Raw genomic sequence first — 113,658 nt, 5'->3', positions numbered from 1 at the left:
CTGGGGCGACGACCTGTTCAATCCGGAAACACTCAAGCAGCTGGGCGTGAAGATCGGCAGTGGTATGGCCGCAGGCGCGGCCGCCGGTGCCGGGGTCGACCTGATGGTCGGTGGTATCACCCTCGGCGCGGCGGCGCTGCTCGGCGCCCTTGCCGGCGGCGGCGCGCAGACCGCGCGGCACTATGGCAATCGCCTGCTGGGCAAACTAAAGGGCCAGCGTGAACTGAGCGTCGACGACGCCGTGCTGCGCCTGCTCGCCCTGCGACAGCGCCAGCTGTTGGCCGTGCTTGCGACTCGGGGGCACGCCGCCACTGAGGCGATCCGCCTGGCCACTCCGCAGGATCAGGGCTGGCGCGAGGGCAAGCTGCCCGAAGCCCTGCAGCGCTGCCGCGCCCATCCCGAGTGGTCCTCGCTCAACCCCGGCGCCCGCCTGCAGGATGGCGAGCGCCAGGCGGCGCTGGATGAGCTGCAGGCCGAACTGCGGCAAAGCTGACCGGTCTGCAGGCCCCGCCGTGCGTACGCGCTAGGCCCGGATCGGCGCACCATCGCCAGCCGCGCTCAGCGCCGGCTGACGGCCGATGCCCAGGGTGCACAGCGTTGCCAGCATGATCAGCGACCCACCCGCCCAGCCCATCGGCCCCAGCCGCTCACCCAGCCAGAGACCGGCGATGATCGCGCCGAACAGCGGTTCGGAGCCCATCAGCAGCGACACTCGCGTTGCACTGCTGCGCCCCAGCGCGAGGTTCTGCGCGTACATGGCGAACAGCGTGGCGAACAGCACCAGATATAGCGCCGCGAACCAGAACGCCGGCTCCCCTGGCAGCGCAGGCAGCTCGCCAGGCAAAGACAAGCCGAGAAGGATACAGCCGCTCGCAACGACCCCGCTCTGCACCGCGGTCAGCGCCAGTGCCGGGATTTCCCGGCCGGCCGTCAATCGCCGGGTCAGGCAGACCAGCACCGCGCGCAGCAACGCGGCAGCCAGCATCAGCGCATCGCCGAGATTCAGCGACAGCTGCGGGCCGCCGGTCAGCAGCCAGACGCCCGCCAGCGACATCGCGCAGGCTAGGAACAGCGTGTTGTGCGGCCGCTGGCGCAGCAGCAGCCACTCCATGAACGGCGTGATCACCACGCACAGGCTGATCAGAAACGCAGCATTGCTGGCGCTGGTCAGCATCACGCCACAGGTCTCGCAGAGAAATATCGCCAGCATCACCAGCCCCAGCGGCAGGCCGGGGCGCAGCGCCCGGCGGCCGACGCCGCGCAGTTGCGGCAGCAGCAGGACAAATGTCAGACCGAAGCGAATCGCCAGGAAACCCAGCACCGGATAGAACAGCAGCGCCTGCTTGGCCACTGCATAGCTGCTGCCCCAGATCAGCGCCACCATCAGCAGCATGCCATCGGCCAGCCAAAGCCCCTGTCTCAACGTGCCTTTCATGTTCGAATCCCCGCACCAATCAGGCGCTGATTGTCGGGCCTGCCGCCACGGTCGATAATCCAGCGAAACAGCACAGGACCTGTTCCGCATGGGAACGAATGACAGCGCAGCACTGCTGCCCTACATGGCCGTGTTCGTGCGGGTGGTCGAGGCCGGCAGCTTCTCCGGCGCTGCGCGCCTGCTGGGCAGCACACCGTCGGCGGTGAGCCGCCAGGTAGCACGGCTGGAGCAGGCTCTGGCGCTGCGCCTGCTGGAACGCACGACGCGCCAGCTGCGGCTGAACGAGGCCGGGGCGGAGTTCTACCAGCATTGCCGGGATATGCTCGATGCGGCCGACGCGGCCGTCGCCATCGGCGAACGGCTGATGCGCAGCCCACGCGGGCTGGTGCGCCTGAGCGTACCCAAGGCCTATGGCAAGTTCGTCGTCGGGCCGTTGATGCCGGCCTTTCTGCAGCGCTACCCCGAGGTCGATGTGCAGCTGCGGATCAGCGACCAGAGCCCGGACCTGATCGAGGACGGTTTCGACCTGCTGGTACTGGTCACCGACAACCCTCCCGAAGGCCTGGCCGGCAAGCCGCTCGGGCCGGTGCGCCAGCTGCTCTGCGCCAGCCCCGAATACCTGCAGCGTCACGGCGAGCCGCAACATCCGCAGGACCTGCTGCGCCATAGCTGTCTGTATCTGGGAGAAACGGCGGGAGACAATCGCTGGCACCTGCGCCGCGGGCAGCAGCAGGAGACGGTGACGGTGCGCGGTCGCTACATCAGCAACCACAGCGAGGCGCGGCTGCTGGTGGCGCTGGAACACCTGGGAATCACCTGCCTGCCACATTTCACCGCGGCCCAGGCGCTGGCTGAGGGTCGTTTGCGCGAAGTGCTGCCGCAGTGGCGCTACACCGGTTCATACCAGGGCGAGGCCTGGCTGCTGTGGCGGCAGAATCATCATCTGCCACCGAAGACGCGGGCGCTGATCGATTATCTGAGCGAGGCGCTGATCCGCACCTGAGCGGCATCCGTGCGGGCGCACCGATGCCGGTGGATGGGTCGAGTCTCAACGCCAGCGGCGGCTCTGTCCGCAGATTTTGGCGCCGGGCGGACATCACTGCCCGCCCCGCGACCGCGAATCAGCGCTCCTTCGAGCCTTCCACTTCCTCGGCCATGCGTGCCAGGCCGAGGTGGCGCACGTCGGTGCCGCGCACCAGGTAGATCACCAGTTCGGCGATGTTGCGTGCGTGGTCGCCGATGCGTTCCAGCGAGCGCAACGCCCAGATCACGCTGAGCACGCGGGAGATCGAGCGCGGGTCTTCCATCATGTAGGTGACCAGTTCGCGCAGGGCGGTCTTGTATTCGCGGTCGACAGTCTTGTCGTACTGCGCCACCGACAGCGCGAGGTCGGCATCGAAGCGGGCAAAGGCGTCGAGCGCTTCCTGCACCATCTTGCGTACCTGGTCGCCGATGTGGCGCACCTCGACATAGCCCTTGGGCGACTCGCCTTCCTCGCACAGCTGGATGGCACGGCGGGCGATCTTGGTCGCCTCGTCACCGATGCGCTCGAGGTCGATCACCGACTTGGAAATGCTGATGATCAGACGCAGGTCGGAGGCCGCCGGCTGACGGCGGGCGAGGATGCGCACGCACTCCTCGTCGATGTTGCGCTCCATCTGGTTGATCTGGTCATCGACGTCGCGCACCTGCTGAGCGAGGCCCGAATCGGCCTGGATCAGGGCGGTCACCGCGTCATTGACCTGCTTCTCCACCAGCCCGCCCATGGCCAGCAGGTGGCTGCGCACCTCCTCCAGCTCGGCGTTGAACTGCTGGGAAATGTGTTGGGTGTGGCTGTCTTTGCTGATCATGTGCGAACCCTTGCGAAACTGTTGTTCTCTCGCCGGACGGTCCGGCCTTTGGCAAATCGTGCTGCGCTAGGAGGCGGCGCGCAGACAGTACGAACCAGGTACGGCAAGCGCCGCCGACAACGCGCAGCGCGATTTGCCATAGCCGGCTAGCCGTAGCGGCCGGTGATGTAGTCTTCGGTCTGCTTCTTGGCCGGGTTGGTGAACAGCGTATCGGTGTCGCCGTACTCGATCAGTTTGCCCATGTACATGAACGCCGTGTAGTCGGACACCCGCGCGGCCTGCTGCATGTTGTGGGTGACGATGACGATGGTGTACTTGGCCTTCAGTTCGTAGATCAGCTCTTCGACCTTCAGCGAGGAGATCGGGTCGAGCGCGGAACTCGGCTCGTCGAGCAGCAGCACTTCCGGCTGCACGGCGATGGTGCGGGCGATGACCAGACGCTGCTGCTGACCGCCGGAGAGGCCGAGCGCCGATTCGTGCAGACGGTCCTTCACCTCATCCCACAGCGCCGCGCCCTTGAGTGCCCACTCAACGGTTTCGTCGAGCACACGCTTCTGCTTGATGCCCTGGATGCGCAGGCCGTAGACCACGTTCTCGTAGATGCTCTTGGGGAACGGGTTGGGCTTCTGGAACACCATGCCGACGCGACGACGCAGGTCGGCCACGTCCTCGCCCTTGCGGTAGATGTTGGTGCCATCGAGGTTGATCGCGCCTTCGATGCGGCAGCCGTCGACCAGGTCGTTCATGCGGTTGAAGCAGCGCAGCAGGGTCGACTTGCCGCAGCCGGACGGGCCGATGAAGGCAGTCACACGCTGCTTGGGGATGTTCATCGCGACGTTGAACAGCGCCTGCTTCTGCCCGTAGTACAGGCTCAGATCGGGCACTTCGATGGCGACCTGCTCGTTGGCCAGGTTCAGGCTGCGCTTGTCGCGGCCGAGGGCCGAGATATCAATGGAATGCGTGTTGGTTTGCATGTGCTCGCTCCGTTCGCAGCTGCCAGCTGCAAGCTACAGGCTGCAAGCCCAAGTCAGCGCCTCGTTTCTCCCGAGGCCGGTGGCTTGAGCTTGCCGCTTCAATTAATGATCCAGCGCCTTGTACTTCTCGCGCAGGTGGTTGCGGATGTAGATCGCTGTGAAGTTGAGCGCGGCGATCACCAGCACCAGCAGCAGCGCAGTCGCATACACCAGCGGTCGTGCCGCCTCGACGTTGGGGCTCTGGAAGCCGACGTCGTAGATGTGGAAGCCCAGGTGCATGATCTTCTGGTCCAGATGCAAGTAGGGGTAGTTGCCATTGAGCGGCAGGTTCGGTGCCAGCTTGACCACACCGACCAGCATCAGCGGAGCCACTTCACCGGCGGCGCGGGCCACGGCAAGGATCAGGCCGGTCATCATTGCCGGGCTGGCCATTGGCAAAACCACCTTCCACAGCGTCTCCGACTTGGTCGCACCAAGGGCCAGCGAGCCTTCGCGGATCATCCGCGGGATGCGCGCCAGGCCTTCCTCGGTGGCAACGATCACCACCGGCAGGGTAAGGATCGCCAGGGTCAGCGAGGCCCACATCAGGCCCGGCGTGCCGAACACCGGTGCCGGTGCGGCTTCCGGGTAGAACAAGCGGTCCAGCGAACCGCCCAGGACGTAGACGAAGAAGCCCAGACCGAATACGCCGTAGACGATCGACGGCACGCCGGCCAGGTTGTTCACCGCGATGCGGATGATCCGGGTGAGCAGGCCCTGCTTGGCGTATTCACGCAGGTAGACCGCGGCGATCACGCCGAACGGGGTGACGATCACCGCCATGATCAGGGTCATCAGCACGGTACCGAAGATCGCCGGGAACACGCCGCCCTCGGTGTTCGCCTCGCGCGGCTCGTCGCTGACGAATTCCCACAGTTTGGCGAAGTAGAACATCAGCTTCTGCGGCGTCGACATGGCATTGGGCTGGAACGCCCGCACCACCTTGCCCAGGGTGATCTCCTGCTCGCGGCCGTCGGCCGTGCGCACGGTGATGCTGTCGCGGTTGAACTGCTGCTGCAGGGCGACCAGCTTTTCTTCCAGCACCCGGTACTCGGCATCCCACTGGGCGCGCTCGGCATCCAGATCGGCCTGGGCAGCCGCGTCCAGGCGATCGTTAAGCTCCAGCTGACGGGTCTTCAGGCGCAGACGCTCGAGGCCGTGGTTGATGCGGCCGATCTCCACCTTTTCGATACGAGAGATCTGCGTGTGCAGTTCGTCGACGCGGTCGATGCGTGCCTGCAACTCGTTCCAGGCGCCTTCTCCCTCGGCGACCAGCTGGCCGGCTTCCTTCACGTTGAGCAGGTAGCCATAGAAATTGCCCCACTCACGACGCTCCAGAACCATCAGCTCGGCGGGCGTGTGCTGATTGCTCAGCCACTCTCCAACCACCCAGGAGAAATCCGCGCCGTACACCTCGCGGTTGCCGACCTTGAGCAACTCGCGAGTCATGAACTCGCCGCCTTCGACGTTCACCGGCAGGCCGCTGGCCGCCAGACGCGCGCGTGGCACCTCTTCAGCCTGGGCCACCTCACCGGCCAGCACGCGCATCTCGGCGCCCGGCATGCTGTAGTCGGCGACGATCACATCGGCCGGCCAGAAGTGCGCCAGACCGCGCACGGCGATGATCGCCAGCAGCCCCAGAGTCATGATCACGGCGATGGACACCGCGCCGGCGTTCATCCAGATCCAGGGTGTGCCGCTCTTGACCCAGGTGTTCAACGAATCCTTTTTCACGGATCGATACCTTCTGCGAAATCTGGTTTACAGGCTGGCGTACTTGCCACGCAGACGCTGACGAATCAGCTCGGCGAGGGTGTTCATCACAAAGGTGAACATCAGCAGTACCAGCGCGGCGAGGAAGAGCACGCGGTAATGGGTGCCGCCGACCTCGGACTCGGGCATCTCCACGGCGACGTTGGCGGCCAGGGTGCGCATGCCTTCGAAGATGTTGGCTTCCATGATCGGCGTGTTGCCGGTGGCCATCAGCACAATCATGGTTTCGCCCACGGCGCGGCCCATGCCGATCATCAGCGCGGAGAAAATGCCCGGGCTGGCGGTCAGCAGCACCACGCGGGTGAGCGTCTGCCAGGGCGTGGCGCCCAAAGCCAGCGAGCCCAGCGTCAGGCTGCGCGGCACGCTGAACACGGCGTCTTCAGCGATCGAATAGATGGTCGGGATCACCGCGAAGCCCATCGCCAGGCCGATTACCAGGGCGTTGCGCTGGTCGAACGGGATACCCATGTCATTGGACAGCCACAGGCGCATGTCACCGCCAAAGAACCAATTCTCCAGATGGCCGCTGATTTCCAGCGAGCCGAAGCCGATCAGCAGGATCACCGGGATCAGCAGCACGGCCTCCCAGCCATCCGGCACCGCGAGACGCACGGCCTGAGGCAGGCGGCTCCAGGCCCAGGCGGCGAACAGAATCCCGACCGGCATCAGCAACAGCAGGCTGAAGATGCCCGGCAGGTGGTTCTCCAGAAATGGCGCGAGGAACAGGCCGGCGAAGAAGCCAAGGATCACCGTCGGCAACGCTTCCATCAGTTCGATGATCGGCTTGACCTTGCTGCGCAGCCTGGGCGCCATGAAGTAGGCGGTGTAGAACGCCGCACAGATCGCCAGCGGGGCCGCCAGCAGCATCGCGTAGAACGCCGCCTTGAGCGTGCCGAAGGCCAGCGGCGCGAGGCTCAGCTTGGGTTCGAAGTCGCCATTGGCCGAGGTCGACTGCCAGACATAGTCCGGCTCCGGATAGCTTTCGTACCAGACCTTGCCCCACAGCGCGCTCCAGGAGATTTCCGGGTGCGGGTTGTCGATCACGAAGCGCTGCAGCCCCTGCTCCGACTCCACCAGCAGGCGCGTGGCACGCGGCGACATGGCAGCCAAAGCGGCGCCTTCAGCGACCTGTTCCTTGAGCAAGGTGCGATGCGCGGTGCTGTGGAAAATGCCGATGCTGCCGGCGTCATCCAGCGCGAGGAAGCCCTTGCGGCGCTCCTCCGGCAGGATCTGGCGGATCGGGCTGCTGCCCAGCTTGAAGTTGCGTACGTTCTTCAACTCCGCCTGGCCGTCGGCGGAGCGCACCATGAACCACTGGCCGATGCCACCCTTGGAGTCGCCGATCATCAGCGATATGCCCGCCAGCAGCGGGCTGATCGTGGTGATCTCGCTGCCGTCGCCAACCAGCTTGTAGCGACCATTGAGCTGCTTGCGGCGCAGATCGAAGACATCCGCGCTGGCCTTGCCGCTGATTGCGTAGAGCCACATGTGCCGCGGGTCGAGCAGCAGCTGGCGAATCGGCTCGGCCAGTTGCGGCAGGTTGAGGCGTTCCTGCTCCAGCGTCACCTCGCCAGTCATCAGGTTTTCGCTGCTGGCGATGCGCTGAGCGTGCAATGCCGTGCCGGTAGCGCCGGCAACGAGCAACGTCTTGCCGTTCAGGCTGATGGCGGCCTGATCGATCGGGCGACCCTCGGGGTCGAGCTGCAGCGGCTCCTCACCGAAGGGATAAGCGAGTTCGGGGGTGATGGTCTTCTTATTGTTAGGGTAGGTGACCTTGTAGTTGTGCTCGAGCACCAGCGCCTGGCCGTTATCCAGGCCCAGCACCAGCCGGCGTGTGCTTGGCGTGTCCTGCCCCACCGAGACGACACGGCTGCCGGCTGGCAGCGGCAACGTCTTGCTCGACAGCAATGCACCGTCGCTCAGCCCGAAGAAGCGCACCTGCCCGTCGGAACCCAGGCGCATTGCGACCTGGTTCTGCTCCTCCACCGCCAGCAGCAGCGGCTCGCCGGCATCGGCCAACCAGGCCGGCTGCTGCGCCGCGCGGCTTTCCAGCTCGGCGCCCTGGAACATCGGCAGTACGACCTGCGCCAGGTAGAAGAAGATCAGGGTGATGGCGACCAGCACCGCCAGACCGCCGATGGACACGTACCAGCGCGCCAGGTGATCTTTCAGCGCGCGGATGCGGCGCTTGCGTTGCAGCGCCGGCGTGTTGAAGTCCAGCCGTTGCACATCGGAATTCGCGGTCATGTTTTCCATGTCGTTCATGCCAGGGCTCCTGGGCCAGAGCGGCCCTTCGGGGCGCCTAATCTAATGAAGCTGTGTGACAGAAAAATTACAGCCAGGTGACGCGACGAAGCCCGCCAGCGCGTTTCGCGTGGCGGGCATCTGCGCATGACCGGCGCGCTACGTCGCCGGCCGTCACGCGGGTCTTACAGACCCAGGTCCTGCATGGTCTTGTCGACCACCTTCTTCGGCAGCGGGATGTAGCCATCCTTGACCACGACTTCCTGGCCCTGCTTGGAGAGCACCAGCTTGAGGAACTCGGCGTCGATCGGGCTCAGCGGCTTGTTCGGCGCCTTGTTGACGTAGACGTAGAAGAAGCGCGCCAGCGGGAACTTGCCAGCCAGAGCGTTCTCTTCGTTGGCCTCGAAAGCCTCGCCACCCTTGGACAGCGGTACGGCGCGGACGCTGGAGGTCTTGTAGCCGATACCCGAGTAACCAATGGCGTTCAGGGTGCTGGAGATCGACTGCACCACCGAAGCGGAGCCCGGCTGCTCGTTGACGTTCGACTTGAAGTCACCTTTACACAGGGCTTCTTCCTTGAAGTAGCCGTAGGTGCCGGATACCGAGTTGCGACCGAACAGCTGGATCGGCTTGGCCGCCCACTCGCCGGTCATACCCAGGTCGCCCCATGTCTTGATGTCCTTCTCGCCACCGCACAGGCGGGTGCTGGAGAAGATCGCGTCGACCTGCTCGATGTCCAGCGACTTGATCGGGTTGTCCTTGTGCACGAACACCGCCAGGGCGTCGATGGCCACCGGAACGGCAGTTGGCTTGTAGCCATACTTCTCTTCGAAGGCCTGAATCTCGTTGTCCTTCATCGGGCGGCTCATCGGGCCCATGTTGGAGGTGCCTTCGGTCAGAGCGGGCGGCGCGGTGGAGGAGCCGGCAGCCTGGATCTGGATGTTGACGTTCGGATAGCTGCGCTTGAACTCTTCGGCCCACAGGGTCATCAGGTTGGCCAGGGAGTCGGAACCAACGCTGGACAGGTTGCCGGAAACACCGGAGGTCTTCTGGTAGCTCGGCAGGGCCGGGTCTACAGCAGCGACCGCGCTCGCGGCGCCAACGCCAGCGGCTACAAAGGTCAGGGCCGCCATCAAACGATTCAGTTTCATACCTTGCTCCTAGCAGGTGTGTGCTCGAGTGTGTTGGAACGGGGGCCAGTATCTGCAGGCCGTGTGAACACTCTATGAAGCAAGTGTGACAATCTGATTACCAAGCGCACCGTTGACCTGGTTCGGTCGCTGTAGCGCAACACAGCCGCTATACTCGGCGCCGTCGCCCGTGCCAGAGCGGGCATTTCGCGCCAGAACAACAACGCGCCGCGAGTCCGACCGAATGAAAGAATACGAACAGGAAGATCCGATCCCGCAGGGCGACCTGGCCCTGCAGCTCACCGCATTGCCGCGGGAAACCAATGGTTTTGGCGATATCTATGGCGGTTGGCTGGTGTCGCAGATGGATCTGGCAGGCACCGCGATGGCAAGCCGCGTGGCCGCCGGCCGTGTCGCCACGGTCTCCATCGATCGCATGGCGTTCATGGTTCCGGTAGCGGTTGGCGCGCAGCTGTCCTTCTATACCCAGACGCTGGAGGTCGGGCGCAGCTCGATCCGCATGCTGGTGGAAGTCTGGAGCGACGATCCGCTGTCCAGCGAGTGGCGTAAGGTCACCGAAGCCGTCTTCGTATTCGTCGCCATCGACGGCAGCGGCCGCACCCGCTCGGTGCCACCGCGCCGCTAAGCCATCCGCTAGTGAGGCTGTGGCTCGGGTCGCAGTAGCCCGGCCGCGACGGCAAAGCGATTCTTGCCACCACTCTTGGCCTGATACAGCGCGGTATCGGCGCAGTGATAGAGCTGCTCGGCCTGCTGGCCGTCCTGCAACGTGGCGATCCCAATACTGACACCCACCCGCGCCGCCGGATCATGCGGATGTCTGATATCCAGCGCGGTCAGCGCGTTGATCACCTGACGGGCAATGCGCTGTGCAGCGGCGTTGTCGCAGTTGTACAGCAGCAGTGCGAACTCCTCACCGCCAACCCGTGCCGCCTCGTCCAGCGGGCGCCGCGCGAAGCCGGCGAGCAGCTCGCCGAAGGCGCGGATCAGTGCATCGCCGGCCGGATGGCCGAAGGTGTCGTTATAGGCCTTGAAATCATCCAGATCGAGCAGCAGAAGGCTCAGCGGGCGCCGGTCTCGGCGGGCCTGGGCGATCCGCTGGGGCAGCGCGCGATCATGACTGCGCCGGTTGGCCAGACCGCTGAGCGCATCGTGCTCCGCGACCCAGCCCAGCAGTTGGCGGGTGAGGAACTGGTCGCGCTGCGAGTACTCATGAACATAGCGACTGATCGCGCCGATGATCAGCAACAGCAGGTAGTAGCTGACGGCGATCCAGTGTTCCGGCATCTGCTCGGCCGACAGGATCAGGCTAGCCATGCACACATCGGCCAGCACGATCAGCACCGCGCACAGCAGCGCCCACCAGAACGTCACGCCGAGAAAGAAGAACGACGCGACGATCAGCAGCCCGGCGCCGTAACGGAAATTCAGCTCCGCATCGAGCGTTTCGAAGCGGATGTCGATCAGCGCGGCCAGCATGCCGACCATCACCAGCAGCACCGGAAATATGCGGTTGGCCTGCGCGCGAAACCTGCGGCTGTAGAAGGTCAGCACCAGCACGACGACGCCCGGCAGAATCTGCAGGAGGCGCAACAGCGTCAGCGTTGTCAGCCAGCCGGTATCGGCAAGATCGAACACCCGGTGTTCGCAATACAGATATCCACCGACCGCGAAGATCAACAGCAGGGCGGCGAGGCGTTGCGATAGCCGCGCATGACGATCCAGATAGCGCCGAAACTCCCTCTCCAGCTCCGGCGCGAAGCGCAGCAGACGGAACCCGCCATGCAACTGCCGGCCATAAGGCGTATCGCGGAAATCCTCGGTAGAGGCCTGGGGGGGTATGTGGCGCATCGGAAGCTCGCAGGTTCGACGCGCGATGATATCACCAAGCCACTACGCAACAGGCAACCGTCCGACCGACGTAGCACCGCTGCCGCCACGCCAGCTTGAAGATGAAGGTTGCACTGAACGTTGGCAGCATCGAAGATCGCGCTACATGCACTGTTGGATGTATCCGTGACCGCCCTGCTACTCGCCCTCTGGCCCCTTTTCGCCCTTATCGTCGCCGGCTATTTCCTGCGCCTGCGCGCCTTTCCCAGTGCCGAGTTCTGGCCCGGCGCCGAACGCATCAACTACTTCGTCCTCTTTCCTGCCCTGCTGTTCAGCAGCCTGGCCACCGCACCGCTGGATAACCCTGCGCTGCCGCGCCTGGCCGGTGCCGTGATGCTCGGCCTGGGCCTGGCCTGGATCGGGCTGCTGATCGCCAAGCGGTTGCGCGGCTGGTCTGCCGGCCGCTTCGGCGCCATCACCCAGGGCGTGCTGCGTTTCAACACCTACCTCGGCCTGGCCGCGGTGGGCAGCCTGTTCGGCAAGGAAGGTCTGGCGTTGGCTGCGCTGATGCTGGCGCTGATGGTGCCGACGGTGAACGTGATGTCGGTGTGGGCGCTGACCGCCGAGCGCGGCGTCAGCGTGCGCGGTCTGCTGCTACCCATCGCAAAGAACCCGCTGATTCTCGCCTGTGTCGCCGGCGCGCTGGTCAATCTGTCGGGCCTGGGTCTGCCCGGCGGCACCGACCGCCTGCTGAGTCTGCTCGCCGCCGCCAGCCTGCCGCTGGGCCTGCTCTGCGTCGGCGCGGCGCTCAAACCCCAGGAGCTGGGCGGGGAAATCCCGACGCTGGGCTGGAACAGCGCGGTGCGCCTGCTGGCCGTTCCGCTGCTCGCCTACGGTGTGGCGATGGTGCTCGGCCTGCCCGATATGGAAACCACCATCCTGGTGCTGTTCTTCGCCCTGCCCACCGCCCCCACTGCCTACGTGCTCACCCGCCAGCTCGGCGGCGACAGCCATCTGATGGCGGGCATCATCACCTTGCAGACCCTGCTCGCGGCGGCCAGCCTGCCGCTGGTGCTTACGCTGCTCAACGGCTGATCAGCGCGCGACCTGCCCGCGTAGCAGACGCAGCAGCATCAGCGCCATGCCGACACCCAGCGCGCCGAGCACCAGCAGCGGGCCGAGATAACCGAGGGCGTCCTGCAGCCAACCGAGCAGCAGGTGCAGCCATTCGGTGTGCAACGAGGCTTCGACTGCAACGTAACCGCCCTGCTCCCAGATCTGGTAGGCGGCGTACAGCGGAATTAGCGTCAGCGGCAGCAGGATCAGGCACAGCCAGTAGCCGCTGCGCCGGTACGCACCCAGCAGCCCCCATGGCAGGTAAGCAGCACGAATCAGCTGGAAGAAGCAGACGATGTAATAGACCACCAGCAGCAGGGCGAAACCGCTGGCCACGGACGGCGCGAGCCAGAGTTCACGCAGCGCCGCGGTGCTGATGAACAGGCTGAGTGCGCCCCATAGCAGAAGAAAGAAGGTTCTCATCGCAAGTCCCGGTGTCGGCTTTTGGCGAAAGCGCATCGGAACAGAATTCCGAGCGCCATACGCACAACCGCTTCACGAAACAGGCGGCGATGAGCAGCGATCATGCCGGCTTCGAGCAGGCGCGCACGGTTTAGAACAGGCTGAGCTGATCGCTTTTTGGCTCATCTGGCTTGGCCGCCGGCACTGCCTCGGTGGCTCTGGTCTGAGCGCAGGGGAGCGCCAACCGCTCGGCCAGTCCTGCGGCGCGCTCGGCGCGTGTATTGACCGCTTCGGCCAGCCGCGCCGGCAGCGCCCAGATCTCCACCTTGCGCTTGGCGCGGGTGATGCCCGTGTAGAACAGCGAGCGCGTCAGCAGCGGGCTGGGCTGTTCCGGCAACGCCAGCAGCACCTCGGTGAACTCTGAGCCCTGGCTTTTGTGCACGGTCATGGCGAAGGCGCTGTCATGACTCGGCAACCGTGCCGGGGCAAAGCCGCGATAGCCCTCGTCGCCCTCGAAGAACACCCGCAGGCCCTGCTCGGTTTTCAGACACAAGCCGATATCGCCGTTGAACAGGCCCAGGGCGTAGTCGTTCTGCCGGACCATCACCGCGCGGCCGGGGTACCAGCGTTCGCGGGCGGGCACACCGAGGCGACGCTTGAAGCGCGCTTCCAGCGCCTCGTTGATGCCAGTGACGCCAAAGGCGCCTTCGCGCTGGGCAGTCAGCGCGCGGAAACCGTTGAAGGCCTCGAACGCGGCGGATGGATCGGCCTGGCGTGCGGCCTGCAGATAGGTCGAATAGCCCTGCTCCAGTCGCTCGATCAATGCGGCGGACGTTGGCGTGGCATTCCAGGCAAGATCGGCGCGCCCTTCCTGCAGCAGCGCCACCGTGCCCTTGGCATCGCCGCCATTGATTCGCCGCGCCAGCTCGCCGATACCGCTGTCGCCGGCGAAGCGGTGGCTGTGGGTGAGCAGCACAACCGCATCGCCGAGGCGCGAGCGCGGCGTCTCAACCGGTACGTTCTGCCCGGTAATGCGTTGCAGATCGGTCGCGGCCTGACTATCGAAACCGCGCCCTTCACAGAGTTCGGCGAACACCGCGCCGGCCTCCACGGCGGCCAGCTGGTCCTTGTCGCCGAGCAGGATCAGCCTCGCCTTCGGCGGCAGCGCGGCGACCAGCTTGGCCATCAGCGCCAGGTCGACCATCGACGCTTCGTCCACCACCAGCACGTCCAGCGCCAGTGGATGGGCCGCGTCATGGCGCACCTTCGGGCTGTCGCCGCGGCTGCCGAGGAGGCGGTGCAGTGTGCGCGCCTCGTCCGGCAGGGCGTCCTTGACGGCATCGCTGACCGGCAGATCGGCCTTGGCGTTGCGGATCGCTTCGGCCATGCGCGCCGCGGCCTTGCCGGTGGGCGCGGCGAGGCCGATGGCCAGGCGTTCGCCGCCGGGCTGCTCGAGCAGCGCCGCCAGCAGGCGTACCACGGTGGTGGTCTTGCCGGTGCCGGGACCGCCGGAGATCACCGCCAGGCGCCGACGTACCGCCTGAGCCGCGGCGAGGCGCTGCCAATCGGGGCTTTGCTGATTGAAGGCGAACAACCGCGCCAGGCTGTCGCTCAGCTGAGCTTCATCGACATCCGGTGCGTCCACTGCGCGAGTCAGCAGCTGTTCAGTCAACTGCTGTTCATAAGCCTGGTAACGGGCGAGGTAGAGCCGTTCCCCGACCAGAATCAGCGGTGCGTAATCCCCCGGCGCACCGATCAGCGATGAGGCATCCAGCTGCGCTCGCCAGGTCGCAAGCGGCGGCAGGCTGAAATCCTGATCCGGCCATGGCCGCTTGCCGGCTAACCGACCCAGCGGCAGGCAGACGTCGCCGGAGGACAGGGCTTCACAGCACAGCGCGGCGGCGAGCAGCACCGGCTCGGACGCATGCGGGTCGAGGCGCTGCAGGCTGGCGACGAAGGCACGCTCCAGTGGGCCGAGGGGCAGATCGGCAAGGGTCATATGTCGCTCCTGAAATGCATGAAGGCGCCGCTAAGCCCACATTCGCGGTCAAGACCGCTAAGCCGCGTCATCAATGCCCCTCCTCGAACAATCGATCCAGCGCATCGAGCAACACATCGTCCGGCCTCGCGAAATACACGCCGGCTTCCGGCATGCCGCGCAGGAACAGGTAGAAGGCACCACCCAGCTGCTCGTCGCGGAAATCCGCCAGCCGCTGGCGCAGGAAGCGGCGCAGCGCCACCAGATAAATCAGGTATTGCAGGTAGTAATGCTCGCCCGCCAGCGCCTGCAGCAGCCGTTCGCCACCGTAGTAGCCCGCATCCGGGCCGAGCCAGTTGGACTTGTAGTCGGCGATGTACCAGCGGCCGTCGTGCTCGAAGGTCAGGTCGATAAAGCCCTTCAGGAAACCCTTGAGGCTGTCGAACTCCAACCGTGCCGCCGCTTCGCGCAGCGGTTCAGCAAGGCCGTTGGCCGGATCGACCAGCAGGCTGCGCAGCCGCGCCACATCCAGGTTCTGCACCGGAAAGGTAAAGCCCAGCTCCGGCAGCCGTCTGCCAGACTGCAACGCCGCAAGCGTCAGGCCGGCGCCATCCATATCGGTGTCGAGCACCTTTTGCAGATGGCTGATGGCGATCTCCCTCCACTCCAGCTGCAAACCGTAGGCCTGCAAAGCAGGTTCGACCAACGCCTCCAGCTCGCCTTTGCCGCGCGCCCAGTCTTCGAGGATGGCGTGCAGGCAGGTACCGGCCCGTGCACCGCGGGGGAAGGCGAAGAAGCCGCTGCCCGGCTCGCCGGCATCAGGGATTGCCAGGGCGTCACGGTCCGGCGCTTCCATATGCATGCCGGCGGCCAAGCCGGAAAAGCTGCCGATGCGCCAGGCGCTGTGCAGGCTGCGATTGAGCTGCGACAGCTGCTGAGGCGGCGCCGCTCGGCCGGGGCCTTGAGCACTGGCTTCGCGTGACTCCAGCGGCAGGCAGGCCATATGGCCGTCGCTCCCCTGCACCAGTCGCTCGATGGCAAGGCGCAGGCTACCGCCGTTGAGGTCAGCCAGGTAGTTGCCCAGCTCGCTCAGCGGCTGCGCGCCAGGCAGTTCGCGACCGTGCAGCAGCCAGGCCAGGGCGCTGCTGTGCAGTCCCTCATCGGCCAGGCTGCCGTCCTTCTTCGGTTTGCACAGGTTGACTGGTCCCCAGTGCAGCCAGAGCCGGTCACGGGCGCGGGTCAGCGCGACATAGGCCAGGCGCAGCTGCTCGGCGAAGACTTCCTGGCGCGCGCGTTCGAGGTTGTCCTCCAGCTCACCGCTACCGAGATCCAGCAGCGGCTGGCCAGTCGCGTCGTGGCAGCGGGCGCTGTCGCGGTTCTTGCCGAGCAGCTTGCCGTCCCAGAGAAAGGGGCAGAACACCAGTGGGTATTCCAGGCCCTTGCTGGTGTGGATGGTGACGATCTGCACCCGCTCGGCATCGCTTTCCAGGCGCAGCAGGGCTTCCTCCCCCGCGCCCTCGCTGCCGCGCTGGGCATTGAACCAGGCCAGCAGCGGTTCCAGCCCTGGACGCAGAAGGCTCTCGGCCTGCAGCAGTTCACCGAGGTGCAGCAGGTTGGTCAGCCGGCGTTCGCCATCGACCCGTGCCAGCAGCCGTTCGGCCACCGCCTGCTCGTCGAGCCAGGCCCGGAACACGCGCATGAAACCCTGCTGCTGCCAGAGCTGGTGATAGCGCTCGGCGGCCTCGCGTTCGGCGTCCCACTGCTGCTGATCGTCCTGGCAGCGGGCAAGGTCGGCGGCGCTGCGGCCCAGCAGGCGCGTGGCCAGCGCATAGCGCAGCAGGCCTTCACGACCGGGCTCGGCATAAGCGGCAAGCACCGCGGCCAGCTCACCGGCCTCCTCGCTGCGCCAGACGCTGTCGCGCCCACGGCGCACGCTGGGCACACTGCGTGCGGCCAGTTCATCGGCGATCATCCCTGCCTGGCGGTGGTTCGCCACCAGCACGGCGATATCACCACCCTTGAGCGGTGTGAACACGCCGTCCTTGTCGAAGCCTGCACGTCCTTCGGCGGCGCCTGCCAGTTGCAGGGCGATACGCCGTGCGGTGTCGCTCGCCGCCAGCTGCGCGGCCTCGCCCTTGCCCAGCGGATCGTCGCCAAGCCAGACCAGCGACAGCGGCGCCGCCTCGCCCTCCCCCACCAGACGCAGCTTGGCCCGAGGCTTGTCGGCGGCACCCACCGGCGGGTAGCGCAGGTCAGGTTGGGCGAACGGCTGCGGATGGTCGAACAGCTGGTTAAGCGCGGCGATCAGCGCGGGGGTCGAACGGTAATTTGTCGGCAGGTTGAACGGCTCGCGATCAGCCTGCTGCTTGGCCGTCATATAGGTTGCAAGGTCCGCCCCGCGGAAGGCGTAGATCGCCTGTTTGGGATCGCCCACAAAACACAGCGATGCCTCGCCCGCCTTGGCATAGATGCGGTTGAAGATGGCGTACTGGATCGGATCGGTATCCTGGAACTCGTCGATCAGCGCCAGCGGGTAGGTGGCGCGCAACGAGGCCGCCAGGTCTTCGCCGACAGACCCTTGCAGCGCCTGATCCAGGCGATTGAGCAGATCATCGAAGGCCAGCAGCCGCTGCGCCGCCTTGCGCTCCGGCAGCTCGCGGTTGAGCCGTTCCAGCAGCGCGACCTGTAGCGCGATCAGCCGTTGCTTGCCGGCCGGCAGCGCCTCGGCGACCTGATCGGCCAGCTCGTCCAGTGCATGGGCCAGCTCACAGACCGGCGCGTCATGGCCCTTCTTGCACGCTTTGCTCAGCGCGCGGACACCGAACTTGGCCGCGCCCTCGGGCAGGTCGAACATCACCGCCGGATCGGCGAAATAGGCATCCAAATCCATCTGCCAGGGCGCAAATTTGATGCTTTTGTGGGTGCTCTGACTGAGTCCACCATGCGCCAGCAGCTCGGCGACCCAGGCGCTGCCCGCTCTTTTCCATAAATCAGCGGCGCGCTGCCAGGCGGCTTCTACCGGGCGCAGGTCGGCGGCAACGGGCGCGCCCTGCGGCTCGACCCGCAGATAGGGCTTGCCCAGGTGACTGCGCAAGCGCTGACGTAACCACAGCGGCGTGATCCGGCTCTTCGCCAGAAAGCGCGCCCAAGCCGGATCAGCATCAGCCAATTCGCTGCGCCAGGCGTCGGCCAGCAGCGCGTCGATGATCTCGCGGTCATCGGCGGTCAGCTCGCTGTCGAAATCGCCACCGGCCTCGAACGCGGCGTCCTGAAGGGCGCGCTGGCAGAAGCCGTGAATGGTGAAGATCGCCGCCTCGTCGAAACCGTGCACCGCCAGTAGCAACCGGCGGCGCGAGGCTTCGTCCGGGTAGCGCGCGTGGAGGCGGTTGAGGAAGTCATCCTCGCTCGGCGTGCCGTCATAGACAGCCAACAGGTCGGCAAGCCGCGCGCGGATGCGCTCGCGCAGCTCGGCGGTGGCCGCGGTGGTGTAGGTGACCACCAGAATCTGCCCCACCGACAGCTTCCGCTCCAGCAGCAGACGGGCGTAGAGCGCGGTGAGCGTCCAGGTCTTGCCGGTGCCGGCGCTGGCCTCGATCAGCGAGCGGCCATCGAAGGGCGAATCGAGCAGGTCGAGCTTCATGCTTCCTCCTCGTCTTCAGCCAGGGCGTCGAGTGCAGGGCCGATCAATTCCTGAGCCAGGCTTTCGAAACGCTCGTCCAGCGGATCGCGGTCGCGGAAGGCCAATCTGTTCCAGGGGTCTTCGGACTCGGCTGCGATGGGGCTGAACTCAGCACCGAGCCAGGCTTCGCGGGCGCGCTTGCGGGCGCAGTCGAGCGGTTCACTGCCGCGGGCCGGCTTGCGATAGCCCCTGGCGAAGGCATGGCTGCTACGCGGCAGCAACGGCAGCGGTTCGCGGATGGCGCAGCGATAGGCCGCCAGCCAGGGTTCGAGGAGCTGCGCGGCATTGGCCAGCGGCCCCAGCTGCCAGTCACCGGCGGGCGATAGCATCAGGCTGTGGCGCTCGATGCAGGGCGTGGCGGAGAGGTTGAGCAGCAGATGGCGCAGCCAGAACGGCGGCAGGTCCCACTCACCGAGACGGCCAAGCTTCCAGCCGAACAGCCCGGCCGGGGTCACGCCGTCCAGCCAGCCATGCACGCGCACACCGGCCAGGGTGATGTCCACCGGCAGCGGCTCGGGCACCGCGTCCGGGCGCAGTTCGAACAGGCGCGGCGCGAAGGCACGCACCGGCCCGCGCAGCTTGCCCCACAGCGCCTGGCCCAGCTCGCCGGTGGGCAACCAACCTGCGGCACAGGCCATGCGCCGCTCATCTTCGTCGCTCCAGCCGTGTTCCATGGCCTGCAGCGACAGCCGACGCAGGCCGTTCCAGGCTGGCATCTCCAAATCGAACGGCTCGTCGCTGGCGAGCGATTCCTGATCATCGGCCAGACGCAGACCAAGGCGTTGCTCGAGCAGGAAGCGCGCCGGGTGGCGGAAGCACTGCAACAGCTGCGACGGCTCGATGGTCAGCCAGGCGTCGTCGGGTTCCGCGAGCAAGCTGGCGAACGGCTGCGGCTGGGTCTGCGGTGGCTCGGCCAGACGCCCGGCGGCGCGAAACCACGGCAGCGAGAAACCGGCGCACAGCCCGTCGCCAAAATTGCGCGGCGAGAACGGCTGCAGCGGGTGGGCAACGAGAATTTTCTGGCTGGCCGTCTTGGGTACGGACTCGCCGGTATGCTCGGAAGCCTGTGCATCGGGCAGTTCGGCGGTCATGTCCACTGCTTCCAGCACTTCGCTGAGCAGCACCGAAGGCGGCAGCACGGCGTTGTCGCGCGGGTCGCGGCCGACATAGGACAGGTACAGCGCCTCACGCGCCGAAAGCAGGGTTTCCAGCAGCAGGTAGCGGTCGTCCAGGCGCCGCGCACGATCGCCACGGCGCGGATGCCGGCCAATCAGGTCGAAGCCCGACGGCGGTGTGCGCCGCGGGAAGGCACCATCGTCCAGGCCAAGCAGGCAGACCACGCGGAACGGCAGGCTGCGCATCGGCACCATGGTGCAGAAGGTCACCGCGCCGGTGAGAAAGCCCGAGGCGCCGCCGCCCTGCTGCAGGGCGGTGCTGAGCTGCTGGTGCACCAGTTCCAGTTCGATGGGCCGAGTCAGGTCTGCAGCCTGGGCCTGATCGCGCAACGCCGCGCATGCCTGGGACAACAAGAGCAACGTGTCGCCGGCTTCGCGCTCGTCGAACAGGGTGTCGATCAGCACTTGCAGGTCATCCGCCCACTCGGCCAACGGACGCGGCCGAGCCAGTTGATCGGCCAAGACTCCGAGCCGTTCGACGAACTCCACCAGCCGCCCGAGCAACTGCCCGCGCGCGCCTTCCAGAGCATCCAGCGGCCAGTGCTCGCCGAGCAGTGGCGCATGGTCGCCAGCCAGTTGCGGCGGCGCGGCAAAGCCCAGCAGCAGGCGGTCCAGCCCCTGGCGCCAGGTGAAGGCTGACTCGTCCGGCAGGCCGAGACGCGCCCGCTGGCTACCGTCGCGGCCCCAACGCACGCCGGCTTCGCGTAGCCAGTCGCGCAGCAGCGGCAGGTCTTCGCTTTCGATCCCGGCGCGCCGGGCAATGGCCGGCTGCTCCAGCCAAGCGAGGACTTCCTCGGCGGTAAAACGGCTCTGCGCCAGCATCAGCAATTCGAGGAAGGCCTCGATCAGCGGCATCTCGGCGCGCAGGCTGCGGTCGGCCAGGCTGTAGGGAATCCGCGGGCTGCCCTCGCGCGGGGCGAACACGGCTTCGATAAAGGGTGCGTAGCGCTCGATATCGGGGGTCAGCACCACCACCTGATCAGGCGTCAGCGCCGGGTTGGCGGCGAAACGCGCCAGCAGCTGGTCATGCAGAACCTCCACCTCGCGCAGCGGCGAATGGGCGATATGCACTTCCAGCGAACGGTCGTCCTCGGCCAGGCTGATGCGCTCCTCGGGCTGCCGGGTGCGCAGGCGCAAGATGTCGTTCTGCAGCGCGTGCAGCAGGCTGTCGTCGCGCAGGTCCTCGTCTTCGGAATAGAGGCCGAAATCCTGGCTGCCTTCGCTGGCTGTCAGGCTGAACAAGGAATCGAAGAAGTCCCGGCCCTGCTTACCAAGGCTGGCCAGCAACGGGTGACCCACGTCCAGGTACCAATCGTCAGCACCGCTCTCGGGCTGGCGCGCCAGCTCGCGGATATCACGAATCTCGCCCCAGGCCTCGCGGCTGGGGTTGAGTGCGCAGACCACCACGTCGATATGCTGCGCCAGGCCGTCGAGCACGCGCAGGTGGTGCGGTGGCAGGCTGCTGATACCGAACACCAGCAGACGCTCCGGCAGCCCCGACAAGGGCTCGTCGCTGTAGAGCCGTTGCAGCAGATCGTCGAGCAGCCGCGCGCGGTGCGGATGGCCGTCCTTGGTCAGCTCACGCCAGAGCAGCGCCTGCCAGGCTTCGTCCGGGCCGAGATTGAAGGTTTCGCCACGCTCCCAGGCCGCCAGCCAGTCGTCGCGATAGAGCAGGTACTGGTCGAAGACGTCGGCGATCTTCGCTGCCAGCGACAGCCGCCGGCGCTCGTCGCCACCGTCGAGGTACTGCGCCAGACGTGGCGCCAGCTCGAGATTGGCTGGCTCGCAAATCCAGCCATAGAGGCGCCAGGTCAGGGTGGTGGGGGAAAACGCCGATTGCTCGGGCAGGCTGCCCAGCACGGTACGGCTGAGGTCCCAGACGAACTTGGCCGGCAGCTGAATCTCCATCTGCATGGCGATGCCCTGCTTGCGCGCCAGCTCCAGCGTCAGCCAGCGGCCCATGCCCTGGCTCGGCACCACCACCAGCGCCGGAGCGAAGGGATCGGCGAGTGGCTGGGCGAGCAGGCGCGTGGCCAGTTCGCCGAGGGTTTCCAGATCGGGAGCGTGGTAGAGGCTGAGCATGGGCGCACCGCGTGAACAGAAGTCGCTAGGTTACAGGCCGCTCCGCAAGGGAGCGAGCCGTGCACTTGAGTCTGTATCCCGGTTGCGACAACTCGTGTCGCAGCGCATCTCCTCCTTTCGCCCTGCCCTTTTGCTTCTCTCGACCAATATCAATTACGCCGCGGCTGCCTAGCATGGGGCAACGGGGCGGCCGCTTAGTCGCCCGCCATCAGGTCAGGAGTCGTTCATGAACCGGAACCGCAAGAAGCTGCTCGCCCTCTCTCTATCTGCCACGCTGGGCGCCGTGCCGCTGCTGCTGCACGCACAGGAGCCAGCCCAGCAGCGGACGCTCGGCTCGGTGGAGCGCAGCCACGCCAGCCAGGCACGCGCCCTGCTCGACAGCGCCGTGTTGACCTTCCAGGCCAAGGGCCCGGAGCAGGCATTGGCCGCCTTCAACGACCGCAACGGCGAATTCGTTCACGGCCAGTACTACATCTTCGTGCTCGGCGAGGACGGCACCATGCAGGCCAGCAGCGGCCCTTCGGCCAGCCTGGTCGGACTGAACGTCGCTGAGCTCAAGGATGCCGCCGGCAAGTCCTTTATGCGTGAAATTCTCGACAAGTCGGCCAAGCAGGACAGCGGCGAAGTCGAGTACAAGTGGCTCAACCCGGCCGACAACAAGGTCGAGAACAAGATCAGCCAGTTCCGCAAGGTCGGCGACCACGTGCTCTGCGTCGGCTATTACATCCCGCGTGCCACCGCCGAGCACGCCAAGGCGCTGCTCGAACGCGCCGTGCAGCAGGTCAAGGACAAGGGCGCCGACGCCGCCTTCCGTAGCTTCAATGATCCGCGTGGCGGCTTTGTCTTCAACGACGAGTACGTCTTCGTCATCGGCCTCGACGATGGGCGCTACCGCGCCAGCGGCAGCTCGCCAAACCTGGTGGGTGTCGATGTGCGCAACGTCAATGATGCCGCCGGCAAGCCACTGTTCAAGGAGATGATCGAACTGGCCCGCAAGCAGGGCTCCGGCAGCGTCGACTATGTCTGGCGCAACCCGGCGACCAACGCGGTCGAGCAGAAGCACACGCTGATCCAGCGGGTCGACGATGTACTGCTGGGCGTGGGCTACTACACCCGCCCCTGAGAGGGCGGCCAGCAAAGCTTTGTGACGTTTCGGTGAACGGGGCCGGCAGGCCAGGGTCAATCGAGTATCCCCGGTGAAGATCTGCGTCCTTGTGACGCAGGCTTTCGTCGTTGCTGCTCGCCGGGGCAGGAGCCCGACCGATGCTGACCCTGTTGCACCTGTTGTCGTCCATCGCCCTGCTGGTCTGGGGTACGCATATCGTGCGTACCGGGATCATGCGGGTGTATGGCTCGCACCTGCGACGGGCGCTCGGCCAGAGCATGCGCAATGCGCCGCTGGCCTTCGGCGCCGGCATCGGTGTTACGGCGCTGGTGCAGAGCAGCAACGCCACCGCGCTGCTGGCCATCTCCTTCGTTGCCCAGGGGCTGATGGCGCTGCCCACGGCGCTGGCAATCATGCTCGGCGCGGATGTCGGCACCGCGCTGATGGCCCGCGTGCTGACTCTCGATCTTTCCTGGCTGTCGCCGCTGCTGACGCTGCTCGGCGTCTGCCTGTTCCTCTCGCGCAAGCAGACCCGCGTCGGCCAGATCGGCCGCGTGCTGATCGGCCTCGGCCTGATCATTCTCGCCCTGCAATTGATCGTGCACGCCGCCGAGCCGATCACCGAGGCGCGCGGCATGCAGGTGCTGTTCTCCTCGCTGGCCGGCGACACCCTGCTCGCGGTGCTGGTCGGCGCGCTGTTCGCCGTGCTGTCGTATTCCAGCCTCGCCGCGGTGCTGCTGACCTCGACGCTGGCCGGTGCCGGCCTGATCAGCCTGCCGGTGGCGCTGGGTCTGGTGATCGGCGCCAACATCGGCAGCGGCCTGCTCGCCTGGTTCAACGCCAGCCTGCAGCCGGCTTCGGCGCGCCGCGTGGCGCTGGGCAACCTGCTGTACAAGCTGGCCGGGCTGATCGTGCTGCCGTTTCTCGGCATGCTGGTGGCCTGGATGGACACCCTGGGTGTCAGCGCACAGACCCAGGTGATCGGTTTTCACCTGATCTACAACAGCCTGCGCTGCGTGATCCTGCTGCCCACCGTGAAGCCGATGGCGCAGTTGTGTGAATACCTGCTGCCGGAGCGTGCGCTGGACAACGGCGTGGCGCAGCCTCGGCATCTCGACCCCGCCGCGCTGGATACGCCGAGCCTGGCGCTGGCCAATGCGGTCCGCGAAACCCTGCGCATCGGCGACATGGTGGAGCTGATGCTGGCGCGGCTGCTGGAGGTGCTGCGCGAAGACCGACCGGAGCCCGGCGACGAGATTCGCCGCCTGGACGATGACGTCGACGCGCTCTACAGCGGCGTTAAGCTCTACCTGGCGCAGATGCCGCGCGAAGACCTCGCCGAGCAGGAGGGCCGGCGCTGGGCAGAGATTATCGAGCTGGCAATCAACCTGGAACAGGCCGGTGACATCATCGAGCATATGGTCAGCAAGGTGCAGAACCTGAAGACGTCCAAGCGCCGCTCCTTCTCCGACAGCGGGCTGGAGGAACTTGGCCAGTTGCACGCCCAGCTGAGTACCAACCTGCGGCTGGGGTTGTCGGTCTTCATCTCCGGCGATTCCCATAGCGCCCGCCAGCTGCTGCAGCAGAAACGCCAGTTCCGCAAGCTCGAGCGCGAACTGGCGCACTCCCACGTGCAGCGCTTGCACCAGCAGGTGGTGGAGAGCATCGAGACCAGCGCCGCGCACCTGGAGCTGATTGCCGACATGAAACGCCTCAATTCACTGTTCTGCAGCGCCGCCTATCCGGCGCTGGAAGGTCCCGGCGGCAGCAAAGCGCGCACAGCAGCCGGCGACGCGCCGCGGGAAGTGATCTCCGGAGAACCTCACCTGCCGGGACGCCCCGCCTGATCCAGATTCAGGTCGTTCAGCTAGCACGGCGTTGCCAGAGGCGGAACAGCGGCTCGGCGAGAAACATCACCAGGAACAGCCTGAGCACCTGCACCGCGGTGACCAGCGCCACCGAAAGCTGCAAGGCTTCGGCAGTCAGGCATAGCTCGGTAATGCCGCCGGGCATCATGCCGAGCATCAGCGACACCTCATCCAACGCGGTCATCCAACCCAGCGCGCCGCCCAGCGCGGCGGCGACCAGCATGGCGAACAGCGTGAACAGCAGGATGCGCACGAGGAACGCCGGCGCACTGCGAAAGAACGGCCGGTCGAAATGACAGGCCAGCGAGCAGCCGATCAGCCACTGGCCGAGCGCGCCGGCCCAGCCGGGCAGGCCGATGTGCAGATCGAATGCTACGCTGGCCACGGCGCAGGCGGTCAGCGGGCCGAGCATCCAGGGGTTGGGCTGGCCGAGACGCTTCCAGAGCAGCGCCAGCAGACCGCCGGCCGGCAGCAGCACGGCTAGCCAGGGCCAGCTCACCGGGGCCGCAGGCGGTGCCGCGACCGTCGGCAGGCCCCAGGTGAACAGCGCCGGCACGATCAGCACCACCAGCAGCAGGCGCAGGCTGTGCGCCGCCGCCACGCGCGCAGGTTCAGCCTGGTGCCGGTTGGCCAGCACCACCATTTCGCTGGCGCCACCCGGCATGCTGGCGAAGAACGCAGTGGCGCGGTCGGTGCCGCTGCGCAGCAGGATGAAGAGGCCGATCAGGCCCAGCAGCAGCGTGCCGACCGCACCGGCGAGGATCACGCCGAGATGCGCCAGCACCTGCTGCATGACCTCACTGGTGAAGTGCAGGCCGATGGCGCTGGCGACGATCCATTGCCCGACCTGACGGCCGCGCGGCACCTCGCTCACCAGCCAGCCGCTGCAGCGCACGGCGATCACCGCCAGTAGCGAGCCGATCATCCACGGCAGCGGCCAGTTGGCCAGAGTTGCCAGCCAGCCGCCGACCGCACCGATCAGCGGGGTCGCCCACCAGGCCGGCAGCCGCCGATGCATGTCAGGCCTGCGCCTCGACCACGTTGGCGCGACGGCGCTTGAGGTACCAGCGCAGCGCCGGCATGCCGAGCATCGCCACGGTCAGCGCCCACAGCGCCAGGGTGATCGGGCTGCCCCAGAGGATGCCCAGCTCACCGTTGGAGATCGACAGCGCACGGCGCAGGTTGTCTTCCATCATCTCGCCGAGCACAAAGCCGAGAATCAGCGCCGACAGCGGGAAGTCCAGCTTGCGCAGCAAGTAGCCGAACACGCCGAGGCCGACCATCAGCACCAGGTCGAAGGTGGTGCTGTGCACCGAATACACGCCGACCATGCTGATCACGGTGATCGCCGGCACCAGCACCCAGTTCGGCACGGCGAGCATGCGCGAGAACAGGCCGACCAGCGGGATGTTCATCACCAGCAGGATCACGTTGCCGATGAACAGCGAAGCGATCAGGCCCCAGACCACGTCCGGCTGCTGTTCGAACAGCAGCGGGCCGGGGGTGATGTTGTACAGCGTCAGCGCGCCGATCATCACCGCGGTGGTGCCCGAACCCGGCACGCCGAGGGTCAGCATGGGGATCAGCGAGCCGCAGGCCGAGGCGTTGTTGGCCGCTTCCGGCGCCGCCAGGCCGCGCAGGTCGCCATCACCGAAGCGGCCCTTGTCGCCGGCCATGCGCTTCTCGCTCATGTAGGTCATGGCGCTGGCGATGGTCGCCCCGGCGCCTGGCAGCGTGCCGATGACGAAGCCGGCCACGGCGCTGCGCACCATGGTCCAGAAGGTCAGACAGAACTCCTTGAAGTTGAACAGCAACCGGCCGCTGGCCTTCACCGCCTGCTGCCCGCTGTGGGTTTTCTCCAGCATCAGCAGGATCTCGCTGACACTGAAGAAGCCGATCACCACGATGACGAACTGGATGCCGTCGGACAGGCTGACGCTGCCGAAGGTGAAGCGGTAGACGCCGGTAGTGGAATCGACACCGACGGTGGCCAGGGCCAGGCCCATCAGCGCGGCCATCAGCGTCTTCACCGGCTTGTCGCCGACCATGCCGCCAAGGCAGGCGATGGCGAAAATCATCAGCACGAAGTATTCCGCCGGACCGAAGGCCACCGCCCACTTGGCCAGCAGCGGGGCGAACAGCACCACCCCGCAGGTGGCGATGATGCTGCCGATGAACGAGCTGACCGCGGACAGCGACAGCGCGATTCCAGCCTTGCCCTGGCGCGCCAGCGGGTAGCCGTCGAGGGTGGTCATCACCGCGGCCGCATCACCTGGTACGTTGAGCAGGATCGCCGAGATGCGGCCGCCGTACTCGCAGCCCAGGTACACGGCGGCGAGCAGGATCAGTGCGGTCTCCGGCGGCAGGCCGAGGGCAAAGGCCAACGGCAGCAGCAGCGCCACGCCGTTGATCGGGCCGAGGCCGGGCAGCAGGCCGACGACGGTGCCGACGAAGGCGCCGAACAGCGCCACCAGCAGGTTGGTCGGCCGGGTGGCGACATCGAAGCCCTGCATCAAGAAATTCAAAGTTTCCATATCAGCTCTCCAGCAGACGTAGCAGGCCGAGCGGCAGCGGTACGTCCAGCAGGTAATCGAACAGCCCGTAGAGCAGCACGCCGAGCAGCACGCCGCTGATCACGCTGGGCCACAGGCGACCGTTGAACAGCAGGCCGAGGGCGAAACCGGCCAGGGCAGTGCTGATGACGAAGCCGAGGATTTCGAACAGCAGGGCATAGGCCAGCAGCGCCAGCACGCAGAGCACGGCCCGCTGCGCCTTGGCACGATCGAACGCTGGCGTCGGCTCGCCGTGCGGCTTGAACAGCAGCCACGCCGCGCCGCAGGCCATCAGGAACAGCAGCAGCAGCGGATAGGCGCGCGGCCCGACCGGGTCGTAGGCGAAGGGCGCCTCGAAGCCCCAGGCGAGCAGGGCGAGGCCGGCGCAGGCGAGCAGCCACGCCGCGGCGAAGACACGTACGTACATGACGGGATACCTCAGGGGTTCGGCGACCCGGCAGTTGCCGGGCCCGCCGTGCGGCCCGCGGGCGCGGGCCGGTTCGCGTTACTTGACCAGGCCGAACTCGCCGGCCAGCGCCTTGTAGTCCTGCACCTGCTTCTCGACGAAGGCCTTGAGCTCGTCGCCGGTCATCGACAGCGGGAACAGGTCGCGCTGCTCGCGCAGCTTGGCGAAGTCCTCGTCGGCCAGCAGGCTGCCGAACTGGCTCTTCCACCAGTTGAAGTCCTCGTCGGAGACTTCCGGCCCCATGTAGAAGCCGCGGATCACCGGCCAGCTGATGTCGTAGCCCTGCTCCTTGGCGGTGGGGATGTCGGCCAGCTTGCCCGGCAGGCGCTCGTCGGAGAGCACGGCGAGGATACGGATCTTGCCGGCGTCGAGCTGCGGGGTGACTTCGCCGAGGCCGCTGGAAGTGACCTGCACATGGCCGCCGAGCATGGCGGTGAGGGTTTCGCCGCCGCCCTCGAAGGCGACGTAGCGCAGCTTCTTCGGATCGACACCGGCAGCGCGGGCGATCAGCGCGGTCTGCATCCAGTCCTGGCCGCCGATGGTGGCGCCGGCGCCGAACACCACGCTGCCCGGGTCCTTCTTCACCGCGGCGATGAGGTCGTCGAGGTCCTGGTAGGGCGCATCGGCACGCACCGAGATCGCGCCGTAGTCGGTGCCGACCGCGGCCAGCCAGCGCACCGCGGTTTCGTCGTAACGACCGAACTTGCCCTGCGCGAGGTTGAGCAGCGAACCGCTGGAGAAGGCGGTGATGGTTCCCGCCTCCGAGGCGCGCTGGGCGACCACGGCGTTGTAGGCCACCGCACCGACGCCGCCGGGCATGTAGGTGACGCGCATCGGCGCCTTGAGCAGGCCGGCGTCCTTCAGGCCGCTCTGGGCCAGCTTGCAGGTCAGGTCGAAACCGCCGCCGGGCTTGGCCGGGGCGATGCACTCGGGGCGCTTGGGCTCGGCCAGCAGCTGGCTGGAGAGCAGCAGGCAGGACGACAGCAGGGCGATACGGCTGAATCTGGTTTTCATCGGGTGTTCCTCGCGTTCTTGTTCTCTTTACCAGATCGGCAGGCTGTAGCTGACGATCAGACGGTTCTCGTCGGCGTCACGGGCGAAATCCGAGCGGAACATCGCGTTGCGCCAGCGCACCGCGACGTTCTTCAGCGGGCCGCTCTGCACCACGTACTTCAGCTCGATGTCGCGTTCCCACTCGCTGCCGTTGCTGCCGCCCGCGTATTCGGCGTTGTCGCCGGAGATGTAACGGGTCAGGAAGGTCAGCCCGGGGATGCCCATGGCGGCGAAGTTGTAGTCGTAACGGGCCTGCCAGGAGCGCTCGTCAGCGTTGGCGAAGTCGTTGATCTGCACGAAGTTGACCAGGAACGGATCGCTGCCATCGATATAGGCATAGCCGGTATCGCCGCGCATCTGCTGGTAGCCGAGGCTGACCTTGTGCCCGCCGAGGCTGTAACCCAGCATGCCGTTCCAGGCCTGGTTGTCGATCTTGCCGGCGTTGGCCGCGCCGGTGTCGTCGCTGAACATCACGCGCAGATCGGCGCTCAGCGCGGAGTTGTCGGTCAGCGGCTTGACCGCCAGCAGGCCGAAGAAATGCTGGCGGTACACGTCATCCAGCTCGCCGTAGTAGTAGCGGCCGGTGAGGTTCTTGTTGAAGGCGTATTCGGCCCCGGCGAAGGTCAGGTGATCGGCCTCGGCGGCACTGGCGAAACGGCTGTTCTTGTTGTTCAGCTGCAGGTCCTGGGAGTTGGTCGAAGCGCGGTCGATGACCTTGTCCAGGCGCCCGCCGATCAGCGTCAGCCCTTCGATATCCTTGGAAGTGGCGGTGCCGCCTTCGAACACCTGCGGCAGCGTGCGGCTGTCGCTGGCCTTGACCACCGGCATCTCCGGGATGTGCGAGCCATAGCGCAGCTCGGTCTCGGCGATCTTCGCCTTGGCGGTCAGGCCCAGGCGGCTGAACTCGTCCGGGGTGCCGCCATCGTCCTGCACCGGCAAGAGGTCGGTGCCGGCGCGACCACCGCCGGAGTCCAGCTTGACGCCGAGCATGCCCAGCGCATCCAGGCCGACGCCGACGGTGCCTTCGGTGAAGCCGGACTGCACGTCGAGGATGAAACCCTGGGTCCACTCTTCGCGCTTGGACTGGGCGGTGCCTTCGCGGAAATCACGGTTCAGGTAGATGTTGTGGGTCTGCAGGGTTGCACTGCTGTCTTCGATGAACGCGGCCTGGGCGAGCGGCGCCAGCGAGGCGGCGGCAACGGCGAGAGCGAGACGAGCAGGAGCGGGTGAGCGTCTGACGGCAGTCAGCATCGGGGTATCTCCACTATTGTTTTTGTTGTGACGGCGCATGCGCCGCGCGAGGTGGATCGAGCCACCTGTAAGCGATCCTATGGGGTCAAGCTTTCGCCAGCCTTTCAGCGTCGAAAGCCTGCGGCGACTCTTGCCGTCTGCCGCTACACTGGCGCCCCGTCGCAATGGCAGAGGACAGGCAATGCGGATTCTTCTGGTCGAGGATCACCCCCAGCTGGCCGAGAGCGTGGCGCAGGCGCTGCGCGGCGCCGGCTGGACCGTGGACCTGCTGCACGACGGCATCGCCGCCGATCTGGCGCTGGCCAGCGAGGACTATGCGCTGGCGATTCTCGACGTCGGGCTGCCGCGGCTGGATGGCTTTCAGGTGCTGGCGCGCCTGCGCGAGCGCGGCAAGACGCTGCCGGTGCTGATGCTCACCGCGCGCGGTGAGGTCAGCGATCGCGTGCACGGCCTCAACCTAGGTGCCGACGACTACCTGGCCAAGCCGTTCGAGCTGTCCGAGCTGGAAGCGCGGGTCAAGGCGCTGCTGCGACGCAGCGTCGGCGGCGGCGAGCGCCAGCAGCGCTGCGGTGTGCTGGTCTACGACCTGGATGCGCGGCGCTTCAGCCTGGCCGACGAGCCCCTGACGCTGACCTCGCGCGAGCAGGGCGTGCTCGAAGCGCTGATCGCCCGCCCCGGTCGGGTGATGAGCAAGGACCAACTGGCCGCCCAGGTATTCGGCCTCGACGAGGACGCCAGCGCCGACGCCATCGAGATCTATGTCTACCGGCTGCGCAAGAAGCTCGAAGGCCAACCGGTGCGCATCGTCACCTTCCGCGGCCTGGGCTACATGCTCGAGGCGCTCGATGGCTGAGCCGGAGGTCGCCGGCAGCCTGCGTGCCCGGCTGCTGCGCCGGCTGGCGATCCTGCTCGCGCTGCTGCTGCTGTTCAGCGGCTGGAGTGCCTACTGGAACGGCCGTGCCGCTGCCGATACCGCCTACGACCGTACCCTGCTCGCCTCGGCCCGAGCCATCGCCGACGGCCTGGTCACTCACGAGGGTGTGCTGCGCGCCAACGTGCCCTACGTGGCGCTCGACACCTTCGCCTATGACAGCGCCGGACGCATCTACTACGGGGTGCTGGACATCCAGGGGCGCCTGGTCAGCGGCTACGAGAACCTGCCCGCCCCTGCCGCCGACACCCCGCGCACCGACGACTACCCGGCCCTGGCGCGTTTCTACGATGGCGAATTCCAGGGCCAGGGCGTGCGCCTGGTGAGCCTGCTGCAGCCGGTCAGCGAGCCGGAGCTCAGCGGCATCGCCGAGATCCGCGTGGCCGAGACCCTCGGCGCCCGGGAGCGCATGGCGCGCAGCCTGCTCACCGATACCCTGTGGCGGGTCGGGCTGATGGCCGTCGCCGCGCTGCTGCTGGTATGGCTGGCGGTAAGTGCCGCGCTGCGGCCGCTGGGCCGGCTCAGCGAGGCGGTGCAGGAACGCGCACCGGACGATCTGCGGCCGCTGCCGCTGGTCAGCGTGCAGCGCGAGCTGCGCCCGCTGGTGGTCGCGCTCAACGGCTTCACCGAACGCCTGCGCGGCCAGTTCGAACGCCAGGCGCGCTTCATCGCCGACGCCTCCCACGAGTTGCGCACGCCGCTGGCGGCGCTCAAGGCGCGGATCGAGCTGGGCCTGCGCGAAGCCGAGCCGGCGGTCTGGCGCAGCACCCTGGAAGACGCCGGGCAGAGCACCGACAAGGTCATCCACCTGGCCAACCAGCTGCTCTCGCTGGCGCGCATCGAAAGCGGCGCGCAATCCATCGCCGAAGGCGGCGCGCAGCGCCTGGACCTGTCGCAGCTGGCCCGCGAGCTGGGCCTGGCGATGGCCGCGCTGGCGCACAAGCGCGGCGTCGCCCTGGCGCTGGAGGCGGAGGCACCGGTATGGATCGACGGCGAGCCGACGCTGATCAGCGAACTGCTGAGCAACCTGCTGGACAACGCGCTGGCGCATACCGGCGACGGCGGCAACGTGGTGCTGCGGGTGCTCGACGGCGCCGTGCTGGAGGTGGAGGACGACGGCCCGGGTATTCCGGCCGCCGAGCGCGATCGCGTCTTCGCGCGCTTCTACCGCCGCGACACCGGCGGCCATGGTGCCGGCCTCGGGCTGGCCATCGTCGGCGAAATCGTCCGCGCCCATCGCGCCGAGATCAGCCTGGATCAGGGCGCTCTCGGCGGCCTGCTGGTGCGGGTGCGTTTCGTACCGGCCGAGAGCTGAGGGGCGGCCGCGCCTCAGGCAAATACGGTCGCGCCATCCGGCCCGAGGTCGGCGGCCTCGACCACGCAATTGCGGCCGCTGCGCTTGGCCTCATAGAGCGCACGGTCTGCTGCACTGAGCAACTCCAGCGGCGCCGCCGCGGCTTGCGGATCGAGCGTAGCCACGCCAAAGCTGATGGTCAGACTGACGCGCTCGCCGTCGCAGTCGAGCTCAAGCCGCTCGACATCCTGCCGCATCCGCTCGGCCAGCAGCACCGCCTGCGGCCCGCCGGTTGCCGGCAGCGTGATGACGAACTCCTCACCACCGTAACGCGCCGCGAGATCACCGGCTCGCTGGCAATGCTGCTGGAGTACCGCCGCTACCCGGCGCAGGCACTCGTCGCCGAACGGATGGCCGTAGCTGTCGTTGACTCGCTTGAAGTGATCGATGTCGCCCAGCAGGACGGTCAACGGCGTGCCGTTGCGGCGTCCGCGACGGACCTCGTCTTCGAGTAGCTGATCGAACTGGCGGCGATTGGCGAGGTGCGTCAACGGATCGGTGGAGCTCAGTCTGAGCAGCTCGGCATTCGCCAGCTCGAGACCGTGACGGACTTCCTCGAGCGCCTTGGTGCGCGCCACTACGCGCGTTTCCAGCTCTTCATTGGCACGCTGCTGGATCAGCAGTGCCTGTTGCTTGGCCTGCAGGTGCTGCTCGCGTTCGTCGGCCAGGCTGCGCGAGGTCTCCAGCGCCAGCTGCTGGGCGGCGATGCGTTGATCGCGCTCCAGGTTGATCCGTTCGGCAAGCGCCATCGATAGCAGCACGAACTCGATGAACATGCCTATCAGCTGACCATGCAGCGTCAGCCGATTGAGTGGCATGTAGCCCCACAGCGCCAGGAGGTGAATGACGGTGAAACCCAGCAGCGTTATCCAGGCGATGCTGAACAGCCGCGCCGATACGTTGCCGCGGGCCCACAACGTGAGCGTCACCGCCAGGCTGATCAGGCAGTAGGGCAGCGCCACGTATTCCATGAACAGCCAGTGTGCATGCTCCGGAATCAGCAGCACCGCCATCAGCACCGTGATCCAGTAGCAGCCCAGCACCCAGGTGATGTGCCAGACCCAGCCGCCGTACTGGCGAACCTGCAGAAAGCGTACGACGAAAAGTAGCGGAGTAAGGAAACACAGGGTTGCCGAGAGCGTGTAGAAGCGCGCCGAGAACGGCGGTGCGCCGGGCCACAACACCAGCTGGCCGAAGCCGCTCATGGTGCCGACGTAGAACATTGCGCTGAGCAGATACAGCACGTACAGCAGATAGCTGAGGTCGCGGGTGAAAATCAGCAGGCTCAGGTTGTACAGCACGATGACGATCATGCCGCCGAAGAACAGGCTGAACAGCGCCGTATCGAGCACCTTGCCCTCGATGAAGCTCGTCTCGTCGACCAGCTCCAGCGGCAGCACCATCAGCTCGCTGGCCTCCAGCTTGCAGATAGACCACCGCCTGCTCGCCGGGCTGCAGGCTCAGCGGGAAGACCAGGTTGTGATCGACCACCGGCCGCTGACTGACCGCCAGCGTATCGCCAGCGACCATGGGCTCACCCCATCGGTCCTGCCGCGGGTAGTAGACGCGCAGCGTAACGCGGTCGAGCACGGGCCACTTGAGCAACAGATACCAGCTGCTGGCATTTGCCTGGAGGTTGTGCACCGGGAATCGTAGCCATGCGCCTGCTGGCTGGCGGAGCAGATTGGGTACCTGCAGCGGCTGCCAACCCCGGTCGTCGCTGTGTGCCTGGTCGAAGCCAGCCTCCAGCCGGCCAAGCGCGTACTCCGGTTGGCCAACCTGCAGCCCGGGAGCGTGCCGGCTTTCGATCATCAGGCTGTCTTCGGCCATCGCCCGGCCCGGCGCAGCACCAAGCAGAAGCATGAAGCACAGGACCAGCAGTGCATTGAACGGCATCGATTTCTCATGGCCGGTAGCGCCGCCGGAATCGAGCCGGAAGCGCTTCGGAAGGACGTGTGGTATCGGCGCGGCCCCGCCGGGCGACCGGAGCCTGAAGCGGCTCATTGTATGTAACTTTTTGTATTTAGGCGCGCAGCGGGCGGTCCCTTTTTCAGGGCATGCCAGCGAGCCGCGCGGACCTCGCGCAGGACCGTTTCATACCGCTCAAGCGTTGAGGGCCGGAGTCTGCTCGCCAGCATTGACCTCAGCGGCCAGAGCCACTTGGTCGCGACCAGCGTTCTTGGCCTGATAGAGCGCCGCATCCGCCGCCGCCAGCAGATCGGCCGGCGCGACGAGCGAGGGGGTCAGCGTGGCGACGCCAAGGCTGATGGTCAGCGCCACCGGCTGTTCGCCATGCTGCAGCTGCAGGTGCGCGATCGTGCAGCGGATCGATTCTGCCAGGGCGACGGCCTGTTCGGCGTCGAGCCCCGGCAGCAGGACGACGAACTCCTCACCGCCATAGCGCGCCGCGACGTCGCCGGCGCGCTGGCAGTGGGCGGCGAGCACTGCCGCGACCTGGCGCAGGCACTCGTCACCGAAGGGGTGGCCGTAGCTGTCGTTGACCCGCTTGAAGTGATCGATATCGGCGAGCAACACCGATAGTGGGCTGCCGGCGCGCCGCGCGCGGCGGATTTCCTCGTCCAGCAGACGATCGAAACGCCGGCGGTTGGCCAGCTGGGTCAGCGAATCGGTGGTGCTCAAGCGCATCAGTTCGGCATTGGCGGCTTCCAGGCCGTGGCGGACTTCTTCCAGCGCACGGGTGCGTTCGTACACCCGCGCTTCGAGCACCTCGTTGGCGCGCAGTTGCAGATCCAGCGCCTCCTGCTTGGCCTGCAAGCGCAGTGCGCGCTCCTCGGCCAGCGATTCCGAGGCGTGCAATGCCAGTTGCTGCGCGGCGATGCGCCGGTTGCGCTCGACGTTGATGCGCTCGGCCAGCGCCATGGATAGCAGCACGAACTCGGCGAACATGCCGATCAGCTGGCCATTCAGCGTCCAGGCATTGAGTGGCAAGGTGCCGTTGAGCGCCAGAAGGTTGACCACGGTAAAGCCGAGCAAGGTGCTCCAGGCGATGCTGAACAGCCGCGCGGACGGATTGCCGCGCATCCACAGGTTGAGCGTAACGGCCATGGTCACGACGCAGTGCAGCAGCGCGACGCTGTCCATGAACAGATAGCGCGCCAGGGTCGGTGCCAGCAGCAGCATGAGCACCGCCACACCCCAGTAGCCGGTCAGGCTGATGGACACCGCCCAGACCCAGCCGCCATAGCGGCGTATGCCGAGAAAGCGCAGGGCGAACAGCATCGGCGTGAAGAAGCACAGCGCCGCGGAAAGGCCGTAGAAGCGTGCCGACAGCTCGGGGATTTCCGGCCAGAGGTAGAGCTGGCCGAAGCCGGTAATGGTCAGCACGTAGAACACCGCGCTGAGCAGGTAAAGCACGTAGAGGAAGTAGCTGCCGTCGCGGGTGAAGATCAGCAGGCTGCAGTTGTACAGCACGATCACCAGAATGCCGCCGAAGAACAGGCTGACCAGCGTGACGTCGCGGAGCTTGCCTTCGATCAGCTGCTTTTCGTCGATCAGCTCCAGCGGCAGGGCGAGGGTTTCCCTGGCCTGCAGCTGCAGATAGACCACCGCTCGCTCGCCCGCCGGCAGCTCGAGTGGGTAGACGAAGTGGTGGTCGGCCAGCGGTCGGCTGCTCAGTGCCACGGCATCCCCGGCCAGCATGGATTGACCCCAGCGGTCGCTGTCCGGGTAATACAGGCGCACCGCGACGCGGTCGAGCACCGGCCATTTCAGCAGCAGGTACCAGCGCTTCGCGGCGTCGCCCGTGTTATGCAGCCGGAGGCGCAGCCAGGCACCGTCGCGCTGTTTGCCAAGGTTGGGTTTGTTCAGCCGCTGCCAGGGCAGATCGGCTGCGGCGATCTGGGTGAAATCCGCGTCCGGCCTGCCCAGCAGGTATTCCACTGCGCCGACCTGCAGCGTCGCCGCCCCCCTTGTCTGCAGCACCGGCGATGGCTCAGCCGCCATCGCGTTGCCGGTCCAGGGCAGCAACGTCAGGCAGGCGACCATCAGCAGTAAGGCGCGCATCATGTGGAAATGCCTCGTCGGCGCGGCAATGGCCAGCGAAGTGCCAGCCAACCGGCGTCATTTAATAAGCGCCGACGAGTGCATGATGCCACCCTGATATCAGTCTGTCCCGTGCAAGCGACAGACTGCTGCAATCACGCCCGCCGCCGCGCCCAGAACTGTTGCACCAGCTCGAGCATGCCATCGGCCAACTGGGCGACGCCGCAGGCGCTGCGCTGGCTGTGCAGACCGGTGGCAACGTGATTGTCCGAGCTGCAGCGGATGCTGACGATGCTCTGGGTGATCTCCTCGCTGGCCGAGCTTTGTTGATCCACCGCTGCGGCAATCTGGCTGCTCATGGCACTGATCTCGTTGACCCGGCTGTTGATGCCGCCGAGCGAATGCTCGGCCTGGTCGGCATGGCTGACGCTGTGCTGCGCCTGCTCGCGGCTACGCTGCATGACGTCCACGGCCTGGCGCGCACCGGCCTGCAGCGAGCCGATCATGCTCTGGATATCGGTGGTCGCGCTGGATGTGCGCGATGCCAGCTGACGCACCTCGTCAGCCACCACAGCGAAACCGCGGCCCTGATCGCCGGCACGCGCCGCTTCGATGGCAGCATTGAGCGCGAGCAGGTTGGTCTGCTCGGCAATGCTGTGAATCACCTCGAGCACGCGGCTGATTTCCTGGCTGTGGCTTTCCAGCTGGTGAATGACTTCGGCGGCCTGCTGGATGTCACCGGCCAGCCGCGTGATGCTGCTGCCGGTGAGGCCGACGATCTCCCGGCCGCTGGCCGCTTCGCTGTCCGCGCGGGCCGCCACCTCGGCCGTGCGCTGCGCGTTGAGGGCGACTTCCTGCACGCTGGCGGTCATCTGCCGAATCGCCGTGGCGATCAGATCGGTTTCCTGCTGCTGGCGCGAGGCGCTTTCGGTACTGCCATGCATGGCACCGAGCAGGTCGCGGGCGTGGCTGCTGAGCTGGCGGCTGCAGTCGGCGATGCGCCCGACCATGGCGCCGGCTTCGGTTTCCAGCATCTTCATGGCGAAGGCGATCTCGCCGATCTCGTCGCGGCGTCCGGTGTAGATCAACTGGCTGACCGGGTTGTGGCCGATGCGTCGCGCCTGGCGCGCCAGCTGCGTCAGCGGTGCGAGCGCCAGCGCCGCCAACCCAGTGGCCACCGCACCGCCTAGCACGACCGCGGCGGCACCGGCGGCCAGCGGCGCACCGAGCAGCAACGCGCCGAGCGCCGCGCCTGCGGCACTGCCGAGGCCAGCCAGCAGCGCCACGCGGCCACGCAACCCGAGCCGCGAAGCGCGCAATGCGCCTGCGGCACGGCCCTCGCGCAGGCGTGCGTAAAGCGCCTCGGCGGCGCGAATCTGTTCGGGCTGCGCGCGGGTCCGCACCGACTGGTATTCGACGACCTTGCCGTCACGGCCGACGGGCGTGGCGAACGCGCTGACCCAGTAGTGATCGCCGTTCTTGCAGCGGTTCTTGACGATGCCCATCCACGACCTGTTCGCCTGCAGCGTTTGCCAGAGGTCGGCAAAGGCGGCCTCGGGCATGTCGGGGTGGCGCACGAGGTTGTGCGGCTCACCGAGCAGCTCGTCTTCGCTGAAGCCGGAAATCGCCACGAAATCCGGATTGGCGTAAGTGATGGTGCCGTTCAGGTCGGTGGTGGACAGGATGTTCGCCGTCTCGCCGACCGTGATTTCGCGGCCGCTGACGGGAAGGTTGGTGCGCATAAACAGATCTTCCTTGGAAATGGGTTCTGAGTACGCGAGGCAGGTTCGGCGCCGCTTCTGTTGGCAGCGCTCGCATGGATGCGGCGGACATCCTTGTACAGGGGGCCGGTTACGGTTTGACGATCAGCGCTCGTCCTTCTCTCCCGTGTCGGTTTCCAGTTGCTCGAGCAGTTCAATCAGGCGCCGGCGCAGCTGGCCGAGCTCGCGCGATTTGAACGAGCGTCGCGTGCGTTCCAGTACCTGAATGGTTTCTTCCAGCGCAGTGCGCAGCGTCTCTTCGGTCAGCATTGATTCATCTTTTCGTGCAAGCACATGCAGGTTGAGTGCCGATCTCTGTCAGGGCGCGGCTTGCAGCGAAACGAGCCCAAAAAAAGGCGCCAGCCGTGGTGCACCCCCAAGGGAATGTCACGGCTGGCGCCTTAGCTATCAGGTCCGGTTGTCCTGAGCGGTAAAGCAGCTTTCGCAGCATGCGAAACTAGTGGCATTTTGCCTTTACGCGCGCGGCGTAACAAGCCCGGCGCAGACGGCGCAGGCAACATGCCGCGCCCTCTCCAGCACGCACCATTTCGGGGCATCGGCAGGCCTTCAGCCGCGCCGCCGCGTCCAGAATTGCTGCACCAACATCTCCATGCTGCTCGCCAGCTCGGCGACGCCCGACGCGCTCTGCCGGCTGCGCAGGCCGCTCTCCACATGCTGATCGGAGCCGCCGCGAATGCTGACGATGTTCTGGTTGATGTTCTCGCTGACGCTGCTCTGCTGCTCGACGGCCGCAGCGATCTGCATACTCATCGCGCTGATCTCGTTGACCCGGCTGTTGATGCCCTGCAGCGAGCGCGCCGCCTGGGCCGCATGTTCGACGCTCTGCATGGCCTGCTCGCGGCTGCGCTGCATGACCTCCACCGCCTGCCGTGCCCCGCCCTGCAGCGCGCCGATCATGCTGTTGATCTCCTGGGTCGACTGCTGGGTCCGCGATGCCAGGCTGCGTACTTCATCGGCGACCACGGCAAAGCCACGGCCCTGCTCGCCGGCCCGCGCCGCCTCGATGGCGGCGTTCAGCGCCAGCAGGTTGGTCTGCTCGGCGATGCCGCGAATGACGTCAAGCACCTTGGTGATGTCATTGCTGTGCGCCTCCAGCTCATGAATCACGTCACCGGCCTGCTGGATGTCCTGCGCCAGTCGGCCGATGGCCGCGCCGGTACGGTTAACCACCTCGGTGCCGGTCGCCGCTTCGCTGTCCGCGCGGCTGGCTGCCTCGGCGGTGCGCTGGGCGTTGCTTGCCACTTCCTGCACGCTGACCGCCATCTGGTTGATCGCCGTGGCGACCTGATCAGTTTCGCTTTGCTGGCGTGCAGCGCTCTGCGTGCTGCTGTCCATCGCACCGAGCAGTTCGTGGGCATGCTGGCTGAGTTGACGCGAGGCATCACCAATCCGGCCGACCATGGCGCCGGCCTCGGTTTCCAGCATCTTCATGGCAAAGGCGATCTGGCCGAATTCATCACGCCGACCGGCATAGACCAGCTGCCCCACCGGGTTGTCACCGACCCTGCGTGCCTGCTCGGCGAGGCGCTGCAGCGGTGCCAGCGCGACATAGGCCATTGCACCTGCACCCAGCAAGGCGGCAGCGGCGGTGGCCAGCGCAGCGATCAGACCCGCTCCACCGAGCAGGGCGCCGGCGACCACGCACGGCGCGGCACCCAGCGCCGCCAGAAGCGCGACGCGACTGCGGGCGCTCAGCGGTGCACGACGCAACGCAGGCGGCGGACGCTTGTTGCGCAACTGCGCGTACAGCTGCTCGGCGGCTGCGATCTGAGCCGGCGCGGGCTTGGTGCGTACCGATTGGTATTCGACGACCCAACCGTTGCGGCTGATCGGCGTGACGAACGCGCTGACCCAGTAGTGATCGCCGTTCTTGCAGCGGTTCTTCACCATACCCATCCATGAGCTGCCGCCCCGTACGCTCGACCACAGGTCGGCGAAGGCCTCGGTGGGCATGTCCGGATGGCGGACGATGTTGTGGTGCTGACCAAGCAGCTCGCTTTCCTCGAAGCCGCTGATCTTGATGAAGTCCGGATTCACATAGGTGATGTCACCGTTGAGATCCGTGGTGGAGAGAATATTGGCGGTGTCGCTGATGGAAACGTCGCAGCCAGTGACCGGCAGGTTCATGCGCATGGTGGTCTCGTGAACAAGGCAAAGCGTGTTGTTCTTCTCCGCCACGGACGTCTCGGTCGATGCACCTTTTCGGTACCTCGTGCACTCCTTGCCAATATCGCCACCCTGCGGTGATCGCTCCTTGCTGCGGACGGCCCAGCGGGTCGTTTGTATCGGTTTTGTAGCGCCGAAGACGGGCACGAAAAAAGCGCCAGCATTGATCCACCCCTCTGGATGGCCCCTGATGGCGCTTCAGTCGGCAGGCCCGTGGTCCTGTCCGATCAGCAAGTCTCCTCGCCTGGAGACTGATATCAGATTGATATCATCGGTCTCGACTGGCAATGCGACTGAAGTCCTACTCCGCCGGTCGGCTTTTACAACAGGCATGGCAGTAGGCCACCAAGGCTGTACAGATAATACATGCGGTACAGCATGTGTACATAAAAATATGGCGCCGCTCGCGCAACCCTTCTGTCGTCATCCGGTCCTAGCATTGGGGCGCAACGCTTGCCCGGATCGACATGGCAGGTCCGCAGGCTGTTACCAACGCGGTCGCCTGCTAGGCTCAAGTTCCGCGCAGACTCACAAGGGATGCCGGGAATCCGAAAACAACCAAAAAGGAGTGCATCCATGAAAGGCAAATCCTTGGCATGGATCTTTACCGCTGCTCTGGCGGGAACCGGCCTGAGCGCAGTGGCACAGGCGCAAGAGAAGTTCGTCACCATCGGCACGGGCGGTCAGACCGGCGTTTATTACGTTGCCGGGCAATCGATCTGCCGCTTCGTCAACCGCAACGCGGAAAACATCAAGTGCAACGCGCCGGCGAGCGGCGGCGGCGTGGCCAACGTCAACGGCCTGCGCAGTGGCGAGTTCAACTTCGGCATCATGCAGTCGGACCATCAGTACAAGGCGATGGAAGGCGTGGCGCCGTTCGAGAAAGAAGGCAAGATGGACGACATCCGTGCCGTCTTCTCGCTGCAGAGCGAAGTCTTCACCGTGCTGGCGCGTCGCGACGCCAACATCAAGGGTCTCGATGATCTGAAGGGCAAGCGCGTCAACATCGGCAACCCCGGTTCTGGCCAGCGCGACACCCTCGAAGAAATCATGAAGGAAAAGGGCTGGGACAAGTCGGCCTTCTCCCTCGCCGCCGAACTGAAGCCGGCCGAACAGGCCAGCGCTCTGGGCGACAACAACATCGACGCCATGACCTACTTCGTCGGTCATCCGAATGGCGCCATCCAGGAAGCCACCACCACCGTCGATGCAGTTCTGGTGCCGATCACCGGCCCGGAAATCGACAAGCTGCTGGCTGCCAAGAGCTACTACACCAAGGCTGAGATCCCTGGCGGCCTGTACAAGGGCAACGACCAGCCGACGCAGTCCATCGGTGGCAAAGCCGTGCTGTCCACTACTGCCAAGGTCGATGCCGAAGTGGTCTACCAGCTGGTGAAGTCGGTGTTCGAGAACATCGAGCGCTTCCAGCGTCTGCACCCGGCATTCAAGGATCTCAAGCCGGAAGAGATGATCGAAGTCGGCCTGAGCGCGCCGCTGCATGAAGGCGCCGAGCGTTACTACAAGGAACGCGGCTGGCTGTAAGGCTCAGCGGGGCCGCGTCGCGGATGCGGCCCTGAACGTCGATGCCTTAGCCGAAAACCCGTGCGCCGTATGGCCACGGGTTTTCGCGGTTCCGTTACCTGAAAAAACAGGCCTCAATTCATGCAAGACAAACAACTGTCCACCGAGGAACTGATCGCCCAGGATGTCGGTGCGCGCTTGCCCGAAGGCCCGATGGCCGCGGTCATCGCCGGGCTGGCGCTGCTCTGGTCGCTGTTCCAGCTGTGGATCGCCTCGCCGCTGCCCTTCGTACTCGGGTTCGGCGTGCTGAACGACACCGAGACCCGCTCGATCCACCTGGCGTTCGCGCTGCTGCTGGCATTTCTGGCCTACCCGGCCTTCAAGAGATCGCCCAGGGACCGCGTACCGCTGTTCGACATCGCCCTGGGGCTGATCGCTGCCTCCACCGCCGCCTACCTGTTCATCGTTTACGAACAACTGGCGCAGCGCCCCGGCAACCTGACCACCATGGACCTGATCACGGCCTGCCTCGGCATTCCGCTACTGCTGGAAGCCACGCGTCGCGCGCTTGGCCCGCCACTGGCGATCATTGCTCTGGTGTTCCTCGTCTATAGCGTCGCCGGCCCCTGGATGCCCGGCCTGCTGGCCCATCGCGGAGTGAGTTTCACCGCGCTGGCCAACCACCAATGGATCACCACCGAAGGCGTGTTCGGTATCGCCTTGGGCGTTTCCACCAGTTTCGTCTTTCTTTTCGTGCTGTTCGGTGCACTGCTCGAACGTGCTGGTGCTGGCCACTATTTCATCCAGCTGGCCTTCAGCATGCTCGGGCATTTCCGCGGTGGCCCGGCCAAGGCCGCGGTCGTGGCCTCGGGCATGACCGGCCTGATTTCCGGCTCGTCGATCGCCAATGTGGTGACCACCGGTACCTTCACCATCCCGATGATGAAGCGCACCGGCTTCTCGGCCGAGAAGGCCGGTGCGGTGGAAGTCGCCTCATCGGTGAACGGCCAGATCATGCCGCCGGTGATGGGCGCTGCGGCATTCCTGATGGTCGAATACGTCGGCATCCCCTATGTCGAGGTGATCAAACACGCGTTCCTTCCCGCGTTGATCTCCTATATCGCGCTGGTCTACATCGTCCATCTCGAGTCGCTCAAACTCGGCCTCACCGCATTGCCGCGGGCCAACGTCGCTAAGCCGTGGATGCAGCGCCTGATTGGTTTCGCCTTCGGCGCGGCGCTGATTTCCGGCCTGTCCCTGGGCGTCTATTACGGTCTTGGCTGGCTGAAACCGGCACTTGGCGATTCCGCGCTTTGGGCCATCGGCGCGTTACTGGCATTGGTCTATCTGGGCCTGCTGAAGATTGCCGCAAGCAATCCGCCACTGCCCCATGAAGACCCTGATGCCCCGCTCGAGCATCTGCCGGAGACGCGTCCGGTGCTGCTTTCCGGCCTGCACTTCCTGCTGCCGGTGGTGGTGCTGGTCTGGTGCCTGATGATCGAGCGGCTGTCGCCCGGCCTGTCGGCATTCTGGGGCTCGGTGATGCTGGTGATCATCCTGCTCACGCAGCGGCCGCTGCTGTCGATGCTGCGCAAGGACGGCACCCACGAGCACGGCACCTTCATGGATGGCGTCGTCGATCTGCGCGAGGGCCTGATCGCCGGTGCGCGCAACATGATCGGCATCGGTATCGCCACAGCGGCGGCGGGCATCATCGTCGGCGCGGTATCGCAGACCGGCGTCGGCCTGGTGCTGGCCGACCTGGTCGAGCTGCTGTCGATGGGCAACCTGCTGCTGATGCTGTTGCTCACGGCCTTCCTCAGCCTGATCCTCGGCATGGGCCTGCCGACCACCGCCAACTACATCGTGGTGTCCAGCCTGCTGGCGCCGGTGATCGTGGCGCTGGGGCAGCAGAATGGTCTGATCGTGCCGCTGATCGCGGTGCACCTGTTCGTCTTCTACTTCGGCATCATGGCCGACGTCACGCCACCGGTGGGCCTGGCATCGTTCGCTGCCGCGGCGGTGTCCAAGGGCGACCCGATCAAGACCGGTATCACCGCTTTCTACTACAGCCTGCGCACGGCGGCGCTACCGTTCCTATTCATCTTCAACACCGACCTGCTGCTGATCGACGTGGACTTCTGGCACGGCGTGCTGATCTTTGTCGTGGCGACCATCGCCATGCTGATCTTCGCCGCCGGCACCCAGGGTTACTTCCTGGTGCGCAGCCGCTGGTATGAAAGCCTGTTGCTGCTGCTGGTGGCCTTCACCCTGTTCCGCCCGGGATTCTGGATGGACATCATCCACGACCCCTATCGCGACATCGAGCCAGCCGCGCTGGTCGAGACGCTGGAACGGGTGGAAGAAGACAGTCAGCTGCGCCTGCGCGTGCTGGGTGAGGATGACGTGGGCGACCCGCGCGAGTTCGTCGTGCTGCTGGCCATTCCGGAAGGCGGAAGCGGCGAAGAGAAGCTCGAGAAGATCGGCCTGATGACGTACGAGGACGACGGCAAGGTCCTGATCGATAGCGTGACCTTCGGCAGCCCGGCCGCCGAGGCGGGCCTGGAGTTCGACCAGCAGATCCTGCGCGTTCGCGCACCGACCGATCGCTGGCCGAAGGAATTCATGTGGATTCCGGGCTTCCTGCTGTTCGGGTTGATCGTCTGGATGCAGCGGCGCCGCCGCCAGCGCTGACTGCAGTCGCTGCAAGAGAAACCCCGGCCACAGTAAATGTGGTCGGGGTTTCTTTTTTTAAGCGCTATAAACGCCCGTCAGATTCGGAGCCGGGCAGTGCGCGGCTTCGGCTCAGCCGAAGAACCAGTAGCACACGGCAATCGCGGCGATGATGCCGGCCAGATCCGCCACTATCGCGCAGCCCACCGCATGGCGCGCGCGCTGGATGCCTACCGCGCCAAAGTACACCGCCAGCACATAGAAGGTCGTCTCGGTACTGCCCTGTACCGTCGCCGCCACCAGTGCCGGGAAGCTGTCCACGCCCTGACTCTGCATGGTCTCGATCAGCATCGCTCGCGCCGCACTGCCGGAAAACGGTTTGACCAGCGCAGTCGGCAGGGCATCGACGAAGCGCGTGTCCCAGCCCAGCGACTCCACCAGCCAGCGAATGCCTTCCAGACCGAAATCCAGCGCGCCGGATGCACGCAGGGCGCCGATCGCACAGAGCATGGCGATCAGGTAGGGCAACAGGCTCTTGGCGACATCGAAGCCCTCCTGCGCGCCCTCGACGAATGCCTCGTACACCGGCACCTTGCGCAGCGCGCCGACGACCAGAAAGGCGATGATCAGACCGAACAGGGTCAGGTTGCCCAGCAACGAAGACAGCGACGCCAGTGCGGTCGCCGACAGCCCGGCCAGCAGCGCCATGAAGCCACCGAGCAGCAGCGCACCGGGGACGAAGTAGGCCAGCACCAGTGGGTCCCAAAGGCGCAGCCGCTGCACCAGTGCCACCGCCAGCAGGCCGGCCAGCGAAGACGCACTGGTCGCCAGGAGGATCGGCAGAAAGACCAAGGTCGGGTCTTCCGCGCCCTGCTGTACGCGGTACATGAAGATCGACACCGGCAACAGCGTCAGCGATGAGGTGTTGAGCACCAGAAACAGGATCTGCGCATTGCTGGCCACGGTCGGCAGCGGATTGAGCTCCTGCAGCGCGCGCATCGCCTTGAGGCCGATTGGCGTCGCGGCGTTGTCCAGTCCGAGGCCGTTGGCGGCGAAGTTCAGGGTGATCAGTCCCAGCGCCGGATGGCCTGCCGGCACTTCGGGCATCAAGCGGCGGAACAATGGCCCGAGCAGACGCGCGAGGAGTTCGATAAGCCCGGCCTTTTCCGCGATGCGCAAAAAGCCCAGCCACAACGTCAAGGTGCCGAACAGCACGATCATCACTTCTACGGCCAGCTTGGCCATGGCGAACAGGCTTTCCACCAGCGCGGCGAACACTGCAGGGTCGCCACCGATCAGCCAGCGCCCGAGGGCGGCAACCGCGGCGATCAGAAAAAAGCCCAGCCAGAGGCCGTTGAGCATGTCGTTCTCCCGTCGAAAGCTGGACGCGATGATAGCGGTGCGCGCGCGCACGGGTCATCCGCAGATCAGTAGACGGCAAGAGGAAAACGATGAGGTAGAGGGACTGCGAGATGAGTGGAGAGACTGCGAAGGACGATGAAGCAGATCGGACATTTGTTGCTGCATGCCGGGAGCGATAGCGCCCCCGGCCGCAGCTTCACAGAACCCGGTCCGATTAGGAGGTACTCCCTGTACCCCTAGGTCGCTCCGCGATGCAGAACAACCCGACCCCCTGGTTCCCCCCGCTGAGGGGTGAAGCGCGCGGAACGGTTAGGCCCGCGCGCTCTGGATCACCTTCGAAAGCCGAACATGACCCGGCGAAATTGGCTTCCTATGCCGCTGAAACTCCTCAATCAGCCGCCCTTGCGGGCGGCCATCGATTGCATCACACGCGTGGACCGCGGCCGCGGCCGAATATCAGCGACGCTACGAACAGAACCAGGAAGACCACGAACAGGATCTTGGCGATACCCGTTGCAGTGCCTGCGATGCCACCGAAGCCCAGTACCGCAGCGATGATGGCGATGATCAGGAAGGTAATGGCCCAACTCAGCATGGTGAGACTCCTCTTGTTTCAGGAACGGTTCTCAGCGGATCGGTCAGTCCGATCGGCATCGAGTGTGTAAAGCATCCTTGCTGATTCGCTTGCACGTCCCCTTCGTTGCTCAGAATACCCAGCGCTGTTCAGACGGCGCCTGGCGATAGTCGATGGTCTGCGGCTCTTGGCCGGTCCGCATGAGCTCAATAGGTTGAGCGTCATACATGCCGATTCGTTCCGCTGAATTCTGTTGCGCCTGGCTGAGCGGTTGCGACAGCGGGCGCTCGGCACCCATGATCAGCATGACTACCGCAGCAGAGAGGAACCCCTTGCTGGCCAATGAAAAGCGGGCTTGGCGATTCATCCTCAACTCCTTCTAAGCGTGGCGACGTCGTTTCGTTGAAGGGGATATTGCAGGCGCCGTGCCAGCCCGCATTACAATTTAAAAACCTTATAAATCAATACGTTATAGATTATGTTCGGCGCCTTGGCAACTCAATTTGCATGAGCACCCCGGCAATGCCGGGCGTTTTGCACGAACGCTCAATGCCTGGCCTCCTTGAGCTGCCGCATGCGCTCATGGCAGGTACGCAGCTTGGGCAGCTCGATGGCGAGCAATGCCCTGACATCCGGCTCGGCATCGCCGACGGCATTCTCGAAGGCATGCAGTATGTTGGCTTCGGTCTGCTCCAGCTGGTCGACATAGGCCCTGTCGTGGTCGCCGATGCGTGATCGCGTGTTGGCATAGAGTTCGCGCATCCGGCCGGTCAGCGTCCCACCCTGCGACGGGTGCTCATGGCTGGTCGCAACCTTTACGCTAAGCGCCTGGATGATCTGCGTCTTGGCTTGGGCCAGGTCGCGAAACAGGTGCTGCAGCTCGACGTCCTTTACTTCGTCGGCAGCATGCTGGTAGAAACGCTGCCCGTCGCGGGTGATCTCGATAAGCTCATTGAGCTGATTCATGGACTGATTCATGACACCTCCTGCATGGATTGCGACAGATACGCCACACGCCCGCTCGGCGGGAAGTGACGCCCCTTTCATCAGGGTCGCAAGCCGCATGCCAGGCTGGCGCAAGCGCCAGCGGTAACCAAATCAGCCACTTGGGCGACGCCACTGAAGGCGTCGGAGTGCAGCATGCAGGAAAGCCTTGCCAATACCGTGCAACTTGCAAGACTTTTCATAGACTAAGGTCTCGCCAGCAACGCAACGGCGCCGCCAGGTGCCCGACACACCATAATCCGAAGCATTTTTCAGCGACCGATTCGCCTTTTGATGGGGAGCATCCATGGACCAAACGACGGACAACGGCGGACGCATCCTCCTGGTGGATGACGAAGCGGCGATCCTGCGCACCTTCCGTTACTGCCTGGAGGACCGCGGCTACACGGTCATGACAGCGGCCAGTGCGGCACAGGCCGAGGCCATTCTGCAGCGTCAGGTGTTCGACCTGTGCTTCCTCGACCTGAGACTTGGCGAAGACAATGGCCTGGACGTGCTGCAGCAGATGCGCCTGCTCGCGCCCTGGATGCGCGTGGTGATCGTCACCGCCCATTCGGCCGTGGACACCGCCGTGGACGCCATGCAGGCCGGCGCCGCGGATTACCTGCTCAAGCCATGCAGCCCGGAACAGCTTCGCCTGTCCGCCGCCAAGCAGCTGGAAGTCCGCCAGATGGCGGCCCGACTGGAAGCGCTGGAAGGCGAGATGAAGCAACGCAGCGACGCCCTCGGCTCGCACAGCCCGGCGATGATGGCCGTGCTGGAAACCGCGCGGCAGGTGGCAGACACCGACGCCAACATTCTCATCCTTGGCGAATCGGGTACCGGCAAGGGCGAACTGGCGCGTGCCATCCACACCTGGAGCCGGCGCTCGAAGAAGGCCTTCGTCACCATCAACTGCCCGTCGCTGTCCGCCGACCTGATGGAAAGCGAGCTGTTCGGGCACAACCGCGGCGCCTTCACCGGCGCGACGGAGAGCACGCTGGGCCGGGTCAACCAGGCCGACGGCGGCACGCTGTTCCTCGACGAGATCGGTGACTTCCCGCTGGCGCTGCAACCCAAGCTGCTGCGCTTCATCCAGGACAAGGAGTACGAGCGGGTCGGCGACCCGGTCACCCGCCGCGCCGATGTGCGCATCCTCGCGGCGACCAACCTGAACCTCGAAGAAATGGTGCGCGAGGGCAAGTTCCGCGAGGACCTGCTGTATCGCCTCAATGTCATCACCCTCAACCTGCCGCCCATGCGCGAGCGTCCCGAGGACGTGCTGACCCTGGCCGAACGCTTCCTTGCCTCGTTCGTGAAGAACTATGGCCGCCCTGCGCGCGGTTTCAGCGATGCAGCGGTTGCCGCACTGAAGACCTACCGCTGGCCGGGCAACGTGCGTGAACTGCGCAACGTGGTGGAACGGGCGAGCATCATTTGCCCGCAGCAGATGATCGAGGTCAGCCACCTCGGGCTGGGCGAACAGGTAGGCAGCAACGCGCCACGCATCGGTGAGCCGCTCAGCCTGGAGGCGCTGGAGAAAGCGCATATCGCCGGCGTGTTGAGCACCAGCGATACTCTCGATCAGGCCGCGCGCATCCTGGGTATCGACGCCTCGACCCTCTACCGAAAACGCAAGCAGTACGGCCTATGAAACTCCAGATGAAGCTGCGGACCCGCCTGTTTCTCGGCTTCTCCGCGCTGATGACGGTTGCGCTGCTGGGCCTGCTGCTGGCGCTGGTCAGCGTCATGCAGATGGCCAAGAGCCAGGAACAGCTGATCCGCAACAACTTCGCCATCATCGAGATCAACCAGCAGCTGCGGCAGACGCTGGGCAACCACCTGATCGTGATGCTCACCGACAGCGGTCGCAGTGAAGCGCTGGAACCGCTGAGCCAATCGTTTCAGCAGACGCTCGAACGCGGCATCGCCGAAGCCAGCGACGAGACCGATCGGCAGGCATTCCAGGCCGTCGCCAGCGCCTACGCCAGCTTCCTGCAGCAGGTCGATGCCGCCCGCAACCAGAACCTGACGCTGCTGGAAGACAATCCGCTCAGCCAGGCCTTCAATCAGGTGCGCAGCCTGATGACCGACATGCAGCGCACGGCGTACGACAAGATCCGCGACACCGAGCTGCGCAGCCGTGACCGGGCGTCGCTGCTCGCCGGCCTGCTGGGCCTGACGGCGATCGCGGTACTGCTGATCGGCTTCATCACCGCGCACAGCTTCGCCCGCCGCTTCGGCGAACCGATCGAACGGCTGTCCGCCGCCGCCGACCAGATCGGCCGCGGCGACTTCAACATTTCCCTGCCGACGCCGCACATCGCGGAGCTGTCCTCGCTGAGCCGCCGCTTCGGCCTGATGGCTCAGGCGCTGCACGAGTTCAAGCAGACCAACGTGGAGGCGCTGGTCAACGGCCAGCAGCGTCTGCAGGCACTGCTCGATAGCATCGACGACGGCCTGCTGATCGTCGACCGCGACGGTCGACTGGAGCACGCCAACCCGGTCGCCCAGCGGCAGCTGGCCTGGGAGAACGAGCACCTCGGCTCGACCCTCGGCGAAGCGCTCGGCTACCCGGACCTGGACAATGCCGCGCGGCAGGTGCTGGACGACAAACCACTGTCCGACCCACCCGAAGACCTGATCATTGAGGCGGACGGCGAACGCCGCCTGCTGGCCTGGCGCATCAGCCCGGTGAGCCACCACGACGGCAGCATCAGCGGTGCGGTCATGGTGCTGCACGATGTCACCGATCAGCGCACCTTCGAGCGGGTGCGCAACGAGTTCGTGCTGCGGGCCTCCCATGAGCTGCGCACGCCAGTCACCGGCATGCAGATGGCCTTCAGCCTGCTGCGCGAACGCCTGCGCTACCCGGCCGGCAGCCGCGAGTCAGACCTGTTCGACACCGTACACGAGGAAATGCAGCGACTGGTCCGGCTGATCAATGACCTGCTCAACTTCTCGCGCTATCAGAGTGGCCAGCAGAAGCTGGAGCTGGAGCAGTGCCACATCCCCGAACTGCTCGAGGCCGCGCGTCAACGCTTCGAGGTCAACGCCGCCGAACAGGAGGTTCAGCTCAAGCTGGAGTTGCAGCAGCCGCTGCCGACGCTGATGCTCGACCGCCAGCAGATCGAGCGGGTGATGGACAACCTGCTGAGCAATGCCCTGCGCCACACGCCCAAGGGCGGCGAGGTTCGGCTGCTGGCGCGGCACCACGGCGAGCGGATGATCCTCAGCGTCGAGGACAACGGCGAAGGCATTCCCTACAGCCAGCAGGCGCGCATCTTCGAGCCGTTCGTGCAGATCGGTCGCCGCCGTGGCGGTGCCGGACTGGGCCTTGCCTTATGCAAGGAAATCGCTCAGCTGCATGGTGGGCGTATCGGCGTGCATTCACGGATCGGCCACGGCACCATCTTCTACGTTGCGCTGCCGATCTGACAGCGCCATCGAGGAGGCCACATGCCGAGCCTGAACCCCAGCCCCGAACAGCTCGCCGACTTAGCGGCGTCGATGCCTTCGGGCGTGCCGATCCTGATGCTCAACCTGCTGCGCTATAACGACCAGGCGACCTATCCGCCAGGTAGTCAGCACAGTCCGTGCAGTGGTCGCGAGGCCTACGCCCGCTACAGCCGCGTGGCACTGCCCAAGGTGCAGGCCAGCGGTGGCGCGGTGGAAGTCAGGACCAAGGCCCATGCCGCGCTGATCGCCCCGCCGGACGAGCAGTGGGACGACATAATGCTGGTCAGCTATCCATCCAAGGAAGCCTTCCTGGCGATGATCGGCGACAGCGACTATCAGGCTGCAGCCGAGCACCGTAGCGCCGCGCTGGCCGACTCGAGACTGATCGGCACCACCCGCTACTGAGTCAGCGCCCCGCCTGGTTACCGAGCACCTGCAGCATCGCGGCGGTCTCGGCATCGGGTTCGCCGTCGAAGCGAGCCGGGCGGTATTTCATCTGGAACGCAGCGATCACGTTGCGCGTCTCGTCGTCCAGATGGCCGTGGCGCGGCACCCGGTAACCCTGCGCCGCCAATGCATCCTGGAACCAAGTGATCGTCGGCAGCCCGGCCGATGCATAACGCATCCGCTCGGCCGCCACCGCATCGGCATCGGGCCAGGGCAGCAGCCCCTCCTCGGCCAGGCGTTTCCAGGGGAACAGCGGCCCCGGATCGACCTTGCGCTGCGGAGCGATGTCGCTGTGGCCGATGATGGCGCCCGGCTTGAGATCGTGCCGCGCCATGATGTCCTTGAGCAACACCACCAGCGCGTCAATCTGCTCCTCAGAGTACGGATACCAGAGCCGGCGCCCGTCGGCGCTTTCCACGTAGCCGCGGTTGACCAGCTCGATGCCGATCGATGTGGCGTTGAGCCAGGTGCGCCCGTTCCACTCACTCTCGCCGGCATGCCAGGCGCGGCGGTTTTCATCCACCAGGCGGTAGATGGTCGCCGGCGATTCGCCGATCAGGTAGTGGCTGCTGACGTCGCGGCCGCTGAGCAGCTGCAGCGAACGGGGCAGGTCGGTCGAGGTGTAATGCAGGATGATGAACTGGGCGCGGCTGTCGTGGCCGGTCGAGCTGTAGCTGGTATCGATGCGCGGACCACTGGCGCAACCGGCCAGCAGCAGGAGCATCAGGACGGCGGGGATGGTTTTCATCGGGACGACCTCTGTGTCGACGGCGAAATGACGCAGATGAGCAGCAGCCCGTTGCGCGGGGCTCCGCTCATGTCGGTGCGGTGAGGGGCGTGATTATACCGGCCGATCGGGACCGGGCCAGGGCAGCCGGTCAGGCCGCCTCGACGCGATTGCGCCCCGAATCCTTGGCCCGGTAGAGCGCGCTGTCGGCACGCTCGAAAGCGCGCTCGGTGCTGTCACCTTCGCTGAACGCGGTCAGGCCGGCCGAGAGCGTAATGGCAACGCGCTCGCCCTTGAAGTGGAACGGACAGCTGCCGATCGACTCACGCAGCGACTCCATCAGCTGCAGGCCTGCCTCGTAGGGCGTGTTGGGCAGCAGCACGACGAATTCCTCGCCACCGAAGCGGGCGATGAAATCGGTCTTGCGCAGACGCTTGTGCAGCTCGGTGCCAATGATCTTCAGCACCCGATCACCAGCCAGGTGACCGTAGCCATCGTTGACCCGCTTGAAGTGATCGACGTCCAGCACGGCCAGCAGCAGGTCGCCGCCGTAACGTTGCCAGCGGGCGAACTCGAGCTCCAGGCGCTCGTTCCATGCCGCCCGGTTGGGCAGGCCGGTCAGCGGATCCTGCAGCGCTTTCTGACGCTGCTCCTCCAGGTGCCCGCGCAGGCCGCGTGCTGCCTGTTCGAGGCTGCCGACCCGGCTGACCAACTGCTGCAAGCGCTCACCGAGCTTCTGTTCCTGCTCGCTACGCTGTTGCCGGTAGGTGTCCACCGTGGTCAGCAGGCCATCCAGGCGCGCCTCGACCACCTGCTTCAGGCTGGTCAGATCCTTGGCCTGGCGCATGCTGTCCTGCAACCCGCCGACCTGTTCTCGCAACTCCGCATCCAGCGCCTGAGCGGCGTCGCGTCCTTCGTTATGCCCCTGGTGCGCGGCGAGGAGATTTTCCTGCATCGCAGTCAGGCGCTCGTTGAGCGTTTGCAGGTAGTTTTCGAAATCCCGCTGGCCCTGGTCGCTGAAGGCGATCATCAGCATCGCGAGATCGTCCAGCACCGGCACCAGCTCATACCAGTTCAAGCCGTGCTGGATGCGCGCCCGCAGCGTCTGCAGTTGCGGCTGGTGCTGTTCCGGCAGATGAAGGCTGTCCAGCAGGCTGCCGAGGGTCGCCTCCACGCGTTCCGCGACGACGCTGAACGCGGGCTCCGGCGAATCCGGCAGGGCATACGCAGCCGCGTTCTGCTCCGCCTCGGTTTCCGCGATCGCTTCTTCGGCGGCCGGTGCCTCGGCCGGCGTCTCGGCAAGCGGCATGTCCTCGAGCAGCGGGGCAGCCTGAACGGCAGGCTTGGGCAGCCCTAGCGCTTCCACTACTACCGGGCCAGCGTCGACCTCATTGACTGCGGCGGGCGGCGGGGTTTCCTCATCCCGCTCGGCTGCAGGCGGCGCCAGCGGCATGTCCCGCCCGCCAAACAGGCGCTTCAGAAAACCGCTCTGCTGCGGCGCCGCCAGCCCCTGCAGATCCAGCACCTGGCCCTGCAGATCACTCAGCTCGCCGAGCAGCACCGGCAGCTCACGCAGCCTGGCGGCACGCTGGTCCAGCTCCTTGGCAAATCGCTTGAGCGGCTTGCGCAGCTCCGCGGGCACCGACATGCCCAGTAGCTGGGAGACCAGCCGATGCAAAGCTTCGGTCAGGCGAACGGCCCGTTCCTGGCGGTGGCGTTCGGATTCCAGCACAGCCTTTTCCAGGCGCGGCACCAGCTGGCTGAGCCCCTCATCCAGATCACCGTCCCGGAGGATCTCTCGCATTTCGTGCAGGCAGCGCTCGACCGCGGGATCGGCACCCTCCACCGCCAGGCTGCTACGCACCAGGCTGCGCCGCAGCAGATCGACGCGCTGCTCCCAGCGCGCCTCGAGCTGCTCCTGCCGCTCGGCGAGCTGAAGATACTTTTCCTTCCAGCGTTCGACTTCTTCGCTCATTTCGTTTCTTGTACCTGTACCGGCAGGGAATCGGCCTGAAGCGAGTCCGGCAAACGGATCTCCACTGCCACCGGCAGATGGTCGGAGATCGGCAGCGCCAGCACATCGACACGCTCCAGCGTCAGGCTCGGGCTTAGCAGAATATGGTCCAGACAGCGTTGCGGTCGCCAGCTCGGGAATGTCGCTTCGATCTGCGGCGCGAGCAGGCCGAGATCGCGCAGCGGCGAATTTTCCAGCAGATCATTGGCGTGGGTATTCATGTCGCCCATCAACACCTGATGCCGATAGCCGCCAATCAGCTCGCGGATATAGGCCAGCTGGCGCGTCCGCGCCCCGCCTCCCAGGGCCAGGTGCATCATCACCACCACCAGCGCCTCCGGTCCCTCGCCGAAACGCAACAGAATCGCCCCGCGCCCCGAAGGGCCAGGCAGCGGGTGATCTTCCAGGCCTTGTGGTTCGAGCCGGCTGAGGACGCCGTTGCTGTGCTGGGCGAAACGCCCGAGATTGCGATTGAGCTGCTGATACCAGTAGGGAAAGGCGCCCAGATGGGCGAGGTGCTCGACCTGATTGACGTAACCGGAGCGCAGGCTGCCACCGTCGGCTTCCTGCAGGGCGACCAGGTCATAGTTACCCAGTACTTCGCCGATACGCTGCAGGTTGCTGGCGCGCCCGGGATGCGGCAGCAAATGCTGCCAGCTGCGCGTCAGGTAGTGATGGTAGCGTTCGGTGCTGATGCCAACCTGGATGTTGAAGCTAAGCAGCCTTAGCCGCCCATCGGCGGGCAGCCCGCTACTGGCCAGGCACTGCGAATTGACGCGCGCCTTGCCTGGGCCGGCAAGGCGCGGAGCGCTCCAACGGCGCAGCATCGCGGGTTACCGCGCTGCGCGTTCTTTTTCGATGAGGAAGTCCGCCACCTGCAGCGTACGCTCCGGGCCGCCAGACGAGCCGAGGTCGAAGCGGTACTTGCCGTTGACGATCATCACCGGTACGCCGGTGATCTGATAAGCCATGCCGAGCTTCTTCGCCTGCTCAACCCGGCCACGTACACCAAAGGAGTTGTAGGCCTTGAGAAACGCCTGCTTGTCGATGCCCTGACCGGCGAGGAAGTCAGCCATTTCCTCGGGAGTGGCGAGCTTCTTGCGTTCCTGGTGATAGGCGGCAAACACCGCGTCATGCACCTTCGGCTCGACACCCATGGATTCCAGGGCGATGAACAGCTGCCCATGCGCATTCCAGATGCCACCGAACATGGCCGGAATACGCTTGAACTGGACGTCATCCGGCAGCTGTTCGGCCCAGGGCTTGATCACCGGTTCGAACTGATAGCAGTGCGGACAGCCATACCAGAACAGCTCGACCACCTCGATCTTGCTCGGGTCGGCAACGGGGACCGGGCTGCTCAGCTCGACATATTCCTTGCCGGCCTGAAACTCCGCTGCCTGGGCTGCGACACCGAACAGGCTCGCAGCGGCAAAAACGGCAGTGAGTAGGAAATTGCGCATGAAATACTCCTGTTTACGACGGACCGATGGCGCAACAGGCTGCAGCAAAACGTCAGGACTCGCCAGCGTTTTTCATCCGCGCGTTTAAAGCCGTGACGAAGATTGTGTAGCCCGGCGTGAAAACGCAAAAGGGCGCCGGAGCCAACGGCCCCGACGCCCTTCTGTTCAACCTGCCGCTGTTATCAGTGCAGGCCCTGGATGTAGCTGGACAGCGCTTCGATGTCCTTGTTGCTCAGCTTGGCGGCGACGCCACGCATGATCATGGTGTCGCCGTCGTTGGTGCGATTGCCTTCGCGGAAGTCGGTCAGCTGCTTGGCGGTGTACGCCGCGTGCTGCCCACCCAGCTTGGGGAAGCCAGCCAGGTCGTTACCGACGCCGTTGGGTGCGTGGCAACCGGTGCACGCCGGCATGCCCTGATCGAGCTTGCCACCACGGAACAGTTTCTCGCCCTGCTTTGCCAGAGCCGGATCGGCGTAACCAACACTGCCCTTCTGGCTTGAGAAGTAGGCGGCGATGTCTTCCAGATCCTGATCACTCAGCGGGTCCAGCATGCCGGTCATTTCCAACACCTTGCGACCTACGCCTTCCGGGGCACCCGGTGTGCTGCCAGCCTTGATGTCCTGCAGTTGCTTGAGCAGGTAACGCTCACCCTGGCCAGCCAGTTTCGGGAAATTCGGCGCCGGGCTGTTGCCATCGACACCGTGGCACGCACCACACACTGCAACTTTGCCCTGACCAGCTTCGGCGTCTCCAGCCGCGTGGGCCATACCGGTGATGCCAAGGGTCAACAGCAGACTCACGAGTACTTTGTTCATCAGCTAATCCAACTACGGCTAAGGGTTTGAAAGGAATTCATCGGGTCGCGCACGGCCATCGAACCGGGGCGACGCTCGTTATAGTGGCACGCTGGGCATCCGCATTGCGGTGGTAACTACCGCCGCACCGGCGTCCGGATCAGGCTGAACACCACACGTGGCCCGATATCAGGCCAAAGCGCACATAAAAACTGCGGCATTATATACTCCCGTTTCTGAAACGGAAACGAACCATTGCCGCACCCGCGTGCACTCACCGGAACGACCATGCTACCGAAAAACCCGATTCTCGGCCTTTGCCAACAGGCCACCTTCATGATCAGCGCCGCCAAGGTCGATCAGTGCCCGGCCGACGAGGGTCTGGAAGTAGCCTTTGCCGGCCGTTCCAACGCAGGCAAGTCGAGCGCGCTGAACACCCTGACTCATGCCAACCTGGCGCGCACTTCGAAGACCCCGGGCCGCACCCAGCTGCTCAACTTCTTCCGCCTCGATGACGAACGCCGACTGGTCGACCTGCCCGGCTACGGCTACGCCAAGGTGCCGATCCCGCTCAAGCAGCACTGGCAGCGCCACCTGGAAGCCTACCTGGGCAGCCGCGAGAGCCTGGCCGGCGTGTTCCTGATGATGGATATCCGCCATCCGCTGACCGAGTTCGACCGCATGATGCTGGACTGGGCGAGCGCCAGCCAGATGCCCTTGCACATCCTGTTGACCAAGTCCGACAAGCTGGCCTTCGGCGCCGCGAAAAACGCGTTGCTGGCCATCCAGCGCGATATCCACAAAGGCTGGGGCGCCGATGTCAGCGTCCAGCTGTTCTCGGCACCGAAGCGGCAGGGGGTCGAGGAAGCGCAGCTGGTGCTGGCGAACTGGTTGGGAATGCTGGACGAGGCAGCCGAAGACGAGCACGAGCCTGAGGCATAGAGTGGGGCAGGCGTCGCCGATTCCTGCAGCCCTGAGCCGGAGCTCCGGTGGATGTAAAAAGCGACATCCACCCTACGAAGTCCAGCGCCAATCGCTAAAACCACCCGAATTTCAACGCACCAATCGCCTCGCAGAAGCCGGAAAGGCGCCAGGAATCGACGCCCACCCGGCCCTCAGCGCAACTCAGTCGCGATAGGCATCCACCGGCACGCAAGCGCAGAACAGGTTGCGATCGCCGTAGACGTTGTCCACGCGGTTCACCGCCGGCCAGTACTTGTGGGCACAGGAGTGGGCGCTCGGCGTTACCGCTTCGGCGATGCTGTACGGCCGGCCCCACTCACCGATCACGTCAGCCAGCGTATGCGGCGCGCGCACCAGCGGATTGTTGTCCGCCGGCCACTCACCACCCTGGACCTTGGCGATCTCCGCGCGGATGCTCAGCATCGCTTCGACGAAGCGATCCAGCTCGGCTTTCGACTCGCTCTCGGTGGGCTCGATCATCAACGTGCCGGGCACCGGGAAGGACATGGTCGGCGCGTGGAAGCCGTAGTCCATCAGGCGCTTGGCGACGTCTTCCTCGCTGATTCCGGTCTCGGCCTTGAGCGGGCGCAGGTCGAGGATGCACTCGTGGGCGACGCGGCCGTTGCGCCCGGCGTAGAGCACTGGGAAGGCGTCGCCCAGGCGATTGGCCAGGTAGTTGGCGCCGAGAATCGCGACTTCCGTGGCGTCGCGCAGCTGCGGGCCCATCATGACAATGTACATCCAGCTGATCGGCAGGATGCTCGCGCTGCCCCAGGGCGCTGCGCTAACCGCGCCGTTGCCTGGCTGCGGGCCTTCCAGTTCGACCACTGGGTGATTGGCCACGAACGGTGCCAAGTGCGCCTTGACGCCGATCGGCCCCATGCCTGGGCCGCCACCGCCATGCGGGATGCAGAAGGTCTTGTGCAGGTTCATGTGCGAGACGTCGGCGCCGATGTCCGCCGGCCGCGCCAAACCGACCTGAGCGTTGAGGTTGGCACCGTCCATATACACCTGGCCGCCGTGAGCGTGGATCGCGGCGCAGATCTCGCGCACGTTTTCTTCGTAAACGCCGTGGGTCGACGGATAGGTGATCATCAGGCAGGACAGACGATCACCGGCCTCGGCGGTCTTGCGCTTGAGGTCTTCCAGATCGACGTTGCCGCCCTTGTCGCACTCGACGATGACCACGCGCATGCTGACCATCTGCGCCGAGGCGGGGTTGGTGCCATGGGCCGAGGACGGGATCAGGCAGATGTCGCGCTGCCCTTCGCCACGGCTCTCGTGGTACTTGCGGATCGCTACCAGGCCGGCGTATTCGCCCTGGGCACCGGAGTTCGGCTGCATGCTGATCGCGTCGAAGCCGGTGATCGCACAGAGCCAGGCTTCCAGCTCTTCGATCATCAGCTTGTAACCCTGGGCCTGACCGCGCGGAACGAACGGATGCAGGTTGGCGAATTCGGCCCAGGTGATCGGAATCATCTCGCTGGTGGCGTTGAGCTTCATGGTGCAGGAGCCGAGCGGGATCATCGCCTGGTTCAGCGCCAGGTCCTTGTTTTCCAGCTGCTTGAGGTAGCGCAGCATCTCGGTTTCGCTGTGGTGCGTGTTGAATACCGGGTGGCTGAGGTAGTTGCTCTCGCGCAGCAACGCCTCGGGGATTCCGCCCGGCAGCTCGCTGGCATCCAGCGTAGCGATGTCTAGGCCGTGATCGGCACCGAGGAAGATCGCCAGGAGCTGTTCAACGGTGCGCTCGTCGCAGGTCTCGTCGAGGCTGACGCCCAGCCGGCCGCGGCCGAGGATGCGCAGGTTGATCTGCGCCGCTTCGGCGCTTTCGATGACCGCGGTCTGCGCGCCACCGACCTCAAGGGTCAGGGTGTCGAAGAAATGCTGGTTGACCCGCACGATGCCCTTCTGCTCCAGGCCCGCGGCGAGAATGGCGGTCAGCCGGTGGACGCGCTGGGCGATGCGCTTGAGGCCCTGCGGGCCGTGATAGACGGCATAGAAGCCGGCGATATTGGCCAGCAGCACCTGGGCGGTGCAGATGTTGGAGTTGGCTTTCTCACGACGGATGTGCTGCTCGCGGGTCTGCAGCGCCATGCGTAGCGCGGTGTTGCCGCGGGCGTCCTTGGACACGCCGATGATGCGGCCCGGCATGCCGCGCTTGAACTCGTCACGGCTGGCGAAATAGGCCGCGTGCGGGCCACCGTAGCCCATCGGCACACCGAAGCGCTGGGTCGAGCCGAGCACCACGTCGGCGCCCAGTTCGCCCGGCGGGGTCAGCAGCAGAAGGCTGAGCAGATCGGCGGCGACGCAGGCCAGCGCCTGCTGCGCATGCAGCTGCTCAATGGCCGGACGCAGGTCGCGAATCTCGCCATGGGTATCCGGGTACTGCAACAGCGCGCCGAACACTTCCTGTCCGGCCAGCTCGTCCAGCGTGCCGACCACCAGCTCGAAACCGAACGCCTCGGCGCGGGTCTGCACCACGGAGAGCGTCTGCGGATGGCAGTTCTCCTCGACGAAGAAGCGGTTGCTCTTGCTCTTGGCCATGCGCCGGGCCAGGGTCATGGCCTCCGCCGCTGCGGTGCCTTCATCCAGCAGCGAAGCGTTGGCCAGATCGAGACCGGTGAGGTCGATGATCATCTGCTGATAGTTCAGCAGCGCTTCCAGGCGGCCCTGGGCGATTTCCGGCTGATAGGGAGTGTAGGCGGTATACCAGCCTGGGTTCTCCAGCACGTTGCGCAGGATCACCGGCGGGGTGATGGTGCCGTGATAGCCCATGCCGATCAGGCTGGTCCAGAGCTGATTCTGCTCCGCATAACCACGCAGCTTGGCCAGCGCGGCCTGCTCGTCCAGCGCCGGCGGCAGGTTCAGCTCGGCCTGCAGGCGGATCGCCGGCGGCACGGTCTGCTCGATCAGCTGTTCGCGGCTGCTCAGGCCCAGGGCGTCGAGCATGGCCTGCTGCTCGCCCTGATCCGGGCCGAGGTGACGGCGCAGGAAGGCATCGGGTTGCTGGAGTTGGGAAAGGCTCGGCATATACGGCATGGTCGCTACTCTCGGAAAAACAAAAGCCCCGACAGAGCGGGGCTTTTGCGGATGATGCTTAGGCGTCGGCGTCGCAGGCAGCTTGGTAACCGGCCGCGTCGAGCAGCTTGTCCAGCTCCGACGTATCGCTCGGCTGCAGGCGGAAGAACCAGCTGCCGTAAGGGTCGCTGTTGACCAGCTCCGGCGAATCGGCAAGCGCCTCGTTGACCGCGATCACCTCTCCAGCCACCGGCGCATAGATGTCGGACGCGGCTTTCACCGATTCGACCACACCGGCTTCCTGGCCGGCATTGAGCTGGCGCCTGACCTCGGGCAGCTCGACGTAGACCACATCCCCCAGCGCTTCCTGGGCGTGATCGGAGATACCGACGGTGATGCTGCCGTCCGCTTCGAGACGGGCCCACTCGTGGCTGGCGGCGTAACGCAGATCGCTGGGGATATTGCTCATTGTTGGGTCCTCAAGGCTGTTGACAGCAGTCGCGCAAAACAGTCGGTCGAATTTACACCAGTACCTTGCCGTGGCGCACGAATGTCGGCTGCACGACCCGCACCGGATACCACTTGCCACGAATCTCCACTTCCGCGCGCTCGGCGGTCCCGGCCGGCACGCGGGCCAGGGCGATGGACTTGCCAAGCGTAGGAGAAAAACTGCCGCTGGTGATCTCGCCGTCGCCGACGCCATTCACCCGCACCACCTGATGAGCACGCAGTACGCCGCGCTCCTCCAGCACCAGGCCGACCAGCTTGGGCAGGTCGTCACGCGCCCGCTGCTGCTCCAGGGCGGCACGGCCGACGAAGTCGCGCTCGGTCGGCTCCCAGGCCACGGTCCAGCCCATGTTGGCCGCCAGCGGCGATACGTCTTCAGTCATGTCCTGGCCGTACAGGTTGAGGCCGGCCTCCAGACGCAGGGTGTCGCGCGCACCGAGGCCGATCGGCGGGATGCCGGCGCCGACCAGCTCGCTGAGGAAGTCCGGCGCCTGCTCCGCGGGCAGGATGATTTCCAGGCCATCTTCGCCGGTATAGCCGGTACGCCCGATGAACCAGTCGCCATCGGCCATGCCCTGGAACGGCTTGAGATCGTGAATCAGCCCGGCCCGGGCCTGGCTCACCAGCTCGGACGTACGCGCGCGGGCATGCGGCCCCTGGATGGCCAGCATGGCCAGCTCGGGGCGCTCCCTGACCTCGACAGCGAAGCCGGCCGCCTGGGCCTGCATCCAGGCCAGATCCTTGTCGCGGGTGCTGGCATTGACCACCAGGCGATAACCCCAGTCGGTCAGGTAGACGATGAGGTCATCGATCACCCCGCCGCGCTCGTTGAGCATCGCGGTGTAAAGCGCCCGACCGGTGCTTTTCAGGCGTGCCACGTCGTTGGCCAGCAAGCGCTGCAGATAGTCGCGGGCCTGCTCGCCGGAGACATCGACCACGGTCATGTGCGAGACGTCGAACACCCCGCAGTCACGACGAACCTGATGATGTTCTTCTACTTGGGAGCCGTAATGCAGTGGCATGTCCCAGCCACCGAAGTCGACCATCTTGGCACCGAGCGCAAGGTGCTGATCGTAGAGGGGAGTACGCTGACCCATGGGTTTCTCCTTCCGGGCAGGTCGCCGAATCGGCATTGGAAAAGTCAGTAAAGCCGGGCCCTGCGGGGGTCGGCGACTTTCGAATGGCGCGCATTGTAGCCCCAAGGTCGCAGCAGGTCACGGCAGATCAGGCGGCAGGAGACTGGAGGTCGAATGGCGGCCCGCAGTAGCGCGGCTGCGTCGCTCAGCACCCTGCCGCCAGAGCTGCGTGACTAGCCAGGGCGCCGCGCCGAACGGCGAATCAGCAGCACCACCGGCAGCAGTCCGACCAGCACCAAGGTCAGTGCCGGGAGCGACGCGCGGGCCCATTCGCCTTCACTGGTCATTTCGAAGATGCGCACGGCCAGGGTGTCCCAGCCGAATGGCCGCATCAGCAAGGTCGCCGGCATTTCCTTGAGCACGTCGACGAATACCAGCAGTGCCGCGCTCAGCGTGCCTGGCAGCAGCAACGGCAGGTAGACCCGGAAGAACAGCGCCGGGCCACCGACACCCAGGCTGCGTGATGCCTGCGGCAGCGAGGGGCGAATCCGCGCCAGGGCGTTTTCCAGCGGGCCGAAGGCAACCGCCATGAAGCGGATCAGATAGGCCAGCAGCAACGCGCCGAGGCTGCCGAGCAGGATCGGCTTGCCGCCAGCGCCCAACCAGCTCGACAGCGGAATGACCAGGTGCCGGTCGAGGTAACTGAACGCCAGCATGATCGAAACCGCCAGTACCGAACCCGGCAAGGCATAGCCGAGATTGGCCAGGCTCACCGCGCTGCGGATCGAGCGCACCGGCGCCTGACGTCGGGCGAAGGCCAGCAGCAGCGCTACGCTCACAGTGATCAGTGCGGCGATAGCGCCGAGATAGAGCGTGTGCAGGATCATCCCGGCGTAGCGCTCGTCGAGATCAAAGCGACCGCGCTGCCAGAGCCAGGCCAGCAGCTGCAACAGCGGGATGATGAACGCGCAGAGAAATACCAGGCCGCACCAGGCGCTGGCCGCGAACGCCTTCACACCGGTCAGCCGATACAGCGCCGCGGAGCGCGCTCGCTCATTGGCCGGTCGCGCAGCACCGCGCGCCAAGCGCTCGCCGTAGAGCACCAGCATCACCGCCAGCAACAACAGGCTGGCCAGCTGGGTGGCGCTGGTCAGACTGAAGAAGCCGTACCAGGTCTTGTAGATCGCAGTGGTGAAGGTATCGAAGTTGAACACCGACACCGCACCGAAGTCAGCCAGGGTTTCCATCATTGCCAGGGCCAGACCGGCACCGATCGCCGGTCGCGCCATCGGCAGCGCCACGCGCCAGAAGGCCTGCCAGGGCGACTGGCCGAGCACCCGCGCCGCTTCCATCAGTCCCTTGCCCTGAGCGAGAAAGGCCGAGCGCGCCAGCAGATAGACATAGGGGTAGAACACCAGCACCAGCACCGTGATCACACCGCCCGTGGAGCGCACCCGCGGAAAGCGGATGCCGCTACCGAACCACTCGCGCGCCAGGGTTTGCACCGGACCGGCGAAATCGAGCAGCCCGATGAAGACGAACGCCAACACATAGGCAGGAATCGCGAACGGCAGCATCAGCGCCCAATCCAGCCAGCGGCGACCGGGAAATTCGCACAATGCCGTCAGCCAGGCGAGGCTGACGCCGAGCACCACCACGCCGATGCCCACGCCGAGAACCAGCGTCAGGGTATTGCCCAGCAGACGCGGCATCTGCGTGTCCCACAGGTGCGACCAGATCTCGGTATCGATACTGCTCCAGCTGAACAGTAGGATGCTCAGTGGCAGCAACACCAGGGCTGCGACAGCAAACGTGATGGGATACCAGCGGCGCTCGACGGGATGGGACACTCAAGCCTCGACAGCAAAAAAGACGACGCCCCGGACCAGGCCGGGGCACCGAGTATAACCGCAGCGGTGAACGTGGCGGCCGGAGCTGCACGTCACCGCTGCAAGCGCGGAGGCTGATCAGTTCCAGCCGGCGCGGTCCATCAGCTTGATGGCTTCGGCCTGGCGCTTGCCGGCCACTTCCACCGGAATGGTGTCGGCCTTGAACTCGCCCCATGCCGCCACTTCGGCAGACGGCTTCACACTCGGGTTGGCCGGGTACTCCATGTTGATGTCGGCGAAGATGCTCTGCGCTTCCTCACTGGTCATCCACTCCACCAGCTTGCGCGCGGCGTCCGCGTTCGGTGCGTGCTTGGTCAGGCCGATGCCCGACAGATTGACGTGCACGCCGCGATCTTCCTGGTTCGGCCAGAACAGCTTGGCCTTGAGCTGCGGATTCTGCGCGTGCAGGCGGCCGAAGTAGTAGGTATTGACGATGCCGGCATCGCACTGCCCGGCGTCGACGGCCTGCACCAGCGCCGTGTCGTCGGCGAAGACGTCGGTGGCGAGATTGCCGACCCAGCCCTTGATGATCTCTTCGGTCTTCTCGGCGCCGTGAGTCTCGATCATGGTCGCGGTCAGCGACTGGTTGTACACCTTCTTGCTGGTGCGCAGGCACAGGCGGCCGTCCCAACGCTCGTCGGCCAGCGCCTCGTAAGTGCTCAGCTCGCCGTCCTTGACCCGCTCCGGCGAGTAGACGATGGTCCGTGCGCGCAGCGACAGCCCGGTCCAGGCGTCGTTGGAGGAACGATACTGGGCCGGGATGTTGTCCTTGACCACCTGAGAGTTCAGCGGCTGCAGGATGCCCATTTCCTCGGCTTGCCAGAGGTTGCCGCCATCGACGGTGAGCAGAAGGTCCGCCGGGGTGTTCGCGCCTTCGGCCTTGATGCGGGCCATCAGCGGGGCTTCCTTATCGGTGATGAACTTGATCGCTACACCGGTCTTCTCGGTGTAGGCGTCGAACACCGGCTTGATCAGCTCATCGATACGCGAGGAGTAGACCACTACTTCGTCGGCAGCCTGGACGGCACCCGACAGCGCCGTCAGCGCCAGGGCGGCGAGTAAACCTTTGCTTGCCTGCATGGAACAGCCTCTTGGTGAGTTGGAACAGAGGCTGAATAGTAGTGAATGTTATTTACCTTCTCAATGCGACAAATCGTGCAGGTAATGCTTTGTAAATATCAATCTCACATCAGGGCTTGGCGAGTTCCGGCAGATCGCCGCTCAATCCGAGCGCCTGACGTACGAACAGCGCCTTCGCCTCCGGTAGCGCCTGTACGGCCTTGAGACCGGTATTGCGCAGCCAGCGCAGCGGCAGTGGATCAGCCTGGAACAGCCGTTCGAAGCCTTCCATGGCTGCCATCATCGCCAAGTTGTGCGGCATGCGCCGACGCTCGAAGCGGCTCAGCACCTGCACATCGGCCACCCGCTCACCGCGGGCAATCGCCGCCTTGAGCACTTCCGCAAGCACGGCAGCATCCAGCAGGCCAAGATTCACGCCCTGCCCCGCCAACGGATGAATGGTGTGTGCGGCATCGCCGATCAACGCCAGGCCCGGCTGCACATAGCGTTTGGCATGGCGTTGGCGCAGCGGGATGCACAGCCGCGGATCGACCTCGAGCATTTCGCCCAGGCGCTCCTCGAAGGCTCGACCAAGCGCCGTTCGGAATGCCGCGTCATCCAGCGCCATGAGCCGCCTGGCTTCGGCTTCAGTAACCGACCAGACAATCGAGCACCAGCGCCGGTCGCCATCGCGCTCGAGCGGCAGAAATGCCAGGGGGCCGTCATCGGTGAAGCGTTGCCAGGCCGTACGCTGGTGCGGCTCGCTGCAACGCACGCTGGTGACGATGGCCTGATGCAGATAATCCCATTCGCGGGTTTCGCAACCAGCCAGGCGACGTATCGCCGAGTTGGCGCCATCCGCCGCAATCAGCAGGGGCGTACGCAACTCGCGGCCGTCGACCAGCGTCAGCTGCCAACCGTCAGGGGTGCGCGCCAGCTGCTCGACGCGCGCGTCGCCGATCAGCTGCAGTCCGCCGCGGCGCTGCATCGCCTCCAGCAGCGCATCCTGCACCACACGGTTTTCGACGATATGTCCGAGCACTTCGGCATGTACGGTCTCGGCGGAAAAATGAATCTGCCCGGTGCCCGAGCCGTCCCATACGTGCATGTCGGTGTAGGGGCTCGCGCGGCGCGCGGCGATGCCCGGCCAGGCACCGACCCGCTGCAGGATGCGCTGGCTGGCTGCGGACAGCGCACTGACCCGCGGTTCGAAGCCGCCCTGCGGGTCGAAGTCGACGACCTCGAGCGGGCTCGCATCGAGCACGACGATCTTCAGCCCGCAACCTTCGAGGGCGAGTGCCAGGGTACTGCCGACCATGCCGGCACCCACGATGATCAGATCCGCTTGCATCACTTCTCTCCTGGCTGCCGCGCCCGCGGCTTGAGTCGTATGTAGAGGGTCTTCTGCACCCGTGCCACCAGCGTGCCCTCGCCGTCGCGCACTTCGACATGCATTCTGGGCAGGTACTTGCTGCCGTCGGCCGTGTGCGCGCGGATCTCATCCAGCAGCCTGTCGCTGATGGCGAATTCGGCGTAGACCGCGCCGCGCCCGGGGCTGACGAATTCTATGTTGGCCGCCTTGTCCCAGACGATGTAGTCGCGCCCGAGATTCTCCATCAGCATCAGCACGAAGAACGGGTCGACCATCGAATACAGCGAGCCGCCGAACTGCGTACCGACATAATTGCGGTTGTACCAGCGCAGCACCATCTTGACCTGAACCAGGCGCATATCCGCGCTGATGTGCCGCACCCGAACACCGGCTCCGATGTATGGCGGGTAGAAATTCATGGCCCAGCGCAGAAACCGCGCCTTGCGCGCCAAACGGGAGCCGCTCATGCCGAGTCCTTTTGGTTGCCGCTTTTCAGCCAGCGCGAGTGCCCAGGCCCATCGCCTGGCGCGCAAACCAACGCTTGGCGGCGGGCATGAGGTCCAGCCCGAGCAGACCGAGATTGCGTCCGGCCGCGACCAGCCGACCGGAATCACCGAACAGCCGGGTGACCTGATCGGAGAAACCGACCGTCACGCGCTGATCGAAGCGCTGCCTGCGGGCATACTCCTGCAGCACCGCCAGGTCGCCCAACGCGGCGTCGCTGCGCAGCAAAGCGACGCTCAGCGCCTCCACATCACGCAGCGACAGGTTGTAGCCCTGCCCGGCGATCGGGTGCAGGCTGTGCGCCGCGTTGCCGAGCACCACCAGACCCGAACGTACCTGCTCTTCGGCCTCGATCAGCGTCAGCGGATACAGATGCCGGGCACCGACCTGCTGCAACGCGCCCAGGCGATAACCGAAGGCCTCCTGCAGTTCGCCGAGGAAAACCGCCTCGTGCGCCTGCGCCAGGCGCGCGGCATCGGCCTGGGAGCGCGTCCATACCAGCGCACAACGATCATCCTGCAGCGGCAGCAGCGCCATCGGGCCGTCTTCGGTGAAGCGCTCGAACGCCAGACCGCCGTGCGGTTTGCCTGGCGTGATGTTGGCGATGAGCGCGGTCTGGCCGTACGGCCGGCGCGACACCTGGATGCCAAGCTGCTCGCGCAGCCCGGAGCGGCCACCATCTGCGAGCACGGTGAGGTCGCACTCCAGCTGCTGACCATCGGTAAAACTCAACCGGTAACCGGTGGCGCCGGGCTCCAGTCGCTCGACCTCGGCCGGACAGTGACGGATCACCACCTGATCATCCAGCGCCTGCCACAGGCAATGCCCGATCCAGGCGTTCTCGACCACGTAACCCAGCGCCTCGACGCCTTCGCGTGTGCAATCGAGGCGTGCCGCCCCGAAACTGCCACGCTCGGATACATGAATGCGCAGAATCGGCTCGGCGCGCTCGGCGATGTATTCCCATAGGCCCAGGCGCTGATAGATCAGCCGAGTGCCGTAGGACAGCGCCGTGGAGCGCGCGTCATAGCTCGGCTGGTACTCGTGGCCGGGCTCGAACGGCTCGATCAGATGGATGCGCCAGCCGCGCGCCCGGGCACCATCCTGCAAGGCCAGCGCGAGACTGGCGCCGACCAGTCCGCCACCGATGATCGCCAGGCTCTGCATGTCAGGCGACCTGCTCACGAGCGGCGGCCATCAGCGCCTCGATCTCGGCGACGCTCTTCGGCACGCCACCGGTGAGGATTTCGCAGCCGGTCCGTGTCACCACCACGTCATCCTCGATGCGCACGCCGATGCCGCGCCACTTCTTGGCGACGTTCTGATTGCCCACGGCGATATAGATGCCCGGCTCGACGGTCATCGACATGCCCGGCTCGAGCACGCGCCACTCGCCGCCGATCTTGTAGTCGCCGACGTCATGCACGTCCATGCCCAGCCAGTGCCCGGCGCGGTGCATGTAGAAGGGTTTGTAGGCCTCGCTTAGGATCAGTTCGTCGAGCTGGCCCTGCAGCAGGCCCAGCTCGACCAGCCCGGCGGTGATCACCCGTACGGTGGCCTCGTGGGCCTCGTTCCAGTGCTTGCCGGGTGCGATGTGCTTGAAAGCCTCTTCGTTGGCCTTGAGCACCAGTTCGTAAATGGCCTTCTGCTCGGGCGAGAAGCGGCCGTTGACCGGAAAGGTGCGGGTAATGTCGCTGGCATAGCAGTCGATTTCGCAACCGGCATCGATCAGCACCAGGTCGCCATCCTTCAGCGGCGCATCGTTCTCGCGGTAATGCAGGATGCAGGCATTGCGACCCGCGGCGACGATGCTGCCGTAAGCGGGCATCTTCGCCCCGCCCTTGCGGAACTCGTAGTCCAGCTCGGCTTCCAGGTGGTACTCGAACAGGCCCGCGCGGCTGGCCTGCATGGCACGGATATGTGCACGGGCGGAAATCTCCGCGGCATGCTTCATCACCTTCACTTCGTTACTCGACTTGTACAGACGCATGTCGTGCAGCAAGTGATCGAGCGCGACGAACTCGCTGGGCGGCTGCGCGCCCTGGCGCGCCTTGGCGCGAATGGTCTTGATCCACTCCATCAGCCGATGATCGAAGGCTTCGTTGGTGCCGATGGCGTAGTAGACACGGTCGCGGCCTTCGATCAGCCCGGGGAGGATGTCGTCGATGTCGCCGATGGGAAAGGCATCGTCGGCACCGTATTCACTTATCGCGCCGTCCTGCCCGGCACGCAGGCCATCCCACAGCTCGCGTTCGGGGTCGCGTTCGCGGCAGAACAGCACGTATTCGCCATGCTCACGCCCGGGAATCAGCGCGATCACCGCCTCCGGTTCGGGGAAGCCGGACAGATACTGAAAGTCGCTGTCCTGGCGGTAGACATGCTCGACATCGCGGTTGCGGATATACATCGGCGCCGCCGGCAGGATGGCGATGCTGTTGGGTTCCATCTGCTCCATCAGCGCCTTGCGCCGACGGGCGTATTCCGATTTCGGGATGCGAGTCATGAGCGGAACGATTTCCTCAATGCAGGGAAGGTTTCGGAGCAGCAGGTACCGGCTTGGCGCACTCGGTGAACAGCAGCAACGGCGCCACGCGCAAGTACTCCATCACTTCCATGTAATCGGTCTCGCCGTCTTCGGACTCTTCCAGCGAGTCCTGAATCTGCGCGATGGCCGAGAGATCCTGCAGTACTTCCATGGCCTCGGCGCTCAGCGCGCGGTCGCCAGCGGTCAGACCGAAGCCGGCGAGAAAGCCCTGGCACCACTGGCCCAGCGCGACAGCGCGCTCGGCCAGCGGCGCGTCATCGCTGGGCAGCAGCAGAACGACGGCAATGTCGTCGCCGGCGAGCTCACCCTTGACCATCTCCTGCAGGCCGATCAAGGCCTGACGGATATTGTCCTGCGGCGCTTCGCCAAGCAGGTCAGAGGCATCGGTCAGCCAGGGTTCGACATCGAAGCCGGCACCGGCGCAGCTGCGCCCGAGCAACAGGCCATGCAATTCGGCAGGAGAAACAGTTTGCGGTGCGCCAGCCAGAAGTGTGGCGAAAGCGGCATATGGGGAATTCTGAATGGACATGGCGGCTAGGCGCACGATGGCGCAATGACTAGAATGAAGGCTTCGTATCCTAGCACCGGCGGCCGCGGCAAGACCATCGAAGCCCCCGGGCATCGCCTCCGTCTTCACTCAGTGCCCCAACAGGAATCCCATGGAAGACGCCGATCTGAAAGCGCTGACCACCAAGCTGGAGCAGCTGATTCAGCGCATCGAACAGCTCAAGGCGCAGAACCACCTGCTACTGGCCAACGAGCGGAACTGGCGTGAAGAGCGCGCTCATCTGATCGAAAAGAACGAAATGGCCCGCTTGAAGGTCGAATCAATGATTTCGCGCCTGAAAGCCCTGGAGCAGGACTCATGACCCAGCCGAACACCGTCACCGTGCACATCATGGACAAGGAATATTGCATTGCCTGTCCGCCAGAGGAACGCAGCAATCTGGAAGGCGCGGCCCGCTATCTGGATCGCAAGATGCGCGAGATCCGCAGCAGCGGCAAAGTCATCGGCGCCGACCGCGTCGCGGTGATGGCCGCGCTGAACATCACCCACGAATTGTTGCACAAGCATGATCGCCTGGATGCCGAAGCCAACAGCGCGCGCGAGCACGTACGCATGCTGCTGGAGCGCGTCGACAGCGCACTGGCCACCGACCCGAACCCTTCCGGCAACTGATCAACGGCAGCCGGTTTGCGTTATACTCCGCCCAACTCCCTGGCATGTTCGCCAGTCGGCGATGACCCTCTCCCGATAAGCAACACCATGGAGGCTACACGTGGTGCCGGTGTGCATGTCCGCCTGACGGAAAGCCTTAAGGTACTCTGTAGTCGCCACCTTGAACTCTCGGGTTCAAGGGCCTACGCTGGCAGCGGCATGCTGGGGAGCCACTTCTGATGATCGTAGCCGAAGGCCTTTCGCGCCCGGCGCTACGCCGCAAGCTGCGCCACGCTCGACGCCAACTGACACCCGCCCAGCAGCGCCTGGCCGCTCGCCGTCTCTATCGGCAGCTGGCTCAGCATCCCCGGTTTCGGCGCGCCCGGCATATCGCCCTGTACCTACCCAATGATGGCGAAATCGATCCGCGCCTATTGCTGCAAGCGGCTCAGCGCCGCGGCAAGGCAACCTATCTTCCGGTACTCAACCCCTGGCCACGTACGCGCATGGTGTTCCAGCGCATCGAGCCCGGCGAACAGCTGCGCCGCAACCGCTTCGGCATTCTGGAACCCGTGATCCGGACCGCTCGGCAACGCCGCGTCTGGGCGCTGGACCTGCTGCTCATGCCACTGGTGGGCTTCGACGGAAAGGGCGGACGGCTTGGCATGGGCGGCGGCTTCTATGATCGCAGCCTGGCGTATCGCGCCATGCGCAAAAAAAGTCACAAACCGACATTGTTGGGACTGGCTCATGAATGTCAGCGCGTCGATCGACTGCCGCTGGAGAGCTGGGATGTAGCGCTTCAGGCTACGGTGACGGACCAGGGCTGGTACGCCGGGTGATGGAACGCCGCGTCCATGCGGCACGAGGTCATCGCTGCTGAGCCTGCTGCACCTGAATGACCGGGGCCATGCCGGCCGCGCCATCGTGCTGATCCCACAGACTCTGCGTATAGCCCGTGGTGACTACGCCGAGACCAAAGATAAAGACCAAAATCCACAGAATATCGGGCTTACGTTTCATTTGTGTTCGCCTCCCCCTACCAGGCGAAATGCTTGCGTCGAGTCGATATGTTTTCGTTCTAGGACTCGATAGGCCACCTTACAGCTGCGGCATTTTCCGTTAAGCGTCGGCACCGCGCAAACAGGTATTGCAGCCGATTGTCGGAGATTTTGCCATCATGGTCTGATCGAACCGCCTGATAGGAGAGCAAGGTTCATGCCTTACTGGCTAATGAAGTCCGAACCCGACGAATTTTCCATCCGGGACCTGAAAAAAATGGGGCACGGACGCTGGGATGGTGTACGCAACTACCAGGCGAGAAACTTCATGCGCCAGATGCAGGAAGGCGATCAGTTCTTCTTCTATCACTCCAGTTGCTCCGAGCCAGGAATCGCCGGCATCGGCAGGATCAGTCGTAGCGCCTATCCCGATCCCACTGCCCTCGACCCTGCCAGCCCCTATCACGATGCCAAGGCTCGCGATGATGCAAATCCGTGGAGCGCGGTCGATGTCGAGTTCGTCGATGCCTTTGCGACACCGTTGAAATTGGCGCGTCTGAAAACCGAGCCAGCATTGCACGAACTGGCACTGGTGAAGAAAGGAAGCCGCCTGTCGGTGATGCCGGTCAGCGAAGACGAATGGCAGGCGATCCTGGCGATGCGCTGAGCTACTGGATGATCAGATTGTTGAACAGCAGATCATCCACCAGCGGTTTGCCTTCTTCCTGCTCCAGCACCTCGCGCACCTGGCGCAAGGCTTCTTGACGCAGCTGTTCCTTGGCTTCGGGGCCGCTCAGCGTCTCGTCGGTCTGCTGGGAAAACAGCATCACCAGCTGATGGCGAATCAGCGGCTCGTGATGCTTGACCCGATCCTCCACCTCCTTGCTGGAGATACGCAGCGCAACATCGGCCTTGTAGTACTTCAGTCGCTCGCCGGAGCCGTAGTTGCCAACCATCGCAGGCGTCAGCGCGTAATAGAGTGTCTGCGTGGCGGCGGCGTCTTCGGCCGACTCCTCAGCCAGCGCGGGCCCAGCCAGGGCGAGGCAGAAAAACATCGAGATGAGGTATTTCACGCGGTACTGCTCCAAGGGATTCCTGCGCCAGCATAACCAGTCGCCGCGGCCCACCCAAGCCTATCGCGCAACCGCCTGCCACTTATACGCCGCCATTACAGTGAACGATGCTGATTGCCTCGCCACGCAGCGCTCCTAGACTGGAAAGTCCTGAGCAGTCGAGCCATCCCATGTCGGGCGGCAAGCGTCCGACCAGTCGAACAAGGAAAAGCGATGAAAGCCGTCCTGTGCAAAAGCTTCGGCCCGCCCGAAAGCCTGGTTGTCGAAGATGCCCCCTCCCCTCAGATCAAGCCGAGCGAGATCCTGCTCGACGTGCATGCCGCCGGGGTGAATTTCCCTGACACGCTGATGATCGAGGGCAAGTATCAGTTCAAGCCGCCGTTCCCGTTCTCGCCTGGCGGCGAGGCGGCGGGCGTGATTGCCGCAGTCGGAGAGAAGGTCAGCCACCTCAAGGTCGGCGACCGGGTCATGGCGCTCACTGGCTGGGGCAGCTTCGCCGAGCAGGTTGCCGTGGCCGGCAGCAACGCGCTGCCGATTCCGCCGAGCATGGACTTCGACACCGCCGCCGCCTTCAGCATGACCTACGGCACCTCGATGCATGCGCTCAAGCAGCGCGCCAATCTGCAACCCAGCGAGACCTTGCTGGTGCTCGGTGCCTCCGGAGGCGTCGGCCTGGCTGCCGTGGAGATCGGCAAGGCCATGGGCGCGCGAGTCATCGCCGCCGCCTCCAGCGCCGAAAAGCTGGAGGTGGCGAAGAATGCCGGCGCCGACGAACTGATCAACTACAGCGAAGTCAGCCTGAAGGAGCGCCTGAAGGAACTCACCGGCGGCCAGGGTGTGGATGTCATCTACGATCCGGTAGGCGGTAAGCTGTTCGAGGAAGCGTTCCGCAGCATCGCCTGGAACGGCCGCATGCTGGTGGTGGGTTTCGCCGCCGGTGGCGACATTCCGGCGTTGCCGGCCAACCTGCCGCTGCTCAAGGGTGCCGCACTGATCGGCGTGTTCTGGGGCGCCTTCGCCCAGCGTCAACCGCAGGACAACGCCGCGAATTTCCGCCAGCTGTTCGCCTGGCATGCAGAAGGCAAGCTCAAGCCGCTAGTATCGCAACGTTTTGCGCTGGAAGAGGCTGGCCAGGCTATCGCCACGCTGGGGCAGCGCAAGGCGGTCGGCAAGCTGGTGGTGCAGGTGCGCTAATGCGCAGAAGGGAAATGCAGGAAGCGTCAGACGCTTCCTGCATGATCCGCATGGATCAGTGGGCGGTGCTGGGGGCTTCGCCGGCGCTCTGCATGCGCGCCATTTCCTGGGCGTAGAGTGCGTCGAAGTTCACCGGAGCCAGCATCAGCGCCGGGAACGAACCGCGGGTCACCAGGCTGTCCAGCGCCTCACGGGCGTAAGGGAAGAGGATGTTCGGGCAGAACGCGCCAAGGGTGTGGCTCATCGCAGCCGCTTCCAGACCCTTGATCAGGAAGATCCCGGCCTGCTGCACTTCGGCAATGAACGCAACTTCTTCGCCGGTCTTCACTGTGACCGAAAGGGTCAGCACGACTTCATGGAAGTCGCCCTCAAGCGCCTTCTGCTTGGTGTTCAGGTCCAGCGCGACACTCGGATTCCATTCCTGACGGAAAATTTCCGGGCTCTTCGGCGCTTCGAAGGACAGGTCGCGGACGTAGATGCGCTGCAGGGAGAACTGCGCGCCCTGTTCGTTCTGCGACGCTGCGCCGCCGTTGTTAGCTTGTTCGGTCATTTCTGCAACCTTCTATCCAGTTGTGCGTGTCGTTTGAATTATTCGCAGACCCGCGTTGCCGGCCTCAAGCCTGCAGCAACGGGTCGAGACGTCCGGCGCGCTCCAGAGCGTGCAGCTCGTCGCAGCCGCCGACGTGCTTGTCGCCGATCCATATCTGCGGCACCGAGGTGCGTCCGGCCTTGCTGGCCATCTCGGCGCGCAGGGACGGGTTGCCATCCACGGGAATTTCCTCGTAGGCGACACCCTTGCGATCGAGCAGCGCCTTGGCGCGGATACAGAACGGGCACCAGGCGGTGGTATAGATGACGACGTTGGGCATGATTACTTGACCACTGGCAGATTGTCGCCGCGCCAGCTGGAAATCCCTCCCGACAACTTGGCGGCGGTGAAGCCTGCCTTCTGCAGCTCACGGCAGGCCGTTCCGGCGTGCTGCCCCATGGCGTCGACCACGATGATGGTCTTGGCCTTGTGCTTTTCCAGCTCGCCTGTGCGGCTGACCAGCTTCTCGTAGGGAATGTTCAATGCATCGACGATATGACCGGCGTCGAACTCCTTCTTGACGCGCACGTCCAACACCACGCCCTCGCCACTGTTGACCAGTGCCGTCAGTTCGCGATTGCTCAGGCTCTTGCCACCCTTGCGGGTCTCGGTGATGAACAGAAGGATCAACAGCACCACGAACAGGCTGCTGAGTACATAGTGGTTAGAGACAAATTCAATCAGGTTAGCGAGCATCAACGGGTACCCGGACGATAAAATGCGGGCCAGTATACACAGCCCCTCCTACCGGCTGAACCCTGATGATTCGTGACCTCGCCCCGGCCAGCCAGTAGACTGGCTGCCCTTTTCCGCCCCCGTGCAAGGAGCCCGAAAGCATGTCCGTCGCCCCCACCGCCACGCCCAAACCCCTGGTACTGATCATTCTCGATGGCTTCGGGCACAGCGACAGCCCGGACTTCAACGCCATCCACGCCGCCCGCAAGCCGGTCTACGATCGCCTGCTGGCCAGCCAGCCGCACGGATTGATCTCTGGCAGCGGCATGGATGTCGGTCTGCCGGACGGGCAGATGGGCAACTCAGAGGTCGGCCACATGAACCTGGGTGCCGGGCGTGTGGTGTATCAGGACTTCACCCGGGTGACCAAGGCGATCCGCGACGGCGAGTTCTTCGCCAACCCGACCATCTGCGGTGCGGTCGACAAGGCGGTCGGTGCCGGCAAGGCGGTGCACATCCTCGGCCTGCTTTCCGACGGTGGCGTGCACAGCCACCAGGATCATCTGGTCGCCATGGCCGAGCTGGCGGCCCAGCGCGGCGCCGAGAAGATCTACCTGCATGCCTTCCTCGACGGCCGCGACACCCCACCGAAGAGCGCACAGCACTCCATCGAACTGCTTCAGGCCACCTTCACCCGCCTGGGCAAGGGTCGTATCGCCAGCCTGATCGGCCGCTACTTCGCCATGGACCGCGACAACCGCTGGGACCGCGTGCAGCAGGCCTACGAGCTGATCGTCGACGGCAAGGCGGAGTACCGCTCCGACTACGCCATGGATGGCCTGATCGCCGCCTACGAGCGTGGCGAAAGCGACGAATTCGTCAAGGCGACCACCATCGGCGAACCGGTGCGCGTCGAGGATGGCGACGCCGTGGTGTTCATGAACTTCCGTGCCGACCGCGCCCGCGAGCTGACCCGTTGCTTCGTCGAACCCGGCTTCAATGAATTCGAACGCGCCCGGGTGCCGCAACTGGCCGAGTTCGTCATGCTCACCCAGTACGCCGCGAGCATTCCCGCGCCGGCAGCCTTCGCCCCAGAAGCACTGACTAACGTGCTCGGCGAGTACCTGGCCAACAACGGCAAGACCCAGCTACGCATCGCCGAAACCGAGAAATACGCCCACGTCACCTTCTTCTTCTCCGGCGGCCGCGAAGAGCCCTTCCCCGGCGAAGAGCGCATTCTGATCCCCTCGCCTCAGGTCGCCACCTACGACCTGAAACCCGAGATGAGCGCGCCCGAGGTCACCGATCGTATCGTCGATGCCATCGAAAACCAGCGCTACGACGTTATCGTGGTCAATTACGCCAACGGCGACATGGTCGGTCATACCGGCGTGTTCGATGCCGCGGTCAAGGCGGTGGAATGCCTGGACAGCTGCGTCGGGCGGATCGTCGAGGCGCTGGACAAGGTCGGTGGCGAAGCGCTGCTGACCGCCGACCACGGCAACGTCGAACAGATGGAAGACGTCATGACCGGCCAGGCGCACACCGCGCATACCTGTGAGCCAGTGCCTTTCATCTATATAGGCAAGCGCAACGTCTCGATCCGCGAAGGCGGCGTGCTGGCCGATGTCGCGCCAACCATGCTGACCCTGCTCGGCATGCCGGTACCGCCAGAGATGACCGGTCGCTCGATCGTCGAGCTGAGCTGATCGAGCCGGGCGGGAAGCGGCTGGCGCCAGCCGCCGTTTCCCGCTACAGGCTTCAAGCTTCCAGCTTGCTTTTTAGGCATACTACGTCGGTCATAACGCTCGGTTGACGCCCTCCAATGCCTCGTACCTTTCTCGCCCTCGCCTTCCTCTGCCTGCTCGGCCCCGCCGTGGCGGACGAACGTGCCGCAGCGCGGCAGCAGATCGAAGCCGCTCGCCAGGACATTGCCGAACTGCAAAAACTGCTCAAGCAGATCGAGCAGGAGAAATCCGGCGTTCAGAAGCAGCTGAAGACCACCGAAAGCGAGATGGGTCAGCTGGAAAAGCAGGTCGACACCCTGCAGCAGGAGATCGACCGCAGCGAGGCGGAGCTGGAACGCCTGAACGAGGAGAAAACCACCCTGGAAGGCGCACGCCTGGAGCAGCAGCGCCTGATCGGGCTGCAGGCCCGCGCCGCCTATCAGAATGGGAGGCAGGAGTACCTCAAGCTGCTGCTCAACCAGCAGAATCCGGAAAAATTCAGCCGCACCATCACCTATTACGACTACCTGAACAAGGCACGCCTCGAACAGCTCGACAGCTTCAACGAGACCCTGCGCCAACTGGCCGGAATCGAGACTGACATCGAAGCGCAGCAGAACCTTCTGGCAGAAAAGAAGGACGGCCTGCTGGAGCGGCGCGAGCAACTCGCCGAGGTGCGCAAGGAGCGCCAGCAAACGCTGGCCAAGCTCAACAGCGACCTGTCCAGCCGCGAACAGAAGCTGCAGGCCCGCCGTCAGGAGCAGGCCCAGTTCGAACGGGTACTCAAGACCATCGAGGAAACCCTGGCCCGCCAGGCTCGCGAAGCCGAGGAAGCCCGGCAACGCGAACTGCTTGCCGAGCGCCAGCGTCAGGAGCAACAACAATCCCGGTCCGGCGCCAGCACTGCGCGGAGCGGCCCGTTGGTTTCCAGTGCCGGCGGCAACTTCGGCGGCCCGTTCGCCAAGGCCAAGGGCAAACTGCCATGGCCGGTGGATGGACGTCTCGTCGCCCGCTATGGCACTCCGCGCGGCGGCGACGCTCGAACCAAGTGGGACGGCGTACTGATCGGCGCCAGCGTCGGTACTCAGGTCCGCGCCGTCCATGGCGGACGCGTAGTGTTCGCCGACTGGCTGCGCGGCGCTGGACTGCTGGTAATCCTCGACCATGGCAATGGTTATCTGAGCCTGTATGGCCACAACCAGAGCCTGCTGCGCGACGCCGGCGATATCGTCAAGGCCGGCGACGCAATTGCCACGGTAGGCACCAGCGGCGGCCAGGAAACTGCCGCACTGTATTTCGCCATTCGCCAGCAGGGGCGCCCCAGCGATCCTGCCCAATGGTGCCGCGCGCAAGGTTAGCGATCAGCGGCGTTCGGTCCTGCCGAGCCGCCCGCACCACCAAGCGCGCCCTCTCATAATTGGAGTTCGACATGTTGCACCTGCGCCGTTTCGCCCGCCCATCCACGCTCGCCCTGGCCGTATTGCTGGGGATGCAGGGCGGCGCATGGGCCCAGCAGCCCATGGAGGAGGCCGCGGCGCCAAGTGCCAGTGCCAAAGCCCCGCTGCCACTGGAGGAACTGCGCACCTTTGCCGAGGTACTGGACCGCATCAAGGCTGCCTATGTCGAACCAGTCGATGACAAAACCCTGCTGGAAAATGCCATCAAAGGCATGCTCAGCAATCTCGATCCTCATTCCGCCTATCTCGAGCCCGAAGCGTTCGCCGAGCTGCAGGAAAGCACCAGCGGCGAATTCGGTGGTCTCGGCATCGAAGTCGGCATGGAAGACGGCTTCATCAAGGTCGTTTCGCCGATCGACGATACCCCGGCGTCCAAGGCCGGCATCGAAGCCGGCGACCTGATCGTCAAGATCGACGGCCAGCCGACCAAGGGGCTGTCGATGATGGACGCCATCGGCAAGATGCGCGGCAAGCCGGGCAGCAGCATCAGCCTGACGCTGGTGCGCGAAGGCGGCCAGCCGTTCGACGTGAAGCTGACCCGCGCGGTCATCAAGGTGCGCAGCGTCCGCAGTCAGATCCTGGAGCCGGGCTACGGCTACCTGCGCGTCACTCAGTTCCAGGTCAACTCCGGCGAGGAAGTGGGCAAGGCGCTGGCGAAGCTGAAGAAGGACAACGACGGCAAGAAGCTAAACGGCCTGGTCCTCGACCTGCGCAACAACCCCGGTGGCGTGCTGCAGGCGGCTGTCGAGATTTCCGACCACTTCCTGACCAAGGGCCTGATCGTCTACACCGAGGGTCGCATCGCCAATTCCGAGCTGCGCTTCAACGCCGACCCGGCCGATGCCAGCGAAGGCGTACCGCTGGTGGTGCTGATCAACGGCGGCAGCGCCTCGGCCTCGGAGATCGTCGCTGGCGCGCTGCAGGATCACAAGCGCGGGGTGGTGATGGGCACCGACAGCTTCGGCAAGGGCTCGGTACAGACCGTGCTGCCGCTGAACAACGATCGTGCACTGAAGCTGACTACCGCGCTGTACTACACCCCCAACGGCCGCTCGATCCAGGCCCAGGGCATCGAGCCGGACATCAAGGTCGAGCGTGCCAAGCTGACCCGCGAGCAGGCCGCCGATGGCTTCCGCGAGGCCGATCTTGCTGGCCACCTGGGCAACGGCAACGGCGGTCCGGACCGTCCCACCGCCACCCAGATCGCCAGCGACTCGCCGCGCCCGCAGGACGATGACTACCAGCTCGGCCAGGCCCTGAATCTGCTCAAGGGATTGAACCTCACCCGCGGCCAGTGAAGATGTCAGGCTGGATAGCAGGGCTGGCGCTGCTGGTGTTGCTCGCCAGCCAGGCGCTGTATGCCAGCGAGCCCGCAGCCACGCCGGACCATGTCCCGCGTCCACGGTTGACCCTGATAATCGACGACCTCGGGCAGAACCCGGCACGCGACCGCCGCGTGCTGCAACTGCCGGGGCCGGTCGCGCTGGCGATCCTTCCCGACACCCGCCATGCAGCCGACCTGGCCGAGCAGGCCCATGGCGCCGGCAAAACGGTCATGCTGCACATGCCGATGGCGCCTGCCCAAGGCCGTTTCGCCTGGCATCCCCAACTACCTCATGACGAACTGGCACGCCGTCTCGACGCAGCGCTTGCGGCGGTACCGCATGCCAGCGGGCTGAACAACCACATGGGCAGCGCCATGACCGATCAGATACAGGCCATGACCTGGCTGATGGGCGAACTGCAGCGCCGCCACCTGTTCTTTCTCGACAGCCGCACCAGCCCGCGCACCGTGGCCGCCGCCAGCGCCCAACGCACGGCACTGGCCAGCCTGTCGCGGGACATCTTTCTCGATGACGATCCCGCGCCGTCCGCGGTAGTCGAACGCTTTCACGCGGCAGTCGCGCTGGCGCGCAAGCAAGGCTCGGTCGTCATCATCGGTCACCCCCACGAGAGCACGCTGGCCGTGCTCGAACGCGAACTGCCGCGCCTCTCGGCGCAGGGCATCGAATGGGTCGATGTCGGGCAGATGATCGCCACCCGCAGCAACCGCGCGATGGCCGCCCATGGTCGTGGCGGCGTCTACCGCTGAGCTTCAGAGATAGCGGCGCAGCATCGCATCCACCGTGCCGTCGGCACGCATCGCATCCAGCGCCCGCTGCAGACGCTCAACTACCTCGTCCGGTGTCGCCCGGTTGAGCGCGAGGAACAGCCGCGCTTCATTGAAACGCAGCACCGGTTTCAGGCCGGTCACACCTTCCTGCTTGGCCAGGTAGGGCCCGACCGGATCGGCGGTGGCCCAGACGTCGATCTGACCCTTGAGCAGCTTGCCGATGTTCTCCTGATCACGCAGCGAGTTGATCGGCGCCAGGCCCTTGCCCTCCAGGTGCTGGCTGACCGCGTCGTTCTTGTAGGCACCGATGCGCAGGTCGCGTGCCTGCTCCAGCCCGGTCAGGCGCAGAGGACTGTCGGCGGGCGCCAGCAGCACCCAGCTGATGCTCGCCAACGGGCCGACCCATTTGAACTGCTGCTCGCGCTCGGCCGTGAAGGTGGTGGAGAACAGACCCTGATCCGGCTGTTCGAGTACCTGCTTGTAGATGCGATCCCAAGGAAAGCGCAGGGTCAGCTCGTAGCGGATATTCGCGCGGCGGAACATCTCGCGCACGATGTCGGCGTTGATGCCGTGGATGCGCGCGTCGGCCGCGTAGTTCTTGCCGTCCTCGGCCATGTTGAATGGTGGAAAGTTCTCGGTCAGCAGCACGACTCGGTAATCGTCAGGCAGCGCGGCGTGCGCGTGAGCACAGAGCAGCAGCAAGACGACGGCAATGATTCGCTTGAACATGGATCGCTCCCTTTTTCTCGATTCCCTGGCCCACCCCTCCGCGAGCCAGAGCCGGGGGCTGTCCAAAGCAAGATGCGAACCAGCGAAGCGCCACGGCGCCAGGCGGCTGAGCGCCCGCTGAATCAGGGAAGCGTGCATGCGCCAGGACGGCGCGAGCAGGAGGATCGGCGCACGCTACTGGCGCACCGCCATCACCGAGAAAGTCGGCGCAGGAGATGCGCCGACTACGGGAAGGCTCAGAGGTAGCGCGCGTTGATCTCGTCGATTACACCTTCGCTGCGCATCTGGTCGAGCGCTTTCTGCAGCTTCTGCACCGTCTCATCGGCGACCTGCTTGTTCAGCGCCAGGTACAGCTCGGCACTGTCGAAACGCAGCACGCGCTTGAGTCCGGTCACGCCGTCCTGGCGGGCGAGGTAGCGGCCAGCGGGATCACCAGTGGCCCACAGGTCGATCTTGCCGTCGATCAGCTTCTTCACGTTTTCCTGATCGCGCAGGGCGAGCTGCGGCTGCAGCCCCTGACCGTCCAGGTGCTCGGCAATGGCATCACCCTTGTAGGCGCCGATGTTGTACTGGCGCGCCTGATCCAGACTGGTCAGGTTGATCGGACTGTCGCCACGAGCCAGCAATACCCAGTCGTCCGGGCCGATGGGACCAACCCACTTGAATAGCTCTTCGCGCTCGGGCAGGCGCGCCGTGACGAAAACCCCGTAGTTCGGCTGCTCCAGCGCCATGCCGTAGATACGCTCCCAGGGGAAGCGCAGCGTCAAGGTGTAGTCGATGCCGGCACGCTTGAACATCTCGCGCACGATGTCCGCGGCGATCCCGCTGATGTTTTCATCGCGGGCGAAGTTCTTGCCGTCAGCCGCCATGTTGTAAGGCGGGAAGTTCTCCGTCAGCAGATCGATCTTCACCGGTGTCTGCGCATGACCCAGCGAGGCTCCGAACAGCAGTGCCGCAGCGGCGAGGGAAGCGATGGTCTTGAGCATGCGTGAAATCTCCTGATTGCTTGTCCGCAACAGCCGCGAACATGTCCTTATTTCGGCATTAAGCCTTGTTCAGCTGCACGTTGAGATCAACGCATCACGATGCCGCGGGCGGCCAGATAGGCCTTGGCTTCCGGAATCGTGTATTCGCCGAAGTGGAAGATGCTGGCGGCGAGCACCGCATCGGCCTTGCCTTCGAGGATGCCATCGGCCAGGTGCTGCAGATTGCCGACGCCACCGGAGGCGATCACCGGGATGCACAGCGCTTCGCTGATGGCCCGGGTGACGCCCAGGTCGTAGCCGCTCTTCACGCCGTCCTGATCCATGCTGGTCAGCAGGATTTCGCCAGCGCCGAGGTCTTCCATCTTCTTCGCCCAGGCCACCGCATCCAGGCCGGTGGGCTTGCGCCCGCCATGGGTGAAGATTTCCCAGCGACGCGGCTCGCCCGGCGCGGAGACCTTCTTCGCATCGATGGCGACGACGATGCATTGCGAGCCGAAGCGGTCCGCGGCCTCGCCGACGAAGTCCGGGTTGAACACCGCAGCGGTGTTGATCGAGACCTTGTCCGCGCCTGCGTTGAGCAGGTTGCGGATGTCCTGCACGCTGCGCACGCCGCCGCCCACGGTCAGCGGGATGAACACCTGGCTGGCCATGCGCTCGACGGTGTGCAGAGTGGTGTCACGGTTGTCGACGCTGGCGGTGATGTCGAGGAAGGTGATCTCGTCGGCGCCCTGCTCGTCGTAGCGGCGGGCGATTTCCACCGGGTCGCCGGCGTCGCGAATGTTCTCGAACTGGACGCCCTTGACCACGCGGCCGTTGTCCACGTCGAGGCAGGGAATGATGCGTTTGGCCAGGGCCATGGCTTTCTCCGAAAGCGGCTTATTCAAGCCGCAGGCTTCAAGCTGCAGGTAGCGTGTAGGTGGATCGCGCTTCACCGATCCACCGCAGTTCAGCGAATCACTCGTCCTTGTACTTCAGGTCGCAGAGCGCCTGCGCCTCGGCGACGTCAAGCGTGCCTTCGTAGATCGCCCGGCCGGTGATGGCGCCGACGATACCCGGCGTGTTGGTATCGAGCAGCTTCTGGATGTCGCCGATGTTATGGATGCCGCCGGAGGCGATCACCGGGATGCGGCTGGCGTTCGCCAGCGCCACGGTCGCCTCGACGTTGCAGCCCTGCATCATGCCGTCCTTGGCGATGTCGGTATAGACGATCGCCGCGACGCCATCGGCCTCGAAGCGGCGCGCCAGGTCGACTGCCTGCACGCTGGAGACTTCGGCCCAGCCATCGGTGGCGACGAAGCCGTCCTTCGCATCAAGGCCAACGATGACCTTGCCCGGGAAGGCGCGGCAGGCCTCGGTGACGAACCCCGGCTCTTTGACCGCCTTGGTGCCGATGATCACGTAGCTGACGCCGGCGCGCACGTAGTGCTCGATGGTTGCCAGGGTGCGAATGCCGCCACCGATCTGGATCGGCAGGTTCGGATAACGCTTGGCGATGGCGGTGACCACCTCGCCGTTGACCGGCTGGCCTTCGAAGGCACCGTTGAGGTCGACCAGGTGCAGGCGACGGCAGCCGGCCTCAACCCACTTGGCGGCCATGGCCACCGGGTCGTCGGAAAACACCGTGGCATCGTCCATCAGGCCCTGGCGCAGACGCACGCAGGCGCCGTCCTTGAGATCGATAGCGGGGATAATCAGCATGGCTTGAACCTGTTCAAATCAAGTGTCGGTTAAGGGTCAGCTCTTCTCGAGCGCCCACAAGTCGCTTTCGATGCTCTCGAACCGTTCCTTCAGGTGGCTCTGCACGTCGAAGATCGCCTTGTTGTAATACAGCGGCGCGATTTCCCGGGCGAACAGATCGAGCACTTCCTGCGCCTCGAACGAGCCCAGCTCGAGTTCGAACCGCTCTTCCAGAAAGCGCTTGATGACCTGTTGCGCCGCCTGCTCCTGAGCGGCATCCAGCGTCAGGACCGGCGGCTTGAGCTTGGCCCGGCTCATTTACCAGCGACCATCCCAGGCGGCGAAGTTCTGCAGCAGCTGCAGGCCGTGGGTGTGGCTCTTCTCCGGGTGAAACTGCACGGCGAAGCGCGAGCCATCGGCCAGCGCGGCGGCGAAGTCGTTGCCGTAATGGCCGCGACCGACCACCTGGCGCGGATTGCCGGCCTCAATGTAGTAGCTGTGCACGAAATAGAAGCGCCCATTGTCCGGAATCGCGTGCCAGAGCGGGTGGTCGACCACCTGCTTGACCTCGTTCCAGCCCATGTGCGGCACCTTCAGGTGCTCGCCGTCCTCGTGCAGGTCCTTGCCGAAGAAGCGCACCTGACCGGGGAACAGGCCGATGCAATCGACGCCGTCGTTTTCTTCGCTGCGCTCCATCAGCGCCTGCATGCCGACGCAGATGCCGAGAAAGGGGCGATCCTGGCTGACTTCGCGAACCAGTTCGTCGAAGCCCAGCCGGCGGATCTCGGCCATGCAGTCGCGAATCGCGCCGACGCCGGGAAACACCACGCGGTCGGCCTCACGGATGACCTGCGCATCGCTGGTGATCAGCACGCGGCCAGCGCCGACGTGTTCCAGCGCCTTGGCCACCGAGTGCAGATTGCCCATGCCGTAGTCGATGACGGCGACGGTCTGCATTACAGGCACCCTTTGGTCGACGGCATCTGCCCGGCCATGCGCGGATCGAGTTCGACGGCCATGCGCAGCGCGCGGCCGAAGGCCTTGAACACGGTCTCGATCTGGTGGTGGGTATTGATGCCGCGCAGGTTGTCGATGTGCAGGGTGACCAGGGCGTGATTGACGAAGCCCTGGAAGAATTCCTGGAACAGGTCGACGTCGAACTTGCCGACCACCGCGCGGGTGTAGGGCACGTTCATGGTCAGCCCCGGGCGCCCGGAGAAGTCGATCACCACGCGCGACAGCGCCTCGTCCAGCGGTACGTAGGAATGCCCGTAGCGGGTCATGCCCTTCTTGTCGCCGATGGCTTTGGTGAAGGCCTGGCCGAGGGTGATGCCGACGTCCTCGACGGTGTGGTGGTCATCGATGTGCAGGTCGCCGTTGCACTCGATATCCAGGTCGATCAGCCCGTGACGGGCGATCTGGTCGAGCATGTGCTCCAGGAAGGGCACGCCGATGGCGAAGCGCGCCTTGCCGGTGCCATCCAGATTGATGGTGACCTTGACCTGGGTTTCCAGGGTGTTGCGCTCTACGTAAGCCGTACGTTCGGACATCAACAGCTCCGCTGATCGTGGGCGAAAAGGGGCACATTATAGGCGCAAACGCCGCAGCACGGATACGCGCCGGGTTTACTGGACTGCATCTTGCAGGAACCTGCGCGTCAACCCGCGGAGGTGCCGCCCATGCACGGACGGAAAATGCCTGCGACCCTGCGCTTCATGCTGGCGTCCCGGCGCAGCGAGCTGCTCGGTCTGGAAGATCTGGCGCGCACCTGCGAACTGGTCACCCGCATCAGCCAGCTGGTGCACGCGCTGCAGAAAGAGCGCGGCTACTCGAACATCTACCTCAGCGGCAACGCCCCCCATCAGCGCCAGCAGCTGGACGTGCTCAGCCTGGAAGCCGAGGCGCTGGAGCGCGAGGTGCGCCTGGATCTGGATCGCATCGATCTGGATGCCGTCAGCACTGCGGACAAGACCCGTCTGTTCACCCGCATCGCCTATGCCCTGCACAGCCTCGACGAGCTGCCGGCGCTGCGCCGGCGCATCCGCGAGCACGCCATCAGCATGCAGGACGCCACGGCAACACTGGTGCGGCTGATCGGCGGGCTGCTGGCAGTGGTGTTCGAAGCGGCCGACACCGCCGCCGACCCGGACATCACCCGCTGCCTGGTGGCGCTATTCAATTTCATGCAGGGCAAGGAACTGGCCGGGCAGGAGCGCGCGCTCGGTGTGGTCGGCTTCGCCAGCGGCTATTTCCGCGCGGACATGCTGGAGCGCCTGGAGCATCTGCTCGAAGGCCAGGAGCGCTGCTTCGCCACCTTCAGCCGCTTCGCCAGCCCGGCAGCGCAGGCGCTATGGCAAGCGCTGTGCGCCAGCGAGACGAACATCAACGCCTGCCGCCTGCGTGACATCGCCCGCCTTACCAGCCCCGGCGCGGCGGTCGAACCGCAGCTGTGCGAGCTCTGGTTCGAGCTGCACACGCACCGCATCGACGCGATGAAGCAGGTCGAGACGCGTCTGGAGCAGGATCTGTTGCAACAGTGCCGGTACAGCATCGAGCGTATCCGCAAGGACCTGCAGAGCCATCGCAAGCTGCTCGACGGCATCGCCGACATGCACGCCGCCGCCGAGCAGGCCAAGCTGTTCAGTGTGCAGGCCAGCGATCTCGACGCGCCGCCGCCGGACGGCATGACCGCGATGGTCGCACGCTCGACCCTGGAGCTGTTGCTGACCCAGAGCGTACGCCTGCAGGGCCTCAATGAAGAGTTGCGCGAGGCGCGTCAGGCGCTGGACGAGCGCAAGCAGGTCGAGCGGGCCAAGCAGCAGCTGATGCGCCAGCAGGGCTTCTCCGAAGGCGAGGCCTACGGCTGGCTGCGTCAGGCGGCAATGAATCAGGGCCTGCGCCTGGAGGAGGTCGCCCAGCGCCTGCTGGCACTGGCACAGCCCGCCGAGCGCGCCCCGGCCCGCACCCTGGGCCAGCGCTCCAGGCACTGAAAACAGGCACGCCGCACCATCAGCACAGCATGCCTGCCCCGCGGATGTGCATGCGCCGCCAGTCCCGCAGGATCGCCAAAGCGCAATTCATCTTGATCTAGCCAATCACGGAACTGGTCGCGCTCTGTTCGCGCCCCGCCGCAAGTGCTTGATTCGATGGAAACCTCCCGGCGATCGATGCCGCGGCAGCACCTGTTCCGCGCCGCCTGAGCAGTTCTGGCACAGCTTTCGCAAAGCTCAGGCAAGGCCGGATCCTTCGGCTTTCACAACTCCTCATCAGGACAACGGTGTCCACGCTCTCCGGCTCCAGCCGGGCGGTGTGGCGCCGTTTTTTTTCGCCCAAAGGAAAACCCGACCATGACCGACAAGCCGAACAACGACCAGCCCAGCAGCGTAACGCTGGCCTCGCGCCGCAGCTTTCTCAAGCACTCGATCATTGCCGCCAGCGGCGTCGCCCTGTTCGGCGGCATGTCCCTGGGCATGCGTTCGGCCGCCTGGGCGGCGGTCGGGGATGTGGAGACCAGCAAGGCCAAGCTCGGCTTTATCGCCCTGACCGACGCCGCGCCGCTGTTCGTCGCCGCCGAGAAGGGCTTCTTCGCCAAATACGGTATGACCGAAGTCGAGGTACTCAAGCAGTCGTCCTGGGGCACCACCCGCGACAACCTGGTGCTCGGCTCGGCGAAGAACGGCATCGATGGCGCGCACATCCTCACGCCGATGCCCTACCTGATCAGCGCCGGCATCGTCACGCCGAACAACCAGCCGGTACCCATGTCGATCCTCGCGCGGCTGAACCTGTCCGGTCAGTGCATTTCGGTCGGCGAGGAATATCGCGACCTGAAGATCGGCCTCGACAGCACACCATTCAAAGCCGCACTTGAAGCGAAGAAGGCCAGCGGCAAGAAAGTCAGCGCAGCGATGACCTTCCCCGGCGGCACCCATGACCTGTGGATGCGCTACTGGCTGGCGGCCGGCGGCATCGACCCGAACGCCGACATCAACACCATCGTCGTGCCGCCGGCGCAGATGGTCGCCAACATGAAGGTCGGCAGCATGGACACCTTCTGCGTATGCGAGCCGTGGAACGCCCAGCTGATCAACCAGAAGATCGGCTACACCGCCAACACCACCGGCGAGCTGTGGCACAACCACCCGGAGAAGGCCTTCGCCCTGCGCAGCGACTACGTGGCCGCCAACCCCAACGCGGCCAAGGCGCTGACCATGGCGATCATGGAAGCCCAGCAGTTCTGCGAGAAACCGGAGAACAAGGAAGAAGTGGCGAAGATCTGCTCGCAGCGCAAGTGGATCGGCGCGCCCTACAAGGACATCGTCGACCGCATGAAGGGCAACTTCGCCTACGGCACCGGCAAGGTCATCGAGAACCATCCCGAGCAGATGCGCTACTGGGACGACCACGCCTCCTACCCGTTCCAAAGCCATGACCTCTGGTTCCTCACCGAGAACAAGCGCTGGGGCTACCTGCCAACCGACTTCGACAGCCAGGCGCTGATCGCCAAGGTCAACCGCGAGGACATCTGGCGCGCCGCCGCCGGCGAGCTGAACCTGCCCGCCGAGCTGATCCCGGCCTCCACTTCTCGTGGGGTCGAGAAATTCTTCGACGGCAAGGTGTTCGACCCCGAGAACCCGCAAGCCTATCTGGACAGCCTGACCATCAAGGCCATGGCCTGATAACCGCAACCCGCGAGGAAAAGCCCATGAATGCCAACGTCAAACTGCAGCCCGCCACCGCCGAGCCGGTATCCATCGTCCGCCCTCCCCGGCTCGCCACACTGGCTCGGCGCAGCGGCCGCTACGCGGTGCAGCAGCTGGTGCCGCCGCTGGTGATCCTGCTGCTGCTCGGCTTGATCTGGGAGATGCTCTGCTCCGGCGCAGACGCCGCGCTGCCGCCGCCCTCGCAGGTGGTCGCAGAAACCTGGGAACTGATCATCGATCCGTTCTACGACAACGGCGGTAATGACGTGGGCCTGGCCTGGCAACTGCTGGCCAGCCTGCAGCGGGTTGCGGTGGGTTATATGCTGGCGGTGGTCGCCGGCGTCGGCCTCGGCGTGCTGATCGGCCAGTCGGACTGGGCCATGCGCGGCCTCGACCCGATCTTCCAGGTGCTGCGCACCGTGCCGCCACTGGCCTGGCTGCCGCTATCGCTGGCGGGCTTCCAGGACAGCCATCCCTCGGCGCTGTTCGTCATCTTCATCACCGCGATCTGGCCGATCATCATCAATACCGCGGTGGGCATCCGCAACATCCCGCAGGACTACCGCAACGTCGCCCAGGTGCTTCAGCTCAACGGCTTCGAGTACTTCAAGACCATCATGCTGCCGGCCGCAGCGCCCTACATCTTCACCGGCCTGCGCATCGGCGTCGGCCTGTCGTGGCTGGCGATCATCGCCGCGGAGATGCTCATCGGCGGCGTCGGCATCGGCTTCTTCATCTGGGATGCGTGGAACGCCTCGCGCATCAGCGACATCATCCTCGCGCTCGTCTACATCGGCGTGGTCGGCTTCGTGCTCGATCGCCTGGTGGCCTTCGTCGGCCAGCGCATCACCCGCGGCATTCCGGCCAACTGAGGAGCAACGCCATGAGCTATCTCTCCATCGAACACCTGGACAAGAGTTTCGTGCGCGGCAACCTTGCCTCGCAGGTGCTCAAGGACATCAACCTGAACATCGCCAAGGGCGAGTTCATCTCCATCATCGGCCACTCCGGCTGCGGCAAGTCAACGGTGCTGAACATCGTCGCCGGGCTGCTCGACCCCAGCCTCGGCGGCGTGATCCTCGACGGCAAGGAAGTCCGCGGCCCCGGCCCAGACCGCAGCATGGTGTTCCAGAACCACTCGCTGCTGCCCTGGCTGACCGTCTACGAGAACGTCGAAGTGGCAGTGAACAAGCTGTTCAAGCGCAGCATGAACAAGCGCGAACGGCGCGAGTGGATCGAGCACAACCTGGCGCTGGTGAACATGAGCCACGCACTGAACAAGTATCCGCAGGAAATCTCCGGCGGCATGAAGCAGCGCGTCGGCATCGCCCGCGCGCTCGCAATGAAGCCCAAGGTGCTGTTGCTCGACGAACCGTTCGGCGCGCTGGATGCGCTGACCCGCGCGCACCTGCAGGACGAGGTGATGAAGATCCAGAAGGACCTGGGCAACACCATGATGATGATCACCCATGATGTCGACGAAGCCGTGCTGCTCTCCGACCGCATCGTGATGATGACCAACGGCCCCTCGGCGACCATCGGCGAAATCCTCGAGGTGAAACTGCCGCGCCCACGCGACCGCATCGCCCTGGCCGACGACCCGGAGTACAACCACTATCGCCGTGCGGTGCTGAGCTTTCTTCACGAGCGCCATCGCCTGCACTGAGCGAACGCGCCAACCGCCGCCGTCTCGTGCGCTGGCGGCGGTTCGGCGTATCCTTGCCGGCACTTCTGCTCAGCCGTCGCAAGGTCGCCATGCCCGTCTACGTCGAATCCGTCACCCAGCCCAGCCCGCAGGATTTAACCGATCTGGCGAAAATCTACGCCGACGCCCCCGAATGGCTGCTGACGCCCTATGCCAGCGCCGAAGCGCTGATCGATGCGGCGCTGGCCGATGGCAGCCTGATCGCAGGCCGCTTCAATGACCGTCTGCTCGGCGCCGCCCTGCTGCGGCGCGGCGACGAAGCCTGGCGCCTGTCGCACCTGTGCGTACGCAAGGTCACCCGCAAGCGCGGCGTCGGCCGCCGGCTGCTGGAAGAAACCCAGCGCCTGGCCAGTGAAGCCGGCAAGCCGTTGCGCCTTGCCGCACCCGCCGGTCATCTGGAAGCCAGCGCCCTGGCCGCGCGAACGCATCTGCCGCTGGATTCGCTCTAAGTCGCCCACGCGATATCCGCTGCGCCCTGCCTGATCCGCCGACGGGGCGCGCTTGCCGCCCGCCGCGGCCAGCTGCGGAACCCGCACCCGCAACGGCACTCCAACGCCGACCGCGTTCCCGACAAGTGCAGGCACGGGGCTATACTCGGCACTTTTCAGATCGTTCATCTACAAGGACTCGTCCATGAAATCGCTCGGCAAAATCCTGGGTCTGGTCTTTCTCGGGCTGTTGCTGATCGTCGTGGCGGCGGGCTTCGCCCTGACCCACCTATTCGATCCCAACGACTACAAGGACGAGATCCGCGACCTGGCACGCAGCAAGGCCGGCCTCGAACTGGACATCAAAGGTGACATCGGCTGGAGCCTGTTCCCCTGGCTCGGCCTGGAGCTGCACGAGACCACCCTGGCCAGCGCACAGACACCCGAGCAGCCGTTCGCCGACCTGCGCATGCTCGGCCTGTCGGTGCGGGTAATGCCGCTGCTGAGCCGCGAAGTGCAGATGAGCGACATCACCGTCAACGGCCTCAACCTGACCCTGAGCCGTGACGAACAGGGCCGCGGCAACTGGGAGGGGGTTGGCCAGCCGGCCAGGCAGGCCGAACAACCCGCGCCAGCCGCCGAGGCCAGCGAACCACCGGCCGAACCGGATGCAACCCCCGCTTCGCGCAGCAAGCCACTGACCCTGGACATCGACAGCCTGACCGTCAGCGATGCCCGCGTAACCTACAGCGACGCCAAGACCGGCCAGCAGTACAGCGCCGAAAGCATCGAGCTCACGACCGGCGCGATCCGCGAAGGCAGCCCGATCCCGCTCAAGCTCAACGCCTTCTTCGGCAGCAACAAGCCGGTGATGCGCGCGCGCACCGAACTGCAGGGCGCGCTGCGTTTCGACAACCAGCTCAAGCGCTACCAGTTCGAAGACATGCGCCTGTCCGGCGAGGCTTCCGGCGAGCCGCTGCAAGGGCAGACACTGACCTTCAGCGCCCAGGGCCAGCTGCTGGTCGATCTCGCCGCGCAGATCGCCGAATGGAACAGCCTCAAGTTCACCGCCAACCAGTTGCGCGGGCTGGGCGAGCTGAAGGCGCGCGATCTGGACAAGGAACCAAAGATCAGCGGCGCGATGACCGTCGCGCAATTCAACCTGCGTGAATTCCTTCAGGGCACCGGCCAGCAGCTGCCGGCCATGGCTGACGCTGCCGCACTGAGCAAGGCCGAACTGGTCAGTCGTCTGAGCGGTACGCCGAACAGCCTGGCGCTGGAAGAGCTGACCCTGAAGCTCGACGACAGCACCTTCACCGGCCGCCTCGCCGTCAGCGACTTCGCCCGCCAGGCGCTACGCGTCGACCTCAAGGGCGACCGCTTCGATCTGGACCGCTACCTACCGCCGCCGAGCAAGGAGCAGGCGGCCGAGGCAGCGCGCAAGAGCGAGGTCAAGAGCACCCAGGCCAGCCCGATCGGCAGCGGCACCACACCATTGCCCAACGCGCCGACCCAACAGGCCTGGAGCGAGGCCTCAGTGTTGCCGGTGGATCAGCTGCGCAAGCTCGACACCGAGATCAGCCTGGCCATCGGCAGCCTGACCGCAATGAAGATCCCGCTGGACGGCTTCAACCTCAAGGCTCGTACCCGCAACGGCCTGCTGACCCTGCAGGAAGTGCGCGGCGGACTGTATGGCGGCCGCCTGGACGGCTCGGCCAGCCTCGACGTGCGCCCGGCATTGCCATTACTGACCGTGCAGAACCGCTTCAATGGCGTGCCGGTCGAGCGCTTGCTGGAAAGCCAGGGTGAGGACGTGGTGGTCAAGGGGCTGCTCAACCTGGATGCCGACCTGCGCACACAGGGCAACAGCGAGAAGGCCTGGATCGACAACCTCAACGGCAAGGTCGGCTTCATCATCGACAACGGCGTGCTGGTCGATGCCAACCTCGAGCAGCAGCTGTGCCGCGCCATCGCCACGCTCAATCGCAAGCCGCTCGCCAGCGACCCACGCAGCAAGGACACGCCGTTCCGCGAACTCAAAGGCAACCTGACGCTGCGCAACGGCGTGGCCAGCAACCCCGACCTCAAGGCCAGCATTCCGGGCCTGACCGTCAACGGTAACGGCGATGTCGATCTGCGCGTGCTGGGCATGGACTACCGCGTCGGCATCGTCATCGAAGGCGACAAGGGCGCCATGCCGGACCCGGCCTGCCAGGTCAACGAGCGCTACGTCGGCATCGAATGGCCGCTGCGCTGCCGCGGCCCGCTGGAGCTGGGCGCCAAGGCCTGCCGCTTCGACAACGACGCCCTGGGCAAGGTCGCAGCGCGGCTGGCCGGCGAGAAGCTCAACGAAAAGATCGAAGAGAAGCTCGGCGACAAGGTCAGCCCCGAGCTCAAGGACGCGCTCAAAGGCCTGTTCAACCGATGAGTCCCGAGCAGTTCGGCGCGGCGGTCCTCGACTGGTTCGACCGCCACGGCCGCAAGGATCTGCCCTGGCAGCAGAACATCACGCCGTACCGGGTGTGGGTGTCGGAGATCATGCTGCAGCAGACCCAGGTCAGCACCGTGCTCGGTTACTTCGACCGCTTCATGGAGGCGCTGCCCAGCGTCGAAGCGCTCGCCGCCGCCGAGGAAGATGAGGTGCTGCACCTGTGGACCGGGCTCGGCTACTACAGTCGCGCACGCAATCTGCACAAGACCGCGAAACTCATCGTGGCCGAATACGGCGGCGTGTTTCCGGCGGATGTCGACCAGCTCGCCGAATTACCGGGCATTGGCCGCTCCACCGCCGGCGCCATCGCCAGCATCAGCCTGGGCCTGCGCGCGCCGATTCTCGACGGCAACGTCAAGCGCGTGCTGGCCCGCTACGTTGCGCAGGACGGCTATCCCGGCGAGCCGAAGGTGGCCCGCCAGCTGTGGGAGGTGGCCGAGCGTTTCACCCCGCAGCAGCGCGTCAACCATTACACCCAGGCGATGATGGATCTCGGCGCCACGCTGTGCACCCGCAGCCGCCCGAGCTGCTTGCTCTGTCCACTCAAGGACGACTGCCGCGCCCATCTGCTCGGGCGCGAAACCGACTTCCCGGTGCCCAAGCCACGCAAGGCGCTGCCGCAGAAACGCACACTGATGCCGTTGCTGGCCAATCGCGACGGCGCCATCCTGCTCTATCGGCGCCCGTCGACGGGCCTGTGGGGCGGGCTCTGGAGCCTGCCGGAACTGGACGACCTCGCGGCCCTCGACCCATTGGCCGCGCGGCATGCCCTGCAGCTCGAGGAGCGCCGCGAGCTGCAGGGGCTGACGCACACGTTCAGCCATTTCCAGCTGGCCATCGAGCCCTGGCTGATCAGGGTCAAGTCCGCGCCCGACGCCGTGGCCGAGGCCGACTGGCTCTGGTATAACCTCGCCACCCCGCCGCGCCTCGGCCTTGCCGCGCCAGTAAAGACACTGCTCAAGCGCGCCGCCGCTGAATTGAATGCAGGAGAAAACCCATGACCCGCACCGTGAACTGCCGCAAGTACAACGAAGAACTCCCCGGCCTCGAGCGCCCGCCGTTTCCAGGCCAGAAAGGCGAGGACATCTACAACAACATTTCCAAACAGGCCTGGGACGACTGGCAGAAGCACCAGACCATGCTGATCAACGAACGCCGGCTGAACATGATGAACGCCGAAGACCGCAAGTTCCTTCAGGGCGAGATGGACAAGTTCTTCTCCGGCGAAGATTACGCCAAGGCCGAAGGCTACGTGCCGCCGAGCGAATGACCGTCGACTGCGCTAAGCGCCCGTCCGGATTAAATATTTTTCCGGACCACGCTTGACAGGCAAAAGCCAAATCCGTCTAATAGCGCCCCGTTGCCCAGGTAGCTCAGTCGGTAGAGCAGGGGATTGAAAATCCCCGTGTCGGCGGTTCGATTCCGTCCCTGGGCACCACTAATACCGAAAAACCCCAAGCGAAATTAACCTCCTTGGGGTTTTTTATTGCCTGCGATTTGTGCCAGCGGCCCGCTATGATCCAGCCGGCACTTCACGGAATAGCTGCCCGCCATGTTTGAACAGGCTTTCAAGAACATCGATGACATCCTGCACAAGGATGCTGGCTGCACCAGCGAGCTCGACTACACCGAGCAAACCTCCTGGTTGCTTTTTCTCAAATATCTCGATGCGCTGGAGCAGGAAAAAGCCCTGGAAGCCGAGCTTGAGGGCAAGTACTACCTCTACATCCTCGACCCTGAATACCGTTGGGAGCGCTGGGCTGCGCCCAAGACAGCGAATGGCCAGATCGACCATAACAGCGCCCTGACCGGCGATGACCTCAAGGATTTCGTCAATACAAAGCTGTTTCCGTATCTGCATGGCTTCAAGCAGAAGGCCGAAGGACCGGACACCATCCAGTACAAGATCGGCGAGATATTCGGCGAGCTGAAGAACCGCATCCAGAGCGGCTACAACCTGCGCGAAGTGCTGGAAATCGTCGACGGCCTGCGCTTCGGGTCGCAGACAGAGAAACACGAGCTCTCGCACCTTTACGAAGTCAAGATCAGAAACATGGGAAACGCCGGGCGCAACGGCGGCGAGTACTACACCCCGCGCCCGCTGATCCGCGCCATGATCAAGGTGGTCAATCCGCACATCGGTCAGCGCATCTACGACGGCGCGGTCGGCTCGGCAGGCTTTCTCTGCGAAGCCTTCGATTACCTGAGCAGCCAGCCGAACCTGACCACTCGCCAGCAGGAAACCCTGCAAAAGCACACCTTCTACGGCAAGGAGAAAAAGAGCCTCGCCTACGTCATCGCCATCATGAACATGATCCTGCATGGCATCGAAGCGCCGAACATCATCCACACCAATACCCTGACGGAAAACCTTAGCGATATTCAGGACAAGGATCGCTTCGACATCGTGCTGGCCAACCCGCCGTTCGGCGGCAAGGAACGCAAGGAAGTCCAGCAGAACTTCCCGATCAAGACCGGCGAAACCGCTTTCCTGTTTCTCCAGCACTTCATCAAGACTCTCAAGGCCGGCGGGCACGGCGCGGTGGTCATCAAGAACACCTTCCTCAGCAACAGCGACAACGCCTCGGTCAGCTTGCGCAAACTGCTGCTGGAAAGCTGCAACCTGCACACCGTACTCGACTGCCCGAGCGGCACCTTCCAGGGCGCGGGCGTCAAGACCGTGGTGCTGTTCTTCACCAAGGGCGCGCCGACGCGCAAGGTCTGGTACTACCAGCTCGACCCCGGCCGCAATCTGGGCAAGACCAACCCGCTGGCTGACACTGACCTGACTGAATTTATCGAACTGCAAAAAACCTTTGCCGATTCGCCGAAGAGCTGGAGTGTCAATGCGACCGACATTGATCAGGCGAGCTACGACCTGTCGGTGAAAAACCCCAATGGCGCTCAAGACGCAGCCTTCCGCAGTCCGCAGGAAATCCTGGACGACATTGCGGTGCTGGATAAAGCGAGCGCGCAAGTGCTGGCGACTATCAGGGGGCTGCTGTGAAAGCAGTTTGGCAAGTTACCCGATTGGCCGAAGTCTGTAAGACAGCGGCCGGCGGTACTCCGCTGAAGTCTAATAAGGAGTTTTACGAAGGAGGAAAAATCCCTTGGCTTCAGAGTGGCGAAGTAAGTCAGGGCGAAATTTCAGCGGCAAAAACCTTTATTACAGAACTCGGATTAAAAAAATCCTCGGCCAAATTATTTCCGGCCAACACAGTCTTGGTTGCCATGTACGGGGCTACAGCTGGACAAGTGGGAACTGGTGATCTTTCAGGAAGCCGGCCAGCCGGTCGAGGTTCGGCTGGATGCAGGGCGCGATACGGTATGGATGACTCAGCGACAGATGGCTGGGTTGTTCGAGACCTCGAACGACAACATCAGCCTGCACCTGAAGAATATCTTTGCCGATGGCGAATTGGCCGAGGCGGCAACTACCGAGGATTCCTCGGTAGTTCGCCAAGAAGGCAAGCGGCAGGTCAGCCGCGTGGTGAAACACTACAACCTCGACGCCATTATCTCGGTGGGCTATCGGGTCAGCTCCAAGCGCGCCGTGTCGTTCCGCCAATGGGCTACACGCTTGCTGCGCGAACACCTCACCCAGGGCTACACCCTTAATCGCCAACGCTTCGAAGCCAATGCTCTGGAGCTGGAAGCTGCACTACAGCTGGTGAGAAAGGCGGCGCAAAGCCCTGAGTTACTCAGCGACACCGGCCGAGGGCTGGTGGATATCGTTACCCGTTATGCGCAGACCTTCCTCTTGCTTCAGCGGTATGACGAAGGCCTGCTGACCGACCCGCCCACTATCGCCGGCGGCGCGCTGCCTACGCTGGACGAAGCCCGCCAGGCGCTGGCTCGCCTGAAAGCCGAGTTGATGGCTCGCGGCGAAGCCACCGAGCTATTCGCTCTGGAACGCGGCGACGGGCTGGCGGGCCTACTGGGCAATCTGGATCAGACGGTGTTCGGCGAGCCGGCCTACCCCAGCGTGGAGGCCAAGGCTGCGCATCTGCTGTACTTCGTGATCAAGAATCACCCGTTCGCCGACGGCAACAAGCGCAGCGGTGCGTTTCTGTTCGTGGACTTTCTCAACCGCAATGGGCGCTTGCTGGACGCTACCAACCAGCCAGTGATCAACGATATCGGCCTTGCCGCCCTCGCTTTGCTCGTAGCGGAGTCAGACCCGGCGCAGAAAGACACGCTGATTCGCCTGATCATGAACATGCTCGCGGGTTGATTCCGCCTTCTAAACCCACGCCGCCGAGGGTTATGCTCCGGGCATGATGCCGAAGGGATAGGTTGAGGCGGGACGGCGCTATCTCGAGGCGGACTTCAATCGAGTCATCAAGATCCCGGAGCGGGAGGCCTATCGGGTCAAACTGTTCATGGAGCAGATCGCGCCAAACGAGAAGACGCTGGTGTTCTGCGCCACCCAACAGCATGCGCTGGAAGTACGTGACCTGATCAACCAGATGAAGCGCAGCAGCGAGCCGGACTACTGTGTGCGGGTGACCGCCGATGATGGTGCGCGGGGGGAAGAACACCTGCGGCATTTCCAGGACAACGAGAAGACCATACCGACCGTTCTCACTACCTCGCAGAAGCTCTCCACCGGCGTGGATGCGCGTAACGTCCGCAATATTGTGCTGATGCGGCCGGTGACCAACATGATCGAGTTCAAGCAGATCATCGGTCGTGGTACGCGCTTATTCGACGGCAAGGATTACTTCACGATCTATGACTTCGTGAAAGCTCATCACCTATTCAGCGATCCCGAATGGGATGGCGAACCGATAGAGCCTACCGTGACCGGAGGCGCCGCCACCGGAGAGGACAGAGGCGGCTATGAAAACGAACCCAGGCCGCCCAAGCCACCGCGCGATCCACGCCCGGACGTGATCGAGGTCAGACTCAGCAACGGCTCGGTGCGCCGCATCAAGAGCATGATGGCGACGCTGTACCTCGGCGCCGATGGCAAACCGATGTCTGCTGCGCAGTTCCTGGAAAGCCTGTTCGGTAATCTGCCGGAATTTTTTAAAGATGAGGACCAGCTACGCGGGCTTTGGAGCGCCCCGGATACTCGCACTTCGCTCCTACAGGGCCTGGCTGAACGTGGCTTTAGCAACGAGGTACTGCACGAAATGCAGCGCATCATCGACGCCGAGCATAGTGACCTGTTCGATGTGCTGACGTACGTCGCCTTCTCCATCGAACCGCAGACTCGAGAAGAGCGCGCCAGCAGAGCTCGCAGCACGCTGCATGGGCAATTCACTGACAAGCAAGAAGCCTTTCTTGACTTCGTGCTGTCGCAATACGTGAAGGAGGGTGTGGAGGAATTGGGGCCGGAAAAGCTCTCCCCTTTGCTGAAGCTTCGCTACAAGAATGCGATTAACGATGCAGTTGCAGATCTGGGTAGGCCGGAACTGATCAAGAGTCTGTTTTTCGGCTTCCAGAAGCATCTTTATGATGGTGCGCAAGGGAGCAGTGCCCAAACTTAGCGACGCATCAACGTGATATTCCTCTGCGCTCTCGGCGAGCTGGCAAGCCTCAACGGGGCCACTGCAGAAGTGTCCCTCGGCGAATCGCCGCACGTGCCACGCATGCCCGGCCAGGCCTTATCACTTAATCGCTCCGACTTCATTCTGCGCTAGGCTGATGCTAACGGAGCGGGCTTGAGCGAGATGTTGCCCGGCCGCGTCGAACCGCCAAGGAATGCTGCACAGCGCAAGGAGCCGAACGGTGCACAGGATTCTCTCGATTCTGCTGATATGGCTGTTGTCGAACGCCGCCCCGGCCGGCGCGGCGCAGTGGCGTTTCGTGACCGAAGACTTCCCGCCGTTCACCTATCCGGCTGACGCCCCGGCCAGCGAAACCGCAGGCGTTGGTGCGGCCGGCCCGTTTGTAGAGGTGGTACATGCGATCTGCGCACGCTTGCAGCACCAATGCACGATCACCCTGTATCCCTGGCAGCGCGCATTCCGCCTGGCCGAGCAGGGACAGGTGGACGGAATATTCACTCTCACACCTTCACCGCAACGCGAGCAGATGTTCCACATCAGCCGGATGCTGGTCACTTCTCGCTACAGTGTTTTCGCCCAGACCGAGAGCAGCTTCGTCTTCAACCAGCCAGGTGATGTGGCGGGGCGACTGGTTGGCGTCTATGGCCCATCCGGCACCTCTTACGTGCTGTCCGAGCGCCTCAAGTCGGTGCCCGACGTAAGCCTGCACCTGACTACCGACAATCGCCGACTGCTGCGCATGCTGCAGTCCGGGCGCTTCGGTGTGGACGGCCTGGCGGTGCTCAATCAGGATGTTGCCTGGCACCTGATCGAGGAAGAGCAACTTTCCGATGTGCGCGAGGCTGGCGAAATGGGCCCGATCAGCTATGGCATCGGTCTTTCGCGCAAGACGGTGAGCGCGGCACAGTTCGAAGCGTTCGAGCAGGCGCTGGACGCGGCAATAGCCGATGGCACGGTGCCGAAGATCCTGCGCCGGCACCAACTCGAAGCCGCCTTCTGAGCGTTGCGCGCGCCATGGCAAGGCGGCGGTTCGGCGTATTTCTCGGCATGCGTGACCGGCCGCCATTTCGCCAACGCAGACGGACCATCTGAGACCTGGCGCCGATCAGGGCAGCGACCAGCCTGTTACCCTCGCCCGCCCCGAACCGCATGGATGCCCTCATGCTGCGCTACCTGCTTGCCGCCCTGCTCATCGCTGCCATGCCTGCCTCTGCCGAATCGTTCGACTGCCGGGTGATCGGCATCGCCGATGGCAACACCTTCAGCTGCCGGACCAACGCGGGTGAACGGTTCAGGGTCCGGCTGGCGGAAATCGACACCCCGGAGCTCAAGCAACCCTATGGCAGCCAGGCCCGGCAAGCGCTCTCCGACCACATCTTCGGCAAGAACGTGACGCTCGTAGTCAAGGGCCGCGATGACCTGGGGCGGACCTTGGCGCGAGTCGGCGTTGGCAACATCGACGTCAATTCGGAGATGGTCAGGTCTGGCGCAGCCTGGGCGTATCGCGGTCACCTTGACGACCGCTCGCTGCTCGATCTGGAGGCGGTCGCCCGGGAGTTCCGGCGCGGCCTGTGGTCATTGCACAAGACCGAACAGCAACCACCATGGGAATGGCGCGAGCAGATGCGCAAAAGTCGCTGACCCAACCCGCACGCTCAGCTCAGCGGGTAACGGGTGGAACGACCAAAACAGGCGAAAAACAGACAAAGCTTAATGAAAGTAATTTACATTTAGTTTACATTCGCGCTCCCTGAACAAATCCAACACCGGGAGCTTCACGTGTTTCGCAGAACCAGCCTGTGCTTGTCTATCTCTCTTGCAGCCCTTGCCCTCTCGCCCCTGCCTGCCACCGCGGCGGATGAAGCGACGGAGCTCGAAGCAGTCACGATCAGTGCGACACGGGCCAGAAGCGAAGCGGGCAAGACGCCACAGAAAATCACGGTGATCAGCCGCGAGCAAATCGAGCAGCAACTGGCGATCACCTCGGACCATGGCGCGATCCTGAGCAACCTGATCCCCTCCTACTCGCCAAGCCGGCAGAAGATGAGCAGCGCCGGCGAGACCTTTCGCGGCCGCTCGGCACTGATCCTCATCGACGGCGTGCCACAGTCCACGCCGCTTCGCGACAGCCAGCGCGACGGTTATGTGATCGACCTGTCGATGGTCGAGCGCATCGAGGTGATCCACGGCGCCAGCGCTGAGCACGGCCTGGGCGCCACCGGCGGCATCATCAACTATGTCACCCGGCGTCCGGAAAGCGGCGCGCTGCGTCAGCACGCGGGCGTCAGCTTCACCGCACCCACCGACTACGAGTCCGAAGGCCTGGGCTACAAGCTCGATTACCGGGTGGAAGGCACCCAGGGCGATCTCGATTACCTCGCCGCCGCCAGCTGGCAGACCCAGGGCATGTTCTACGATGCCAACGGCGATCTGATAGGCGTCGATGATACCCAGGGCGACGTGATGGATTCGACCGGCACCGATCTGCTGCTCAAGCTCGGTTACTGGCTGGACGACAATCAGAACATCGGTTTGATGGTCAATCGCTACGAAGTCGAAGGCGATCACGAGTACGTCAACGTACCGGGTGACGCCGATGCGGAGATACCCGCGACCTCACGCAAGGGCAACCCGCAGGGCAAGGCACCGCAGAACGAGGTACTCGCGACCAGCCTGTCCTACAAACATGCCGATCTGTATGGCAACGAACTGGGCCTGCAGCTCTATACCCAGCGATTCCGCGGCCGCTTCGGTGGCGGCACCAACGCCACCTTCCAGGACCCCAGCATCGCGCCGGCGGGAACGCTGTTCGATCAGTCGCAGAACGAGTCGGACAAGTTCGGCGGCAAGCTGACGATCAGCCGCGATGGCATGCTCGACAACCGCCTGATGCTCACCGGCGGACTCGATGTGCTGCAGGACACCACCAGCCAGCAGCTGATTCTCACTGATCGGGAATGGGTGCCGGAAACGGTGTTCCGCAACTATGCGCCGTTCCTCCAGGCCGAGATCCGCGCGCTCGACCAGCTGACCTTGCATGCCGGTGTGCGGCATGAGTTCGCCGACCTCGACGTCGACAGCTTCCGCACCATTGCCTCGACCAAACCGGTGGGCAGTGTCGATGTGGAGGGTGGCAACCCGACCTTCGAGGAAACGCTCTATAACGCCGGCCTGGTCTGGCAGATGAATGACTGGGCGCAACTGTTCGCCAACTACTCGGAAGGATTCGGCATGCCGGATGTCGGTCGCGTGCTGCGGGGCATCGGCACGCCGGGGACCAGTGTCGACAACTTCCTCGACCTGCAACCGGTGGTTACCGAAAACCGCGAGATCGGCCTTCGCCTGAATCACGGACCGTTCGACGCGGAGATCAGTTACTACGAGTCGGATGCCGACCTCGGCTCGCGCCTGGACAGCGTGGGCGGGGTCTACCAGGTACGCCGCGAGCGCACCGAGATCGATGGCATCGAGTTCACCGGCGGCTGGCAGATCAACGAGGCGCACCGGCTGAAGCTGATGTATGCGCAGGTCAACGGCCAGTCCGACACCGACGACGACGGCAAGGTCGATACCGACCTCGATGGCGCGAACATCTCTCCGGATCGTTACGGCATCAGCTGGCAGGCCAACTGGAACGACAAGCTGCACAGCCTGCTGCAGGCCAACCACTATGCCAGCCGGGGCTTTGACCAGCCGGACCTGGATTTCGACGGCTACACCCTGGTCGATGCCTCGCTCGGTTATCGCCTGCCGGTCGGCGAAGCCCGCCTGGGGATCGAGAACCTGTTCAACGAGGACTACCTGACCTACTACTCGCAGGCCGCCAACACCGGCGCACCCGCAACCCGCAATGGGCGCGTCTTCAATGGTCGTGGACGGACGTTCACCCTTGGCTATCAGGTCAGCTTCTAAGACATGCACTCAGCGGCCAAGCAGGGGCGGCAACAGCACCAGATGGACTGGCGCCACCACGCCAGTCTCGCGCTGCGGGTTCTTGCCGGCATCGGCGGCGGCTTCGCCTGTACCGTAGCGCTGGTTTCGGTCAGCGCTCGGTTGTTGGTGCAGCTAATCGAGCTGGCCAGCCACGAGGCGGTGTTGATCGCCTGCATGCTGGGTTTCGTCATCTACCTCGGCCTGCTGCTCTGGGCGTTCGTCGAACCACGGCTGTGGCGATTGTGCCTGCTCTTGCTGCTTGGCATCGCCAGCGACCTGGCGCTGCAGCTCGGCCCGCCGGCATCGCTGCCGCTTATCACTGGTGCAGGTTGACGATGCCCGGGAACGGATTTCGTGCTTCGCTGAGCTGGCTGCACACCTGGGCCGGCGTGCTGCTCGGCGGCCTGCTGCTGGCGGTTTTCTGGTCCGGCAGCCTGGTGGTCTTCGATCGCGAGATCGACCGCTGGATGCTGCCTTCGACGCGGCTCGGCTCACCACCTGTCGACCTTTCCCTGGATCGCCTGGTCGTGCCGCACGCCCAGCGGCTGGCCGGCACGGCTGGGCGCTGGAGCATCACCCTGCCCAGCGAGCGCACACCGGTCATCCAGCTGGAGTTCCCGAATGCCGAGGGCGTATCGACGCGTCGCTTCATCGATCCTGCCAACGGCGAGCTACTACCGGACCATGGCAGCTGGGCTGCCACCGGGTTCCTCTTTCCGTTCCACTACAGCCTGCATCTGCGCTGGCGCAATGTCGGCTACTGGCTGCTGGGCATCGCCGGCATGGGCATGCTGCTGTTGCTGGTGTCCGGCGTGGTGATCCATCGCAAGATTATTCGCGAGTTCTTCACCTTCAGGCCGCACAAGAGCACGCAACGCGCGACGCTGGATCTGCACAACCTGACTGGCGTCGTCGCATTGCCGTTTCACTTTCTGATCAGCCTATCCGGTCTGATCATCTTCTTTGCCATCTACTTTCCGACGGTCATCGAACGAATCTACCCCGGTAATTCGGCTGCCTTCAGCACCGAGGCATTCGGCAACTACACACGGCAGCCATCCGCCGAGCCCGCGACGCTGGCTTCGCTGGACGCCATGCGCGACCGTGCCCGCGAAGCCTGGAGTGATGAGCCCTACATGCTGCGGGTATGGCATCCCGGAGACACCCAGGCATACGTGGAGGTTCGCCGCAGCTTTGCCCGCCAGGTGACCATGAACGTCGATCGCATGACCTTCGACGGCAGCAGCGGAGCCCTCCTGCTTGATCACCGGACCGGGCCGGTAGCCGCCATCCAGCGATTCTTCAGCGGCCTGCATTTCGTTCAGTTCGAACACTGGACGCTGCGCTGGCTGTATTTTCTGGGCGGGTTGTCCGGCTGGGTAATGATCGCCACCGGGCTGCTGTTCTGGACCGGCGCCCGCCGCGCCCGACACCAGCGGAACGGGCATACCGGCGCGCACCTGCTGGACGCGATCTGTGTTTGCAGCTGCAGCGGTCTGATCCTCGCCACGCTTGGCTTCTTCATCGCCAATCGCGCGTTGCCGGCCGACCTCGGCCGCTTCGAGATAGACCGCGCCGCCCTCGAGGGCTGGGCGTTCTTTCTGATCTGGGCGTCGACCCTGGTCCATGCGCTGATTCGTGGCGCGGGTGCCTGGCACGGACAATTGCTGGCCATCGGCGTCGCCGCACCGACGGCAGTGCTGCTGAACTGGCTGACCACCGGCGATCATCTGCTGCACAGCCTGCAGCAAGGGCGCGATGCGGTTGCCGGGATGGACCTGTTGCTCATGTTGCTGGCGCTGCTGGCGCTGGCTACGGCACGACGCCTGAACCGGGGCATTGCCAATGGCTGAAGTCATGCAGCTGGGCGTCTTTGTCCTGTGCTACCTGGCGTTCGCCCAGCTCGCGCTGCTGCAGCAATCTCATCGCCAGAAGGTCTGGCGATCAGCGGCACCGGCGCCCGCACGCGAGCGATGGCTACGCCGCAGTGTCGCCGCGATTTCCTTCGCCGGCGCGCCCACGGCCCTGATGACGGTGGAGGGGCCAGGCTTCGCTGTACTGCTCTGGTTCTTGCTGATGGCGGCCGCCGCTATGGCGGTCACCCTTACCCTCACCTGGCGACCGGGGTTGCTGCGCTGGCTGCCCTGATTCAGGGTCGCGCCGAGGACGGCGACACGCTAGCCTGCAAGGGCGTGGAGCGTATTGCCGCTCTGCCGATCGCCTGGAGCTTGCAGCATGCCCACTCGATGGATTGCGATAACCGCCGGCCTGGCACTCATGGGCAATTGCCAGGCCGATGAGCTGCGCTTCGTTACCGAGGATTTTCCGCCGTTCACCTATGCATCAGCCACAGCGACCGAGGACCGTGCAGCCGGGCCTTTCGTCGAGATCGTTGCAGCCGTCTGCGCGCGGCTACGAATCGACTGTCCGGTGCAGCTGCTGCCCTGGCGACGCGCACTGGCGCTGGCCGAGGACGGTGAAGCGCAGGGGATCTTCACCGTGATCCGCTCACCGGATCGCGAGCGCGCGTTCCACCTCACCCGCATGCTGGTCACCTCCCGCTATGGGGTCTATGCGCGGTCGGCGAGCCGCTTCGTCTTCCATCGCCCCGAGGACCTGGCCGGACGCAGCGTCGCCGTGTACGGGCCCTCCGGAACCTCCTTCGTGCTCGGTCAGCATCTGGCTGAGGTCGGCGACGTGACGCTGATCCTGGAGGCGGATAACCGGCGGCTGCTGCGCATGCTGGAGGCCGGCAGGTTCGGCGAACAGGGCGTCGCCGTGGTAAATCAGGACGTCGCCTGGCACCTGATCGATCAGGAGGGGCATTCCGACATTCACGAGGCGGGTGAGCTGCAACCGGTGTCCTACGCGATCGGCCTTTCCCGCGCCGCGGTCAGCGAAGCCGAATTCGAACGTTTCAACGACGCACTCGAGGCGCTGATCGCCGACGGCAGCGTTGCGGCCATCCTGCGGCACCACGGCCTGGAGCCCGCGTTTTAGCACTGGCGCTATCGGTCAATCGACACCCAACCCATCTTTTCGCTGAATCATTCTGCGCTTCGGACCGTCTACCCCAAAGGCAGCGTTCGGGCAATCCGGAGGTTTCGCCGCGTACATCCCGCTCATCACCCGCGCAAACGGAGGCTGACCGTCCATGGACGCCGCCAAGAAAATACCCAAGGCCATCATTCTGTTCCCCGTGTTCATTCCAGCAGTGATCGTCACACTGCTGCTGGTGATCGGAACCATCAGCAATCCGGAACTGGCCGGTGAAGTGTTCAGCTCGACGCTAGCGTTCATCACGACCAACTTCGGCTGGTTCTACATGCTCTCGGTGGCCTTTTTCTTGGTGTTCATCGTCGGCATCGCCATGACGCCCTGGGGCAGCATCAAGCTGGGCCCGGATCACGCCGAGCCGCAATATAGCTTTCCAGCCTGGTTCGCCATGCTCTTTTCCGCCGGCTACGGCATCGCCCTGCTGTTCTTCGGCGTGGCCGAACCCGTGCTGCACTACGCCTCGCCACCCGCCGGAGCCGGAGAAACCGTCGACGCGGCCAAGCAGGCGATGCAGATTGCCTTCTTCCACTGGGGCTTTCATATCTGGGCCATCTACGGACTGACCGGTCTGGTGCTGGCGTACTTCTCGTTCCGCCACGGCCTGCCGCTGTCGATGCGCTCGGCGCTGTACCCGATCATCGGCGAACGCATCTACGGGCCGATCGGCCATGTGGTGGATGTCTTCGCGATTCTCGGCACGCTGTTCGGCATCGCCACCACGCTGGGTCTGTCCGTCACGCAGATCAACGCGGGCATCAACTACCTCTGGCCGTCGATACCGATCAGCATCAACGTGCAGATCATCGCCATTGCGATCATCACCGGCCTGGCGATCTGCTCGGTGGTCGCCGGTCTGGACAAGGGTGTGAAGAACCTGTCGCTGTTGAACATGATCCTGGCGATCGGCCTGATGCTCTTCGTGTTTCTGGTCGGGCCTACCATTTTCATCCTCGAAACGTTTCTGCAGAACACCGGCAGCTATCTGAACAACATCATCGAGCGCACCTTCAACCTGCAGGCCTACAGCCGCAGCGACTGGATCGGCAACTGGACGCTGTTCATCTTCGGCTGGACCATCGCCTGGTCGCCCTTCGTCGGCCTGTTTATCGCCAAGATCAGCCGCGGCAGGACCATTCGCCAGTTCGTCTTCGGCGTGATGTTCGTACCGACCATCTTCACCTTCCTCTGGTTTTCGGTATTCGGCGACACCGCGCTGCACATGATCATGGTCGAAGGCTACACCTCGCTGATCTCGGATGTGCAGGCGGACAACGCCATCGCGCTGTTCAAACTGTTCGAACTGCTACCGATGACGTCCATCGCCTCGTTCCTGGCGGTGGTTCTGATCATCACCTTCTTCGTTACCTCGTCGGACTCCGGCTCGCTGGTCATCGACTCGCTGGCCGCCGGCGGCGCGCTGCACACGCCGGTCTGGCAGCGTGTGTTCTGGGCCAGCATCGAGGGCGTAGTTGCGTCCGCCCTGCTCCTCGCCGGCGGCCTCAGCGCGCTGCAGACGATGACCATCGCCAGCGCGCTGCCCTTCGCAATCATCATGATGATCGCCGCGCTGGGCATGTGGCGAGCTCTGGTGATCGAAGGCCACCACGAAACCAGCCTGCAAAGCCACATGCAGGGCAGCCGGCTGGCGAGCAACGCCGGTCCCGGCCTGTGGAAGAAGCGCCTGGCGGGGATGGTCAGCTTTCCCAGCAGGGAAGAGGTCGACGACTTCATGAACACCACGGTGCTCAAGGCGATGCGCCGCGTGCAGCGCGAACTCAGTGGGCAGGAATGGGCTGCTGAAGTGCATACCGATGAAGCCCACTCGCGGCTCTACCTGGAGGTCATCAAGGACGACCAGGTGGACTTCATCTACGAGATCCGTGCGGTCGGTTACGCCATGCCGGCGTTCGCGCTGACCGAAGGGCCGGAGGCCGACGAGCAGTACTACCGTGCCGAGGTGTTCCTGCGCCGCGGCGGCCAGCATTACGACGTCTACGGATACGACCAGGCGGACATCATCAGCGACATACTCGACCAATTCGAAAAGTACCTGCACTTCCTGCACATCTCGCCGGGCAGCTTGCCGTGGAAGATGGCCGAGCACGACGAAATGCTCTCCGACGACCAAAACACGCCCAAGCCGGAAGCGAGCTGAGAACCTGGCCGCTTCGGGCCGCACGGAAGCGGACCGAGCCTGCCGTTTACGCAAGGCACCGGAGTGTGCCTGCGCGTACAGCGCCGATTTCATCTATATAGATAGGGGCGCATCGGCGGACAGCGAAACGTGACCGATTGGTCACACCGCTCAACGCCGCATCGCGCTTGGCGCATGCCGCATCGCATGCTAGGTTTGCGCCTCGCCAGGACGGCGAGCAGTTCGCGCGGAGCGCACCATCAGATATCTAGACCATGGCGGCCTTCGCCGGTCTGTAAGAGGACCCCTCATGGCCGAGGCCATCCCTGCACTGGAAATCCGCAATCTGCACAAGCGCTACGGCGATCTGGAAGTTCTCAAAGGCATTTCGCTGACCGCCCGCGATGGCGATGTGATTTCCATCCTCGGCTCTTCAGGCTCCGGAAAATCCACCTTTCTGCGCTGCATCAACCTGCTGGAAAACCCCCACGAGGGCGAGATTCTGGTGGCCGGCGAGCAGCTCAAGCTCAAGCGCGACAAGCAGGGCGACCTGGTCGCCGCCGACGGTAAGCAGCTCAATCGGATTCGCAGCGAACTGGGTTTTGTGTTCCAGAACTTCAACCTCTGGCCGCACATGACCATCCTCGACAACATTATCGAGGCACCGCGCCGCGTGCTCGGCCAGAGCAAGGCCGAAGCCACCGAGGTGGCCGAGGCGCTGTTGGCCAAGGTCGGAATCGCCGACAAACGCCACGTCTATCCCAATCAGCTGTCCGGCGGTCAACAGCAGCGCGCGGCGATCGCCCGCACGCTGGCGATGCAGCCAAAAGTGATCCTCTTCGACGAGCCCACCTCGGCGCTCGATCCGGAAATGGTACAAGAAGTGCTTGCAGTGATTCGGTCGCTCGCCGAAGAAGGCCGCACCATGCTGCTCGTCACCCATGAGATGAATTTCGCCAAGCAGGTATCCAGCGAAGTGGTATTCCTCCACCAGGGCCTGGTCGAGGAGCAAGGAACGCCCGAGCAGGTATTTGACAATCCTCAATCGGCGCGCTGTAAACAATTCATGTCCAGCCATCGCTAATGGAGCAACACCGCATGAAGAGCTATAAGAAGATCCTGCTGACCGCTGCTGCATCGTTGATCATCGGCACCCAGGCATTCGCCGCGGAAAAACTACGGATTGGTACCGAAGGCGCCTACCCGCCCTTCAACCTGATCGATGCCAGCGGCAAGGTGGTCGGTTTCGACCTCGACATCGCCCACGCCCTCTGCGCCAAGATGCAGACCGAGTGCGAAGTGGTCACCTCGGACTGGGACGGCATCATCCCGGCGCTGAACGCCGGCAAGTTCGACTTCCTCGCCGCCTCGATGTCGGTGACCGAAGAGCGCAAGAACGCCGTCGATTTCACCGACCACTACTACACCAACAAGCTGCAGTTCGTGGCGCCCAAGTCCACCGACTTCAAGACCGACAAGGACTACCTGGACGGCAAGGTCATCGGCGCCCAGCGCGCGACCATCGCCGGTACCTGGCTGGAAGACAACCTGGACGGCGTGGTCGACATCAAGCTCTACGACACTCAAGAAAACGCCTATCTGGACCTGGCCTCCGGCCGCGTCGACGGCATCCTGGCCGACACCTTCGTGCAGTGGGAATGGCTCAAGAGCGATGCTGGCAAGGGCTTCGAGTTCAAGGGCGAGCCGGTATTCGATGACGACAAGATCGCCATCGCCGTGCGCAAGGGCAACGACGAGCTGCGTGAGAAGCTGAACAAGGCGCTGGCCGAGATCATCGCTGACGGCACCTACAAGCAGATCAACGACAAGTACTTCCCGTTCAGCATTTACTGATCCAACCGAGCCGAAGCCCGGTCGCCTGAAACTGGCCGACCGGGCTTCGGTGTTTGAGCTTCTATGATTCCTGACCTTCACGGATTCGGTCCGGCGCTTATCGCCGGCACCTGGATGACCATTCAACTGGCCCTCGCCTCCCTGGCGCTGGGGCTGGTGCTCGGTCTGCTCGGCGCTCTCGCCAAGACCTCACCCTACAGTGCGCTGCGCTGGCTCGGGGGCACCTATTCGACCATCGTGCGCGGCGTACCCGAATTGCTCTGGGTACTGCTGATCTATTTCGGCACCATCAGCCTGATTCGCGGTATCGGCGAGCTGTTCGGCATCGAGAACCTGGCCCTCAGCCCGTTCGCCGCCGGCACCATCGCCCTTGGTTTGTGCTTCGGCGCCTACGCCACCGAAGTCTTCCGCGGGGCGCTGCTGGCCATTCCTAAGGGACACCGTGAGGCTGGCCTGGCCCTGGGGCTGGGCAAACGGCAGATCTTCACGCGGCTGATCCTGCCGCAGATGTGGCGCCTGGCGCTGCCGGGTCTGGGCAATCTGTTCATGATCCTGATGAAGGACACGGCACTGGTATCCGTCATCGGCCTGGAAGAGATCATGCGCCGCTCGCAGATCGCCGTGACCGCCAGCAAGGAGCCTTTCACCTTCTTCCTGGTCGCGGCCTTCATCTACCTGTGCCTGACCATCGTCGCCATGATCGGCATGCACTTCCTCGAAAAACGTGCCGGCCGTGGCTTCGTGCGGAGCGCAGCATGACCTGGGAAATCTTCATCAAGTGGCTGCCGAGCTTCATCGAAGGCGCCTGGCTGACGCTGCAACTGGTCGGTGTTTCGGTCGTCGCCGGGCTGATCCTCGCCGTGCCGCTGGGCATTGCCCGCTCCTCCCGCCTGCTGGCCATACGCGCGCTGCCCTATGGCTACATCTTCTTCTTCCGCGGCACCCCGCTGCTGGTGCAACTGTTCCTGGTCTACTACGGCATGGCGCAGTTCGAAATCGTGCGCCAAAGCGCGCTCTGGCCGTACCTGCGTGACCCGTACTGGTGCGCGATCATCACCATGACCCTGCACACCGCCGCCTATATCGCCGAGATCATCCGCGGAGCGATCCAGAACGTGCCGCCGGGTGAAGTCGAAGCCGCACGGGCGCTGGGCATGTCACGGGCGCAGGCTCTGCTGCACATCATCCTGCCGCGCGCGACGCGCATCGGCCTGCCGGCCTACAGCAACGAAGTGATCCTGATGCTCAAGGCCAGCGCCCTGGCCAGCACCATCACGCTGCTGGAACTGACCGGCATGGCGCGCAAGATCGCCGCCCGCACCTACCTGCACGAGGAAATGTTCCTCACCGCCGGCCTGATCTATCTGCTGATCGCCTTCGTGCTGATGCAGGGCTTCAAACTGCTGGAGCGCTGGCTGCGGGTCGACGCCTGCCAGGGACGCTGATTCCCGCACTGCCTCCTTGCGCAAGGAGGCAGTGACCCTTTCTGAATCCCGCCTTCACTCTGCGGTCAGACGCAGATCCCGAACCCTTACGAGATTCCCCATGCCTGTCGATATCCAACGCATCGAAATGAACCAGCTCGCCTGCTGGCGAGTACGCCGCGGTGAGGACGAACTGCTGATCGCCGAACAGGGCGCGCAGATCCTCAGCTATCGCCAGGGCGATGCGCCGCCGATCATCTGGCTTAGCGAGGAGGCCGCCTTCGAACAGGGCCAATCGGTACGCGGAGGCGTACCCGTGTGTTGGCCGTGGTTCGGCGATCTGGCGCGCAACCCACAAGAGGTCCAGGCGAGCTACCACGGCGAGCAACCCGCGCCCTTCCACGGCTTGGTGCGCGCCCTGCCCTGGCAATTGCGGAAGCAGCACGGCGAAGGCGATACGGCGACTCTCGAGTTCCACTGCCCGCAGGCGCTCGACGCACTGCCGGGCTGGCCGCACCGGGTCGAACTGACACTGCAGATCCGCCTGGCCGACGAACTGGAGCTCAGCCTCAGCAGCCGCAACGTCGGCACGGAGGCAGTCACGATCAGCCAGGCCCTGCACAGCTACTTCGCCGTCAGCGACATCCATCAGGTTCGCGTCGAAGGCCTGGCCGGCTGCCCCTACATCGATACGCTGCTGGATTGGCAGCAGCGCCAGCAGCAGAACGGAGACCTGGCGTTCAACGGCGAAACCGACCGCATCTACTTGCAGCTCCCGACGACCCTGAAGCTCATCGACCCGGCATGGAAACGCAGCATCCAGCTGACCACCCGAGGCTCGCGATCAGCGGTGCTGTGGAACCCCTGGATCGACAAGGCCAAGCGCCTGTCCAGCTTCGCCGACGACGCCTGGCAGCGCATGGCCTGCATCGAGACAGCCAACGTGCTGGACGACGCCGTGGTCTTGCAACCGGGCCAGCAGCACCTGTTGGGCGTATCCGTCACCGCAATCCCCGCGCGCTGAATAGTCGCTTAGTCATGCAGTACCAACTGTCTAGGAGCTGACTCCGCGAACGGATGTGCGGGGTAACCGTTCGGCAGCCAAACGCTGGCGGCCGATGAACGGGCGAGGATTAAGCCCGCTGAAGTGACAAAATGACATCACAGCTGCGCCTGCAGCCTTTCGATGATCAGAGTCACTCACATGCCCGCCAATCGCCGCTATTCCATCATCCTCGAACACTCCGGGCAGGTCCTGCTGGAGCAGGCCTCGCTTGAGCAGGTCGAGGCGTTCTGGGATGCCAATGACGAAACCTATTTCGGCTTGCGTATCGAGGACGCCCAGAGCGAACACGCACGCGTGTACGTCACGGACGAGATTCCGGAAGACGAAGAACTCGCCCTGCCCTGATCGCCTGCACTGCTCCGCTTTCGCGCCCCGCCTGAGTACGAGTTCGGCATAATCGTCTGCCCGACCGCGGAGCAACGGCCATGCAGATCGACGAAGAACTGACCCTGAAGAAGCTGGAAGTGTTTCTGGCCTTCATGCGCAGCGGCAATCTGGGCAAGGCCGCGGTCGAGCTGAACACCAGCAACGTCAGCGTGCATCGCGCCATCCACTCGCTTGAAAGCGCGTTGCGATGCCCGCTGTTCAAGCACGAGGGGCGCAACCTGATTCCGCTGGAAAGTGCCTATGTACTCGAAGAGCGTGCCCAGCAGCTGGTCAAGGATGTGCTCGAGACGGTGCGGCGTACCCGCGAAGCGGCCGGTTTCTCGGCCGAGCGCTTCAAGCTCGGTGCGCTCTACTCGCTGACGGTGAAGACCGTGCCGCAGCTGATCATGGGCCTGAAGCTGCGCCGCAGCGAGCTCAACATCGACCTGATCCTGGGCTCCAACGTCGACCTGCTCTACAAGCTGAAGAACATGGAGCTGGACGCCATTCTGGTGTCGCTCAACGAGAGCGTCGCCGACCCGGACTGTGCCCAGGTGCAGCTGTTTTCCGACGACATTTTCCTCGCCGCGCCAGCCGACTCGCCGTTCGCCAACCAGAGCGAAGTGGATCTCAGCGATCTGCGTGACGCCACTTTCATCACCCTGTCCCAAGGCTTCGCCACCCATCAGGACGGCAACCGGGTGTTCCAGCTAGCGGGTTTCGAGCCGAAGGTGGCGATGCAGGTGAACGACATCTTCACGCTGCTCAGCATGGTCAATTCCGGGGTCGGTTACGCGCTGCTGCCGGGGCGGGTGGGCATGGTCTACGAATCGCGGGTGCGATTGATACCGCTGCAGGCGCGCTATCACCTGCAGCAGCACATCGGCGTGGTGTTTCTAAAGGCCAAGGAGCGCGACCCCAACCTGCTGGCGCTGCTCGCCGAATGCCGGATGTACAGCCTGAAACACCCGAGCTGAAGCAGCGTCCGCATGCGGCCGAGCGGGACGGGAAGATGATTAGATGGGCGCCGCAGCGGTGGAAGAGGCTTCGCCGTCTTCCACCCTACGACCGCCGCATTAGGCGACGGCTGTCTGCCCGGATGCGACCGGAGCCGGCCGGCCCAGGCTTTGCGCCACCACGTCACCGACCATGTCCGCGGTGATCGCGCTCAGCGTCCAGCCAAGGTGCCCGTGGCCGGTGTTGTAGAACACGCAGGGCGAACTGCCACGGCCGACCTTGGGCATCATGTTCGGCATCATCGGCCGCAGGCCGGCCCAGGGCACTACGCTGCGGGTGTTGACGCCGGGGAAGCACTGGTTGACCCAGTCCACCAGCGGGCGGATGCGATCGGCACGGATGTCGCGGTTGTAGCCGTTGAACTCGGCGGTGCCGGCGA

General features: G+C 64.7%; 101 protein-coding genes, 1 tRNA gene, 1 other RNA gene and 3 pseudogenes (2 of these 106 running past the window's edge). 52 read left to right on the top strand and 54 right to left on the bottom strand.

The genetic code is table 11. From position 1 onward, the window contains the following. Nucleotides 1–493, top strand: the end of a protein-coding gene (locus IEG05_RS04240) for a DUF3482 domain-containing protein (protein ID WP_191121680.1). The gene continues 881 nt to the left of window position 1, outside the view; 493 of the gene's 1,374 nt are visible here — the last part of the coding sequence; the start codon falls outside the window, past its left edge; it ends in the stop codon at nt 491–493. A 30-nt stretch (nt 494–523) separates the two neighbouring features. On the opposite strand, the gene IEG05_RS04235 is transcribed toward IEG05_RS04240, so the two are convergent. Beyond that, entirely contained in the window at nt 524–1,435 is a 912-nt protein-coding gene (locus IEG05_RS04235) for a DMT family transporter (RefSeq protein ID WP_191121679.1), read from the bottom strand. An 88-nt stretch (nt 1,436–1,523) separates the two neighbouring features. Here IEG05_RS04235 and IEG05_RS04230 point away from each other — a divergent pair, with 88 nt between their 5' ends. Beyond that, nucleotides 1,524–2,438 (top strand): LysR family transcriptional regulator, encoded by a 915-nt coding sequence (locus tag IEG05_RS04230; RefSeq protein WP_191121678.1) that lies wholly within the window; start codon nt 1,524–1,526, stop codon nt 2,436–2,438. A gap of 118 nt (nt 2,439–2,556) precedes the next feature. On the opposite strand, the gene phoU is transcribed toward IEG05_RS04230, so the two are convergent. The 5 genes from phoU to IEG05_RS04205 form a co-directional block, all read right to left on the bottom strand. After that, nucleotides 2,557–3,285 carry a phosphate signaling complex protein PhoU gene (phoU, locus tag IEG05_RS04225; protein ID WP_003303228.1) on the bottom strand — a complete coding sequence of 243 codons (729 nt, stop codon included), beginning with the start codon at nt 3,283–3,285 and terminating at the stop codon, nt 2,557–2,559. Nucleotides 3,286–3,431: 146 nt separating this feature from the next. Next, nucleotides 3,432–4,259, bottom strand: a complete 828-nt coding sequence (gene pstB / locus IEG05_RS04220) for a phosphate ABC transporter ATP-binding protein PstB (protein ID WP_014818693.1) — start codon at nt 4,257–4,259, stop codon at nt 3,432–3,434. Between the two features lie 102 nt (nt 4,260–4,361). Beyond that, the gene (gene pstA / locus IEG05_RS04215; protein ID WP_278462901.1) at nt 4,362–6,032 is read right to left on the bottom strand and encodes a phosphate ABC transporter permease PstA; all 1,671 of its coding nucleotides are present in this window, start codon (nt 6,030–6,032) and stop codon (nt 4,362–4,364) included. A gap of 27 nt (nt 6,033–6,059) precedes the next feature. Continuing rightward, nucleotides 6,060–8,336, bottom strand: coding sequence for an ABC transporter permease subunit (locus IEG05_RS04210; RefSeq protein ID WP_042923539.1), 2,277 nt, complete (start codon nt 8,334–8,336; stop codon nt 6,060–6,062). 164 nt (nt 8,337–8,500) lie between these two features. Then, a complete protein-coding gene (locus IEG05_RS04205; RefSeq protein ID WP_014818690.1) occupies nt 8,501–9,466 on the bottom strand; it encodes a PstS family phosphate ABC transporter substrate-binding protein in 966 nt (321 codons plus the stop codon). Nucleotides 9,467–9,689: 223 nt separating this feature from the next. Between IEG05_RS04205 and IEG05_RS04200 the strand changes: the two genes are divergently transcribed. Beyond that, entirely contained in the window at nt 9,690–10,091 is a 402-nt protein-coding gene (locus tag IEG05_RS04200) for an acyl-CoA thioesterase (RefSeq protein ID WP_003303235.1), read from the top strand. A gap of 8 nt (nt 10,092–10,099) precedes the next feature. Here the strand turns inward: IEG05_RS04200 and IEG05_RS04195 are convergent, their stop codons facing one another. Then, the gene (locus IEG05_RS04195) at nt 10,100–11,314 is read right to left on the bottom strand and encodes a GGDEF domain-containing protein (RefSeq protein WP_125897307.1); all 1,215 of its coding nucleotides are present in this window, start codon (nt 11,312–11,314) and stop codon (nt 10,100–10,102) included. A 165-nt stretch (nt 11,315–11,479) separates the two neighbouring features. Here IEG05_RS04195 and IEG05_RS04190 point away from each other — a divergent pair, with 165 nt between their 5' ends. Beyond that, nucleotides 11,480–12,388, top strand: a complete 909-nt coding sequence (locus tag IEG05_RS04190; RefSeq protein ID WP_278462898.1) for an AEC family transporter — start codon at nt 11,480–11,482, stop codon at nt 12,386–12,388. Here the strand turns inward: IEG05_RS04190 and IEG05_RS04185 are convergent, their stop codons facing one another. From IEG05_RS04185 to recC, 4 genes are all read right to left on the bottom strand, one after another. After that, nucleotides 12,389–12,832, bottom strand: coding sequence for a hypothetical protein (locus IEG05_RS04185; RefSeq protein ID WP_023443983.1), 444 nt, complete (start codon nt 12,830–12,832; stop codon nt 12,389–12,391). It lies immediately after the preceding gene. 130 nt (nt 12,833–12,962) lie between these two features. After that, nucleotides 12,963–14,810 carry an exodeoxyribonuclease V subunit alpha gene (gene recD / locus IEG05_RS04180; RefSeq protein ID WP_191121677.1) on the bottom strand — a complete coding sequence of 616 codons (1,848 nt, stop codon included), beginning with the start codon at nt 14,808–14,810 and terminating at the stop codon, nt 12,963–12,965. A gap of 70 nt (nt 14,811–14,880) precedes the next feature. After that, nucleotides 14,881–18,429 carry an exodeoxyribonuclease V subunit beta gene (recB, locus tag IEG05_RS04175; RefSeq protein WP_191121676.1) on the bottom strand — a complete coding sequence of 1,183 codons (3,549 nt, stop codon included), beginning with the start codon at nt 18,427–18,429 and terminating at the stop codon, nt 14,881–14,883. After that, on the bottom strand, nt 18,426–21,725 hold the full coding sequence (recC, locus tag IEG05_RS04170; RefSeq protein WP_191121675.1) for an exodeoxyribonuclease V subunit gamma: 3,300 nt from the start codon (nt 21,723–21,725) through the stop codon (nt 18,426–18,428). Before recC ends, recB begins: the two co-directional genes overlap by 4 nt. Before the next feature lie 226 nt (nt 21,726–21,951). On the opposite strand from recC, the gene IEG05_RS04165 reads away from it, so the two are divergent. Together IEG05_RS04165 and IEG05_RS04160 are read left to right on the top strand one after the other, a co-directional pair. Further along, nucleotides 21,952–22,848, top strand: coding sequence for a cache domain-containing protein (locus IEG05_RS04165; protein WP_023443988.1), 897 nt, complete (start codon nt 21,952–21,954; stop codon nt 22,846–22,848). 140 nt (nt 22,849–22,988) lie between these two features. Continuing rightward, a complete protein-coding gene (locus IEG05_RS04160; protein WP_023443989.1) occupies nt 22,989–24,677 on the top strand; it encodes a Na/Pi cotransporter family protein in 1,689 nt (562 codons plus the stop codon). Nucleotides 24,678–24,693: 16 nt separating this feature from the next. Here the strand turns inward: IEG05_RS04160 and IEG05_RS04155 are convergent, their stop codons facing one another. From IEG05_RS04155 to IEG05_RS04135, 5 genes are all read right to left on the bottom strand, one after another. Then, nucleotides 24,694–25,716, bottom strand: coding sequence for an AbrB family transcriptional regulator (locus IEG05_RS04155; protein WP_023443990.1), 1,023 nt, complete (start codon nt 25,714–25,716; stop codon nt 24,694–24,696). 1 nt (nt 25,717) lies between these two features. Next, nucleotides 25,718–27,232 (bottom strand): tripartite tricarboxylate transporter permease, encoded by a 1,515-nt coding sequence (locus tag IEG05_RS04150; protein WP_046617469.1) that lies wholly within the window; start codon nt 27,230–27,232, stop codon nt 25,718–25,720. 1 nt (nt 27,233) lies between these two features. Beyond that, nucleotides 27,234–27,677, bottom strand: a complete 444-nt coding sequence (locus IEG05_RS04145) for a tripartite tricarboxylate transporter TctB family protein (RefSeq protein WP_011915042.1) — start codon at nt 27,675–27,677, stop codon at nt 27,234–27,236. A gap of 78 nt (nt 27,678–27,755) precedes the next feature. Next, complete coding sequence (locus IEG05_RS04140; protein WP_046617468.1) at nt 27,756–28,730, bottom strand: tripartite tricarboxylate transporter substrate binding protein; 975 nt, start codon at nt 28,728–28,730, stop codon at nt 27,756–27,758. A 27-nt stretch (nt 28,731–28,757) separates the two neighbouring features. Further along, on the bottom strand, nt 28,758–30,020 hold the full coding sequence (locus IEG05_RS04135; protein ID WP_019406031.1) for an OprD family porin: 1,263 nt from the start codon (nt 30,018–30,020) through the stop codon (nt 28,758–28,760). A gap of 181 nt (nt 30,021–30,201) precedes the next feature. On the opposite strand from IEG05_RS04135, the gene IEG05_RS04130 reads away from it, so the two are divergent. Beyond that, nucleotides 30,202–30,873: a response regulator gene (locus tag IEG05_RS04130; RefSeq protein ID WP_045633854.1), complete on the top strand. Its 672-nt coding sequence runs from the start codon at nt 30,202–30,204 to the stop codon at nt 30,871–30,873. After that, complete coding sequence (locus tag IEG05_RS04125; RefSeq protein WP_046617467.1) at nt 30,866–32,266, top strand: sensor histidine kinase; 1,401 nt, start codon at nt 30,866–30,868, stop codon at nt 32,264–32,266. Before IEG05_RS04130 ends, IEG05_RS04125 begins: the two co-directional genes overlap by 8 nt. A gap of 14 nt (nt 32,267–32,280) precedes the next feature. Here IEG05_RS04125 and IEG05_RS04120 read toward each other — a convergent pair whose 3' ends face one another. The 6 genes and pseudogenes from IEG05_RS04120 to IEG05_RS04100 all read right to left on the bottom strand — a co-directional run bounded on the left by IEG05_RS04120 (nt 32,281) and on the right by IEG05_RS04100 (nt 40,221). Further along, a complete protein-coding gene (locus IEG05_RS04120) occupies nt 32,281–33,708 on the bottom strand; it encodes a sensor domain-containing diguanylate cyclase (protein WP_224742678.1) in 1,428 nt (475 codons plus the stop codon). Between the two features lie 79 nt (nt 33,709–33,787). Then, nucleotides 33,788–34,117: pseudogene (locus IEG05_RS23225) on the bottom strand (7TMR-DISMED2 domain-containing protein); the annotation flags it as partial. A gap of 291 nt (nt 34,118–34,408) precedes the next feature. Beyond that, nucleotides 34,409–36,331 carry a sensor domain-containing diguanylate cyclase gene (locus tag IEG05_RS04115; RefSeq protein WP_046617466.1) on the bottom strand — a complete coding sequence of 641 codons (1,923 nt, stop codon included), beginning with the start codon at nt 36,329–36,331 and terminating at the stop codon, nt 34,409–34,411. A gap of 131 nt (nt 36,332–36,462) precedes the next feature. Next, nucleotides 36,463–38,049 carry a methyl-accepting chemotaxis protein gene (locus IEG05_RS04110; protein ID WP_046617465.1) on the bottom strand — a complete coding sequence of 529 codons (1,587 nt, stop codon included), beginning with the start codon at nt 38,047–38,049 and terminating at the stop codon, nt 36,463–36,465. A gap of 123 nt (nt 38,050–38,172) precedes the next feature. Then, the gene (locus IEG05_RS04105) at nt 38,173–38,337 is read right to left on the bottom strand and encodes a hypothetical protein (RefSeq protein WP_167362157.1); all 165 of its coding nucleotides are present in this window, start codon (nt 38,335–38,337) and stop codon (nt 38,173–38,175) included. A gap of 297 nt (nt 38,338–38,634) precedes the next feature. After that, nucleotides 38,635–40,221 (bottom strand): methyl-accepting chemotaxis protein, encoded by a 1,587-nt coding sequence (locus IEG05_RS04100; protein WP_046617464.1) that lies wholly within the window; start codon nt 40,219–40,221, stop codon nt 38,635–38,637. A 609-nt stretch (nt 40,222–40,830) separates the two neighbouring features. On the opposite strand from IEG05_RS04100, the gene IEG05_RS04095 reads away from it, so the two are divergent. Continuing rightward, the gene (locus tag IEG05_RS04095; protein WP_014818672.1) at nt 40,831–41,796 is read left to right on the top strand and encodes a TAXI family TRAP transporter solute-binding subunit; all 966 of its coding nucleotides are present in this window, start codon (nt 40,831–40,833) and stop codon (nt 41,794–41,796) included. Between the two features lie 120 nt (nt 41,797–41,916). Beyond that, the gene (locus tag IEG05_RS04090) at nt 41,917–44,469 is read left to right on the top strand and encodes a TRAP transporter permease (RefSeq protein ID WP_046617463.1); all 2,553 of its coding nucleotides are present in this window, start codon (nt 41,917–41,919) and stop codon (nt 44,467–44,469) included. Nucleotides 44,470–44,580: 111 nt separating this feature from the next. On the opposite strand, the gene IEG05_RS04085 is transcribed toward IEG05_RS04090, so the two are convergent. The 4 genes from IEG05_RS04085 to IEG05_RS04070 form a co-directional block, all read right to left on the bottom strand. Next, complete coding sequence (locus tag IEG05_RS04085) at nt 44,581–45,810, bottom strand: nucleoside recognition domain-containing protein (protein ID WP_046617462.1); 1,230 nt, start codon at nt 45,808–45,810, stop codon at nt 44,581–44,583. 424 nt (nt 45,811–46,234) lie between these two features. After that, the gene (locus IEG05_RS04080; RefSeq protein WP_003282841.1) at nt 46,235–46,405 is read right to left on the bottom strand and encodes a DUF1328 domain-containing protein; all 171 of its coding nucleotides are present in this window, start codon (nt 46,403–46,405) and stop codon (nt 46,235–46,237) included. A 109-nt stretch (nt 46,406–46,514) separates the two neighbouring features. Continuing rightward, nucleotides 46,515–46,751 (bottom strand): hypothetical protein, encoded by a 237-nt coding sequence (locus IEG05_RS04075; RefSeq protein WP_003303271.1) that lies wholly within the window; start codon nt 46,749–46,751, stop codon nt 46,515–46,517. Nucleotides 46,752–46,930: 179 nt separating this feature from the next. After that, nucleotides 46,931–47,362 carry a PA2169 family four-helix-bundle protein gene (locus IEG05_RS04070; RefSeq protein WP_046617461.1) on the bottom strand — a complete coding sequence of 144 codons (432 nt, stop codon included), beginning with the start codon at nt 47,360–47,362 and terminating at the stop codon, nt 46,931–46,933. A 313-nt stretch (nt 47,363–47,675) separates the two neighbouring features. On the opposite strand from IEG05_RS04070, the gene algB reads away from it, so the two are divergent. From algB to IEG05_RS04055, 3 genes are read left to right on the top strand one after another with little or no spacing between them, the layout of a single operon-like run. Continuing rightward, the gene (gene algB, locus IEG05_RS04065; RefSeq protein WP_014818667.1) at nt 47,676–49,022 is read left to right on the top strand and encodes a sigma-54-dependent response regulator transcription factor AlgB; all 1,347 of its coding nucleotides are present in this window, start codon (nt 47,676–47,678) and stop codon (nt 49,020–49,022) included. After that, nucleotides 49,019–50,806, top strand: a complete 1,788-nt coding sequence (locus IEG05_RS04060) for a KinB sensor domain-containing domain (protein ID WP_023444003.1) — start codon at nt 49,019–49,021, stop codon at nt 50,804–50,806. Before algB ends, IEG05_RS04060 begins: the two co-directional genes overlap by 4 nt. Before the next feature lie 21 nt (nt 50,807–50,827). After that, nucleotides 50,828–51,232 (top strand): DUF1330 domain-containing protein, encoded by a 405-nt coding sequence (locus IEG05_RS04055; protein WP_046617460.1) that lies wholly within the window; start codon nt 50,828–50,830, stop codon nt 51,230–51,232. A 1-nt stretch (nt 51,233) separates the two neighbouring features. Here the strand turns inward: IEG05_RS04055 and IEG05_RS04050 are convergent, their stop codons facing one another. The 5 genes from IEG05_RS04050 to IEG05_RS04030 all read right to left on the bottom strand — a co-directional run bounded on the left by IEG05_RS04050 (nt 51,234) and on the right by IEG05_RS04030 (nt 56,293). After that, nucleotides 51,234–52,022 (bottom strand): N-acetylmuramoyl-L-alanine amidase, encoded by a 789-nt coding sequence (locus tag IEG05_RS04050; protein ID WP_023444005.1) that lies wholly within the window; start codon nt 52,020–52,022, stop codon nt 51,234–51,236. A gap of 130 nt (nt 52,023–52,152) precedes the next feature. Continuing rightward, nucleotides 52,153–53,976 (bottom strand): GGDEF domain-containing protein, encoded by a 1,824-nt coding sequence (locus tag IEG05_RS04045; protein ID WP_046617458.1) that lies wholly within the window; start codon nt 53,974–53,976, stop codon nt 52,153–52,155. Then, nucleotides 53,973–54,842 carry an endonuclease/exonuclease/phosphatase family protein gene (locus tag IEG05_RS04040; protein ID WP_014818662.1) on the bottom strand — a complete coding sequence of 290 codons (870 nt, stop codon included), beginning with the start codon at nt 54,840–54,842 and terminating at the stop codon, nt 53,973–53,975. The genes IEG05_RS04045 and IEG05_RS04040 overlap by 4 nt, the downstream gene beginning before the upstream one ends. A gap of 6 nt (nt 54,843–54,848) precedes the next feature. Beyond that, a complete protein-coding gene (locus IEG05_RS04035; RefSeq protein ID WP_014818661.1) occupies nt 54,849–55,478 on the bottom strand; it encodes a thiol:disulfide interchange protein DsbA/DsbL in 630 nt (209 codons plus the stop codon). A gap of 182 nt (nt 55,479–55,660) precedes the next feature. Then, nucleotides 55,661–56,293, bottom strand: coding sequence for a c-type cytochrome (locus IEG05_RS04030; RefSeq protein ID WP_014818660.1), 633 nt, complete (start codon nt 56,291–56,293; stop codon nt 55,661–55,663). A 267-nt stretch (nt 56,294–56,560) separates the two neighbouring features. Between IEG05_RS04030 and yihA the strand changes: the two genes are divergently transcribed. Further along, on the top strand, nt 56,561–57,214 hold the full coding sequence (yihA, locus tag IEG05_RS04025; protein ID WP_014818659.1) for a ribosome biogenesis GTP-binding protein YihA/YsxC: 654 nt from the start codon (nt 56,561–56,563) through the stop codon (nt 57,212–57,214). Between the two features lie 183 nt (nt 57,215–57,397). On the opposite strand, the gene gcvP is transcribed toward yihA, so the two are convergent. The 10 genes from gcvP to IEG05_RS03975 form a co-directional block, all read right to left on the bottom strand. Next, a complete protein-coding gene (gcvP, locus tag IEG05_RS04020) occupies nt 57,398–60,274 on the bottom strand; it encodes an aminomethyl-transferring glycine dehydrogenase (RefSeq protein ID WP_191121674.1) in 2,877 nt (958 codons plus the stop codon). A gap of 58 nt (nt 60,275–60,332) precedes the next feature. Next, a complete protein-coding gene (gene gcvH / locus IEG05_RS04015) occupies nt 60,333–60,722 on the bottom strand; it encodes a glycine cleavage system protein GcvH (RefSeq protein WP_191121673.1) in 390 nt (129 codons plus the stop codon). Between the two features lie 52 nt (nt 60,723–60,774). Beyond that, a complete protein-coding gene (gene gcvT, locus IEG05_RS04010; protein WP_046617456.1) occupies nt 60,775–61,857 on the bottom strand; it encodes a glycine cleavage system aminomethyltransferase GcvT in 1,083 nt (360 codons plus the stop codon). Between the two features lie 212 nt (nt 61,858–62,069). Next, nucleotides 62,070–63,686 carry an ABC transporter permease gene (locus IEG05_RS04005; protein WP_046617455.1) on the bottom strand — a complete coding sequence of 539 codons (1,617 nt, stop codon included), beginning with the start codon at nt 63,684–63,686 and terminating at the stop codon, nt 62,070–62,072. Nucleotides 63,687–63,803: 117 nt separating this feature from the next. Then, on the bottom strand, nt 63,804–64,805 hold the full coding sequence (locus IEG05_RS04000; protein WP_014818654.1) for an extracellular solute-binding protein: 1,002 nt from the start codon (nt 64,803–64,805) through the stop codon (nt 63,804–63,806). Nucleotides 64,806–64,914: 109 nt separating this feature from the next. After that, entirely contained in the window at nt 64,915–66,135 is a 1,221-nt protein-coding gene (locus IEG05_RS03995; protein WP_046617454.1) for a 2-octaprenyl-3-methyl-6-methoxy-1,4-benzoquinol hydroxylase, read from the bottom strand. Continuing rightward, nucleotides 66,135–66,623 (bottom strand): DUF4442 domain-containing protein, encoded by a 489-nt coding sequence (locus tag IEG05_RS03990; protein ID WP_014818652.1) that lies wholly within the window; start codon nt 66,621–66,623, stop codon nt 66,135–66,137. The genes IEG05_RS03995 and IEG05_RS03990 overlap by 1 nt, the downstream gene beginning before the upstream one ends. 25 nt (nt 66,624–66,648) lie before the next feature. After that, nucleotides 66,649–67,827, bottom strand: a complete 1,179-nt coding sequence (ubiH, locus tag IEG05_RS03985; protein ID WP_046617453.1) for a 2-octaprenyl-6-methoxyphenyl hydroxylase — start codon at nt 67,825–67,827, stop codon at nt 66,649–66,651. Nucleotide 67,828: 1 nt separating this feature from the next. Then, a complete protein-coding gene (gene pepP / locus IEG05_RS03980; RefSeq protein WP_191121672.1) occupies nt 67,829–69,163 on the bottom strand; it encodes a Xaa-Pro aminopeptidase in 1,335 nt (444 codons plus the stop codon). 16 nt (nt 69,164–69,179) lie between these two features. After that, nucleotides 69,180–69,734, bottom strand: coding sequence for a YecA/YgfB family protein (locus tag IEG05_RS03975; protein WP_014818649.1), 555 nt, complete (start codon nt 69,732–69,734; stop codon nt 69,180–69,182). 130 nt (nt 69,735–69,864) lie between these two features. On the opposite strand from IEG05_RS03975, the gene IEG05_RS03970 reads away from it, so the two are divergent. From IEG05_RS03970 to IEG05_RS03955, 4 genes are all read left to right on the top strand, one after another. After that, nucleotides 69,865–70,074: a TIGR02449 family protein gene (locus IEG05_RS03970; protein WP_003303302.1), complete on the top strand. Its 210-nt coding sequence runs from the start codon at nt 69,865–69,867 to the stop codon at nt 70,072–70,074. Continuing rightward, the gene (locus IEG05_RS03965) at nt 70,071–70,385 is read left to right on the top strand and encodes a cell division protein ZapA (RefSeq protein WP_003303305.1); all 315 of its coding nucleotides are present in this window, start codon (nt 70,071–70,073) and stop codon (nt 70,383–70,385) included. The genes IEG05_RS03970 and IEG05_RS03965 overlap by 4 nt, the downstream gene beginning before the upstream one ends. 33 nt (nt 70,386–70,418) lie before the next feature. Then, nucleotides 70,419–70,597, top strand: a non-coding RNA gene (ssrS, locus tag IEG05_RS03960) — 6S RNA. A 6-nt stretch (nt 70,598–70,603) separates the two neighbouring features. After that, on the top strand, nt 70,604–71,206 hold the full coding sequence (locus IEG05_RS03955; protein ID WP_023444013.1) for a 5-formyltetrahydrofolate cyclo-ligase: 603 nt from the start codon (nt 70,604–70,606) through the stop codon (nt 71,204–71,206). 28 nt (nt 71,207–71,234) lie between these two features. On the opposite strand, the gene IEG05_RS03950 is transcribed toward IEG05_RS03955, so the two are convergent. Next, a complete protein-coding gene (locus IEG05_RS03950; protein WP_014818647.1) occupies nt 71,235–71,387 on the bottom strand; it encodes a hypothetical protein in 153 nt (50 codons plus the stop codon). A gap of 195 nt (nt 71,388–71,582) precedes the next feature. On the opposite strand from IEG05_RS03950, the gene IEG05_RS03945 reads away from it, so the two are divergent. Next, the gene (locus tag IEG05_RS03945; RefSeq protein ID WP_046617451.1) at nt 71,583–72,032 is read left to right on the top strand and encodes an EVE domain-containing protein; all 450 of its coding nucleotides are present in this window, start codon (nt 71,583–71,585) and stop codon (nt 72,030–72,032) included. Nucleotide 72,033: 1 nt separating this feature from the next. On the opposite strand, the gene IEG05_RS03940 is transcribed toward IEG05_RS03945, so the two are convergent. Further along, nucleotides 72,034–72,420 carry a flagellar basal body-associated FliL family protein gene (locus IEG05_RS03940; RefSeq protein WP_235399866.1) on the bottom strand — a complete coding sequence of 129 codons (387 nt, stop codon included), beginning with the start codon at nt 72,418–72,420 and terminating at the stop codon, nt 72,034–72,036. 231 nt (nt 72,421–72,651) lie between these two features. On the opposite strand from IEG05_RS03940, the gene IEG05_RS03935 reads away from it, so the two are divergent. Then, entirely contained in the window at nt 72,652–73,632 is a 981-nt protein-coding gene (locus tag IEG05_RS03935) for an NADPH:quinone oxidoreductase family protein (protein WP_046617450.1), read from the top strand. Nucleotides 73,633–73,687: 55 nt separating this feature from the next. On the opposite strand, the gene secB is transcribed toward IEG05_RS03935, so the two are convergent. The 3 genes from secB to IEG05_RS03920 form a co-directional block, all read right to left on the bottom strand. Continuing rightward, nucleotides 73,688–74,182, bottom strand: a complete 495-nt coding sequence (secB, locus tag IEG05_RS03930; RefSeq protein WP_014818643.1) for a protein-export chaperone SecB — start codon at nt 74,180–74,182, stop codon at nt 73,688–73,690. Nucleotides 74,183–74,246: 64 nt separating this feature from the next. Continuing rightward, nucleotides 74,247–74,501, bottom strand: a complete 255-nt coding sequence (gene grxC, locus IEG05_RS03925; RefSeq protein WP_046617449.1) for a glutaredoxin 3 — start codon at nt 74,499–74,501, stop codon at nt 74,247–74,249. A 2-nt stretch (nt 74,502–74,503) separates the two neighbouring features. After that, on the bottom strand, nt 74,504–74,917 hold the full coding sequence (locus IEG05_RS03920) for a rhodanese-like domain-containing protein (protein WP_014818641.1): 414 nt from the start codon (nt 74,915–74,917) through the stop codon (nt 74,504–74,506). A gap of 140 nt (nt 74,918–75,057) precedes the next feature. On the opposite strand from IEG05_RS03920, the gene gpmI reads away from it, so the two are divergent. The 4 genes from gpmI to IEG05_RS03900 all read left to right on the top strand — a co-directional run bounded on the left by gpmI (nt 75,058) and on the right by IEG05_RS03900 (nt 80,172). Further along, nucleotides 75,058–76,605 (top strand): 2,3-bisphosphoglycerate-independent phosphoglycerate mutase, encoded by a 1,548-nt coding sequence (gene gpmI / locus IEG05_RS03915; RefSeq protein WP_046617448.1) that lies wholly within the window; start codon nt 75,058–75,060, stop codon nt 76,603–76,605. 116 nt (nt 76,606–76,721) lie between these two features. After that, nucleotides 76,722–77,981, top strand: a complete 1,260-nt coding sequence (locus tag IEG05_RS03910; protein WP_046617447.1) for a murein hydrolase activator EnvC family protein — start codon at nt 76,722–76,724, stop codon at nt 77,979–77,981. Between the two features lie 71 nt (nt 77,982–78,052). Further along, entirely contained in the window at nt 78,053–79,378 is a 1,326-nt protein-coding gene (locus IEG05_RS03905; protein ID WP_014818638.1) for a S41 family peptidase, read from the top strand. 2 nt (nt 79,379–79,380) lie between these two features. Continuing rightward, nucleotides 79,381–80,172, top strand: coding sequence for a divergent polysaccharide deacetylase family protein (locus tag IEG05_RS03900; protein ID WP_041754057.1), 792 nt, complete (start codon nt 79,381–79,383; stop codon nt 80,170–80,172). A 3-nt stretch (nt 80,173–80,175) separates the two neighbouring features. Here IEG05_RS03900 and IEG05_RS03895 read toward each other — a convergent pair whose 3' ends face one another. From IEG05_RS03895 to hisB, 7 genes are all read right to left on the bottom strand, one after another. After that, nucleotides 80,176–80,922: a substrate-binding periplasmic protein gene (locus IEG05_RS03895; RefSeq protein WP_042927525.1), complete on the bottom strand. Its 747-nt coding sequence runs from the start codon at nt 80,920–80,922 to the stop codon at nt 80,176–80,178. 236 nt (nt 80,923–81,158) lie between these two features. Then, on the bottom strand, nt 81,159–81,908 hold the full coding sequence (locus tag IEG05_RS03890) for a substrate-binding periplasmic protein (protein WP_046617446.1): 750 nt from the start codon (nt 81,906–81,908) through the stop codon (nt 81,159–81,161). An 86-nt stretch (nt 81,909–81,994) separates the two neighbouring features. Continuing rightward, nucleotides 81,995–82,765, bottom strand: coding sequence for an imidazole glycerol phosphate synthase subunit HisF (hisF, locus tag IEG05_RS03885; protein ID WP_046617445.1), 771 nt, complete (start codon nt 82,763–82,765; stop codon nt 81,995–81,997). Nucleotides 82,766–82,862: 97 nt separating this feature from the next. Continuing rightward, nucleotides 82,863–83,606 carry a 1-(5-phosphoribosyl)-5-[(5-phosphoribosylamino)methylideneamino]imidazole-4-carboxamide isomerase gene (hisA, locus tag IEG05_RS03880; RefSeq protein ID WP_046617444.1) on the bottom strand — a complete coding sequence of 248 codons (744 nt, stop codon included), beginning with the start codon at nt 83,604–83,606 and terminating at the stop codon, nt 82,863–82,865. Between the two features lie 36 nt (nt 83,607–83,642). Continuing rightward, nucleotides 83,643–83,903, bottom strand: coding sequence for a DUF2164 domain-containing protein (locus tag IEG05_RS03875; protein WP_014818632.1), 261 nt, complete (start codon nt 83,901–83,903; stop codon nt 83,643–83,645). Further along, nucleotides 83,904–84,542, bottom strand: a complete 639-nt coding sequence (hisH, locus tag IEG05_RS03870) for an imidazole glycerol phosphate synthase subunit HisH (RefSeq protein ID WP_003282884.1) — start codon at nt 84,540–84,542, stop codon at nt 83,904–83,906. Beyond that, nucleotides 84,542–85,135, bottom strand: a complete 594-nt coding sequence (hisB, locus tag IEG05_RS03865; protein WP_003282885.1) for an imidazoleglycerol-phosphate dehydratase HisB — start codon at nt 85,133–85,135, stop codon at nt 84,542–84,544. The genes hisH and hisB overlap by 1 nt, the downstream gene beginning before the upstream one ends. A 129-nt stretch (nt 85,136–85,264) precedes the next feature. Here hisB and IEG05_RS03860 point away from each other — a divergent pair, with 129 nt between their 5' ends. The 28 genes and pseudogenes from IEG05_RS03860 (at nt 85,265) to IEG05_RS03725 (ending at nt 113,239) form a co-directional block, all read left to right on the top strand. Continuing rightward, nucleotides 85,265–86,575, top strand: coding sequence for a nitrate regulatory protein (locus IEG05_RS03860; protein ID WP_046617443.1), 1,311 nt, complete (start codon nt 85,265–85,267; stop codon nt 86,573–86,575). A 357-nt stretch (nt 86,576–86,932) separates the two neighbouring features. After that, nucleotides 86,933–88,264, top strand: coding sequence for a CmpA/NrtA family ABC transporter substrate-binding protein (locus IEG05_RS03855; protein ID WP_046617442.1), 1,332 nt, complete (start codon nt 86,933–86,935; stop codon nt 88,262–88,264). Between the two features lie 26 nt (nt 88,265–88,290). Then, nucleotides 88,291–89,160, top strand: coding sequence for a nitrate ABC transporter permease (gene ntrB / locus IEG05_RS03850; protein WP_046617441.1), 870 nt, complete (start codon nt 88,291–88,293; stop codon nt 89,158–89,160). A gap of 11 nt (nt 89,161–89,171) precedes the next feature. Then, a complete protein-coding gene (locus IEG05_RS03845) occupies nt 89,172–89,954 on the top strand; it encodes an ABC transporter ATP-binding protein (protein ID WP_038655938.1) in 783 nt (260 codons plus the stop codon). A gap of 89 nt (nt 89,955–90,043) precedes the next feature. After that, the gene (gene panM / locus IEG05_RS03840; RefSeq protein ID WP_014818626.1) at nt 90,044–90,442 is read left to right on the top strand and encodes an aspartate 1-decarboxylase autocleavage activator PanM; all 399 of its coding nucleotides are present in this window, start codon (nt 90,044–90,046) and stop codon (nt 90,440–90,442) included. 184 nt (nt 90,443–90,626) lie between these two features. After that, the gene (locus IEG05_RS03835; protein ID WP_046617438.1) at nt 90,627–92,849 is read left to right on the top strand and encodes an AsmA family protein; all 2,223 of its coding nucleotides are present in this window, start codon (nt 90,627–90,629) and stop codon (nt 92,847–92,849) included. Continuing rightward, the gene (mutY, locus tag IEG05_RS03830) at nt 92,846–93,913 is read left to right on the top strand and encodes an A/G-specific adenine glycosylase (protein ID WP_046617436.1); all 1,068 of its coding nucleotides are present in this window, start codon (nt 92,846–92,848) and stop codon (nt 93,911–93,913) included. Before IEG05_RS03835 ends, mutY begins: the two co-directional genes overlap by 4 nt. Then, nucleotides 93,910–94,182 (top strand): oxidative damage protection protein, encoded by a 273-nt coding sequence (locus tag IEG05_RS03825; RefSeq protein WP_003280779.1) that lies wholly within the window; start codon nt 93,910–93,912, stop codon nt 94,180–94,182. The genes mutY and IEG05_RS03825 overlap by 4 nt, the downstream gene beginning before the upstream one ends. Nucleotides 94,183–94,274: 92 nt before the next feature. After that, nucleotides 94,275–94,350 (top strand) — tRNA-Phe (locus IEG05_RS03820). Between the two features lie 114 nt (nt 94,351–94,464). After that, entirely contained in the window at nt 94,465–95,919 is a 1,455-nt protein-coding gene (locus IEG05_RS03815) for a class I SAM-dependent DNA methyltransferase (RefSeq protein ID WP_046617433.1), read from the top strand. Next, nucleotides 95,916–96,110, top strand: a pseudogene (locus tag IEG05_RS23615) (restriction endonuclease subunit S); the annotation flags it as partial. The gene IEG05_RS03815 and the pseudogene IEG05_RS23615, both read left to right, overlap by 4 nt. A 67-nt stretch (nt 96,111–96,177) precedes the next feature. Beyond that, nucleotides 96,178–97,146: a virulence RhuM family protein/type II toxin-antitoxin system death-on-curing family toxin gene (gene rhuM / locus IEG05_RS03805; RefSeq protein ID WP_414717797.1), complete on the top strand. Its 969-nt coding sequence runs from the start codon at nt 96,178–96,180 to the stop codon at nt 97,144–97,146. A gap of 61 nt (nt 97,147–97,207) precedes the next feature. Then, nucleotides 97,208–98,407: pseudogene (locus tag IEG05_RS03800) on the top strand (type I restriction-modification enzyme R subunit C-terminal domain-containing protein); the annotation flags it as partial. A 241-nt stretch (nt 98,408–98,648) separates the two neighbouring features. After that, nucleotides 98,649–99,428, top strand: coding sequence for a substrate-binding periplasmic protein (locus IEG05_RS03795; protein ID WP_191121671.1), 780 nt, complete (start codon nt 98,649–98,651; stop codon nt 99,426–99,428). 161 nt (nt 99,429–99,589) lie between these two features. Then, on the top strand, nt 99,590–100,069 hold the full coding sequence (locus tag IEG05_RS03790; protein WP_191121670.1) for a thermonuclease family protein: 480 nt from the start codon (nt 99,590–99,592) through the stop codon (nt 100,067–100,069). A gap of 162 nt (nt 100,070–100,231) precedes the next feature. Then, on the top strand, nt 100,232–102,340 hold the full coding sequence (locus IEG05_RS03785) for a TonB-dependent receptor (protein WP_224742676.1): 2,109 nt from the start codon (nt 100,232–100,234) through the stop codon (nt 102,338–102,340). Between the two features lie 3 nt (nt 102,341–102,343). Then, a complete protein-coding gene (locus IEG05_RS03780) occupies nt 102,344–102,694 on the top strand; it encodes a hypothetical protein (protein ID WP_191121669.1) in 351 nt (116 codons plus the stop codon). Nucleotides 102,695–102,696: 2 nt separating this feature from the next. Then, nucleotides 102,697–104,214: a PepSY-associated TM helix domain-containing protein gene (locus tag IEG05_RS03775; RefSeq protein WP_046617422.1), complete on the top strand. Its 1,518-nt coding sequence runs from the start codon at nt 102,697–102,699 to the stop codon at nt 104,212–104,214. Beyond that, nucleotides 104,207–104,509: a DUF3325 family protein gene (locus IEG05_RS03770; RefSeq protein ID WP_046617418.1), complete on the top strand. Its 303-nt coding sequence runs from the start codon at nt 104,207–104,209 to the stop codon at nt 104,507–104,509. The genes IEG05_RS03775 and IEG05_RS03770 overlap by 8 nt, the downstream gene beginning before the upstream one ends. Nucleotides 104,510–104,596: 87 nt before the next feature. Further along, nucleotides 104,597–105,361 carry a substrate-binding periplasmic protein gene (locus IEG05_RS03765; RefSeq protein WP_046617417.1) on the top strand — a complete coding sequence of 255 codons (765 nt, stop codon included), beginning with the start codon at nt 104,597–104,599 and terminating at the stop codon, nt 105,359–105,361. A 154-nt stretch (nt 105,362–105,515) separates the two neighbouring features. Next, entirely contained in the window at nt 105,516–107,573 is a 2,058-nt protein-coding gene (locus tag IEG05_RS03760) for a BCCT family transporter (protein ID WP_014818617.1), read from the top strand. A 289-nt stretch (nt 107,574–107,862) separates the two neighbouring features. After that, nucleotides 107,863–108,636, top strand: a complete 774-nt coding sequence (locus tag IEG05_RS03755) for an ABC transporter ATP-binding protein (RefSeq protein ID WP_003281313.1) — start codon at nt 107,863–107,865, stop codon at nt 108,634–108,636. A 14-nt stretch (nt 108,637–108,650) separates the two neighbouring features. Continuing rightward, the gene (locus tag IEG05_RS03750) at nt 108,651–109,406 is read left to right on the top strand and encodes an ABC transporter substrate-binding protein (protein ID WP_023444040.1); all 756 of its coding nucleotides are present in this window, start codon (nt 108,651–108,653) and stop codon (nt 109,404–109,406) included. 63 nt (nt 109,407–109,469) lie between these two features. After that, on the top strand, nt 109,470–110,165 hold the full coding sequence (locus IEG05_RS03745; RefSeq protein ID WP_046617414.1) for an ABC transporter permease: 696 nt from the start codon (nt 109,470–109,472) through the stop codon (nt 110,163–110,165). Continuing rightward, on the top strand, nt 110,162–110,851 hold the full coding sequence (locus IEG05_RS03740) for an ABC transporter permease (RefSeq protein ID WP_046617413.1): 690 nt from the start codon (nt 110,162–110,164) through the stop codon (nt 110,849–110,851). The genes IEG05_RS03745 and IEG05_RS03740 overlap by 4 nt, the downstream gene beginning before the upstream one ends. A 100-nt stretch (nt 110,852–110,951) precedes the next feature. Continuing rightward, nucleotides 110,952–111,854, top strand: coding sequence for a D-hexose-6-phosphate mutarotase (locus IEG05_RS03735; protein ID WP_046617412.1), 903 nt, complete (start codon nt 110,952–110,954; stop codon nt 111,852–111,854). Between the two features lie 180 nt (nt 111,855–112,034). Then, on the top strand, nt 112,035–112,241 hold the full coding sequence (locus IEG05_RS03730; RefSeq protein WP_013984451.1) for a hypothetical protein: 207 nt from the start codon (nt 112,035–112,037) through the stop codon (nt 112,239–112,241). 80 nt (nt 112,242–112,321) lie between these two features. After that, nucleotides 112,322–113,239, top strand: coding sequence for a LysR family transcriptional regulator (locus IEG05_RS03725; RefSeq protein ID WP_046617411.1), 918 nt, complete (start codon nt 112,322–112,324; stop codon nt 113,237–113,239). 99 nt (nt 113,240–113,338) lie between these two features. Here IEG05_RS03725 and IEG05_RS03720 read toward each other — a convergent pair whose 3' ends face one another. Continuing rightward, nucleotides 113,339–113,658, bottom strand: the 3' end of a protein-coding gene (locus tag IEG05_RS03720; RefSeq protein WP_046617410.1) for a D-amino acid dehydrogenase. The gene runs 940 nt beyond the window's last position; only the last 320 of its 1,260 coding nucleotides appear in the window; its start codon lies off the right edge, out of view; it ends in the stop codon at nt 113,339–113,341.

Source organism: Stutzerimonas kunmingensis (assembly GCF_014764705.1).
In the GTDB taxonomy this organism is placed as follows: Bacteria; Pseudomonadota; Gammaproteobacteria; order Pseudomonadales; family Pseudomonadaceae; genus Stutzerimonas.
This window is presented reverse-complemented; position numbering and strand designations above follow the sequence as displayed.

Excerpts from the sequence above, each read along its gene's own strand:
- IEG05_RS04235 (WP_191121679.1), bottom strand. The coding sequence starts at position 1,435 with ATGAAAGGCACGTTGAGACAGGGGCTTTGGCTGGCCGATGGCATGCTG.
- IEG05_RS04230 (WP_191121678.1), top strand. The coding sequence starts at position 1,524 with ATGGGAACGAATGACAGCGCAGCACTGCTGCCCTACATGGCCGTGTTC.
- phoU (WP_003303228.1), bottom strand. The coding sequence starts at position 3,285 with ATGATCAGCAAAGACAGCCACACCCAACACATTTCCCAGCAGTTCAAC.
- pstB (WP_014818693.1), bottom strand. The coding sequence starts at position 4,259 with ATGCAAACCAACACGCATTCCATTGATATCTCGGCCCTCGGCCGCGAC.
- IEG05_RS04210 (WP_042923539.1), bottom strand. The coding sequence starts at position 8,336 with ATGAACGACATGGAAAACATGACCGCGAATTCCGATGTGCAACGGCTG.
- IEG05_RS04205 (WP_014818690.1), bottom strand. The coding sequence starts at position 9,466 with ATGAAACTGAATCGTTTGATGGCGGCCCTGACCTTTGTAGCCGCTGGC.
- IEG05_RS04200 (WP_003303235.1), top strand. The coding sequence starts at position 9,690 with ATGAAAGAATACGAACAGGAAGATCCGATCCCGCAGGGCGACCTGGCC.
- IEG05_RS04195 (WP_125897307.1), bottom strand. The coding sequence starts at position 11,314 with ATGCGCCACATACCCCCCCAGGCCTCTACCGAGGATTTCCGCGATACG.
- IEG05_RS04185 (WP_023443983.1), bottom strand. The coding sequence starts at position 12,832 with ATGAGAACCTTCTTTCTTCTGCTATGGGGCGCACTCAGCCTGTTCATC.
- recD (WP_191121677.1), bottom strand. The coding sequence starts at position 14,810 with ATGACCCTTGCCGATCTGCCCCTCGGCCCACTGGAGCGTGCCTTCGTC.
- recB (WP_191121676.1), bottom strand. The coding sequence starts at position 18,429 with ATGAAGCTCGACCTGCTCGATTCGCCCTTCGATGGCCGCTCGCTGATC.
- recC (WP_191121675.1), bottom strand. The coding sequence starts at position 21,725 with ATGCTCAGCCTCTACCACGCTCCCGATCTGGAAACCCTCGGCGAACTG.
- IEG05_RS04165 (WP_023443988.1), top strand. The coding sequence starts at position 21,952 with ATGAACCGGAACCGCAAGAAGCTGCTCGCCCTCTCTCTATCTGCCACG.
- IEG05_RS04160 (WP_023443989.1), top strand. The coding sequence starts at position 22,989 with ATGCTGACCCTGTTGCACCTGTTGTCGTCCATCGCCCTGCTGGTCTGG.
- IEG05_RS04155 (WP_023443990.1), bottom strand. The coding sequence starts at position 25,716 with ATGCATCGGCGGCTGCCGGCCTGGTGGGCGACCCCGCTGATCGGTGCG.
- IEG05_RS04150 (WP_046617469.1), bottom strand. The coding sequence starts at position 27,232 with ATGGAAACTTTGAATTTCTTGATGCAGGGCTTCGATGTCGCCACCCGG.
- IEG05_RS04145 (WP_011915042.1), bottom strand. The coding sequence starts at position 27,677 with ATGTACGTACGTGTCTTCGCCGCGGCGTGGCTGCTCGCCTGCGCCGGC.
- IEG05_RS04140 (WP_046617468.1), bottom strand. The coding sequence starts at position 28,730 with ATGAAAACCAGATTCAGCCGTATCGCCCTGCTGTCGTCCTGCCTGCTG.
- IEG05_RS04135 (WP_019406031.1), bottom strand. The coding sequence starts at position 30,020 with ATGCTGACTGCCGTCAGACGCTCACCCGCTCCTGCTCGTCTCGCTCTC.
- IEG05_RS04130 (WP_045633854.1), top strand. The coding sequence starts at position 30,202 with ATGCGGATTCTTCTGGTCGAGGATCACCCCCAGCTGGCCGAGAGCGTG.
- IEG05_RS04125 (WP_046617467.1), top strand. The coding sequence starts at position 30,866 with ATGGCTGAGCCGGAGGTCGCCGGCAGCCTGCGTGCCCGGCTGCTGCGC.
- IEG05_RS04120 (WP_224742678.1), bottom strand. The coding sequence starts at position 33,708 with ATGGTGCTGCCGCTGGAGCTGGTCGACGAGACGAGCTTCATCGAGGGC.
- IEG05_RS04115 (WP_046617466.1), bottom strand. The coding sequence starts at position 36,331 with ATGATGCGCGCCTTACTGCTGATGGTCGCCTGCCTGACGTTGCTGCCC.
- IEG05_RS04110 (WP_046617465.1), bottom strand. The coding sequence starts at position 38,049 with ATGCGCACCAACCTTCCCGTCAGCGGCCGCGAAATCACGGTCGGCGAG.
- IEG05_RS04105 (WP_167362157.1), bottom strand. The coding sequence starts at position 38,337 with ATGCTGACCGAAGAGACGCTGCGCACTGCGCTGGAAGAAACCATTCAG.
- IEG05_RS04100 (WP_046617464.1), bottom strand. The coding sequence starts at position 40,221 with ATGCGCATGAACCTGCCGGTCACTGGCTGCGACGTTTCCATCAGCGAC.
- IEG05_RS04095 (WP_014818672.1), top strand. The coding sequence starts at position 40,831 with ATGAAAGGCAAATCCTTGGCATGGATCTTTACCGCTGCTCTGGCGGGA.
- IEG05_RS04090 (WP_046617463.1), top strand. The coding sequence starts at position 41,917 with ATGCAAGACAAACAACTGTCCACCGAGGAACTGATCGCCCAGGATGTC.
- IEG05_RS04085 (WP_046617462.1), bottom strand. The coding sequence starts at position 45,810 with ATGCTCAACGGCCTCTGGCTGGGCTTTTTTCTGATCGCCGCGGTTGCC.
- IEG05_RS04080 (WP_003282841.1), bottom strand. The coding sequence starts at position 46,405 with ATGCTGAGTTGGGCCATTACCTTCCTGATCATCGCCATCATCGCTGCG.
- IEG05_RS04075 (WP_003303271.1), bottom strand. The coding sequence starts at position 46,751 with ATGAATCGCCAAGCCCGCTTTTCATTGGCCAGCAAGGGGTTCCTCTCT.
- IEG05_RS04070 (WP_046617461.1), bottom strand. The coding sequence starts at position 47,362 with ATGAATCAGTCCATGAATCAGCTCAATGAGCTTATCGAGATCACCCGC.
- algB (WP_014818667.1), top strand. The coding sequence starts at position 47,676 with ATGGACCAAACGACGGACAACGGCGGACGCATCCTCCTGGTGGATGAC.
- IEG05_RS04060 (WP_023444003.1), top strand. The coding sequence starts at position 49,019 with ATGAAACTCCAGATGAAGCTGCGGACCCGCCTGTTTCTCGGCTTCTCC.
- IEG05_RS04055 (WP_046617460.1), top strand. The coding sequence starts at position 50,828 with ATGCCGAGCCTGAACCCCAGCCCCGAACAGCTCGCCGACTTAGCGGCG.
- IEG05_RS04050 (WP_023444005.1), bottom strand. The coding sequence starts at position 52,022 with ATGAAAACCATCCCCGCCGTCCTGATGCTCCTGCTGCTGGCCGGTTGC.
- IEG05_RS04045 (WP_046617458.1), bottom strand. The coding sequence starts at position 53,976 with ATGAGCGAAGAAGTCGAACGCTGGAAGGAAAAGTATCTTCAGCTCGCC.
- IEG05_RS04040 (WP_014818662.1), bottom strand. The coding sequence starts at position 54,842 with ATGCTGCGCCGTTGGAGCGCTCCGCGCCTTGCCGGCCCAGGCAAGGCG.
- IEG05_RS04035 (WP_014818661.1), bottom strand. The coding sequence starts at position 55,478 with ATGCGCAATTTCCTACTCACTGCCGTTTTTGCCGCTGCGAGCCTGTTC.
- IEG05_RS04030 (WP_014818660.1), bottom strand. The coding sequence starts at position 56,293 with ATGAACAAAGTACTCGTGAGTCTGCTGTTGACCCTTGGCATCACCGGT.
- yihA (WP_014818659.1), top strand. The coding sequence starts at position 56,561 with ATGCTACCGAAAAACCCGATTCTCGGCCTTTGCCAACAGGCCACCTTC.
- gcvP (WP_191121674.1), bottom strand. The coding sequence starts at position 60,274 with ATGCCGTATATGCCGAGCCTTTCCCAACTCCAGCAACCCGATGCCTTC.
- gcvH (WP_191121673.1), bottom strand. The coding sequence starts at position 60,722 with ATGAGCAATATCCCCAGCGATCTGCGTTACGCCGCCAGCCACGAGTGG.
- gcvT (WP_046617456.1), bottom strand. The coding sequence starts at position 61,857 with ATGGGTCAGCGTACTCCCCTCTACGATCAGCACCTTGCGCTCGGTGCC.
- IEG05_RS04000 (WP_014818654.1), bottom strand. The coding sequence starts at position 64,805 with ATGCAGGCAAGCAAAGGTTTACTCGCCGCCCTGGCGCTGACGGCGCTG.
- IEG05_RS03995 (WP_046617454.1), bottom strand. The coding sequence starts at position 66,135 with ATGCAAGCGGATCTGATCATCGTGGGTGCCGGCATGGTCGGCAGTACC.
- IEG05_RS03990 (WP_014818652.1), bottom strand. The coding sequence starts at position 66,623 with ATGAGCGGCTCCCGTTTGGCGCGCAAGGCGCGGTTTCTGCGCTGGGCC.
- ubiH (WP_046617453.1), bottom strand. The coding sequence starts at position 67,827 with ATGCAGAGCCTGGCGATCATCGGTGGCGGACTGGTCGGCGCCAGTCTC.
- pepP (WP_191121672.1), bottom strand. The coding sequence starts at position 69,163 with ATGACTCGCATCCCGAAATCGGAATACGCCCGTCGGCGCAAGGCGCTG.
- IEG05_RS03975 (WP_014818649.1), bottom strand. The coding sequence starts at position 69,734 with ATGTCCATTCAGAATTCCCCATATGCCGCTTTCGCCACACTTCTGGCT.
- IEG05_RS03970 (WP_003303302.1), top strand. The coding sequence starts at position 69,865 with ATGGAAGACGCCGATCTGAAAGCGCTGACCACCAAGCTGGAGCAGCTG.
- IEG05_RS03965 (WP_003303305.1), top strand. The coding sequence starts at position 70,071 with ATGACCCAGCCGAACACCGTCACCGTGCACATCATGGACAAGGAATAT.
- IEG05_RS03955 (WP_023444013.1), top strand. The coding sequence starts at position 70,604 with ATGATCGTAGCCGAAGGCCTTTCGCGCCCGGCGCTACGCCGCAAGCTG.
- IEG05_RS03950 (WP_014818647.1), bottom strand. The coding sequence starts at position 71,387 with ATGAAACGTAAGCCCGATATTCTGTGGATTTTGGTCTTTATCTTTGGT.
- IEG05_RS03945 (WP_046617451.1), top strand. The coding sequence starts at position 71,583 with ATGCCTTACTGGCTAATGAAGTCCGAACCCGACGAATTTTCCATCCGG.
- IEG05_RS03940 (WP_235399866.1), bottom strand. The coding sequence starts at position 72,420 with ATGTTTTTCTGCCTCGCCCTGGCTGGGCCCGCGCTGGCTGAGGAGTCG.
- IEG05_RS03935 (WP_046617450.1), top strand. The coding sequence starts at position 72,652 with ATGAAAGCCGTCCTGTGCAAAAGCTTCGGCCCGCCCGAAAGCCTGGTT.
- secB (WP_014818643.1), bottom strand. The coding sequence starts at position 74,182 with ATGACCGAACAAGCTAACAACGGCGGCGCAGCGTCGCAGAACGAACAG.
- grxC (WP_046617449.1), bottom strand. The coding sequence starts at position 74,501 with ATGCCCAACGTCGTCATCTATACCACCGCCTGGTGCCCGTTCTGTATC.
- IEG05_RS03920 (WP_014818641.1), bottom strand. The coding sequence starts at position 74,917 with ATGCTCGCTAACCTGATTGAATTTGTCTCTAACCACTATGTACTCAGC.
- gpmI (WP_046617448.1), top strand. The coding sequence starts at position 75,058 with ATGTCCGTCGCCCCCACCGCCACGCCCAAACCCCTGGTACTGATCATT.
- IEG05_RS03910 (WP_046617447.1), top strand. The coding sequence starts at position 76,722 with ATGCCTCGTACCTTTCTCGCCCTCGCCTTCCTCTGCCTGCTCGGCCCC.
- IEG05_RS03905 (WP_014818638.1), top strand. The coding sequence starts at position 78,053 with ATGTTGCACCTGCGCCGTTTCGCCCGCCCATCCACGCTCGCCCTGGCC.
- IEG05_RS03900 (WP_041754057.1), top strand. The coding sequence starts at position 79,381 with ATGTCAGGCTGGATAGCAGGGCTGGCGCTGCTGGTGTTGCTCGCCAGC.
- IEG05_RS03895 (WP_042927525.1), bottom strand. The coding sequence starts at position 80,922 with ATGTTCAAGCGAATCATTGCCGTCGTCTTGCTGCTGCTCTGTGCTCAC.
- IEG05_RS03890 (WP_046617446.1), bottom strand. The coding sequence starts at position 81,908 with ATGCTCAAGACCATCGCTTCCCTCGCCGCTGCGGCACTGCTGTTCGGA.
- hisF (WP_046617445.1), bottom strand. The coding sequence starts at position 82,765 with ATGGCCCTGGCCAAACGCATCATTCCCTGCCTCGACGTGGACAACGGC.
- hisA (WP_046617444.1), bottom strand. The coding sequence starts at position 83,606 with ATGCTGATTATCCCCGCTATCGATCTCAAGGACGGCGCCTGCGTGCGT.
- IEG05_RS03875 (WP_014818632.1), bottom strand. The coding sequence starts at position 83,903 with ATGAGCCGGGCCAAGCTCAAGCCGCCGGTCCTGACGCTGGATGCCGCT.
- hisH (WP_003282884.1), bottom strand. The coding sequence starts at position 84,542 with ATGCAGACCGTCGCCGTCATCGACTACGGCATGGGCAATCTGCACTCG.
- hisB (WP_003282885.1), bottom strand. The coding sequence starts at position 85,135 with ATGTCCGAACGTACGGCTTACGTAGAGCGCAACACCCTGGAAACCCAG.
- IEG05_RS03860 (WP_046617443.1), top strand. The coding sequence starts at position 85,265 with ATGCACGGACGGAAAATGCCTGCGACCCTGCGCTTCATGCTGGCGTCC.
- IEG05_RS03855 (WP_046617442.1), top strand. The coding sequence starts at position 86,933 with ATGACCGACAAGCCGAACAACGACCAGCCCAGCAGCGTAACGCTGGCC.
- ntrB (WP_046617441.1), top strand. The coding sequence starts at position 88,291 with ATGAATGCCAACGTCAAACTGCAGCCCGCCACCGCCGAGCCGGTATCC.
- IEG05_RS03845 (WP_038655938.1), top strand. The coding sequence starts at position 89,172 with ATGAGCTATCTCTCCATCGAACACCTGGACAAGAGTTTCGTGCGCGGC.
- panM (WP_014818626.1), top strand. The coding sequence starts at position 90,044 with ATGCCCGTCTACGTCGAATCCGTCACCCAGCCCAGCCCGCAGGATTTA.
- IEG05_RS03835 (WP_046617438.1), top strand. The coding sequence starts at position 90,627 with ATGAAATCGCTCGGCAAAATCCTGGGTCTGGTCTTTCTCGGGCTGTTG.
- mutY (WP_046617436.1), top strand. The coding sequence starts at position 92,846 with ATGAGTCCCGAGCAGTTCGGCGCGGCGGTCCTCGACTGGTTCGACCGC.
- IEG05_RS03825 (WP_003280779.1), top strand. The coding sequence starts at position 93,910 with ATGACCCGCACCGTGAACTGCCGCAAGTACAACGAAGAACTCCCCGGC.
- IEG05_RS03815 (WP_046617433.1), top strand. The coding sequence starts at position 94,465 with ATGTTTGAACAGGCTTTCAAGAACATCGATGACATCCTGCACAAGGAT.
- IEG05_RS03790 (WP_191121670.1), top strand. The coding sequence starts at position 99,590 with ATGCTGCGCTACCTGCTTGCCGCCCTGCTCATCGCTGCCATGCCTGCC.
- IEG05_RS03780 (WP_191121669.1), top strand. The coding sequence starts at position 102,344 with ATGCACTCAGCGGCCAAGCAGGGGCGGCAACAGCACCAGATGGACTGG.
- IEG05_RS03775 (WP_046617422.1), top strand. The coding sequence starts at position 102,697 with ATGCCCGGGAACGGATTTCGTGCTTCGCTGAGCTGGCTGCACACCTGG.
- IEG05_RS03770 (WP_046617418.1), top strand. The coding sequence starts at position 104,207 with ATGGCTGAAGTCATGCAGCTGGGCGTCTTTGTCCTGTGCTACCTGGCG.
- IEG05_RS03765 (WP_046617417.1), top strand. The coding sequence starts at position 104,597 with ATGCCCACTCGATGGATTGCGATAACCGCCGGCCTGGCACTCATGGGC.
- IEG05_RS03760 (WP_014818617.1), top strand. The coding sequence starts at position 105,516 with ATGGACGCCGCCAAGAAAATACCCAAGGCCATCATTCTGTTCCCCGTG.
- IEG05_RS03755 (WP_003281313.1), top strand. The coding sequence starts at position 107,863 with ATGGCCGAGGCCATCCCTGCACTGGAAATCCGCAATCTGCACAAGCGC.
- IEG05_RS03750 (WP_023444040.1), top strand. The coding sequence starts at position 108,651 with ATGAAGAGCTATAAGAAGATCCTGCTGACCGCTGCTGCATCGTTGATC.
- IEG05_RS03745 (WP_046617414.1), top strand. The coding sequence starts at position 109,470 with ATGATTCCTGACCTTCACGGATTCGGTCCGGCGCTTATCGCCGGCACC.
- IEG05_RS03740 (WP_046617413.1), top strand. The coding sequence starts at position 110,162 with ATGACCTGGGAAATCTTCATCAAGTGGCTGCCGAGCTTCATCGAAGGC.
- IEG05_RS03735 (WP_046617412.1), top strand. The coding sequence starts at position 110,952 with ATGCCTGTCGATATCCAACGCATCGAAATGAACCAGCTCGCCTGCTGG.
- IEG05_RS03730 (WP_013984451.1), top strand. The coding sequence starts at position 112,035 with ATGCCCGCCAATCGCCGCTATTCCATCATCCTCGAACACTCCGGGCAG.
- IEG05_RS03725 (WP_046617411.1), top strand. The coding sequence starts at position 112,322 with ATGCAGATCGACGAAGAACTGACCCTGAAGAAGCTGGAAGTGTTTCTG.